The sequence below is a fragment of the Pseudonocardia thermophila genome, from assembly GCF_900142365.1.
GTDB classification, from domain to species: domain Bacteria; phylum Actinomycetota; class Actinomycetes; order Mycobacteriales; family Pseudonocardiaceae; genus Pseudonocardia; species Pseudonocardia thermophila.
Genome location: NZ_FRAP01000003.1, coordinates 340,931 through 423,027, shown reverse-complemented (window position 1 = coordinate 423,027; position 82,097 = coordinate 340,931). Strand labels below are relative to the sequence as shown.

The 82,097-nt window shown below is 73.0% G+C and carries 73 protein-coding genes, 2 tRNA genes and 1 pseudogene; 28 read left to right on the top strand and 48 right to left on the bottom strand.

What is annotated here, in order from left to right; translation table 11 throughout:
- Window positions 1-20 precede the first annotated feature (20 nt).
- Window positions 21-134, top strand: coding sequence for an integrase core domain-containing protein (locus BUE41_RS32840; protein WP_084754869.1), 114 nt, complete (start codon window positions 21-23; stop codon window positions 132-134).
- A 28-nt stretch (window positions 135-162) separates the two neighbouring features.
- Here BUE41_RS32840 and BUE41_RS06445 read toward each other — a convergent pair whose 3' ends face one another.
- The 6 genes and pseudogenes from BUE41_RS06445 to BUE41_RS31190 all read right to left on the bottom strand — a co-directional run.
- Complete coding sequence (locus BUE41_RS06445) at window positions 163-786, bottom strand: rhomboid family intramembrane serine protease (protein WP_073455905.1); 624 nt, start codon at window positions 784-786, stop codon at window positions 163-165.
- 60 nt (window positions 787-846) lie between these two features.
- Complete coding sequence (locus BUE41_RS06440) at window positions 847-1,794, bottom strand: PLP-dependent cysteine synthase family protein (RefSeq protein WP_073455904.1); 948 nt, start codon at window positions 1,792-1,794, stop codon at window positions 847-849.
- A 6-nt stretch (window positions 1,795-1,800) separates the two neighbouring features.
- Complete coding sequence (locus tag BUE41_RS06435; RefSeq protein ID WP_073455903.1) at window positions 1,801-2,070, bottom strand: MoaD/ThiS family protein; 270 nt, start codon at window positions 2,068-2,070, stop codon at window positions 1,801-1,803.
- Window positions 2,071-2,129: 59 nt separating this feature from the next.
- Complete coding sequence (locus BUE41_RS06430; RefSeq protein ID WP_073455902.1) at window positions 2,130-2,666, bottom strand: M67 family metallopeptidase; 537 nt, start codon at window positions 2,664-2,666, stop codon at window positions 2,130-2,132.
- 61 nt (window positions 2,667-2,727) lie between these two features.
- Window positions 2,728-3,180: a GNAT family N-acetyltransferase gene (locus BUE41_RS06425; RefSeq protein WP_073455964.1), complete on the bottom strand. Its 453-nt coding sequence runs from the start codon at window positions 3,178-3,180 to the stop codon at window positions 2,728-2,730.
- A pseudogene (locus tag BUE41_RS31190) lies at window positions 3,178-3,510 on the bottom strand (ACT domain-containing protein); the annotation flags it as partial. The gene BUE41_RS06425 and the pseudogene BUE41_RS31190, both read right to left, overlap by 3 nt.
- A gap of 77 nt (window positions 3,511-3,587) precedes the next feature.
- Between BUE41_RS31190 and BUE41_RS06415 the strand changes: the two are divergent.
- A complete protein-coding gene (locus BUE41_RS06415) occupies window positions 3,588-4,349 on the top strand; it encodes an alpha/beta fold hydrolase (RefSeq protein ID WP_073455901.1) in 762 nt (253 codons plus the stop codon).
- 42 nt (window positions 4,350-4,391) lie between these two features.
- Here the strand turns inward: BUE41_RS06415 and BUE41_RS06410 are convergent, their stop codons facing one another.
- Both BUE41_RS06410 and clpS read right to left on the bottom strand, forming a co-directional pair.
- Entirely contained in the window at window positions 4,392-4,952 is a 561-nt protein-coding gene (locus tag BUE41_RS06410) for a DUF2017 domain-containing protein (protein WP_073455900.1), read from the bottom strand.
- 7 nt (window positions 4,953-4,959) lie between these two features.
- The gene (gene clpS, locus BUE41_RS06405) at window positions 4,960-5,256 is read right to left on the bottom strand and encodes an ATP-dependent Clp protease adapter ClpS (protein ID WP_073455899.1); all 297 of its coding nucleotides are present in this window, start codon (window positions 5,254-5,256) and stop codon (window positions 4,960-4,962) included.
- A 56-nt stretch (window positions 5,257-5,312) separates the two neighbouring features.
- Between clpS and BUE41_RS06400 the strand changes: the two genes are divergently transcribed.
- Window positions 5,313-6,614 carry a nicotinate phosphoribosyltransferase gene (locus tag BUE41_RS06400; protein WP_073455898.1) on the top strand — a complete coding sequence of 434 codons (1,302 nt, stop codon included), beginning with the start codon at window positions 5,313-5,315 and terminating at the stop codon, window positions 6,612-6,614.
- A gap of 2 nt (window positions 6,615-6,616) precedes the next feature.
- Window positions 6,617-7,165: an isochorismatase family protein gene (locus BUE41_RS06395; protein ID WP_073455897.1), complete on the top strand. Its 549-nt coding sequence runs from the start codon at window positions 6,617-6,619 to the stop codon at window positions 7,163-7,165.
- Window positions 7,166-7,174: 9 nt separating this feature from the next.
- Here the strand turns inward: BUE41_RS06395 and BUE41_RS06390 are convergent, their stop codons facing one another.
- The gene (locus BUE41_RS06390) at window positions 7,175-8,059 is read right to left on the bottom strand and encodes a thioesterase family protein (RefSeq protein WP_159444867.1); all 885 of its coding nucleotides are present in this window, start codon (window positions 8,057-8,059) and stop codon (window positions 7,175-7,177) included.
- An 87-nt stretch (window positions 8,060-8,146) separates the two neighbouring features.
- On the opposite strand from BUE41_RS06390, the gene BUE41_RS06385 reads away from it, so the two are divergent.
- Window positions 8,147-10,201, top strand: coding sequence for an ATP-dependent DNA helicase (locus BUE41_RS06385; protein WP_073455895.1), 2,055 nt, complete (start codon window positions 8,147-8,149; stop codon window positions 10,199-10,201).
- A gap of 640 nt (window positions 10,202-10,841) precedes the next feature.
- On the opposite strand, the gene BUE41_RS06380 is transcribed toward BUE41_RS06385, so the two are convergent.
- From BUE41_RS06380 to BUE41_RS06350, 7 genes are all read right to left on the bottom strand, one after another.
- Window positions 10,842-12,974 carry an SEC-C domain-containing protein gene (locus tag BUE41_RS06380; protein ID WP_073455894.1) on the bottom strand — a complete coding sequence of 711 codons (2,133 nt, stop codon included), beginning with the start codon at window positions 12,972-12,974 and terminating at the stop codon, window positions 10,842-10,844.
- A 19-nt stretch (window positions 12,975-12,993) separates the two neighbouring features.
- Window positions 12,994-13,680 carry an aminoacyl-tRNA hydrolase gene (locus BUE41_RS06375; protein WP_073455893.1) on the bottom strand — a complete coding sequence of 229 codons (687 nt, stop codon included), beginning with the start codon at window positions 13,678-13,680 and terminating at the stop codon, window positions 12,994-12,996.
- A gap of 5 nt (window positions 13,681-13,685) precedes the next feature.
- Entirely contained in the window at window positions 13,686-14,927 is a 1,242-nt protein-coding gene (gene serB, locus BUE41_RS06370) for a phosphoserine phosphatase SerB (RefSeq protein ID WP_073455892.1), read from the bottom strand.
- Window positions 14,928-14,932: 5 nt separating this feature from the next.
- Complete coding sequence (gene ctaD / locus BUE41_RS06365) at window positions 14,933-16,690, bottom strand: aa3-type cytochrome oxidase subunit I (RefSeq protein WP_073455891.1); 1,758 nt, start codon at window positions 16,688-16,690, stop codon at window positions 14,933-14,935.
- A 95-nt stretch (window positions 16,691-16,785) separates the two neighbouring features.
- Window positions 16,786-17,595: a PIG-L family deacetylase gene (locus BUE41_RS06360; protein ID WP_073455890.1), complete on the bottom strand. Its 810-nt coding sequence runs from the start codon at window positions 17,593-17,595 to the stop codon at window positions 16,786-16,788.
- Window positions 17,596-17,801: 206 nt separating this feature from the next.
- Entirely contained in the window at window positions 17,802-19,640 is a 1,839-nt protein-coding gene (locus BUE41_RS30670) for an AAA family ATPase (RefSeq protein WP_159444866.1), read from the bottom strand.
- Window positions 19,641-19,709: 69 nt separating this feature from the next.
- Window positions 19,710-20,840, bottom strand: coding sequence for an NDMA-dependent alcohol dehydrogenase (locus tag BUE41_RS06350; protein ID WP_073455888.1), 1,131 nt, complete (start codon window positions 20,838-20,840; stop codon window positions 19,710-19,712).
- A 219-nt stretch (window positions 20,841-21,059) separates the two neighbouring features.
- Between BUE41_RS06350 and BUE41_RS06345 the strand changes: the two genes are divergently transcribed.
- A complete protein-coding gene (locus tag BUE41_RS06345; RefSeq protein ID WP_073455887.1) occupies window positions 21,060-22,619 on the top strand; it encodes a benzoate-CoA ligase family protein in 1,560 nt (519 codons plus the stop codon).
- 6 nt (window positions 22,620-22,625) lie between these two features.
- Here BUE41_RS06345 and BUE41_RS06340 read toward each other — a convergent pair whose 3' ends face one another.
- On the bottom strand, window positions 22,626-22,871 hold the full coding sequence (locus tag BUE41_RS06340) for a hypothetical protein (RefSeq protein WP_073455886.1): 246 nt from the start codon (window positions 22,869-22,871) through the stop codon (window positions 22,626-22,628).
- A 288-nt stretch (window positions 22,872-23,159) separates the two neighbouring features.
- On the opposite strand from BUE41_RS06340, the gene BUE41_RS32380 reads away from it, so the two are divergent.
- The 4 genes from BUE41_RS32380 (at window position 23,160) to boxB (ending at window position 27,213) form a co-directional block, all read left to right on the top strand.
- Complete coding sequence (locus BUE41_RS32380) at window positions 23,160-23,291, top strand: hypothetical protein (RefSeq protein ID WP_268794436.1); 132 nt, start codon at window positions 23,160-23,162, stop codon at window positions 23,289-23,291.
- A 122-nt stretch (window positions 23,292-23,413) separates the two neighbouring features.
- Entirely contained in the window at window positions 23,414-24,073 is a 660-nt protein-coding gene (locus BUE41_RS32650; RefSeq protein ID WP_084754502.1) for a CHAT domain-containing protein, read from the top strand.
- Between the two features lie 65 nt (window positions 24,074-24,138).
- On the top strand, window positions 24,139-25,800 hold the full coding sequence (gene boxC / locus BUE41_RS06330; RefSeq protein ID WP_073455963.1) for a 2,3-epoxybenzoyl-CoA dihydrolase: 1,662 nt from the start codon (window positions 24,139-24,141) through the stop codon (window positions 25,798-25,800).
- A 3-nt stretch (window positions 25,801-25,803) separates the two neighbouring features.
- Window positions 25,804-27,213, top strand: a complete 1,410-nt coding sequence (gene boxB, locus BUE41_RS06325; protein ID WP_073455884.1) for a benzoyl-CoA 2,3-epoxidase subunit BoxB — start codon at window positions 25,804-25,806, stop codon at window positions 27,211-27,213.
- Between the two features lie 158 nt (window positions 27,214-27,371).
- Here the strand turns inward: boxB and BUE41_RS06320 are convergent, their stop codons facing one another.
- Window positions 27,372-27,791, bottom strand: a complete 420-nt coding sequence (locus BUE41_RS06320; protein ID WP_073455883.1) for a MarR family winged helix-turn-helix transcriptional regulator — start codon at window positions 27,789-27,791, stop codon at window positions 27,372-27,374.
- A 74-nt stretch (window positions 27,792-27,865) separates the two neighbouring features.
- Between BUE41_RS06320 and BUE41_RS06315 the strand changes: the two genes are divergently transcribed.
- Complete coding sequence (locus tag BUE41_RS06315) at window positions 27,866-29,086, top strand: FAD-dependent monooxygenase (RefSeq protein ID WP_073455882.1); 1,221 nt, start codon at window positions 27,866-27,868, stop codon at window positions 29,084-29,086.
- Here the strand turns inward: BUE41_RS06315 and BUE41_RS06310 are convergent, their stop codons facing one another.
- On the bottom strand, window positions 29,087-30,625 hold the full coding sequence (locus BUE41_RS06310; protein WP_073455881.1) for a DUF4139 domain-containing protein: 1,539 nt from the start codon (window positions 30,623-30,625) through the stop codon (window positions 29,087-29,089).
- A 200-nt stretch (window positions 30,626-30,825) separates the two neighbouring features.
- On the opposite strand from BUE41_RS06310, the gene BUE41_RS06305 reads away from it, so the two are divergent.
- From BUE41_RS06305 to BUE41_RS06290, 4 genes are all read left to right on the top strand, one after another.
- Window positions 30,826-31,992: a class I SAM-dependent methyltransferase gene (locus BUE41_RS06305; RefSeq protein ID WP_073455880.1), complete on the top strand. Its 1,167-nt coding sequence runs from the start codon at window positions 30,826-30,828 to the stop codon at window positions 31,990-31,992.
- 265 nt (window positions 31,993-32,257) lie between these two features.
- The gene (gene nhaA, locus BUE41_RS06300; RefSeq protein WP_073455879.1) at window positions 32,258-33,556 is read left to right on the top strand and encodes a Na+/H+ antiporter NhaA; all 1,299 of its coding nucleotides are present in this window, start codon (window positions 32,258-32,260) and stop codon (window positions 33,554-33,556) included.
- Between the two features lie 177 nt (window positions 33,557-33,733).
- Window positions 33,734-34,096 (top strand): hypothetical protein, encoded by a 363-nt coding sequence (locus BUE41_RS06295; protein WP_073455878.1) that lies wholly within the window; start codon window positions 33,734-33,736, stop codon window positions 34,094-34,096.
- A gap of 59 nt (window positions 34,097-34,155) precedes the next feature.
- Window positions 34,156-35,325, top strand: a complete 1,170-nt coding sequence (locus tag BUE41_RS06290) for an SAM-dependent methyltransferase (RefSeq protein ID WP_200803775.1) — start codon at window positions 34,156-34,158, stop codon at window positions 35,323-35,325.
- 33 nt (window positions 35,326-35,358) lie between these two features.
- Here the strand turns inward: BUE41_RS06290 and BUE41_RS06285 are convergent, their stop codons facing one another.
- Genes BUE41_RS06285 through BUE41_RS06275 form a run of 3 tightly spaced genes read right to left on the bottom strand, consistent with a single transcriptional unit; the run spans window position 35,359 to window position 39,292 of the window.
- Window positions 35,359-37,452, bottom strand: coding sequence for an iron ABC transporter permease (locus BUE41_RS06285; protein ID WP_073455877.1), 2,094 nt, complete (start codon window positions 37,450-37,452; stop codon window positions 35,359-35,361).
- Between the two features lie 4 nt (window positions 37,453-37,456).
- Window positions 37,457-38,443, bottom strand: coding sequence for an iron-siderophore ABC transporter substrate-binding protein (locus BUE41_RS06280; protein WP_073455876.1), 987 nt, complete (start codon window positions 38,441-38,443; stop codon window positions 37,457-37,459).
- Window positions 38,444-38,446: 3 nt separating this feature from the next.
- Complete coding sequence (locus BUE41_RS06275) at window positions 38,447-39,292, bottom strand: ABC transporter ATP-binding protein (RefSeq protein WP_073455875.1); 846 nt, start codon at window positions 39,290-39,292, stop codon at window positions 38,447-38,449.
- A 180-nt stretch (window positions 39,293-39,472) separates the two neighbouring features.
- Here BUE41_RS06275 and tyrS point away from each other — a divergent pair, with 180 nt between their 5' ends.
- From tyrS to BUE41_RS06260, 3 genes are all read left to right on the top strand, one after another.
- Complete coding sequence (gene tyrS, locus BUE41_RS06270) at window positions 39,473-40,741, top strand: tyrosine--tRNA ligase (RefSeq protein ID WP_073455874.1); 1,269 nt, start codon at window positions 39,473-39,475, stop codon at window positions 40,739-40,741.
- A 328-nt stretch (window positions 40,742-41,069) separates the two neighbouring features.
- Window positions 41,070-43,205, top strand: coding sequence for an RNA degradosome polyphosphate kinase (locus tag BUE41_RS06265; RefSeq protein WP_073455961.1), 2,136 nt, complete (start codon window positions 41,070-41,072; stop codon window positions 43,203-43,205).
- A 12-nt stretch (window positions 43,206-43,217) separates the two neighbouring features.
- Window positions 43,218-44,105, top strand: a complete 888-nt coding sequence (locus BUE41_RS06260; protein ID WP_073455873.1) for an NUDIX hydrolase — start codon at window positions 43,218-43,220, stop codon at window positions 44,103-44,105.
- Between the two features lie 505 nt (window positions 44,106-44,610).
- On the opposite strand, the gene BUE41_RS06255 is transcribed toward BUE41_RS06260, so the two are convergent.
- The 3 genes from BUE41_RS06255 to leuC all read right to left on the bottom strand — a co-directional run bounded on the left by BUE41_RS06255 (window position 44,611) and on the right by leuC (window position 47,331).
- A complete protein-coding gene (locus BUE41_RS06255) occupies window positions 44,611-45,180 on the bottom strand; it encodes an HU family DNA-binding protein (protein WP_073455872.1) in 570 nt (189 codons plus the stop codon).
- 112 nt (window positions 45,181-45,292) lie between these two features.
- Entirely contained in the window at window positions 45,293-45,886 is a 594-nt protein-coding gene (leuD, locus tag BUE41_RS06250) for a 3-isopropylmalate dehydratase small subunit (RefSeq protein ID WP_073455871.1), read from the bottom strand.
- Window positions 45,887-45,900: 14 nt separating this feature from the next.
- Window positions 45,901-47,331 (bottom strand): 3-isopropylmalate dehydratase large subunit, encoded by a 1,431-nt coding sequence (gene leuC / locus BUE41_RS06245; RefSeq protein WP_073455870.1) that lies wholly within the window; start codon window positions 47,329-47,331, stop codon window positions 45,901-45,903.
- A gap of 99 nt (window positions 47,332-47,430) precedes the next feature.
- Between leuC and BUE41_RS06240 the strand changes: the two genes are divergently transcribed.
- Together BUE41_RS06240 and BUE41_RS06235 are read left to right on the top strand one after the other, a co-directional pair.
- The gene (locus BUE41_RS06240; RefSeq protein ID WP_073455869.1) at window positions 47,431-48,141 is read left to right on the top strand and encodes an IclR family transcriptional regulator; all 711 of its coding nucleotides are present in this window, start codon (window positions 47,431-47,433) and stop codon (window positions 48,139-48,141) included.
- A 213-nt stretch (window positions 48,142-48,354) separates the two neighbouring features.
- Window positions 48,355-50,199, top strand: coding sequence for an Hsp70 family protein (locus BUE41_RS06235; protein ID WP_073455868.1), 1,845 nt, complete (start codon window positions 48,355-48,357; stop codon window positions 50,197-50,199).
- Window positions 50,200-50,294: 95 nt separating this feature from the next.
- Here BUE41_RS06235 and BUE41_RS06230 read toward each other — a convergent pair.
- The 4 genes from BUE41_RS06230 to cimA form a co-directional block, all read right to left on the bottom strand.
- Window positions 50,295-50,367: transfer RNA gene (locus BUE41_RS06230), tRNA-Glu, on the bottom strand.
- A 51-nt stretch (window positions 50,368-50,418) separates the two neighbouring features.
- Window positions 50,419-50,490: transfer RNA gene (locus BUE41_RS06225), tRNA-Gln, on the bottom strand.
- 128 nt (window positions 50,491-50,618) lie between these two features.
- Window positions 50,619-51,392: a GNAT family N-acetyltransferase gene (locus BUE41_RS06220; protein ID WP_084754499.1), complete on the bottom strand. Its 774-nt coding sequence runs from the start codon at window positions 51,390-51,392 to the stop codon at window positions 50,619-50,621.
- A 49-nt stretch (window positions 51,393-51,441) separates the two neighbouring features.
- Window positions 51,442-53,109 (bottom strand): citramalate synthase, encoded by a 1,668-nt coding sequence (cimA, locus tag BUE41_RS06215; protein WP_073455959.1) that lies wholly within the window; start codon window positions 53,107-53,109, stop codon window positions 51,442-51,444.
- Window positions 53,110-53,389: 280 nt separating this feature from the next.
- Between cimA and BUE41_RS06210 the strand changes: the two genes are divergently transcribed.
- Complete coding sequence (locus BUE41_RS06210) at window positions 53,390-54,445, top strand: glycosyltransferase family 2 protein (protein WP_084754497.1); 1,056 nt, start codon at window positions 53,390-53,392, stop codon at window positions 54,443-54,445.
- Between the two features lie 193 nt (window positions 54,446-54,638).
- Window positions 54,639-54,824, top strand: a complete 186-nt coding sequence (locus BUE41_RS30665) for a hypothetical protein (protein ID WP_073455867.1) — start codon at window positions 54,639-54,641, stop codon at window positions 54,822-54,824.
- Between the two features lie 53 nt (window positions 54,825-54,877).
- On the opposite strand, the gene BUE41_RS06200 is transcribed toward BUE41_RS30665, so the two are convergent.
- From BUE41_RS06200 to BUE41_RS06155, 9 genes are all read right to left on the bottom strand, one after another.
- Window positions 54,878-55,324, bottom strand: coding sequence for a thioesterase family protein (locus tag BUE41_RS06200; RefSeq protein ID WP_073455866.1), 447 nt, complete (start codon window positions 55,322-55,324; stop codon window positions 54,878-54,880).
- A gap of 522 nt (window positions 55,325-55,846) precedes the next feature.
- On the bottom strand, window positions 55,847-56,956 hold the full coding sequence (locus BUE41_RS06190; protein ID WP_073455864.1) for a GNAT family N-acetyltransferase: 1,110 nt from the start codon (window positions 56,954-56,956) through the stop codon (window positions 55,847-55,849).
- A gap of 51 nt (window positions 56,957-57,007) precedes the next feature.
- Window positions 57,008-57,637 (bottom strand): hypothetical protein, encoded by a 630-nt coding sequence (locus tag BUE41_RS06185; RefSeq protein WP_143171991.1) that lies wholly within the window; start codon window positions 57,635-57,637, stop codon window positions 57,008-57,010.
- Window positions 57,638-58,245: 608 nt separating this feature from the next.
- Complete coding sequence (locus BUE41_RS06180; protein WP_073455862.1) at window positions 58,246-59,286, bottom strand: 3-isopropylmalate dehydrogenase; 1,041 nt, start codon at window positions 59,284-59,286, stop codon at window positions 58,246-58,248.
- 441 nt (window positions 59,287-59,727) lie between these two features.
- Window positions 59,728-61,329: a phosphoglycerate dehydrogenase gene (gene serA, locus BUE41_RS06175; protein WP_073455861.1), complete on the bottom strand. Its 1,602-nt coding sequence runs from the start codon at window positions 61,327-61,329 to the stop codon at window positions 59,728-59,730.
- An 87-nt stretch (window positions 61,330-61,416) separates the two neighbouring features.
- Window positions 61,417-62,142, bottom strand: coding sequence for a class I SAM-dependent methyltransferase (locus BUE41_RS06170; protein WP_200803774.1), 726 nt, complete (start codon window positions 62,140-62,142; stop codon window positions 61,417-61,419).
- A 130-nt stretch (window positions 62,143-62,272) separates the two neighbouring features.
- Window positions 62,273-63,277, bottom strand: coding sequence for a ketol-acid reductoisomerase (gene ilvC / locus BUE41_RS06165; RefSeq protein ID WP_073455860.1), 1,005 nt, complete (start codon window positions 63,275-63,277; stop codon window positions 62,273-62,275).
- A 21-nt stretch (window positions 63,278-63,298) separates the two neighbouring features.
- Window positions 63,299-63,811 carry an acetolactate synthase small subunit gene (ilvN, locus tag BUE41_RS06160; protein ID WP_073455859.1) on the bottom strand — a complete coding sequence of 171 codons (513 nt, stop codon included), beginning with the start codon at window positions 63,809-63,811 and terminating at the stop codon, window positions 63,299-63,301.
- Complete coding sequence (locus tag BUE41_RS06155; protein ID WP_268794435.1) at window positions 63,808-65,766, bottom strand: acetolactate synthase large subunit; 1,959 nt, start codon at window positions 65,764-65,766, stop codon at window positions 63,808-63,810. Before BUE41_RS06155 ends, ilvN begins: the two co-directional genes overlap by 4 nt.
- Before the next feature lie 283 nt (window positions 65,767-66,049).
- On the opposite strand from BUE41_RS06155, the gene BUE41_RS06150 reads away from it, so the two are divergent.
- Window positions 66,050-66,532 (top strand): PH domain-containing protein, encoded by a 483-nt coding sequence (locus BUE41_RS06150; RefSeq protein WP_084754494.1) that lies wholly within the window; start codon window positions 66,050-66,052, stop codon window positions 66,530-66,532.
- 83 nt (window positions 66,533-66,615) lie between these two features.
- Entirely contained in the window at window positions 66,616-68,457 is a 1,842-nt protein-coding gene (ilvD, locus tag BUE41_RS06145; protein WP_073455858.1) for a dihydroxy-acid dehydratase, read from the top strand.
- Between the two features lie 203 nt (window positions 68,458-68,660).
- Here the strand turns inward: ilvD and BUE41_RS32835 are convergent, their stop codons facing one another.
- The 4 genes from BUE41_RS32835 to BUE41_RS06125 all read right to left on the bottom strand — a co-directional run bounded on the left by BUE41_RS32835 (window position 68,661) and on the right by BUE41_RS06125 (window position 72,104).
- On the bottom strand, window positions 68,661-69,029 hold the full coding sequence (locus BUE41_RS32835) for a DUF1636 family protein (RefSeq protein ID WP_407691651.1): 369 nt from the start codon (window positions 69,027-69,029) through the stop codon (window positions 68,661-68,663).
- A gap of 116 nt (window positions 69,030-69,145) precedes the next feature.
- Entirely contained in the window at window positions 69,146-70,366 is a 1,221-nt protein-coding gene (locus BUE41_RS06135) for a metal-dependent hydrolase family protein (protein ID WP_073455856.1), read from the bottom strand.
- Window positions 70,367-70,428: 62 nt separating this feature from the next.
- Window positions 70,429-71,193: an alpha/beta fold hydrolase gene (locus BUE41_RS06130; RefSeq protein WP_073455855.1), complete on the bottom strand. Its 765-nt coding sequence runs from the start codon at window positions 71,191-71,193 to the stop codon at window positions 70,429-70,431.
- 20 nt (window positions 71,194-71,213) lie between these two features.
- Window positions 71,214-72,104 carry a fumarylacetoacetate hydrolase family protein gene (locus tag BUE41_RS06125; RefSeq protein WP_073455854.1) on the bottom strand — a complete coding sequence of 297 codons (891 nt, stop codon included), beginning with the start codon at window positions 72,102-72,104 and terminating at the stop codon, window positions 71,214-71,216.
- Between the two features lie 134 nt (window positions 72,105-72,238).
- On the opposite strand from BUE41_RS06125, the gene BUE41_RS06120 reads away from it, so the two are divergent.
- Window positions 72,239-72,901 (top strand): FadR/GntR family transcriptional regulator, encoded by a 663-nt coding sequence (locus BUE41_RS06120; protein WP_159444863.1) that lies wholly within the window; start codon window positions 72,239-72,241, stop codon window positions 72,899-72,901.
- Between the two features lie 9 nt (window positions 72,902-72,910).
- Here BUE41_RS06120 and BUE41_RS06115 read toward each other — a convergent pair whose 3' ends face one another.
- Together BUE41_RS06115 and BUE41_RS06110 are read right to left on the bottom strand one after the other, a co-directional pair.
- Window positions 72,911-73,777 (bottom strand): phosphotransferase, encoded by an 867-nt coding sequence (locus tag BUE41_RS06115; protein ID WP_073455852.1) that lies wholly within the window; start codon window positions 73,775-73,777, stop codon window positions 72,911-72,913.
- Entirely contained in the window at window positions 73,774-74,385 is a 612-nt protein-coding gene (locus tag BUE41_RS06110; RefSeq protein ID WP_073455851.1) for a DoxX family protein, read from the bottom strand. The genes BUE41_RS06115 and BUE41_RS06110 overlap by 4 nt, the downstream gene beginning before the upstream one ends.
- A 73-nt stretch (window positions 74,386-74,458) precedes the next feature.
- Here BUE41_RS06110 and BUE41_RS06105 point away from each other — a divergent pair, with 73 nt between their 5' ends.
- Together BUE41_RS06105 and BUE41_RS06100 are read left to right on the top strand one after the other, a co-directional pair.
- Window positions 74,459-75,598: a PQQ-dependent sugar dehydrogenase gene (locus tag BUE41_RS06105; RefSeq protein ID WP_073455850.1), complete on the top strand. Its 1,140-nt coding sequence runs from the start codon at window positions 74,459-74,461 to the stop codon at window positions 75,596-75,598.
- A gap of 57 nt (window positions 75,599-75,655) precedes the next feature.
- A complete protein-coding gene (locus BUE41_RS06100) occupies window positions 75,656-75,928 on the top strand; it encodes a hypothetical protein (protein WP_073455849.1) in 273 nt (90 codons plus the stop codon).
- Window positions 75,929-75,944: 16 nt separating this feature from the next.
- Here BUE41_RS06100 and BUE41_RS06095 read toward each other — a convergent pair whose 3' ends face one another.
- Window positions 75,945-76,613, bottom strand: a complete 669-nt coding sequence (locus BUE41_RS06095) for a PP2C family protein-serine/threonine phosphatase (RefSeq protein WP_073455848.1) — start codon at window positions 76,611-76,613, stop codon at window positions 75,945-75,947.
- Between the two features lie 52 nt (window positions 76,614-76,665).
- The gene (locus BUE41_RS06090) at window positions 76,666-77,547 is read right to left on the bottom strand and encodes a LysR family transcriptional regulator (protein WP_073455847.1); all 882 of its coding nucleotides are present in this window, start codon (window positions 77,545-77,547) and stop codon (window positions 76,666-76,668) included.
- Between the two features lie 119 nt (window positions 77,548-77,666).
- On the opposite strand from BUE41_RS06090, the gene BUE41_RS06085 reads away from it, so the two are divergent.
- Entirely contained in the window at window positions 77,667-78,995 is a 1,329-nt protein-coding gene (locus BUE41_RS06085) for an MFS transporter (RefSeq protein WP_073455846.1), read from the top strand.
- A gap of 30 nt (window positions 78,996-79,025) precedes the next feature.
- Here the strand turns inward: BUE41_RS06085 and gatB are convergent, their stop codons facing one another.
- Together gatB and gatA are read right to left on the bottom strand one after the other, a co-directional pair.
- Entirely contained in the window at window positions 79,026-80,531 is a 1,506-nt protein-coding gene (gatB, locus tag BUE41_RS06080; RefSeq protein WP_200803773.1) for an Asp-tRNA(Asn)/Glu-tRNA(Gln) amidotransferase subunit GatB, read from the bottom strand.
- A complete protein-coding gene (gene gatA / locus BUE41_RS06075; protein ID WP_073455844.1) occupies window positions 80,528-82,009 on the bottom strand; it encodes an Asp-tRNA(Asn)/Glu-tRNA(Gln) amidotransferase subunit GatA in 1,482 nt (493 codons plus the stop codon). Before gatA ends, gatB begins: the two co-directional genes overlap by 4 nt.
- Window positions 82,010-82,097: the final 88 nt, after the last annotated feature.

The window sequence follows — 82,097 nt, the reverse complement described above, 5'->3', positions numbered from 1 at the left end:
TCGCTTACGCCCAACCCTGGCTGTCCAACCACGAACGACACACCGCCCTCGACACCTGGGTCGATCGCTACAACACTCGACGCGCCCACTCCGCTCTCGGTGGCCGACCCCCAGCCACCCGACTCGCCGCCTAACTGTCAACAACCTCCCGGGTCAGTACATCTAGACCCGGACGGGCCGCGGCTCCCGGTCCGCGCGGGCCACCAGCCACGCGGCCAGCACGCCCGCCAGCGCGCCGAAGAGGTGCCCCTGCCAGGAGATGTGCGAGTCGGTGGGGAGCACGCCCCACAGCACCCCGCCCCAGATCATGAACAGCACCACGGCCAGCAGGATCTGCTTGACGCTGCGCGCGAAGAAGCCCCGCACCAGCAGGAACGCCAGCCAGCCGAAGATGATCCCGGAGGCGCCGACCGTGTAGGCGTCATCCGGCCCCAGGAGCCACAGCACGGCCCCGCCGAGCAGCCAGATGGTCGCGGTGACCATCAAGAACTGCGCGATGCCGCCCGCCATGACGAGGAAACCGAAGACGAAGAACGGCACCGTGTTCGCCCACAGGTGCGCCCAGTCGTCGTGCAGGAGCGGGGAGAACAGGATCCCGTCGAGCCCGTCGACGTGCCGGGCGATGATGCCGCCCTCCAGCTGGAGCCGGCTGCCGCTGGCGATGTCGAGGACCTCGACGACGTACAGCACGGCGGTGAACACCAGCATGGTCAGCGCTGCCGAGACGGGGTGCGCCGGCAGCACCCGGTTGATCCGGCGCGGCGCGACGGGCACGGGTGCGGTCATGGAGTCCAGACTGCCAGAAGAGCGGAGCACGTGGCGGGCCCGAGATCCGGGCTCGCCAGCTCAAGCCCACAAGTGGCCTTCGAGCCGCTCCGCCGCTTCTTCCAGCGTGCCGCTGTAGGCCCCCGTGGACAGGTACTTCCACCCGGCATCGGCGACGATCAGCACGATGTCGGCCCGCTCCCCCGCCCCGGCCGCCTTCTCCGCCACGGCCAGCGCGGCGTGCAGGATCCCGCCGGTGGAGATGCCGGCGAAGATGCCCTCCTTCTCCACCAGCTCCCGGGTGCGGCGCAGCGCGTCGGCCGAGCCCACCGAGTACCGCCCGGTGAGCACGTCGGGATCGTACAGCTCGGGCACGAACCCCTCGTCGAGGTTGCGCAGCCCGTACACGAGGTCGCCGTAGCGCGGCTCAGCGGCGATGATCTGCACGTCGGGCTTGTGCTCACGCAGGTAGCGGCCGGTGCCCACGAGCGTGCCGGTGGTGCCCAGGCCGGCGACGAAGTGGGTGATCTCCGGGCAGTCGCGCAGGATCTCCGGGCCGGTCGTGCGGTAGTGCGCGTCGGCGTTGGCCGGGTTGCCGTACTGGTAGAGCATCACCCAGTCCGGGTGCTCGGCCGCCAGCTTCTTCGCCACCGCCACCGCCTGGTTGGACCCACCGGCAGCCGGCGAGGAGACGATCTGCGCGCCGTACATCTCCAGCAGCTGCCGGCGCTCCTGCGAGGTGTTCTCCGGCATCACGCAGATGAGCTCGTAGCCCTTGAGCTTGCAGGCCATCGCCAGCGAGATGCCGGTGTTGCCGGACGTGGGCTCGAGCACGGTGCAGCCGGGCCGGAGCCGGCCCTCGGCCTCCGCCTGCTCGATCATGGCCAGCGCGGGCCGGTCCTTGATGGAGCCGGTGGGGTTGCGGTCCTCCAGCTTGGCCCACAGCCGCACGTCCGGTGCCGGGCTCAGGTTCGGCAGACCCACCAGCGGCGTGTCACCGACCGCCTGGAGCAGCGAGTCGTACCGCACTCGGGGTCAGCCCCCGGCGACCGCCGGGAGGATCGTCACGGTGGACGTCTCCTTCACCGGCGCGTCCAGGCCGCCGGCGAACCGGACGTCCTCGTCGTCGACGTAGATGTTCACGAAGCGGTGCAGCTTGCCGTCCTTGACCAGACGATCGGCGATCCCGGAGTGGTTGGCGTCCAGGTCGGCGATGATCTCCGCGACGGTGCTGCCCTTCGCCTCCACGGTCTTCGCACCCCCCGTGTGGGTGCGCAGGATCGTGGGGATCGAGACGGTGGCCATGCCGGTGCTCCCAAGGTGACGGATCGGAAGAGGACGGATCGAAGCGGGCGACGCGGAGGTCAGTCCCGATCGGGGACGTCGTCCGCTCCGGTGTGGGCGAACATGTAACTCTCCACGACGTCGATCTCTTCCTCGGTCACGACGCCGTCGAGGATGCGGTACGACCGCAGTTCGTGGCGGACCGGGTCCTTCGTCCCGATGATGACGTAGTGCGCGTTCGGCTCCAGCGCGCTCTCCACGTCGATCGCCGAGGGATAGGCCTCGCTGTACGGCTGGGTGTGCGAGTGGTAGATGACCACGGGCTCCTCCTCGCGCGCGGTCATCTCCCGGTGCACCGCCAGCCACTCCTTGGAGTCGAAGATGAAGAAGGTGTCGCCGAAGCGCAGTTCTTCGATCTTCTCACCGGTCTCGGGATCGATCCGCGTGTTGGGCAGGCCGGGGTAGTCGGGGTCGGCCGCCGCGTTGCGCATCGGCAGGAACCGTTCGGGACGGTCGCTGCCCTCCGGGCCCGCGATGATTCCGCACGCCTCGTTCGGGTGCTCCCGACGGGCGTGCGCGACGATCTCGTCGACGAGATCGGCTCGGATCCGCAGCACGACACCAGCCTACGTGGTGCACGGCCTGTACGGACATTCCGGCGGGCCGTCTCACATCGGATCAGCTGTGCGGGGGCCGCACCATGGCCGTGTGGTCGGGTTCGACGAACCCGAACCGGCGGTAGAGCCCGTGCGCGTCGTCGGTGAACAGCGTCCAGCGCATGTGCACCGGTGACCCGTCGAGGATCCCGGCGACCAGCGCCTTCCCCAGCCCGGCGCCCCGCGCGGAGGGGAGCACGAACACGTCGGCGAGGTAGGCGAAGTTGACCCCGTCCCCGACGGCGCGGGCGAACCCGACCATCGCTCCCGTGTCGCGGCGGTAGGCGCCGACGACCCGCCACGCACCACGCAGCTGGGCCTCGACGTCGGCCCGGGTCCGGGTGCGTCCCCAGTACGCCTCGGTGGACAGGAAGTCCCACACCACGTCGTGGTCGACGCGGCCCGGATCGTCGTCGACCTCGTAGTCGCCGTGCCGGACGAGGTAGCGGCGGGAGAGCGCCGTGAGCACCCGCATCGCGTCCCCGGCCTGCGCGTGCGGCACGAAGAGGTGGTCGTGGTGCACGCCGGCGACCGGGTTGACGCTGATGCCCGCCCTGGCCAGCGCAGTGGTCACCCGCGCGAGGATCCCGACGTCGGTGAGCGCGGTGGTCGCCTGCAGGGTGATCCGCGCCGACGGGTACTGCGCGGCGAGCCCCAGCCGGCGCGCGTCCTCCTCCCGCAGGACGACCGTGCGGCCCTCGGCCTCCTCGACCGAGGCGATCACGGGTGCATCGACGGTGGTCCCGGGCGGCACGGTGGCGAAGACGTGGACTCCGTCGTGCAGGCAGGGCTGGAGATCACGCACCCGACCACCGTATGCGGTCGCCGGGTCGAGCTCGCGCGCAATTCCCGGCCCCACCGCCGCGGGCCGACGCTTCGGGCATGCCCACGCCCATCGCCGCGGACGGAACCGCACTGCACTACCCCGACTTCGGCAGCGGCGCTCCCGTGGTGCTGGTGCACGCCTGGTCGCTCTCGTCGAGCATGTGGGAGTACCGGGCGCAGGCGCTGCTGACCGCCGGGTACCGCTGCATCGCGCTCGACCGGCGCGGGCACGGTCGTTCCGAGGTGCCCGGCGGGGACCTCGCCACCACCTACCACCTCGACACCCCCGCCGGCGATCTCGCCGGGCTGATCGAGGCGCTCGACCTGCGCGACGCCGCGATCGTGGCGCACAGCACGGGCACCTGCGAGGTCACCCGCTACCTCGTCCGGCACGGTTCGGCGCGGGTCTCGCGGGTGGTGTTCCTCGGCGCCATGACCCCCACCAGGCCGGAGCGGAGAACTGGTTCGCGCTGCTGCGCACCGACCGCCCGCAGTGGTTCCACGACGCCGCGCCGGGCTACTTCGCCACCGGCGGCAGCGGGTCCTGGGTGTCCGCCGCCCTGGTCGCGGACACGGTCCGGCAGATCCTCGAGGTGCTGCTCGCGATGCAGATCGCCGGTGCAGATCCCCGGTGCAGATCCCTGTCCGCCGACCTCAAGGGGCCTCGACGTGCCGGTCATGCTGATGCACGGCAGCGCCGACGAGTCCGCCCCGCACACGATCACCGCCGCCCGACGGCGGATCTGGTCGCTCGGTGCGCGGCTGATCCCAACGACGGCGCGCCGCACGGGCGCCACGTCGCGCACGAGGACGAGGTGAACGCCGAGATCCTGCACTTCCAGGCCGGGTGACGGCCCCGCATCAGCGCTTCTCGCGCACCGCCATCCGGGCGTGGACCAGCGAGTCCTGGACGAACGTCAGCCACTGGTACACGCCCATGTGCTCGGCCCGGGGATCGTCCGGGGGCAGCTCGTCGGGCATGTCCTCGCTGACGTCGAGCGCCGTGCCGAGGGCGAGGCGGATGTCGTTGAGCCCGGTGAGCCACTCGTCGGCCGCCTCCGGGCGCAGCTCGACCCGCCCGCCGTCGGGCGGCAGCGTGTCCAGCATGTGCTGGTTGACCTCGAGCTTCGCCGCGATCAGCTGCGGCTCGTGCAGCGAGCGCAGCCCGGCGGCGAGGTCGGGGTCCTCGAAGGTGAAGTCGGGCAGGAGCCGGGCGACGATCCGGTCGGCCGGGCGCTTCGTCGGTCCGAGGCGGATGCCGGTGATCTCCGCCAGCTCGTCGTCGGGCGCCTCGGCGGCGCGTCCCTCAAGCATCTGCCGGACCTCCCGCAGGAGGCCGCGCAGCACGGCGGCCTCCTGCGGGTCGAAGTCGCCGACGATCATCTGGCGGTCGCCGCGGCCGGTCTTCTTCCAGCCCTTCACCGGGCGGTCACGCCCTCTGCATGGTGGCCCAGAGCCCGGCGGCGTGCAGCTTCGCCACGTCGGCCTCGATCTTGTCCTTGTCGCCGGAGGCGACAGCGGCCTTGCCCTTGTGGTGGACGTCGAGCATCAGCGCGGTCGCCTTGGGCTCCGGGTAGCCGAAGATCTTCTGCAGGACGTAGGTCACGTACGACATCAGGTTGACCGGGTCGTTCCAGACGATGGCCTGCCACGGCAGATCCGGGTTGGTGCCATCCTCGACGACCGGGTCGACCTCTTTCGTGGGAGCGGATAGCGGGCCGGCCATGTCCCTATGGTGACACCTCGACACCCCGGTCCGCAGGGCACCATACGCTTGGCCGCATGACCGGTAGCCCCTCCTCGGCCGGGGTGAGCACCGCGCTGCTCACCGACCGGTACGAGCTGACGATGCTGGCGGCTGCCTTCGCCGACGGCACGGCGCAGCGCGAGTGCGTGTTCGAGGTGTTCGCCCGCAGGCTGCCGGACGGACGCCGGTACGGGGTCGTGGCCGGCACCGGTCGGCTCATCGAGTCGATCACGCGGTTCCGGTTCGGCGAGCAGGAGCTGGACCTGCTCTCCGACGTCGTCGACCGCGCCACGCTCGACCGGCTGGCCGATTACCGCTTCTCCGGCGACATCGACGGGTACCCCGAGGGCGAGCTGTACTTCCCCGGCTCGCCGATCCTGACCGTCTGCGGGACGTTCGCCGACACGGTGATCCTGGAGACGCTGGTGCTGTCGATCCTCAACCACGACTCGGCGGTGGCGTCGGCGGCGGCGCGGATGGTCACCGCAGCGGCCGGGCGCCCGATCATCGAGATGGGCTCGCGGCGCACCCACGAGGCGGCGGCGGTCGCGGCCGCCCGCGCGGCCTACCTGGCCGGGTTCGCCTCGACGTCGAACCTGGAGGCGCAGCGCCGCCACGGCATCCCCACGGCGGGCACCGCGGCGCACGCGTGGGTCCTGCTGCACGACGACGAGCTGTCGGCCTTCCGATCACAGGTGGCCGCACTGGGCACCAAGACCACGCTGCTCGTCGACACCTACGACATCCGCCGCGGCATCGAGCTCGCCGTCGAGGCGGCCGGGACGGAGCTGGGCGCGGTGCGGATCGACTCCGGCGATCTCGGCGTGCTGGCCCGCCAGGCCCGCGAGCAGCTGGACAAGCTGGGCGCGACGAACACCCGGATCGTGGTCTCCGGCGACCTCGACGAGTACGCGATCGCCGCCCTGCGCGCCGAGCCCGTCGACTCGTACGGGGTCGGCACCTCGGTCGTCACCGGGTCGGGCGCGCCGACCGCGGGGATGGTCTACAAGCTCGTCGAGGTCGACGGGCGCCCGGTGGCCAAGCGCAGCGCGTCGAAGGAGTCCCGCGGCGGGCGGAAGGGGGTGCTGCGCCGGTACAAGCCGACGGGGACCGCCACGGAGGAGGTCGTCTTCCCGGCCCGCAACCCGATCCCGGTGGGTGAGCACGATCGGCTCATGCAGGTGCCGCTGATCCGCGGTGGCGAACCGGTGCCGGACCTGCCCACGCTGGAGGAGTCGCGCGAGCACCTCAAGCGCGCACTGGTGACCGTGCCGTGGGAAGGATTGAAGCTGTCGCGGGGTGAGCCCGCGATCCCCACCGTGTTCGAAGGGTTCTGACGATGTCTTCGCTCATCATCGTCGACGTGCAGAACGACTTCTGCGAAGGCGGCTCGCTCGCCGTCGCGGGCGGGGCCAGGGTAGCCGCCGACATCTCCGCGCACGTGCGCGCCACCGCGTACGACCACGTCGTCGCCACCCGTGACCACCACGTCGACCCGGGCACGCACTTCTCCGACGCACCCGACTACATCGACACGTGGCCGCCGCACTGCCGCGCGGGCACGCCCGGCGCGGCGTTCCACCCCGACCTGGACGTCGCACCGATCGAGGCCGTGTTCGACAAGGGCGCCTACTCGGCCGCGTACTCCGGGTTCGAGGGCTGCGAGCCCGGCGGGAAGAGCCTGCGCGACTGGCTGGCCGAGCGCGGCGTCACCGAGGTGGACGTGGTCGGCATCGCCACCGACCACTGCGTGCGGGCCACCGCGCTCGACGCGGCAGCCGCGGGTCTGAAGGTGCGGGTGCTGCTGCCGCTGTGCGCCGGGGTCGCCCCCGCTTCCACGGAGCGCGCGATCTCGGAGATGCGCGCCGCCGGGATCGAGGTCGTCTGATCCGCCGGTTCAGCCGCGCATCGCCCAGGGCGCGAGGCTGTCGGCCAGCCCGACGCCCTGCGCGCGGTGCGCCCCGGTGGCGTCGGCGAGCCCGACGCAGCGCGGCCCGTCGAACAGCCCGCACTGGTAGCGGACGGTGTGGTCGTCGATCGAGACGACGCCGACCCGCAGCTGGTAGATGCCCGGGTAGTGCACCTCGGACAGGTAGTCGACGCGCAGCGAGCTGGGCTCGAGCCCGTCGAGCGGGCCGCCGGTCGGGTAGCCGAGCACGTCGAGGTGCAGCTCGGCGAGGCCGTCGAGGTACCAACGGGCGAGCGCGACGTTGTTGACGTGCCGGTTGGTGTCGACGTCGGTGAAGCGGGTCCGCACGTCCAGGCGGAACGGGTAGTGCTCCCGCACCAGCGTCGCGGTCTCCCGCAGCGGCTGGATCGGTTCAGCCTCGCCGGGCATCTGCAGGGAGGCGAGGGCGTTGCGCAGCGACTCGGGCAGCGGCGCGGCGCCGTCCTCACCGACGTGCACGCTGACGGACGACCCGACCGCCACGCACTCCGCGCCGTTGAACACCGCGTACGAGTAGGTGACCGACGAGGTGCCCATCCGGGTGATGCCGACACCGACGCGGTAGGTCCCCGCCACCGTCAGCGGCGCGAGCACGTCGACCTGCACCGAGGCGAGGAACAGCCGGATCTGGCTGCGCTCTCGCGAGGTGATGTCGGCGCCGAAGGACTGGTACTCGACGGCGACCCGGGCGTCCTCGAACCACCGCACCAGCGCGTCCCGGCCGATGCGCCGGCTGGTGTCCAGATCGCTGTAGCGCGGGGTCTCGTCGATGAGGACGGGGAAGTCGGCCGGCACCGGGAGGTGGCGAGCAACAGCGGTACGCGGAGTCGTCACTTCACCCATTGTGGTCTGTTGTGCAGGTCACGGGCGGGTCAGGGTGACGGGCCCTGCGGTGTCGGGCACTCCCGGTAGCCTCGCGAGGTGGCCGCAGCCCCCGTCTCCACCCGCGACCTGCCCGGTGTCGCCGAGCTGCTGGAGGCTGCCGTCAAGGCCGTCGGCGGCACACGCCGCGAGGGCCAGGACCGCATGGCCGACGCCGTGCGCCGTGCGCTCGTCACCGGGGAGCACCTGGCCGTGCAGGCCGGCACCGGCACCGGCAAGTCGCTCGCGTACCTGGTGCCCGCGATCCGGCACGCGATCGCCAAGGACACCACGGTGGTGATCTCCACCGCCACCATCGCGCTGCAGCGTCAGCTCGTCGACCGCGATCTGCCGCGCGTGGCGAAGGCGCTCAAGCCGCTGCTGGGCCGCGCACCGACGTTCGCGATCCTCAAGGGCAGGCGCAACTACCTGTGCCTGAACAAGCTGCACGGCCCCGAGGACGGCGTCGATCCCGAGGACGAGCTGTTCGACCCGTTCCAGGTCTCGGCGATGGGGCGGGCGATCAAGCGGATCCACGACTGGGCCGACGACACCGAGACCGGCGATCGCGACGAGCTGGTGCCCGGCGTGCCGGACAACGTGTGGCGACAGGTGTCGGTGAGCGCCCGGGAGTGCCTAGGAGCGGCCAAGTGCCCCGTCGGCGACGAGTGCTTCGCCGAGCGGGCGCGGCACGAGGCCGGTCGCGCCGACATCGTCGTCACCAACCACGCGCTGCTGGCCATCGACGCGATGGAGGGGCGCCAGGTGCTGCCCGACCACGACGTCGTCGTCATCGACGAGGCGCACGAGCTGGTCGACCGGGTCACCGGGGTGGCCACCGCGGAGCTGTCGGCGGGCGCGGTCGCGGTCGCGGCGCGGCGGCTGGGGAAGCTGGTCGACCAGGCGGTGGCCGACCGACTGGCCGAAGCGGGCGACGGCCTGGGCGCGGTGCTGGACGACCTGCCGCCCGCCCGGTGGGAGTCGATGCCGCAGGCCGCAGCGGGCGCGCTCACGATGCTGGCCAACGCGGCCGCCGAGGCGAAGAGCGCGATGGGCGGCGAGCGGCGCGAGGACCCCGACGCCGCCGTCGGGCGCAAGCTCGCCCAGGCGGCGCTGGACGAGATCACCGAGACCACCACGCGGCTGCTGGGCGCGTTCGAGGAGCCGGATCCGGCGAAGCGGCGCGACGTCGTCTGGCTGGCCGAGCAGGGGCCGGAGTCGTCGCGGCACAAGGTGCTCCACGTCGCGCCGCTGTGGGTGGGCGGGTTGCTGCGGGAGCGGCTGTTCGGTCGGGCCACCGTGGTGCTGACCTCGGCGACGCTCACCCTCGGCGGCACCTTCGACGCGCTGGCGCGGCAGTGGGGGTTGCCGCCGGAGAAGGCTGCATCGGGGAAGGCGGATCCGCAGACGTCCGGGGAGACCGATCCCGTGCCCGACCCGGATGCGCCGCGCTGGACCGGCCTCGACGTCGGATCACCGTTCGCGCACGCCAAGAGCGGCATCCTCTACGTCGCCCGGCGGCTGCCGCCGCCGGGCCGCGACGGGCTGCCACCCGCCTACCTGGACGAGATCGCCGCGCTGGTGGAGGCGGCGGGCGGGCGCACGCTGGGGCTGTTCTCGTCGATGCGAGCCGCGAAGCAGGCCACGGAGGCGCTGCGCGGCCGGCTGTCCACTCCCCTGCTGTGCCAGGGCGACGACTCCACGATGCTGCTGGTCAAGCGCTTCGCCGAGGACGAGGCGACCAGCCTGTTCGGCACGCTGTCGCTGTGGCAGGGCGTCGACGTGCCCGGCCCGTCGCTGTCGTTGGTGATCATCGACCGGATCCCGTTCCCGCGGCCCGACGACCCGCTGATCACGGCCCGGCAGAAGGCCGCCGACGCCCGCGGCGGCAACGGCTTCCTCACCGTCTCGGCCACCCACGCGGCCCTGCTGCTCGCGCAGGGCGCCGGCCGGCTGCTGCGCGGCACCGACGACCGCGGTGTGGTGGCGATCCTCGACCCGCGGCTGGCTACGGCTCGCTACGGCTCGTTCCTGCGGGCGTCGCTGCCGCCGTTCTGGCCGACGGAGGACCGCGAGGTCGTCCTCGGCGCCCTGCGACGTCTGCGCGGGGCCTGAGCCGGTCCTCCCGGTCGCCGAGGACAGCCGTACGCCCCGAGCCGGCGCGTCGCGCATCTCATCCCGCGAGTCTCGCGTTCTGCCCGGCGAGTCGCGCGCGGTCGGGCGAGTCGCGCGTGTCGGGCAGCGAGTCGTGCAACCGGCCCGGCGGGTCCTGCGCGCCGTACGGCGAGTCCCCCGCCCCGCGAGTTGCGCAGACGGTCCGGCGAGTTGCGCGTCGCGTCGGCCGGGTGCGGAGCGCCACCCGCGCGCCGGGTCCCCGACGTCAGAGGCCGGGGACCCGGTGCACCCGGGCCGGCGCTCCGTACCGGCCACCCCGAGCTCCGGACTCGCGGTGCTCGTTGTCCGGGCTTCCCCGCCTTGGTCCGGCCCCACAGCGGTCCGGACTCGCGAGGCCGCCTGTGCCCGACCGTACGCGGATCTCACCGGCACGGACGCGCGCCTCGCCAGGCCGAGTGCGTGACTCGCCGGACCGTTCGCGGGACTCGCACGACGGGATGCACAACTCGCCCGGGCCGAGCGCGCGACTCGCGACACCGAACGCGGAACTCACCGGTCCGGACGCGGGACTCGCCCGACCGCGTGCGCGACTCGCGGGACCGTTCGCGCGACTCGCGGGGGCGGAACGCGGGACTCGCGCTCAGCCCAGCGACTCGGCCTCGGCGAGCCAGTCCAGCACGCCGAACGGGTCGCCCTCGGTCAGCACCGCGCGCAGCTCGTCCTCCCGCCCCCGCGGCACGGCCGTGACGACGCCGGAGAACCTGTGCCCGCCGGCCCCGTCGGCGACGACGCGGGCGCAGATCAGCTCGCCCGCCTTCGCGTCCCTGGCCACCTCCTCGTCGGCGACGGTGATCTCATCGCCGTTCCCGCCGAGCTCCCGGAGCCTGACGCCGCTGCCGTAGCCGATGCCGACGACCTCGTACACGCGCCGGGGCACCGAGGCCCATTCGGCCACCAGTTCCCGCTCGTCGGCAGGCAGGAGGGGACCGCGCTCGGCCACGAACCGGGCGAGCCACCCGCCCTCCACGAGCACGACGTCGCTGAGCAGCGGGTCGTCGTAAGCGGCGTCGGGATCGGGATCGTCCCCGGTGAGCAGATCGGCGAGCGCGTCGATGAGGAGATCCGCGGCGCCGCTGCGCCGGTCGACGTACATCTGCAGCTTGGCCTCCAGCCACGGCACCCGCGCGGGGAGCGGCGCGAGCGGCGGCTGGTCGCGGTGGCACTGCTTGTACTTGCGTCCCGACCCGCACCAGCACGGCTCGTTGCGGCCAGGTACCGCCACCGGCACCGCGTACGGCAGCAACGTCGTGATCAACGGGTGGTCCTCGGCGAGCCCTGAGTCGCGCAGGTGCCCGAGCGCCTCGGCGGCCCGGCCGCGGTCCGACGCGTACCAGCCGAGTCGGTCGTCGACGATCCACCACTCGGCGGCAGCGGCGGCCGCGCGCAGGTGGGACTCGGCGTCGTCGAGCCGGCCGGCCCGCTCGGCCGCGAGCGACGCGAACATGTGCGCGGTGGCCGCGCGGTCCGAGCTGCCGGCCGCGCTCACCAGCCGATCCCCCAGCACGACGGCCGCGGCGGCCTTCTCCGCGTCGCCGTCGGAGTGCGTCAGCTCCGAGACGACGGTGAAGAGCACCTCGGCGTCCACGACGAGATCGAGCACGGTGCGCAGGTCGTGGTCGGTCGGCGCTCCGGCGGCCACGAGGTCCAGCGCAGCCTCGGCGAGCTCGACGTGGCGGTCGTCGAGCTGCTGGGCCAGCCGCTCGCGCCGGACGATCCGCTCGGCCTCGCGCCAGGCCTCCTCGTCGTGGCCGAACTCGCGGCCGCGCTGCATCAACCCGGCCGCGGCGGCCAGCTCCGAGAACGGCGCGACGGGATCGCTGAACGCGTCCGCGTCCTCGGCGAGCATTCCGAGCTGCAGCCTGTCCGCGGTCTGCGGCAGGGGACCGGTGATCTGCTCGTCGTAGATCTGGCGGAGGAGCCGGAGGACCGATTCCGGCGTCGGCTCGTCCAGGGCCGCGGTCCCGACGACGAGCCGATCGCCCTCCACCCGCAGGGTGAGCACCTCCCCCTCGGCGGGCCGCGGCAGCCAGCCGGGTGGGAAGGACCACGTCTGTTCCCCGTCGGGGCCGATCTCCTCGGTGATCAGCCCCGCGTCGGTGCTCAGCCCGGTGAGCAGACCGAAGGCGGACAGGTCGGGCTCGATGGCGAGCTTCCCCCCGGCCAGCTCCTCCTCGGTCGGGCGGTGGGTGAGCACCTGCCCGTCCAACAGTGTCGGGGCGTGCACGATCTGCTCGCCGGGTGTCACCGCGGCGCCGACCTCCGGGTCGAGCAGCAGGCCCTCGACGACTTCGTCCAGCACGGCCTCCGCGAGCGGGTCGTCCCCGGCCAGCTCCAGCCGCTCCAGCAGCTCCGACTTCAGGTACTCCTCGTCGAGCACGACGACCTGGTCGCGCACCACGTCCGCGCCGACGTCGTAGGCCTCCTCCAGCAGCGACTCGGCCTCGGCGACGAACTCGTCCATGACCTCGTGCCGGTCCCTGCCGGACGCGAGGGCAGCCCGGGCCCGCTCCCAGGTGTCCGTCCGGCCGCTGAGGATGCGCGCCAGCACGCCGAACCGCAGAACCCGGTCCAACGGGGAACGCACGGCACCCGGTCGATCGGCGATCATCAGGTCGTCCCACCCGCTCGGGTCGGCGCGCTCGTCGGGCGTGAGGTCGCGTCCGAAGAGGAATCGGAAGCGCTCGTCGAGATCGGGCGGGACGGAGGACGTCACGCGGGGACCCTATTGGTCCTCAGGGATCGACGGCGAGGCAGGTCACAGTGCCCGGCGCCACCTCGGTGAAGCCGCCGTCGCGCACGCGCACCGACGACTCCTGCGCCACCAGGTGCGCCCAGTGGTCCGGGTCGGCGTCGCGCACCGCGAACCGCGGCAGCTCGGTGATCCCGCGGGCCGCCGCGTACAGCATCGCCGCGTGCCCGACCTGCGCCGCTGCCTTGCCCGTCGTCATCCCCAGCGCGGCGTTGATCCAGATCACCGGCACCCCGGGCGGGGGCGGGCCCGGGTCGTCGGGCGGCAGGTCGGTGCCGCCGATCTGCAGCCGCGCCACCTCGCGCGGCACCTCGTCGACGGGGCCGGGAACGAGCGCGCGGGCCTGCGCGTCGCCGACGGTCACGGTGACCCCGGGCAGCTGCTCCACAGCCGCCCAGTGAGCGCCGCGGGCCCGCCGGGCGATCTTGCGGATCCGGGCGTCCACCCACGTCCTGACAGCGTCGTACCACTCGCCGCCCGGCTCGGCCCGCGGATCGAGGCACAGCGCGAGCGCCGCCCCCGCCGCAGCCTCCAGCACCGGGGTGCGCGCCGCGGGCGGCCGCTCCAGGCGCAGGACGATCGGCATCGCACGCACGATCCCGTCCGGATCCGGCTCGATGCTGCGCGCGCCGCCGAGGTAGCGCCGGGCGATGGGCTCCAGGATCGTCATCGCGCTCAGTCGGGGATCGGGACCCGTCGCAGCACACCGTCCGCCGCGTCGGCCCGCTCCACCTCGTCCCGGGTGATGCCCAGCACGAACAGCACCACGTCGAGGTACGGGTGCGACAGCGCGGTGTCGGCCACCTCGCGCAGCGCGGGCCGCGCGTTGAACGCGATGCCCAGGCCGGCGCTGGAGATCATGTCGATGTCGTTGGCGCCGTCGCCGACCGCGACGCACTGCTCCAACGGGATGTCGAACGACTCCGCGAACCGGCGCAGCGCGGCCGCTTTGCCCGGCCGGTCGACGATCTCCCCGACGACGCGGCCGGTCAGCCGGCCGTCGACGATCTCCAGCTCGTTGGCGGCCATGAAGTCCAGACCGAGCTCGTCGACGAGCCTGCGGATCACCGCGGTGAACCCACCGGACACGACGCCGATGCGGAACCCGAGCCGCTTGAGGGTGCGGATCGTCGTGCGGGCTCCGGGGGTCAGCTCGATCCGCGCTGCGACCTCGTCCAGCACGGAGGCCGGCAGTCCGGCCAGCGTCTCGACCCGGCGGTGCAGCGACTCGGTGAAGTCCAGCTCCCCGCGCATCGCCGCCTCGGTGATCGCGGCGACCTCGGCCTCGGCCCCGGCGTACTCGGCCAGCATCTCGATGACCTCGCCCTGGATCAGGGTCGAGTCCACGTCGAAGACGATCAGCCGCTTGCTGCGCCGGGAGAGGCCGGCCCGCTCCACCGCGACGTCCACGCCGGCGGTGCGGGCGACGTCGACCAGCCGCTTGCGCAGCGTGCCCGGCGGATGGTGCTCGCTCCCCCGGCCCGGGTCCGGAGAGACCATCAGCTCCAGACCCGTGACCGGGTAGTCCGCCACCCGGCGGATCGAGTCGATGTTCGCCCCGACGTCGGCCAGCGCCTGCGCGATCGCACCGAACGCCCGCGCCGTGATCGGCCGCCCGGTGACCACGACGACGTGCGTCGGGTAACGCCGGTCGTCCTCACCCTCGGTGTAGACCGACGTCTCGGCGTGCATGCCGATCGAGGCCATCGCCTGCTCGACGGCCTCCTGCAGCGCCTCGGGATCGTGCTGCGTGGAGACCAGCGCGCCGAGCGTGAGCCGGCCGCGGATGACGACCTGCTCCACGTCGAGCAGCTCGACCCCGTGGCGGGTCAGCGCGGCGAAGAGGACCGAGCTGACCCCCGGCCGGTCCGGCCCGGTGACCGTGACGAGAACACTCGTGCTCTGGGGGGTGGCCACCGGCCTCAGCGAGACTTCGGGTCGCTGTCGGGCTGGGACTCCGGCCCGACCGCCTTCTGCGTCACGAGCTCACCCGGGTCGGCCCTGTGCCCGAGGTGCGCCTCGGCCCGGAACTTCTCCACGAGGTGCGGGTAGTGCAGCTCGAACGCCGGGCGCTCCGAGCGGATCCGCGGCAGCTCGGTGAAGTTGTGCCGCGGCGGCGGGCAGGACGTGGCCCACTCCAGCGAGTTGCCGAAGCCCCACGGGTCGTCGACCGTCACGACCTTGCCGTAGCGGTAGCTGCGGAAGACGTTCCAGATGAACGGCAGCGTGGAGGCGCCGAGCACGAACGCACCGATCGAGGAGATCAGGTTCAGCGTCTGGAAGCCGTCGATCGGCAGGTAGTCGACGTAGCGGCGCGGCGCGCCCTCGTTGCCCAGCCAGTGCTGGACGAGGAAGGTCATGTGGAAGCCCACGAACGTGAGCCAGAAGTGCACCTTGCCCAGCGTCTCGTCGAGCATCCGGCCGGTCATCTTCGGGAACCAGAAGTAGATGCCGGCGTAGGTCGCGAACACGATCGTGCCGAACAGCACGTAGTGGAAGTGCGCGACGACGAAGTAGGTGTCGGAGACGTGGAAGTCCAGCGGCGGGCTGGCCAGCAGGACGCCGGTGAGGCCGCCGAGCAGGAAGGTCGCGAGGAAGCCGATCGAGAACACCATCGGCGTCTCGAAGGTGATCTTCCCCTTCCACATGGTGCCGATCCAGTTGACGAACTTGATGCCCGTCGGGATCGCGATGAGGAACGTCGTGAAGGAGAAGAACGCCAGCAGCACCGCGCCGGTGGCGTACATGTGGTGCGCCCAGACCGCGATCGACAGCGCGGCGATCGAGATCGTCGCGTAGACGAGGGTCTTGTAACCGAAGATCGGCTTACGGCTGAACACCGGGAAGATCTCGGACACGATGCCGAAGAACGGCAGCGCGACGATGTAGACCTCCGGGTGGCCGAAGAACCAGAACAGGTGCTGCCACAGGATGACGCCGCCGTTGGCGGGATCGAACACGTGCGTGCCCAGCTGCCGGTCGGCCAGCAGGCCGAGCAGGGCCGCGGTCAGCGGCGGGAACGCGATCAGCACCAGGATCGACGTGATGAAGATGTTCCAGGTGAAGATCGGCATCCGGAACATCGTCATGCCGGGTGCGCGCATGCAGACGATCGTGGTGATGAAGTTGACGCCACCCAGGATCGTGCCCAGACCGGCGACCACCAGGCCGGCGATCCACAGGTCGGCGCCGGCGCCCGGCGAGTGGATCGCGTCCGACAGCGGGGTGTAGGCGAACCACCCGAAGTCGGCGGCGCCGCCCGGCGTCAGGAAACCCGCCATCACGGTCAGGCCGCCGAACAGGAACAGCCAGTACGAGAACGCGTTCAGACGCGGGAACGCCACGTCCGGCGCACCGATCTGCAGCGGCACGATGTAGTTCGCGAAGCCGAACACGATCGGCGTCGCGTACAGCAGCAGCATGATCGTGCCGTGCATCGTGAAGAGCTGGTTGTACTGCTCGGGCGAGAGGAACTGGATGCCCGGCACCGCCAGCTCACCGCGGATGAGCAGGGCCATGGCCCCGCCGGCGAGGAAGAACCCGAACGACGTGACCATGTACAGGATCGCGATGTCCTTCGGGTCCGTCGTCCGCAGCATCTTGAGGAACACAGAGCCCTTGGCCGAGCGCCGAGCCGGGTACGGCCGCGTCGCGATCGGCTGGGGGGCGACGTCTGTCACTGGTCCATCCTCCAACGTCCACGGGGCTGCGTGGATCGTAGCTCTACCCGTTGTCGAACGCGCCCCCCGGGGCGGTTCCGGAAGGGCGATCCGCCTCACCTCAGGGGCAGGAACAGCTCCTCGAACACGTCCGGCGTCGCCGCAGGGCTCGGCACCGGGTCGACGATGTAGAACTCGGTGCCCATGCCCATCGCGAAGATCGGGTCGGGCATCTTCAGCATGAAGTGGTCGGGCCCCATCTGGCTCGCGTGCGCGCGCATCGCGGCCCGCTTCTGCTCGGTGAAGTCGACGGCCTCCACCCGATGGGTGATCTGCGACTCGGGCTTGCCGAACTCCGGCGGCGGCCCCTCCGGCAGCTCCCAGCCCTCGGGCAGGGTCCCGGACTGGGCCATGCCGCGCATGCCGCGGGTCAGCCAGTCGCGGTTGATCGTGCTCTGCGCCACCACCGGCACCGCCGTCAGGTCCGCGGCCCGCCGGCCCACCCGGTGCACCTGGATGTGGTCGGGATGACCGTACCCGCCGTTGTCGTCGTAGATCGTGAGGATGTCGGGCTCCTCCTCCTCGAGGATCACCGCGAGCATCCGGGCGGCGTGCTCGACATCGGCGCGCCAGAAGCAGTACGGGGCGTCGTTGGTCGGCTCCCCCATCATCCCGGAGTCGGTGAAGGGCAGGAACGCGACGCGCTGGGCCCCGATCGCGGCCGCCGACGCGTAGCACTCCGCCGAGCGGCGCACCGACAGCGGCTCGCCGTCGGCCAGCACGCCGGGCACGGGCTCACCCAGCTCTCCCCGGGTGGCGAAGACCAGCACGACGCGGTGCCCGGCCGCAGCGGCTTTGGCCAGCGTGCCCGCGCAGCTGATGGCCTCGTCGTCGGGATGCGCATGGAAGCTCACGATGGTGCCCACGCGGACAGCCTAGGAGAGCCCGGTGTTCCGATCGCGGCTCGCTCCGTCGTCGCGAGCCGCGGGCCAACCCCGTCCCCGACGTGGTGTGCGCGGTCCCATCGGGACCTGGTCCGCGACTCGCCGTCACGGGACCCGCAACTCGGCGTCACGGGAACTCGGCGTCACGGGAACCGCAACGCGGGGGCGCGGAATCCGCGACTCGCGCCTCAGGACAAGATCCGCGTCAGCGCCGGGCCGATCTCCGCCAGCCGCCGGACGGTCTGCGCCCGACCTCCGCCCCGCGCGGCCAGCGCGGCGGCCGCGGCCTCCGCCTCCGCTCCCCCGAGCGGGACGAGCACGTGCAGCCGGTCGATCCCACCGAGCGCGGTGGCGGGATCGTCGCCGGTGGTGTGCAGGCAATCGGAGAAGAGCACGACCATCCGCTCGTCGGCGACGGCGGAGGCGAGCTGCACCGACGCCGCGCGCAGCGCCGCGGCCAGGTCGGTGGTGCCGTGCCCGCGCAGCGCGACGAGCTCGCCCAGCAGTTCTTCGGGCGGCCGCCGCACCCCCTGCGCCTGCAGCACCCGCACCTGCGCACCGAACGCGATGACCGACGGCTGCAGCGCCGGCGCGCCCCGCTCGTTCGCCACGATCACCCCCGCGGCGGCGACGGCGGCCAGTGCGACCGCGAGCCCGGCCATCGAGCCGGACATGTCGACGGCGAGGCAGACCGCGCGCCGGTGCGCCGTCCAGCTGCGCGTGACCACGTCGTCGGCGCTCGGCCGGCGCGTGTGGGTGGGTGTCCAGCCGTCGAGGGTGCGGTCGAGGTCGAGATCGCCGTCGAGGGCGCGGGAGGGACCCAGCCGCCGGGTGCCGCGCGAGCGCGCCGGACCGATCCGGCCCAGCCTCAGGAACACCCGCCCTGCCAGCCGCCGCGCCGCCTCCCGCAGTGCCCGGTCGGTCGCGACGGCGAGATCGGCGAGCAGCGCCGCGGCGGCGTCCGGATCACGCTTGGCCAGCGCCTCGAACGCCTCGACGTCCAGCTCCCCGGCCTGCGGGGAGACATCGGCGAAGTCGGGGTTGCGGGCAGCGATCTCCTGGCGGCTGCTGGTCCGCGCGGAGTACTCGCGGCCGCGGCGCTGCCGGCGCTGGAAGCCTGCCGAAGGGCTCGGCAGGCGCTCAGCTTTTCCCGGCTCGTCACCGTCCTCGGGCTCCCCCGGCTCGCCGTCGGCCGGCCAGAGCGCGTCGAGCAGCTCGTCGAGCACGGACTCCGGGGTGCGGTCCACGCCGTCGGCGACCCTGATGCGCCCGGACAGCGCGGCGTACGCGGCGTCCCGCCCGGTCTGCCGAGTCGGCCGGTCCTCGCCGCGCAGTTCGGCGAGCGCGGGCAGGAGCAGCGCGAGGTCGATCGCGCCGCGCACCGACGACCCCGTGCGCAGGTCGCGGTGGCTGCGCGTGGCGCGGGTCAGCGCGACGGCGAACTCGGTCCACTCCCCCTCGCGCCCGGTGACCGCCTCGGTGATGGCGCGCTCGCCGGGCTCGTCCTGGTAGTCGAGCACCACCCGGCACATCCGGTCGGCGACGGCCTGGCTCACCCGCGCGGTGCCGACCGCGTCGAACGGGTTCATCGCTGCGATCAGCCGGAACTCCTTGCCCGCGGTGACGGTGCCCAGCCGCGGCACCGCGATCTCACCCTCGGTGAGCACGGTGATGAGGACGTTGAGCGTCTCCTCGGGGATGCGGTTGAACTCCTCGACGTAGAGCAGGCAGCCCTCGCGCATCGCCTGCAGCAGCGGCCCGTCGACCCAGTACTCGGGCCGGTAGCCACCGGCGAGCACCTGAGCCGGGTCGAACTGACCGACGAGCCGGGCGGGGGTCAGCTCGGCGTTGCCCTCGACGAACACCACACCCTGGCCGGCCTCGTTCGCGACCGCGCGCAGCAGCGTCGACTTGCCGGTGCCGGGCGGGCCCTCGAGGACGACGTGCCGGCCGGTCGCGAGCGCCACCGTGAGCACCTCGCGCTCCCGGCGCAGCCCGACGACGGGCGTCTCCACGGGCCTGGTCATGGGTCGGATCCCTTCGGACAGGCATCGGCGGGGCGGCCCGGACACCCGCCCCGCCGATGTCGCCGCTGGTCAGCTGTCGTAGCGGATGACGCCGCGGATGTTCTTGCCGTCGTGCATGTCCTGGTAGCCTTGCGCCACCTCGTCGAGCGTGTAGGTCTTGGTGACCAGCTCGTCGAGCTTGAGCACGCCGGAGCGGTAGAGCTCCAACTGGCGGCGGATGTCCCAGTTCGGGTTGGACGCGCCGAACAGCGCGCCCTGCAGCCGCTTCTGGAACAGGGTCAGGTCGGCCAGCGAGATCGGCACCGGCGTGGTGTCGTTCATGTTGCCCAGCGCCGTGACCACGACCGTGCCCGCCTTGCGGATCGACGCCATGGCCTGGCCGATCATGTCCGGCTTGAGCACGCCGACGGTGACGATCGTCTGGTCGGCGCCCTGGCCGTTGGTGAACTGCTTGGCCAGTTCGGTGGCCTCTTCCATGCTCGCCACCGCGTGGGTGGCGCCGAGCTCCTGGGCCTTCTCGCGCTTGAAGGCGACCGGGTCGACGGCGATGATGTTGGACGCGCCGGCGTGCGCCGCGCCCTGGACGGCGTTGATGCCGATGCCGCCGATGCCCATGACGATGGTGGTGTCACCCGGCTTCACGCCGCCGGAGTTCACCGCCGAGCCCCAGCCCGTGCCGACGCCGCAGCCGAGCAGGCAGGCGACCTCGAGCGGGACGTCGTCCGGCACCTTCACGCACGAGTCCTGCGACACCGTCGTCGTCTCGACGAACGTCGAGATGCCGCACATCTGGCCCACCGGGGTGTCGGTCCCGGCGAGCTTCAGCCGGAACGACGTCGGGTCATCCCAGCGCGAGCCGGCCAGCAGCCCGGCACCCAGGTCGCAGAGGTTCTGCATGCCCGACGCGCACCAGCGGCAGTGCCCGCAGGAGGGCAGGAACGAGAAGATGACGTGGTCGCCCTCCTTGAGCCCCTTGGTGTTCGGACCGGCCTTCGTGACGATGCCGGCGCCTTCGTGACCGCCGGCGAACGGGTAGACGCCCACCGGGATGTCGCCCGTCGCGACGTGGTCGTCGGAGTGACACAGCCCCGACGCCACCATCTTCACCTGGACCTCACCCGGGCGCGGGTCTTCCACCTCGAGATCCACGACCTCGAACTTGCCCGGTGTCTGCCGGATGACTGCTCCTCGGGTCTGCATCCTGTCGCTCTCCCTTGAACGTTCGGCGTGTGTGCCCGGACACAGCCGTTCATAGCAGCATGCGCATACCTTGGAAAGCCGTCCTCTCCACAAGGTCAACCATCGAACGATCTGCTACGGATCCTTGACGACCGTTCATCACCTCGTAGAGTGACCTCACCTCGGACCGGACGTGGAGGCCACCACGATGACGTACGCCCCACCACGGGTGGTTCGGTCATGACCGAGCCGTTCAACGCCGCCGTCTACCTCACCGAACGCCGCGTCGCCGCAGGTGACGGCGACCGCATCGCCTTCCACCACCCCTCGGGCGCCACCACCTACGCCGAGCTGACCGATCAGGTCCGCCGGGTAGCGGCCGGGCTCGCCGAGCACGGCGTGCGCCCGGAGGAGCGAGTGGTGCTCGCGATGGCCGACGACATCGATCTCGCGGTCGCGATCCTCGCCACGATGTACCTCGGCGCGGTGGCCGTGCCCTGCTCGACGATGCTGACCGGCGGCGAGCTGGCGAAGCTCGTCACCGACTCCCGGGCCCGCATGGTGATCGGCAGCCCGCAGTTCGCCCCGGCCGTCACGGCGGCGGCCGCTGCGGCCGCGGAGGGCCCGGACCTCGGGCACGTCGTGCTCTCCGGCCCCGAGGCCCCGCAGGTGCCGGGGCTCGTGGGGCTGCGCTTCGCCGATCTCGTCGCCGACGAGCCGCTGCCGGCCGCGTACCCCAGCTGGGACGAGTCGCCGGCGCTGTGGCTCTACACCTCCGGCACGACCGGCACCCCGAAGGGCGCGATGCACCGCCACGCCGACATCCGCTACGTCGCCGAGACGTACGCGGCGCAGGTGCTGGGCATCGAGCCGGACGACGTGTGCCTGTCCGCGGCGAAGCTGTTCTTCGCCTACGGCATCGGCAACTCGCTGTTCTTCCCCCTGTCGGTCGGCGCCAGCGCCGTGCTGGAGCCGAGCCGGCCCTCCCCGCAGCTGTACGGCGACCTGGTCCGCCGCCACGGCGTCACCCTGTTCTTCGCCGGCCCCAGCTTCTGGGGACCGCTGCTGGCCGCACAACTGCCCGCGGACACGTTCGCGACCGTCCGCAACGGGATCTCGGCGGGCGAGGCGCTGCCGCCGCGCATGTACCACGGCGTGCGCGAGCAGTACGGCTTCGAGATCCTCGACGGCATCGGCTCCACCGAGGCGCTGCACATCTTCATCTCCAACGTGCCCGGGAAGGTCGTGCCCGGCAGCTCCGGGTTCCCCGTACCCGGGTACCGGGTGGAACTGCGCCGCGCCGACGGCAGCGTCATCGACGTGCCCGACGAACCCGGCATGCTCTACGTAGCCGGCGAGTCGCTGTGCACCGGGTACTGGTGCCGCACCGAGGTGAACCGGGCGGTGTTCCAGGGCGAGTGGATGCGCACCGGCGACACCTACGTGCGCAACGCCGACGGCTCGTGGACCTGCCTCGGCCGCGCCGACGACGTGCTCAAGGTCGGCGGCATCTGGGTGAGCCCCACCGAGGTGGAGACGCGCGTGCTCGCCCACCCGGCGGTCGCCGAGGCCGCCGTCGTCGGGGTTCCCGACGCCGACGGGCTCGACAAGCCGGTCGCGTTCGTCGTGCCGATGCCCGGCCGGAGCGTCGACGAGGACGAGATCGTCGCGTTCTGCAAGCAGGAGCTGGCGTCGTTCAAGCGGCCGCGCAGGGTCGTGCAGGTCGACGAACTGCCCAAGACCGCGACGGGGAAGGTGCAGCGCTACCGGTTGCGGGAGGCCGCCCGCGGATTGGTCTGAACCGGTTCACGGGAGCGAGCTGCGCACCCGCGGCCTGCGCTCGGGCCCGGGTGCCGGGCGGCGCTGGCGCTCGGGATCCGGCTCGCCGTGGCGGACGGGCGAGCCGCGGCCGTGCCGGACCGAGCCGAGCCGGACCGAGCCGAGCCTGACTGGGCCGAGGTGGACCGGGCCGAGGTGGACCGGGCCGAGGTGGACCGGGCCGAGGTGGACCGGGCCGAGGTGGACCGGGCCGAGGTGGAGGGGCGAGCGCACTGCAGCGGCGCAGCGCCCTTCCCCGGACGATCCCGAGCTGCACGACGAGCTGGCGGCGCTGCGCCAGGTCGGTCGCCGAGATCACCTCGCCGCGGCCGAGGGCCGGCCCACCGCGGCCCTGCTCCGCCGGCAGGCACAGCTGGAGTCCTCGATCCGGGCGCGGTCCCGGCCTGCCCGCGGCCGGACCGCCGGACCGGACCTGCACGAGCTGTCCCTCCCCCGGCTACGCGGACGCTCGACGAGGCGGTCCTCGTCGAGTACCTGGCGGTCGACCAGCGGCTGAACGCGGTGGTCGCCTCCACGGCGCGCGCGACGGTGCACGGTCTCGGACCGGTCGACGCCGTGCGCGCCCGCCGCGCCGCGCTGCAGTTCGGGTTGCGCCGCCTGCGCACGCCTCCGCGCCGCGGCTGGTCGCGCTGACCGAACGTGCGGCGGGCCGGCTCGCCGACCTGCTGCTCGCGCCGCCGGACCTGCCGCCGGGCGATCTCGTGGTGGCGCCGACCGGCCTGCTGCACGCCGTTCCGTAGGGGTCCGACCGGCCGCTGCGGGCCGCGCGATCTCGGTCAGCCCATCGACCCGGCTGCGGCTGCGGGACCGCGAGGACGGTAGCGGCCGCCCACCGGACGGCCCGGTCGTGCGGGTGGCGGGCCCCGATCTGCCGCGCGCGATCGAAGAGAGCGCCGCACCGGCGTCCGGCTGCCCGTCCGCCCCGCCGGCCGGGAGGCGACCGTGGCCCAGGTCACCTGTGCCTCGACGGGTCCGGCATCGCGCACGATCGCCGCACCGGCCGCCTGCGGACCGACAACCCGCTCTCCTCCGCCCTGCAGCTGACCGACGGGCCGGTCACCGTCTACGACCTGGTGCGGCTCACCACCCCGCCGCCGCTGATGGTGCTCTCCGCGTGCGACTCCGCGCTCGCCGACGTCCGCCCCGGCGACGAGCAGCTGGGGCTGGCGTCCGCCCTGCTCGGGCTGGGCGCGTCCAGTCGCGTCGGCGCCGTCCTGCCCGTCGGCGACGCGGTGACGAGCGCGCTGATGACCGTGTTCCACCAGCACCTGCGCGCGGGTCGCAACCCGCCGCCGCGCTCGCCCGGGCGCGAGCCGAGCTACCCCGGGAAGCGGCCCCGCACGCGGCGGATTCCTCCGCCTCAACCCCTGAAGTTCTACAACAATGGCGCGTCGATCGATGTTGTTGTAGATTGACCGGCGACGCGCAGAGGAGCCCCACCATGTCCCAGAACGAAGCGTCCGACCACGAAGCGGCCCCCATGCCCACCGTCTCCTTCGACACCGACCCGGCGTCCTACAAGCACTGGCAGCTCGAGTTCGACGGCGAGATCGCCTGGTTGCGGCTGGACGTGGCCGAGTCCGGCGGGTTGGCGCCGGGGTACGAGCTGAAGATGAACTCGTACGACCTGGGGGTGGACATCGAGCTGTACGACGCGACCCAGCGGCTGCGGTTCGAGCACCCCGAGGTGCGCGCCGTGGTGATCACCAGCGCGAAGGACCGCAACTTCTGCGCGGGGGCGAACATCCGGATGCTGGCGGCGTCCCCGCATCCGTGGAAGGTGAACTTCTGCAAGTTCACCAACGAGACCCGGCTGGGGATCGAGGACGCGACCGAGTGCTCGGGCCAGACGTACATCGCCGCGCTGAACGGCACCGCCGCGGGTGGCGGGTACGAGCTGGCACTGGCGTGCGATCGGATCCTGCTGGTCGACGACAACTCCTCGGCGGTGTCGCTCCCGGAGGTGCCGCTGCTCGGCGTGCTGCCCGGCACCGGCGGGCTGACCCGGGTGACCGACAAGCGGCGGGTGCGCAAGGACCGCGCGGACGTCTTCGCCACCAGGGCCGAAGGCGTGCGCGGCAAGCAGGCGGTGGAGTGGGGCCTGGTCGACGAGGCCGTCCCGAACCGGCGCTGGGAGGAGACGGTGCGCGAGCGCGCCGCCGAGGCGGCGGCCCGCTCCCCCCGCCCGGCCGGCGCCCGCGGCATCGCGCTGCCTCCGCTGGAGCGCACCGTGACCGGCGACGGGATCAGCTATCCGCACGTGTCGGCGACGTTCGACCGGGCGCTGGGGTTGGTGGAGATCACCGTGTCCGGGCCGTCGGCGGACGCCCCCGGATCGGTCGGGGAGATCCACGAGCGAGGTGCGGCGTTCTGGCCGCTGGCGGTCACCCGCGAGCTGGACGACCTGGTGCTGCGGCTGCGCACCAACGAGCTGGAGCTGGGCACGTGGGTGTTCCGCACCCGCGGTGACCTCGACCGCGTGCTCGCCCACGAACGGCTGCTCGCTGAGCACGCCGGGGCGGACTGGCTGGTGGACGAGATCCGCCACTACGTCAAGCGCGTGCTCAAGCGCCTGGACGTGACCTCACGGTCGCTGATCGCGCTGATCGAGCCGGGCTCGTGCTTCGCCGGGGCCCTCCTCGAGCTCGCCCTGGCCTGCGACCGCCAGTACATGCTCGACGGCACGCTCGACGAGACCGGTGCCGAGGAGCCGGCCGGGATCGTGCTGACCGACGCGAACTTCGGGGCCTTCCCGATGGGCAACGGCCTGACCCGGCTGGCGTCGCGGTTCTACGGCGACGACGACGCCGTGGCGAAGCTGCGCCCGGAGACCGGGCGGCGGATCGCGGCGGTGGAGGCCGCCGAGCTGGGGTTGGTGACCGAAGCGGTCGACGACATCGACTGGGACGACGAGATCCGCATCCTGCTCGAGGAGCGCTGCTCGCTGTCGCCGGACGCGCTGACCGGACTGGAGGCCAACCTGCGGTTCGTCGGCCCGGAGACGATGGAGTCGCGGATCTTCGCGCGGTTGTCGGCCTGGCAGAACTGGATCTTCGTGCGCCCGAACGCGTCCGGGCCGGCCGGTGCGCTGCGCCGCTACGGCACGGGACGACGGGCCGAGTTCGACCGGAAGCGGGTGTGACCGATGGCGATCGACTACGCCGAGAAGATTCCCAACAACGTCGACCTGGCCAGTGACCGCAAGCTGCAGCGGGCCCTGGAGGCGTGGCAGCCGAACTTCCTGACCTGGTGGAAGACCATGGGCCCGGCGCTGCCCACCGAGGACGTCTACCTGCGCACCGCCGTCGACGTCGGCCGGGAGGGCTGGGCGCACTTCGCGCACGTGCCGATGGACGAGTACCGGTGGGGGATCTTCCTGGCCGAGCGCGACCCGGACCGGCGGATCGCGTTCGGCGAGCAGAAGGGCGAGCCGGTCTGGCAGCAGGTGCCCGGCGAGCACCGCGCCGACCTGCAGCGACTGATCGTGATCCAGGGCGATACCGAGCCCGCCTCGGTCGAGCAGCAGCGGCACCTGGGGTTGACCGCCCCGTCGCTGTACGACCTGCGCAACCTGTTCCAGGTCAACGTCGAAGAGGGCCGGCACCTGTGGGCGATGGTCTACCTGCTGCACGCCTACTTCGGCCGCGCCGGCCGCGAGGAGGCCGACGCACTGCTGCAGCGCAACTCCGGCGACCTGGACAGCCCCCGCATCCTCGGCGCGTTCAACGAGGAGACGCCCGACTGGCTGTCGTTCTACATGTTCACCTACTTCACCGACCGCGACGGCAAGTACCAGCTGGGCACCCTCAGGGAATCCGCCTTCGACCCCTTGAGCCGCACGTGCGAGTTCATGCTCAAGGAAGAGGCGCACCACATGTTCGTGGGCACCACCGGCATCGACCGGGTCGTGCAGCGCACCGCCGAGCTGATGCGCGAGCACGACACCGACGACATCGCCCCGCACGGCGGCATCCCGCTCGCTGTGATCCAGAAGTACCTGAACTTCCACTACTCGGTCAGCCTCGACCTGTTCGGCTCCGAGCAGAGCACGAACGCCGCGAACTACTTCACCGCCGGGCTGAAGGGGCGCTGGCAGGAGGAGCGGCGGCAGGACGACCACGTGCTCACCGAGGACGCCGCCGAGATCGAGGTCGTGGAGGGCGACCGGATCACCACCGAGCAGGTCCCCGCACTGCTGGCGCTCAACCACGACCTGCGCTCGGAGTACGTCGCCGACTGCCGGACCGGCCTCAAGCGCTGGAACCGCATCCTCGACCGGTTCGGCATCGACACCCACCTCTACCTGCCCCACGTCGGGTTCAACCGCAAGGTCGGCATCTTCGCCGGCCACCACGTCACCCCCCACGGCGAGCTGATCAGCGAGGAGCTGTGGGAGCAGAACCGCGACGAGTGGCTGCCCAGCGCCGCGGACAAGGAGCACGTCCGCTCGCTCATGCGGCCGGTGTACGAGCCGGGCAAGATCGCCGCCTGGGTCGCGCCGCCGAGCCAGGGCATCAACGGGAAGCCGTTCGAGTACGAGTACGTGCACTTCTGAGCGATCGGCGCCCTGGCGGACGGCTCGCGAGCCAGCGCCGCGGCACCAGATCGCGCACCCGGACCACCACTTGCTCGCACAACTTCAACGAACGGCCCTTTCGTCCACTCGGAGTGGACGAAAGGGCCGTTCGTCGCCTTCGTGGTGCCCCCGTTCGATCACTCGGCGAGCAGGTCGTCGAAGAACCGCAGGATCACCGCCAGCTCCTCGTCGCTGCGCCGCGCCATGACGGCGGCGAGCTGCTCGCCGTGCTCCCGGTAGTGCTCGGCCAGCCGCGCGGCCGCGGCCGGGACGAGGTCCACGATCACCTTGCGCCGGTCGTGCGGGTCCCGCTCGCGGCGGACGTAGCCACCCTTCTCCAGCCGGTCGAGCACCCCCGTCACCGAGCCGGTCGTGAGGCCGGAGAGCTCCGCGAGGCGGCCCGGGGTGAGCGGGCCGTGGGTCTGCAGCAGCGAGATGAACTGCGAGTCGCTCGCCCCCAGCCCCAGCTCCTGGGCGACCTTCTGGTTGTGCAGCACGACGTTCGCGATGAACCGCCGCAGGGCGTCCCCGAGCTCGGCGTGCAGCGCGCTTGACATTATCTCGTCACTCCAAGAGACTTGGTATCACTAGATACTTGGCTCATCGAACAAACCTTATCGGAGGCGACGAGATGCCCGCAGCACGCACAGCACTGGTGATCGGGGGCGGTGTCGCCGGTCCCGTCGCGGCGATGGCGCTGCAGAAGGCCGGCGTCGCCGTGAGCGTCCACGAGGCGCGCACCGATCCCGACGAGGACGTCGGCTCCTTCCTGACACTGCAGGTCAACGGGATCTCCGCGCTGCGCGCGATCGACGCCGGGCACGTGCTGGCCGACGTCGGGTTCCCCACGAGCGCGATGACCTTCCGCAGCGGGACGGGCAAGGTGCTCGGCGAGGTCAGCACGGGCGAGCCGCTGCCCGACGGGACCGTCGGCATCACCCTCAAGCGCGCCGACCTGCACCGCGTCCTGCGCGAGGAGGCCCGGCGCCGCGGCATCGCGTTCAGCAACGGCAAGCGGCTCGTCGACGTGAGCGAGGCACCCGAGGGCATCACGGCCGTCTTCGCCGACGGCACGACCGCGACCGCGGACGTCCTCGTCGGCGCGGACGGCATCCACTCCCGGGTGCGCACGATCATCGACCCGGGTGCGCCGAGGGCCCGCTACGTTCCCGTGCTGAACATCGGCGGCTACGCCCGCGTGCCCGACGTCGAGCTGCCCGAAGGGCGGTACGAGATGGTGTTCGGCAAGCGCGCGTTCTTCGGCCAGGCGGTCGCCCCCGACGGCACCGTCTGGTGGTTCGCGAACCCGCCGCGCCGCGACGAACCAGCCCCGGGCGAGCTGTCCGCGATGACCACCGAGCAGTGGCGGGACTGGCTGCTCACCCTGTTCGCCGACGACGACACGCCGGCGGCCCGGATCATCGCCGCGACCCCGGGCGAGCTGCGCGGGTGGGCGATCTACGACCTGCCGACGCTGCCGAACTGGTACCGCGACCGCCTGGTCCTGGTGGGCGACGCCGCTCACGCCACGTCGCCGTCGTCGGGGCAGGGCGCGTCGATGGCGATCGAGGACGCCGTCGAGCTGGGCCGCTGCCTGCGCGACCACGCAGACCCGCAGGCGGCGTTCGCCGCCTTCGTGGGGCTGCGTCGCGAGCGCGTGGAGAAGGTGGTGGCCGCGGGGGCGCGGACCAGCAACTACAAGGCCGCCGGGCCGATCGCGCGCCGGATCCGCGACCTGCTCATGCCGATCTTCCTCAAGCGAGCAGCCGGCACCGGAGCGCAGTCGTTCGCCTGGCTGCACCGCCACCGGATCGACTGGGACGCCCCCGTGACCGCCGAGGTCACCGCCTGATCACTGCCAACCGGTCAGCCGCATGTCCCGCGGGGCCTCGACGCCGAACCGCGCTGTGGCGGTCCACTCCGCGCCCGGCTGCAGGGTCGCCGTCCACTCGATGCGACCCAGGTCGTCGCGCTCGGCCGGCTCGGGCTTCAGCACGACGTCGACGATCTTGATGTCGGCGCTGCGGGTGACCGGCACTCGGTCCCGCACGACCAGGTGGATCGGGCTGGGGCGCCGGTTGACCACCGTCGTGGTCCACTCCTCGACCGCGGCGCGGTTGGCGCCGAAGCGGGCCTTGTGCGTCGTGCGGGAGGTCAGCTCGCGCTCGGCCACCACCCGGTCGTCCACGCCGAGCGCGAGCTCGAACTCCGCGTCCGGCGCGGTCTGCTCGATCGCGGTGGTGCCGACGAACGCCTCGTCGAGGTAGCACGAGGCGGGCCCGGCGAGCAGGACGTGCCCGCTGGTGTTGGTGACGGTGGCCCGCAGGTGCACGTCGGTGGACACGGCGGGCGCCACCACGTGGTCCAGGCGCACGGGCAGCTCCGCGGTCGTCACGGTGGTGCGGTGCGGGGTGCCGTCAGCGGGCACGGCGGTCGGGCGCGGCAACCGCCAGCTGGTGGCGATGGCGTGCTCGGACGTCTCGGGCACCGGCTCGGCGGCCACCCACCCGGCGGTGTCGAAGGCCGCCATCTCCTTCGCGGCGCCCGGCGCCGCTGCGGCGCGGGGCATGGGCCGCACCGGTGGCTCGGGCGCCACCCACCACGGCTCCAGCTCCGGCACCGTCGCCGCGACCGTCGGCCGGGCCGTGGACAGCGTCAGCTCGCAGGCCGGCCAGTCCTCGCCGCTGTGCTGCCACACCATCCCGTGCCAGGTCAGCGCCACCGCGCCGGAGCCGGTGAGCCGCACGTCGTACGCCGTGCTCCAGCCGGCGCCCTCGACCTGGTAGACGGCCTCGAGCTCCAGCTCGCCCGCACCGGCGGCCTCGACCGCGACGACGACCTCGCGACGGCTGCGCCCGGAGTTGCGCAGCCGGTCGAGCTCGGCTCGGGCCGCGTTGACCGCGTGCTCGGCCTCGGCCCGCTGCTCGGCGCAGCGGCGGCGCAGCTTCGCGACCTCGGCGACCTCCGCGGCCACCGACTCGCCGATGGCGGTCACCTGGGACAGCTGCGTGGTGCCCTCGGCGAGCGCGACGGCGAGCCGGGACCCGCTGCGTTCGGCGAGCCGGGTGAGCAGGTCCTGCCGGGCCGCTGCGCCCGCGTCGGCGGCGTCGACGTCGGCCAGCGCCCGCTCGGCGTCGCGCAGCGCGGCCTCGGCGGCGCGGACCCGCTCGTCGGGCACCTCGGCCAGGTCGCGGTGCCGCACGTCGACGCCGATCACCCGCATCCCCTCGCCGCGGCCGACCACCCGAACCGACTCCTCCAGCAGGCTGCCGGGCAGATCGGGCACGACCACCTCCGAGCCCCCGGCGGGCAGCGTGACCCGGCCCCGGCGGGTGATCCGCGCCCGTCCCGGGTGGACGGTGACGGCGACGATCGGCGCGTGCAGCTCCATGACCGTGCAACCTACGCGAACGAGGCAGGGAGCGGTCTCACTCGATCCGCGGGATGATCCCGCCCCGAACCCGCGACGGCCCTTCCGTGCGCCACGGTGGTGACGAGGTGGTGGTGACGGGGTCCGGTCGTCGCGAACCCGCATCGTCGAGATGGCGGACCCGCAACCACCCCGCAGGCGCGGCCCGCCAGGATTGCCCCGTGGACCTCGCCCGCCTCGACGCGCTCGCCGGGCCGGACGGGCAGGCGGTGCTGGCCGAGCTGGCCGGGCTCGGCCCCGCGGAGCTGACCGGCCCCGCCGGGCTGCGGCTGGGTGCCCGACTGCGCGAGCGCTACCCCACCGAGCTGGTCGTCGACGCGTTCGGCCTGGCGGAGCTGCGGCTGCGAGCGCGCGCGAAGTTCGCCGGGGCCGCCGACATGTGGTTCACCCGGGACGGCCTGGAGCAGGCCTCCGCGCAGGAGGTCGCCGAGCACCGGCGGGCGCGCTTCGCCGGGCTCGGCCGCCTCGCCGACCTGTGCTGCGGCATCGGCGGCGATCTGCTCGCGCTCGCCCGCGACCACGACGTGCTGGCCGTCGACCGCGACCCGGTGCACCTGTGGATGGCCGCGCGCAACGCCGCCGTGCACGGGCTGGCGGTGACGACGGCCGAGGCGGACGTGCGGGAGATCGATCTGACCGGCGTCGCCGCGGCGTTCGTCGATCCGGCCCGCCGCAGCGGCGGCCGCCGACACCGCACGGGCGCGTCGGAACCGCCGCTGGCCTGGTGCACCGGGCTCACCGAGCGGGTCGCCGCGGTCGGGATCAAGGCCGCCCCCGGTGTCGAGCACGACGTCGTCCCGCCCGGGTGGGAGATCGAGTTCGTGTCGGTGGGCCGGGAGCTCAAGGAGGCGGTGCTGTGGTCGCCCGCCCTGGCCGGGGCCCGCACGCGCGCCACCGTGCTGCCCGCGGGCGCCGAGCTGCTGCCCGCGCCGGGTGATCCCGTGCCGGTGCGCGAACCGGGCCGCTACCTGCTCGATCCCGATCCGGCGGTGACCCGCGCCGGGCTGGTGGCCGAGCTGGCCCGCGCCACCGGCACCTGGCAGCTCGACGAGAAGATCGCGTTCCTGTCCGGCGACGCCTGCCTCACGACCCCGTTCGCGCGCACCCTGCGGGTGCTCGACTCGGGCCCGTGGCACCAGAAGACGCTGCTGCGGCGGCTGCGCGCGGTGGACGCCGGCGCGGTGGACATCCGCCGCCGCGGCCTCGCCGGCGACGTCGACGCCCTGCACCGCGCGCTGCAGCGCGGCCTCACGGGCAGCAGGCGGGTCACGCTCGTCATGACCCGCCTGGCGGACCGCCCGTGGGCCTTGATCTGCGAGGACGCATGAGGGCGCTGCGTCGAGAACGAAGCCGAGAACGAAGTCGTGGTGGTCCTGAATCGATTCGGAACAGCCACGACTTCGTTCTCGACGGCACTCGAGCCCGGACGACTCGACGCACTCGGGCCCGGAAACCCCGCCGCCGCTCGACCGAACGGCCGTGTGACATCGCTCTCGACGGCCCTGCTCCCGGCCGGGTGGGCCGGTTACCGTCACCCGGGGCGTGCCGGGAAGTCTGGTCGGCATCCGTTCGACGTGCCCGGAGGACGCCCGCATGCACCGTTCCGCCAGCCCCCGCCTGTTCGGCCGCGGTTCGTGGCCCGAGGTCCGCCGCATCGGCGATCTGCTGCGCACCGAGACCATCGGCGGGCTGCTGCTGGTCGGGGCGGCCGCGCTCGCGCTGATCTGGGCCAACTCGCCGTGGCGCGAGGCGTACGCCGACCTGTCGAACCTGCGGGTCGGGCCGGCGTCGCTGCACCTCGACCTCACCGTGGCCGCGTGGGCCGCAGACGGACTGCTCGCGATCTTCTTCTTCGTCGCTGGACTGGAGCTCAAGCGCGAGTTCGTGGCCGGCGACCTGCGCGATCCGCGCCGGGCCGCGCTTCCGGTGGCCGCCGCAGTGGGCGGGATGGCGGCCCCGGCGCTGATCTACGTCGCGATCAACGCGGCGGCCGGTGGGGATGGCCTGGTCGGCTGGGCGATCCCCACCGCGACCGACATCGCCTTCGCCCTGGCGGTGCTCGCGGTGATCAGCACGCACCTGCCGGCCGCACTGCGACTGTTCCTGCTGACCCTCGCGGTGGTCGACGACCTGCTCGCGATCGTGATCATCGCGCTGTTCTACACGTCCGAGCTGCACCTCGTCCCGCTGCTGCTCATGCTGGTGCCGCTGGCGGTGTTCACCGTGCTCGTGCAGCGGCGGGTGCGCTCGTGGTGGCTACTGCTCCCGCTGGCCGTGGTCACCTGGGCACTCATGCACGCCTCGGGCGTCCACGCCACCGTCGCCGGGGTGCTGCTCGGGTTCGCCGTGCCCGTCGTCCGGCGGGCCCCTGGCCCGGGGCCGGGGCTCGCCGAGCACTTCGAGCACCGGTTCCGCCCGATCTCGGCCGGCGTGGCGGTGCCGGTGTTCGCGTTCTTCGCCGCGGGCGTGAGCGTCGTCGACGCGGGCGGGTTCGCCGAGGCCTTCACCGACCCGATCACGCTCGGCATCGTGCTCGGGCTCGTCGTCGGCAAGACGATCGGCGTGCTCGGCGGCACCTGGCTGGTGCAGCGGTTCACCCGCGCCCGGCTGGCCGAGGGCCTGTCCTGGTGGGACGTGCTGGGGCTGTCGATCCTCGCCGGCATCGGGTTCACCGTGTCGCTCCTGATCGGCGAGCTGGCGTTCGGCACCGGATCGGCCGCGGAGGGCCACGTCAAGATCGGTGTGCTCACCGGGTCGCTGGTGGCCGCGCTGATCGCGACCGTCGTGCTGCGCATCCGCAACGCCCACTACCGGCGGCTGTGCGCCGAGGAGGAGCGCGACGACGACCACGACGGCGTCCCGGACGTCTACCAGCGCGACGAACCCGCCTGATGCGGCGCTCGTGCCGATCAGAGCAAACAGATCTGCGTGCTATCGTGGGCACCGGACGTGGGGGGATGGCCACCGACCGTCCGGAACGAGGGGGGCCGACGGGTGGATCCGGCAGCGCGCGACCGACCCGGCTCGAGGGGAGCCGGGGAGCGGCTGCAGGATCTCATCCGTCGGCGCATGAAGGAGCTGCGGCTCACGCAGCAGGATCTCGTCGAGCGGTCCCGCCGCGCGGGTCACGAGATCTCCCGCCCCATGTGGCACAAGTGGACCAACACCGAGTGGAAGAACGGTCCGGGCGCCGATCCCATCCGCGGGATCGCGGCGGCTCTGGAGGTCTCCACCCAGGAGGTGCACGACGCCGCGGGCGTGTCCATGAACCTGCGTCCCCAGCACACGGACCTCGATCCCGACACCCACGCGGTGATCGTCATGTTCCAGGAGCGCACCCCCGAGGAGCGCGCTGCGCTGGTGGAGATGCTCCGTTCGGCGATCCGGCTGGCCGATTCGGCCACCGCGCGGCGCACGGGGAGCGCAGACTGACCCCCTGAGTCAACCGGCCGAGCCCGGCCGACCGGACCCCGCCGGAGCAGGAGACGACCGTGGCGCAGCTCCCCGTCCCGATCGTGCGCTGCGAGCTGCCCACCCCCGACGCGATCGTCGTCGACCACCCCGAGGCCGGCCGGTTCGTGCTCGTCGACCACCGCGTCTCCGACCCCCAGCTGGACCGGCTGCTCGACCGCCTGGAGGTCGAGGCCGAGCTGCGCGGCGAACCACTCGTCGACGACCGCGCCGCCCTGCTGCGCGACGCCATCGCCGCCGGGATGACGGCGCACACCCGCGCTCGCCGGCCGCGCGCCCTCGTCGTCGTGGGCCCGCCGCCGGAACCGGCCCCGGCCGAGGCGGGGCCCGCGCCGGACCCCCGCGAAGACCTGGTGCCCCCGCTGCCGAGCGAACTGCAGCTCGATCGCGCGCACAGCGCCCGGGTCTACGACGTGCTGCTCGGCGGCAAGACCAACTACTGGCCCGACCGGATCGCCGCCGACGAGCTGGTCCAGGTCGCGCCGACCACGCCAGTGGCCGCCCGCGCCCAGCGCGCGTTCATGCACCGCGTGGTGACGCACCTGGCGCGCGCCGGGCACGACCAGTTCCTCGACGTCGGCACGGGCATCCCCGCCGAGCCCGACCTGCACCAGATCGCCCAGGCGGTCATCCCGAGCGCGCGGGTGGTCTACGTCGACAACGACCCGATCGTGCTGGCGCACGCCGCCGCGCTGATGACGAGCGATCCACGGGGCGCGATCGCGCACGTCGACGCGGATGCGCGGCGGCCGGAGGAGATCCTCTCCTCAGCCGAGGTGCGCGAGCTGCTCGACCTCGGCCGGCCCGTCGCGGTCACCGCGCTGGGGCTGCTGCACTTCCTCGACGACGAGGCCGCGCACCGGCTGGTTGCCACGCTGCTGGCCGCGGTCCCGTCCGGGAGCGCGCTGGCGATCTCCCACGTCACGTCCGACTTCGCGGTGGGCGCGACGCTGGCCGCATCGGTCGAGCGGTACGCGGCCGCCGGGATCCCCCTGTACCCGCGCACCGCCGCGGACGTGCGCCGGCTGTTCCTCGACGGGTTGGAGATCGTCGAGCCGGGCGTCGTCGGGCTGCTGCGCTGGCGCCCCGGGATCTCCGTGCCGCTGAGCGGCCAGCACGACGACGCGGAGATGTGGGCAGCCTCGGACTCCGACGTGTCGATGCACGCCGCACTGGCGGTGAAGCCCTGAGCTCGATCCCCGTCGAGCACGACGCAGTTCCCGCTACGCCGTGCGCGACCGCCAGAGCAGCCACACGAAGTACGGCGTGCCCACGAGCGCGGCGACGAGCCCGGCCGGCAGCTGCCCCGGCGCGATGACCGTGCGGCCCACCGTGTCCGCGACCGACACCAGCAGCGCCCCGAGCAGCGCCGTCACCGGCAGCACCCGCTCGTGCTTGGCCCCGACCAGCGCCCGGGCCGCGTGCGGCGCGACGAGCCCGACGAACGAGATCACGCCGACCGCGGACACCGCCATCGCCGTGAGCAAGCAGGCCAGCCCCAGCAGGAGCGGCCGCGACCGCTCCAGCGCGATGCCGGCCACCCGCGGGGTGTCGTCGTCGACGGCGACGAGATCGAGCTCGCGCCGTGACCGCCACAGGATCGGCACGGCGACCAGCAGGGCGAGCACGACCGGCACGACCTGCGGCAGCGTCCGTCCGTATGTGGAGCCGGACAGCCACGTCAGCGCCTTGCCGACGTTGAACGGATCGCTGAGGAGGATGACGAACGTGATCGCCGCGGCGGCCGCGGCCGACACACCGACGCCGATGAGCACGAGCCGGTCGGAGTCCAGTCCGCCGCGCGCCGCGAGCCCGAACACCGCCAGCGTCGCGACCGCGGCACCGACGAGCGCCGACCCGGTGATCAGCGCGGTGCCCGCCACCGGGACCAGCGTGATCGCGAGGACGGCGCCCAGCCCGGCACCACCGGTGACGCCGATGATGCCCGGTTCGGCGAGCGGGTTGCGGCACGCCGCCTGGATCACCGCGCCCGCGATCGCCAGCGCCGCGCCGGCCGTGAGCGCCGCCAGCACCCGCGGCACCCGCGCGTCGAGCACGAAGGTGACCAGCGGACCGGACCGGCCCGTGAGGTAGTTGACGACGTCGCCGGTGAGCAGCTTCGCGTCGCCGAGCAGCGTGGCCGCCGTCGCCGCACCCACCGTGCCCACGGCGACGACGACGAGCACCACGACGAACCCGGCGCGCCCGCGCAGCCGCGCCGACCGCGCCGCGGGCGCCGCCCGGGTGGGGCCGGACTGCCGGTACCGGCAGGCGAGCCCCACGAGCACGAGCGCGCCGAGGAACGACGTGACGACGCCGGTCGGCACCTCGACGCCGCCGACCTGCGCACCGAGCGCGAGCCGTGCGAGCACGTCCGCGCCGATCACCACGATGATCCCGGCCAGCGCCGACATCGGCAGCAGCGCGCGGTGCCGCGCCAGGCCCGGCACCAGCGGCACCAGCAGCCGCACGATCGCCGGTGCGGCGAGGCCGACGAACCCGACCGGACCCGCCACCGTCACCGCGGCCGCCGACAGCAGGACCGCGAGCAGCACCCCGAAGAGCCTGGTGCGGCGCACGTTCACGCCCAGCACGGAGGCCGAGTCGTCGCCCAGCCCGTGCAGGTCCAGCTCGGTGGACAGGGTGAGCAGCAGCAGGAACGCGACGGCCACGACCGGGGCCATCCAGGCCATCGAGGTCATGCCGAACTGGGAGAGCGTGCCGCTCCCCCACGCGTACAGCCCGACCGTCTGCTCCTCGAACAGCAGCAGCAGCGCGACCGTGACCGACTCGAGCGCCAGCCCGACCGCCGAGCCGGCCAGCACGAGCCGGGTCGGCCCCGAGCCCACCCCGGACGAGAGGACCAGCACCAGCGCCGCGGCGGCGAGTCCACCCACGAACGCCACCGCGCCCGCGAACGGCACGGGCAGCGCCAGCCCGGCCACCGACAGGGCGACGATCAGCACGTAGGCGCCTCTCCCGACGCCGAGGGTGTCGGGAGAGGCGAGGGAGTTGCGGGAGATCGTCTGCAGGACGCAGCCCGCCAGGCCGAGCGCCACCCCCACGAGGACCCCGGCGAGCAGTCGCGGGATCCGGGAGGCGATCACGACCGCGTCGGCCTGCTCGGTGCCCGCACCGACGACGAACCGCAGGAGGTCACCCACCCCCACGTCGGCGGTGCCCTGCGTGAGGTGCACCGCGGCGAGCAGCAGGGCGAGCACTGCACCGACCGTCGCGACACCCGCCACCCGCAGCGGCCGGGTCGGCGCCCCGCCCGCGTCGGCAGTGCGGGCGGGTACCGGTGCGGTGCGGGTCATGCGATCAAGCCAGCGCCGCGACGACGGCGTCGACGTAGATCGCCAGCGACGTCGGGCCGCCGAACATCCACATGCCGTCGGGGATCCGGTGCACCTTGCCGGCCTGGACGAACGGCAGGGACTTCCACACGGCGTTGTCCCTCAGCTCGTTGGCGAACACGTCGCCGCCGTCGGCGTCGTTGACGATGTAGAGGAACTCGACGTCGCCGACCCGGGTCAGGCCCTCGACGTCGCTCTGGGCGAGCCCGTAGACGGCGTCGCCCTCCTCGGCGGGCCACGCGTCGACCAGCCCGAGCTGCTCGGTGACCCCACCCACGAGCGAGCCCTTGGTGTAGGGCCGCAGCGAGACCTGGCCGCCCTCGGCCCAGCCGTCGGTGAACACGAACTTCTGCCCGGTCTTGGCGGCCAGCTTCGTCTTGGCGTCGGCGAGCTTGGCGTCGAAGTCGGCGAGCAGCTTCTGCGCCTCGGCCTCCTTGCCCACCAGCTTCGCGACCAGCTGCAGGTTCTCGCGCATCTGGCCGACCGGGTCCTCGGCGTCCCCGCCGGGCACGAAGACGACGGGCGCGAACTGCTCCATCTGCGCCACCGCACCCTCGGGCAGCTGGTCGGTGGCGAGGATCAGGTCGGGCTGCAGCGCAGCGATCGACTCGACGCTGGGTTCGCCGCGCACGCCCACGTCCTTCACGGAGGCGTCGAGCGGCTCGCTCTGCACCCAGGCCGAGTAGCCCTTGATGTCCGCCGCGCCGACGGGCATCACGCCGAGCGACACGGCGTGCTCGATGACGTTCCACTCCAGCCCGACCACGCGGGCGGCGGGCTTGTCGAGGGTGATCTGCTTGCCGCGCAGGTCGGTCACGGTGATCGGACCACCGGAGGCCGCGGCCGCCGCGGTCGGGCCGGCGCCGGCGGCCGGCTCCGACGTCCCGCAGGCCGTGAGTCCGGCCAGGGCGAGCAGGATCGCCACCAGGACGAGTGGTGTGCGCGCTCTCATGTCCTACCTCCGGGGGGCAGCTGCCGGCACCCGGCTCGGGTGCCGGCCGACGGGCCGGGTGCGCAGCGCACCCGTTCGGGGGTCGTGGTCGACCTCGATGCGGATGCCGTAGACGTCGGTGAGCAGCTCGGTCGTCAGGACGTCGGCGGGCGGACCGGCCGCCCGGATGCGTCCCTCCGCGAGCAGCACCACCTCGTCGGCGACGGCGGCGGCTTGATCGAGGTCGTGCAGGACGACGCCGATCGCGACGCCGTCCTGGTCGGCGAGGTCGCGGACCAGGTCGAGCAGCTCCACCTGGAACCGCAGGTCGAGGAACGTCGTGGGCTCGTCGAGGAGGAGCACACCGGCGTCCTGCGCGAGGCAGGACGCGAGCCACACGCGCTGCAGCTGGCCGCCGGACAGCTCGTCGACGGGCCGGTCGGCCAGCTCCTCGATCCGGGTCACGGCCATCGCGCGGGCGACGGCGGCCGGGCCGTCGGGATCGCCTGCGCGCCAGCGCCCGCGGTGCGGATGGCGCCCGAACCCGACGACGTCGGCGACGGACAGGCCGGTCGGGGTGGGCCGGCTCTGGGCGAGCAGCGTGACCAGGCGGGCGAACTCACGACGGCTCATGGCCAGCGCGTCCACCGCTTCCTCGCCGACCCGCAGGGTCCCCGCGTCCGGGCGGTGCAGGCGCGCGAGCGCGCGCAGCAGCGTCGACTTGCCGCTGCCGTTCGGTCCCACGAGCGCGGTGACCCGGCCGGCGCGCAGCGAGATGCCGGCGCCGTGCACGACCGTGCGGCCGTGGTAGCCGAGCTGGAGATCCGCACCGGTGATGCGGGGCACCGGATCGGGGGACGGTGACGTCACGCTCGAGAAGCATAGGCTAACTTCATCTGAAGTGAACCTGGCCGTTGTGTGTGATCTTCGGCCCGCCTCGTGGGACCCAGCAGTCCCGCCGCTCGCCTTGGTTCCCGGAGCAGCCCGTCATCTCGGCGCACCTAGACTGGACCGATCGTCGTGCCATCGGACCAGAGGAGACCCGCAACCGTGACGGACATCGTCGACGAGCTGCGGTGGCGCGGGCTGATCGCCCAGTCCACCGACGAGGAGGCCTTGCGCAAGGCGCTCGCGGACGGTCCGGTCACCTACTACTGCGGGTTCGACCCGACCGCGGCGAGCCTGCACGTCGGGCACCTCGTGCAGGTGCTGACCATGCGCAGGCTGCAGCAGGCCGGGCACCGGCCGATCGCACTCGTCGGGGGCGCCACGGGGCAGATCGGCGACCCGCGGCCCACCGCGGAGCGTCAGCTCAACGACGCCGCGACCGTCGCCGCGTGGGCGGAGCGGCTGCGCAGCCAGATCGAGCCGTTCCTCGACTTCGAGGGCCCCAACGCGGCCACGATGGTCAACAACCTGGAGTGGACGGCGAACCTGTCCGCGATCGACTTCCTGCGCGACATCGGCAAGCACTTCCGGGTGAACACGATGCTCACCAAGGAGTCGGTCGCCCGGCGGCTGAACTCCGAGCAGGGCATCAGCTACACGGAGTTCAGCTACCAGCTGCTGCAGGCGATGGACTTCCTGGAGCTGTACCGCCGGCACGGCTGCACGTTGCAGCAGGGCGGGAGCGACCAGTGGGGCAACCTCACCGCGGGCCTCGACCTGATCCACCGGCTGGAGCCGCAGGCCGAGGTGCACGCGCTGGCCACGCCGCTGATGACGAAGGCGGACGGCACCAAGTTCGGCAAGACCGAGACGGGCACGCTGTGGCTCGACCCGGAGATGACCACGCCGTACGCCTTCTACCAGTTCTGGCTCAACACCGACGACCGCGACGTGCTGCGGTACCTGCGGGCGCTGTCGTTCCGGTCCCGCGAGGAGCTGGAGGAGCTGGAGGAGCAGACGCGGGAGCGGCCGCAGGCGCGGGCCGCCCAGCGGGCGTTGGCCGAGGAGCTCACCACGCTCGTGCACGGGGCTGACCAGTGCGCGAAGGTGGTCGCCGCGTCGCGGGCGCTGTTCGGCCGCGACGACCTGGCCGCCCTGGACGAGCGCACCCTGGCCGCTGCGCTGGCCGAGGTGCCGTCGGCGCAGGTGAGCGAGCTGGGTGAGGTCGTCGACCTGTTCGTGGCGACGGGGCTGGCGCCCAGCCGGTCGGCGGCGCGGCGCACCATCAACGAGGGCGGCGCGTACGTCAACAACACCAAGATCACCGAGGAGGACGCGGTGGCGTCCCCCGACCAGCTGCTGCACGGCCGCTGGCTCGTGCTGCGCCGGGGCAAGCGCACGCTCGCCGCGATCGAGTACACGAGGGGCTGAGGCCCCGCGTCGAGGACGCCGGTGTCGATCGCCGCTGCCGTGACCGACAGAGCGTTCCGCCCTCGGTCACGTCGTTCTCGGCGCGAGTGTGGTCGGGTGCGGAAGAATCGGCGCCGTGGCTGACGAGAGCAAGGCCAGGACGCGCTCGAGCGGCGGACGGTCCACGCGGCGGCCGCCGCGACCGTCGACCCGGCGCGTCGCCGCAGCCCCGGTGCCCGCCGCCGACGCCGCGGCGGCCGCCGTACCACCGGAGCCGGCCGGCCCGCCGCCCGCGCGCCGCGTCGAGCCACCGGCCCAGGAGGAACCGGACACCGTCCCGGAGGCGGCCGTGCCGGTCAGCCCTCCGGCCCGCACACCCGGCCCCGGCTCCGAGCTGCCCGACGACCGCTACCTCAACCGCGAGCTGTCCTGGCTGGACTTCAACGCCCGCGTGCTGGCGCTCGCCGAGGACCCCAGCCAGCCGCTGCTGGAGCGGGCGAAGTTCCTCGCGATCTTCGCGTCCAACCTGGACGAGTTCTACATGGTCCGGGTCGCGGGCCTGAAGCGCCGCGACGAGACCGGCCTGGCCGTGCGCAGCGCCGACGGTCTGTCCCCGCGTGAGCAGGTGGCCCGCATCTCCGCGCGCACGCAGGCGATCGCCCGCGCCCACGCCCGGGTGTTCCTCGACCAGGTGCGCCCGGAGCTGGAGCAGCACGGCATCTACATCCGCCGCTGGGACGAGCTGACCGACGACGAGCGAGCCCGGCTCTCGGACTACTTCTCCGAGCAGGTCTTCCCCGTCCTCACCCCGCTGGCCGTCGATCCCGCGCACCCCTTCCCGTACATCTCGGGGCTCTCGCTGAACCTGGCCGTCACGGTGCGCGACCCGGAGGGCGGCACGGAGCGGTTCGCCCGCGTGAAGGTGCCGAACAACGTGCCGCGGCTGGTGCGGGTGGCGACCGCGCCGGGCGGGGACCGCAACGAGATCACGTTCCTGCCGATCGAGGACCTCATCGCCGCGCACCTCGACCAGCTGTTCACCGGCATGGAGGTGGCCGAGGTCGGCGCGTTCCGGGTCACCCGCAACGCCGATCTGGAGGTGGAGGAGGATCGCGACGAGGACCTGCTCCAGTCGCTGGAGCGGGAGCTGGCGCGCCGGCGCTTCGGCCCGCCGGTGCGGCTCGAGGTCAGCGACCAGATGAGCCCGCACGTGCTGGAGCTGCTGCTGCGCGAGCTCGACGTCGATCCGGCCGACGTCATCACGATCCCCGGGCTGCTCGACCTCACCGCGCTCTGGGCGGTGCACGCCGTGGACCGGCCGGACCTGAAGGACGAGCCGTTCGTGCCGGCCACCCACCCGGCGTTCGCCGACCGGGAGAACCCGCAGAGCATCTTCGCCACGCTGCGCGAGGGCGACGTCCTGGTGCACCACCCCTACGACTCGTTCTCGACGAGCGTGCAGCGGTTCATCGAGCAGGCGGCGGCGGACCCGAACGTGCTGGCGATCAAGCAGACGCTCTACCGCACGTCCGGCGACTCCCCCATCGTCGACGCGCTGGTCGACGCCGCGGAGGCCGGTAAGCAGGTCGTGGCGCTGGTGGAGATCAAGGCCCGCTTCGACGAGCAGGCCAACATCCGGTGGGCGCGCGAGCTGGAGAAGGCCGGGGTGCACGTGGTGTACGGCCTGGTGGGGCTGAAGACCCACTGCAAGACCGCGCTCGTCGTGCGCCAGGAGGGCGGGCAGATCCGCCGCTACTGCCACATCGGCACCGGCAACTACCACCCCAAGACCGCCCGGCTCTACGAGGACATCGGGGTGCTGACGGCCGACCCGACGATCGGCTCCGACCTCACCGACCTGTTCAACACCCTCACGGGCTACTCACGGCAGACGACCTACCGCAACCTGCTCGTCGCACCGTACGGGGTGCGGCGCGGCATCGTGCGCCGCATCGACGACGAGATCGAGGCGAAGCGCGCGGGCAACCCGGACGCCCGTATCCGCATCAAGGTCAACGCGCTCGTCGACGAGCAGGTGATCGACGCGCTCTACCGGGCGTCGCAGGCCGGGGTGCCGGTGGACATCGTCGTGCGCGGGATCTGCGCGCTGAAGCCGGGCCGGCCGGGGCTGTCGGAGAACATCCACGTCCGGTCCATCCTGGGCCGGTTCCTGGAGCACTCCCGGATCTTCCACTTCGGCGCGGCGAACGAGTACTGGATCGGCAGCGCCGACATGATGCACCGCAACCTGGACCGGCGGGTCGAGGTGCTGCTGCGGGTGTCGGAGAAACCGGCTCGCCGCCTCGCCGAGATCCTCGACTCGTGCCTGCACCCGGCCACGCGCTGCTGGACGCTGCGCCCGGACGGCACCTGGGTGCCCTCCCCCGCCCCGGACTCGGGGATCACGCCGGTCCGCGACCACCAGACGGAGATGATGCTGCGCCACACCCACGCCGCCGTCGAGGCGGACGACACCCCGGCATGAGCAAGGACCGGCATGAGCAAGGAGCTGCTGGCGAGCGGCTGCGTCGCGTGGCGGCGGGGCGCGGACGGCCCGGAGATCGCGGTGGTGCACCGCCCCCGCTACGACGACTGGTCGCTGCCCAAGGGCAAGCTCGAGCGCGGCGAGACGCTGCTGGCCTGCGCCGCGCGCGAGACCGTCGAGGAGACGGGGCTCGCAGTGCGGCTCGGTGCCCGGCTGGGCGAGGTGCACTACGACACCGCGCGCGGGCCCAAGACCGTGCACTACTGGGCGGGTGAGATCCGCTCCGGCGCGTTCGAGCCGAACGATGAGGTCGACGAGCTGCGCTTCCTCGACCCGCAGAAGGCCGCACGACTGCTGACCTACCCGCACGACGCCGCCGTGGTGAACCGGTTCGTCGAGATCGGCGTGCCGACGTCGACGATCCTGCTGGTGCGGCACGCGGAGGCGGGCAACCGGGCGAAGTGGGACGGCGACGACGACCTGCGCCCGCTGTCGGCTACCGGGCGGGAGCAGGTCGAGCAGCTCGATGAGCTGCTGCCGCTGTTCGGCCCGGACCGGGTGGTCAGCGCGCCGCCCCTGCGCTGCCGCGACACGGTGGCGCCGGTCGCGGCCGCGGCGGGGCTCCAGATCGGCATCGAACCGGCGCTGGGTGAGCGGGGCTACCAGACCGATCCCGGTGCCGGGCTGGCCCGGTTCCGGGAGCTCGCTGCGCAACCCGGAGTGACGATCGTCTGCAGCCAGGGCGGGGTGATCCCCGATCTCGTCGCGGCGCTGGTCGGCGAGGCGGACCTCGGAGTCGACCCGGGCACGGTGGCGGCCCGCAAGGGCAGCACGTGGGTGCTGACGTTCGTCGACGGTGCGCTGCGCGCCGCCGACTACTACCCCACTCCCACCGGCTGAGGCCGCCGCACCGGGCGCGAGCTGCGCCCCTCGTGACGGCGAGTCGCGGATTCCGCGGCGGCGAGTTGCCCCGAACGGACCGGCGAGTTGCCCGGTCCGGACCGGCGAGTCGCCCCGAGCGGACCGGCGAGTCGCCCGGCCCGGACCGGCGAGTCGCCCCGAGCGGACCGGCGAGTCGCCCGGCCCGGACCGGCGAGTTGGCCCGAGCGGACCGGCGAGTTGCCCCGAACGGACCGGCGAGTTGCCCGGCCCAGGACGGTGAGTTGCCGATCCCAGCACGTGCTCCCCGGCGGGCCCGTGCACCGGAATCCCCGACTCGGCGTCCCGAGGATCCCGTTCGCCGTCGGGAATCCACGACCCACGGTCCGACCTGCGCGAACTCGTCGGCTTTCACGGGGCGACACACCGCCCCGCTCGGGGGAACTCGCGCGACCGCACAGGGCGACTCGCGCGGCGGTACGGGGGAACTCGCGGGGCCGGTCGGGGCAACTCGCTGCGCGGCGCGTTACTTCTTGCCGCGCTTGGCCTTCGGCTTCTCCGCGCCGTCCTTGGCCTTGGTCTTCTTCCCGCCCTTGACCTTCCCCTCAGCCTTCCCCTCAGCCTTCCCCTCGGACGCCTGCTCCTCCGACGCCTTCGCCTTCTTGCCGGGCTTCGCCGTCTTCTCCGGTTCGGTGTCGGCGGCGAACGACTGCTTCGACCGGGTCTTCTTCGTCGGCTTCGGGCTCTCCTCGGCGGGTGCCTCGACGGGCGCTTCCACGGCCGTGGTCGACGTGGCGGTGGCCGCGGCCGGCTGAGCCGCGGCGCCTCCACCGACCGCGTTGCGGAAGCCCGTGCCCGGCCGGAACGCCGGCACCGTGGCCGCCGGCACCTCGACGGTCTCGCCGGTGCGCGGGTTGCGCGCGGTACGGGCCGCACGCTCCCGGCTCTCGAACACGCCGAAGCCGGTGATCGAGACCGGCTCACCCGTGCGGACGGTCTCGACGATGGTCTCGAGCAGCCCGTCGACCGCGGTGGCCGCGATGCGCCGGTCACCGAGGCGCTCGGCGAGCGCATGCACGAGCTGGGACTTGTTCATGCCGCTGACCGTATGCCCTGGTCGCCGAGCAGCGCCACAAGACACGCGCCGGTGGACCCGGTGCGCTCCACCGGGCCACCGGCGCAGTGAGGCAGCGCTGTCCAGCGCTGGTTCAGAGCTGGACTGTGGTGGGCATCCGGGACGGCCGGGCCGCCTCGTACGCGGAGATCTCCGCCTCGTGCCGCAGGGTCAGGCCGATGTCGTCGAGGCCCTCGAGCAGCCGCCACCGCGTGTAGTCGTCGATCTGGAACGGCACCGTGAGGTCGGCGGCCTGCACCGTGCGCTCCCGCAGGTCGACGGTGACCTCGGTGCCGGGCTGGTTCTCCAGCAGCTTCCACAGCAGCTCGACGTCGTCCTGCGCCACCTGCGCGGCGAGCAGGCCCTGCTTGGCGGAGTTGCCGCGGAAGATGTCGGCGAACCGCGAAGAGATCACGACGCGGAACCCGTAGTCCATCAGCGCCCAGACGGCGTGCTCGCGCGACGAGCCGGTACCGAAGTCGGGCCCGGCCACGAGCACCGTGCCGCGCTTGTACGGCTCGCGGTTGAGGATGAAGTCCTCGTGCTGCCGCCAGGCCGAGAACAGCCCGTCCTCGAAGCCGGTGCGCGTGACCCGCTTGAGGTAGACGGCGGGGATGATCTGGTCGGTGTCGACGTTCGAGCGCCGCAGGGGCACGCCGATCCCGGTGTGGGTGGTGAACGGTTCCATCAGTTCAGGTCCCCTCAGCTCAGGTCTTCCGGGCTCGACAGGGTGCCGCGCACGGCCGTCGCCGCGGCCACCAGCGGCGAGACGAGGTGCGTGCGGCCGCCCTTGCCCTGCCGGCCCTCGAAGTTCCGGTTCGACGTCGATGCGCTGCGCTCGCCCGGGGAGAGCGTGTCCGGGTTCATGCCCAGGCACATCGAGCAGCCGGCCGAGCGCCACTCGGCACCGGCCGCGGTGAAGATCTTGTCCAGGCCCTCGGCCTCGGCCTGTGCCCGCACCCGCATCGAACCGGGCACGATCAGCATCCGCACGCCGTCGGCCACCTTGCGGCCGTCGAGGATCTCCGCGACCGAGCGCAGGTCCTCGATCCGCCCGTTCGTGCACGACCCGACGAACACGGTGTCGATCTTGATGTCGCGCAGCGGGGTGCCGGGCTCCAGGTCCATGTACTCCAGGGCCCGCTCCGCGGCGACCCTCTCGTTCTCGTCGGCGAAGTCGGCCGGGTCGGGCACGCGCTCCGACAGCGGCAGGCCCTGCCCCGGGTTGGTGCCCCACGTGACGAACGGGGTGAGCTCGTCGGCGTCGATGTCGACCTCGCGGTCGAACTGCGCGCCCTCGTCGGTGCGCAGTTGCCGCCACGCCTCGACCGCCGCGTCCCAGTCGGCTCCCTTCGGCGCCCGCTCGCGGCCCTTCAGGTAGGCGAACGTGGTCTCGTCCGGCGCGATCATCCCGGCCCGCGCGCCCGCCTCGATCGACATGTTGCAGATCGTCATGCGGGCCTCCATCGACAGGTTGTCGATGACGTTGCCGCGGTACTCCAGCACGTGGCCCTGCCCGCCGCCGGTGCCGATCTTCGCGATGATCGCGAGGATCACGTCCTTGCTGGTGACCCCGGGACGCAGCCGGCCGTCCTCGGAGTTGACGTTGATCGCCATCGTGCGGAACGGCCGCAGCGGCAGCGTCTGCGTGGCCAGCACGTGCTCGACCTCGCTGGTCCCGATCCCGAACGCCATCGCCCCGAACGCGCCGTGCGTGGAGGTGTGCGAGTCGCCGCACACGACCGTCATCCCCGGCTGGGTGAGCCCCAGCTGCGGGCCGACCACGTGCACGATGCCCTGCTCGGCGTGGTTCATCGGGTAGAGCGGCACGCCGAACTCGGCGCAGTTGCGGCGCAGCGTCTCCACCTGGGTGCGCGACACCGGGTCGGCGATCGGCAGCTCGGTGTCGATCGTGGGGACGTTGTGGTCCTCGGTCGCGACCGTGAGGTCGGGGCGGCGGACCTTGCGACCGGCGAGCCGCAGCCCGTCGAACGCCTGCGGGCTGGTCACCTCGTGGACCAGGTGCAGATCGATGTAGATCAGGTCCGGCTCGCCGTCCTCGCCCTTGCGGACGAGGTGGTCGTCCCAGACCTTCTCAGCCAACGTCCTCGGGCGAGTGGTGGTGGGTGCCACGCCGGCCGCCTCCTCTGGCGTCTCAGAATTCGGGAAGTTAGTATCGTGTACTGAGACAGCATAGTGCGGGGGGCGTGCGCCCGACAGGGGTGGGGTGGCTTGAGCACGGTCGGCAGGAGCAGCGGCATCGGCGTCCTCGACAAGGCGGTGGGGGTCCTGCGGGCCGCAGCGGCCGAACCGTGCGGACTGGCCGAGCTCTGCCAGCGCACCGGCCTGCCCCGCGCCACCGCCCACCGGCTCGCCGTGGGGCTGGAGGCGCACGGCCTGCTGCACCGCGGCAACGACGGCCGGTGGCGCCCCGGCCCGACGCTGGCCGAGCTGGCCGCGGGCGGCGCCGACCCGCTCGTCGAGGCCGCCAGCACCGTGCTGCCGCGGCTGCGCGACATCACCGGTGAGAGCGTCCAGCTCTACCGCCGCGACGGCATCCACCGCGTCTGCATCGCCGCCGCCGAACCGCCCAGCGGGCTGCGCGACACCGTACCCGTCGGCAGCCGGCTCCCGATGACCGCCGGTTCCGGCGCGCGGGTCCTGGCCGCATGGGCAGAACCGGCCGTGCAGCGCGCGATCCTCGCCGAGGCCTCCTTCAGCGAGCGCGTCCTGATCGACGTCCGCCGCCGCGGCTGGGCGCAGAGCGTCGCCGAGCGCGCCGCGGGCGTGGCGAGCGTCTCCGCACCGGTCCGCGACCAGTCCGGCCAGGTCATCGCCGCCGTCTCCGTCTCGGGTCCGGTCGAGCGCATCGGCCGCCGCCCGGGCGTGCGCTGGGCCGCTGACCTCCTCGCCGCGGCGGAGGCCATCCAGCACCGGCTGTGAGCCCGCCCCCGAACGCTGGACCCTCGCGGGAACCGCCGACCACCGCCACGACCGGACCCACCCGGCCGCACGCGATCCGGCGACCACGGAGCCGGGCCGATCAACCCCGCGGACTTTCCCGCCGGACCCGTGCAACCCCTCACGGCGTGCCGCCCGTCCGTGGCTCTGAGTACTGCCGCTACCGTGTGCCTCAATCCGCCGGATGGGAGAGCGATGGACTACGTGATCGGCATCGACGTGGGCACGACGCGCACGTCGGCGGCGATCGCCCACGTCGGCAACGGGCCGGGGGACATCGAGGTCGTCGCGCTCGGCGACCGCGCCAGCTCGGTGCCGTCGGTGCTCTACCTCGGCGACGACGGCGCGATCGTGGTGGGAGAGGCCGCCGAACGGCGTGCGGTCACCGACCCCGACCACGTCGTGCGCGAGTTCAAGCGGCGCATCGGCGACCCGACGCCGCTGGTCGTCGGGGGCCGCCCGTGGGCACCCGAGGACCTGTCCGCGCGGCTGACCCGCTGGGTGGTCGACCGGGTCGCGCAGCGGGAGGGGGGCCCGGCGAGCCGGATCGCGGTCACCCACCCCGCCTCGTGGGGTAGCCACAAGATCGATCTGATGGGCAAGGCGCTCGCCGCGCAGGGCCTGCAGGTGATGTTCCTCGCCGAGCCGCAGGCGGCGGCGCTGCACTACGCGGCCACCGAGCGGGTCGAGCCGGGCTCCACGATCGCCGTCTACGACCTCGGCGGCGGCACGTTCGACGCGGCCGTGGTCCACAAGGATGCCAACGGCGCGTTCACGCTGCTCGGTCGCCCCGAGGGACTGGAGCGGCTGGGCGGGGTCGACTTCGACGACGTCATCTTCGACCACGTGCGGGAGGCTCTGCCGGACGCCTTCGCCGGTCTGGACGAGGACGATCCGGCTGTGCTGTCCGCGGTGGCCGCCGTGCGCCGGGAGTGCCGGGAGGCGAAGGAGGCGCTCTCGGCCGACACCGAGGTGTCGATCCAGGTGCTCATGCCGTCGGCCCGCGGCACGGTGCGGCTGCACCGCAGCGAGTTCGAGGCGATGATCCGCCCGCAGATCGAGGAGACGGTGAGCGCGCTGCGCCGCGCGATCACCTCGGCGGGCCGCACCCCGGAGCAGCTCACGGCGGTGCTGCTGGTCGGTGGTTCGTCGCGGATCCCGCTCGTCGCGGAGCTGGTGTCGCAGCAGCTCGGGCGACCGGTGGCGGTCGACGCCGACCCGAAGAACGCGATCTCCAAGGGCGCCGCGCTCGCCCTGACGCCGAACGCCTCCGCCACCGGCGGGCACGTGCCCCGGCCGCAGCCGAACCGGGGCCCGCTCGGCCCGGTGCCGGCTGGGGGGATGGCGGCCAGTACGGCGACGGGCACCTGGGCGGGCCCGGCGGGGACCGGGCCGCTCGCCGGTCTCCCGCCGCCGCGGCCCACGACGCCGCCTCCCCCGTTCCCGGAGCGTCCCGCGCTCGGGGCGCCCGAGGGTGGTTTCCCGGCCCGCACGGGCGGCTACGGAGCGCCTGCGGGCAACGGCACGGGTCCCGGGCACGCGTACGCGCCGGGGTTCCGCGACGACTACGGCTACGGCGACGATCACGACTACGCGGACTACGCGCAGGACCGCGGTGACCGCCCGGCCCGGTACAGCTCGCCGGCCCTCCTGGTGAGCGCGGGCGGCGCGGCGGCGGCCCTGGCGGTGATCGGCGCGGCCTTCCTGCTGCCGCACACCCCGACCACAGCTTCCCCCGCCGGTCGCATCGTCGCGGACGTGCCGACGACCTCGGCCGCCCCGACGACCACGGCTGAACCGGAGCCGGAGGCCCGGCCGTCGCCGCGGCCGCGCCCGGTCGTGCGACCGACGACCTCAGCACCGCCCGCCACCACCTCGGTGGCACCGACCAGCCAGCCCACCCAGCCCACGTCGGGCCCGGCGACGAGTGCGACGCAGCCACCTTCGTCGCCGGCGAACACCTCACCGGCCGAACAGCAAGGGAATGCCGTTGGGGGGAACCTCAACAACCCCGAGAACCAGGGCGGCGGCACTCCATAACGTTCGATAACCACGCCCGACGCCCTGGAGAAGTCCTCAGAAAAGCAGCTAGCGGGGGTGCTGGATCTTCTCCAACACCCCCGCTAGCGGCGGAGTAGCCCCGACGGGATTTGAACCCGCGCTACCGCCTTGAGAGGGCGGCGTCCTAGGCCGCTAGACGACGGGGCCTTAGTGAAACTTGCTTCGCGATCGTACCGCAGGTGATTGCGAGGAGTTTCGCTGGGGTACCAGGACTCGAACCTAGACTAACTGAACCAGAATCAGTCGTGCTGCCAATTACACCATACCCCATTTGGGCTCGCGACCTGGCTTGGTCGCGCCCTGCTGACATCCACTGTAGCTGAGGCCTCCAGCGGGATGCGAACCGGGCCCCACCTCGGCGGCCGGCAGCGCGTTCGCGCAGGTGGTGGGCGGGGCTGCTAGGGCTGGGCGATGCCGCACCGCCCGATCCGGCGGAAACCCACGCGTTCGTAGACCCGCGTCGCCGAGTCGTCGCCCGCCGAGAGGAACACCACATCGGCTCCGGCCTGCCGGGCCACCGCGGCCAGCCGGGCGGTGACCGCCGCGCCGATGCCCATCCGACGGTGCGTGGCGGCGGTCGCGATACCGACCAACTCGGCGACGTCGCCGCTGCGCTGCACCGACCCGACGCCCACCACCCCGTCGGGGCCGGTGACGAGCAGCCGCGCGACCCGCCCCGCGTCGAGATCGGCCACGAGCTCCGCCAGGGTCTCCGCCGTCGGTGGCGCCGGTATGGGGGCGCCGAACGCGGTGGACGCCACGATCAGGTGCGCGTGCGCCGCCTCGGCCAGGTCCCCGTCGAGCGGGCCGAGCAGGCGGAACCGCAGGCCGGCCGGCAGCGCCGCGGGCTGCGGCTCCCCGTCGAGCACGAGGACCGGGCAGATCTGCACCGACAGCCCGGTCGCCCGCACCGCGCCCTCCATCGAGGGCGCGGTCGCGAGCAGCCACTCGAACGTCTCGGGCACTCCCAGCCCGCGCTGGGCCACCCGTACCCGCCGCACGTCCTCCGGCGTCACCGGGCCCGCACCGGGGATCGGGCGGGCGTAGAACGGGAACCCGGGCGTGGTGCGGGTGAACAGCCGGAGGGGACCGGTGTCGGTCACGGTGGCCCATCGCCGGGGCACGGCGTCGCAGAAGAGGTCGATCCGCTCCATCATCGCCGCCGTGTCCACGGCTCGGAATCAAACCGCAGGAACGGGCCGCGGCCCACCTGATTTGCGCTCAGCGGGCCGCCACGACCTCCTCTGCGGTCTCCTCGCCGGCCGCCGGTCGGCGGGCCCGCATGGCCGCGTAGGCCAGCGCGTCGACGAGCGCCAGCCACGAAGCCTCGACGACGTTGCCGTGCACGCCGATCGTCGTCCACGAGCCGTCCCGGTCGGTCGACTCGACGAGCACCCGGGTGACGGCGTCGGTGCCGTGCCCCTCCTGCGACCCGGCGCGGGAGAGGATGCGGACCTTGTAGTCGGACAGCTCGACGTCCTCCAGCCACGGGCAGAACGGCGCGAGCGCGGCCCGCAGCGCGGCGTCGAGCGCGTTGACCGGGCCGTTGCCCTCCTCGGTGGCGATCATCCGCTCGCCGTCGACGAGCACCTTCACGGTGGCCTCGGCGACGACCTCGCCGTCGGCGCGGTGCTCGGTGATCACCCGGTAGGACTCGAGGGTGAACGGGGCCGACTCGCGTTCGCCGAGGGCGGCCCGCATGAGCAGCTCCAGCGAGGCGTCAGCGGCCTCGAACGACCAGCCCGCGGCCTCCCGCTCCTTGACGGTCGCCACGACCGCCTCGGTGGCGTCCGGCCGCGAAGCCAGGTCCAGCCCGAGCTCCGCACCCTTCAGCTCGACGCTGGCCCGGCCGGCCATCTCGGTGACCAGGATCCGCTGTCCGTTGCCGACCTCGACCGGGTCCATGTGGTTGTACAGCTCCGGGTCGACCTTGATCGCGCTCGCGTGCAGCCCGGCCTTGTGCGCGAACGCCGACGCGCCGACGTAGGGCTGGTGGGTGTCGGGGGCGATGTTGGCGATCTCCGCCAGCGCGTGCGCGGTGCGGGTCAGCTCAGCCAGGGCGCCCTCCGGCAGGACCGGCATGCCCAGCTTGGTCACCAGGTTGCCCACCACGGGGAACAGGTCGGCGTTGCCGGTCCGCTCGCCGTAGCCGTTGGCGGTGCACTGGACGTGCGTCGCGCCGGCCTGCACCGCGGAGACGGTGTTGGCCACCGCGCACCCGGTGTCGTCCTGGCAGTGGATGCCCAGCCGGAAGCCGGTCCGGGCGGCCACCTCGGTGACGACCTCGGCGATGCCCAGCGGGAGCATGCCGCCGTTGGTGTCGCAGAGCACGACGACGTCCGCGCCCGCGGTGGCGGCCGCCTCCAGCACCCGCAGCGCGGTGTCGGGGTCGTAGGCGTAGCCGTCGAAGAAGTGCTCGGCGTCGAGGAAGACCCGCCGACCCTCGCCGACGAGGAACGACACCGTGTCGGACACCATCGCGCAGTTCTCGGCCACGTCGGTGCGCAGGGCGCGCTCGATGTGGCGGCGATCGGACTTGGCGACGAGCGTCACCACCGGGGCCTGGCTGTCGAGCAGCGCTCGGACCTGCGGGTCCTTCGCCGCGGTGGTGCCGGCCTTGCGGGTGGAGCCGAACGCGACGAGCACCGCGTGGCGCAGCTCCAGCTCCCCGGCCGCGGCCCGGGCGAAGAACTCCGTGTCCTTGGGCAGTGCGCCGGGCCAACCGCCCTCGATGAAGCCCACGCCGAGCGCGTCCAGGTGCCGGGCGACAGCGAGCTTGTCGGCGATCGAGTAGCTGATGCCCTCGCGCTGCGCGCCGTCGCGCAGGGTCGTGTCGTAGACGTGGAAGGCGTCGCCGAGCGGGGTTCCGGCGGGCTGCGTGCGGGACATCATCTGCTCCTGGACCTGCTACTCGTGGGGTGCCCGGCCAACAAAAAAGACCCCCCGCGGGTGCGAGAGGTCTGCGCGTCGGCCGGATCGTGCTAGCCGACGCGCCAGCCGATAATGATCACGGCCTGCTGCGTCACGTCCCCCAGAAAATCACGTCAGGTGAGCCGCTGTCACACGGGGGTCCCAGATCGTGGGAAAACTGCAGGTCAACCGCGGTGCACGGACGGGTGAGCGCGGCGGCTAGGCTCTCGGGCGACCGATCCGCCTTCCAGGAGGTGCAGTGGGCCTGCCCACCGTGGACGTCGCCGTCCCCTGCTACCGCTACGGCGCGATGCTCCCGACCGCCGTCCGATCCGTCCTCGACCAGGAGGGCGTCGAAGTCCGGGTCCGCATCATCGACGACGCCTCCGACGACGGCAGCGCCGACGTCGCCCGCGAGCTCGCCGCGCAGGACCCGCGGGTCAGCGTCGTCGTGCACGAGCAGAACCAGGGCCACATCAAGACCTTCACCGAGGGCGTCATCGACTTCCCGACGGCGAAGTACACGGTCCTGATGTCGGCCGACGATGCGCTCACCCGCGGATCGCTGCAGCGCGCGACGGCGCTGATGGAGTCCCATCCCAACGTCGTGCTCGTCTACGGCGACGCGATCGACTGGTTCGGCGAGGAACCGCTGCCGCCTGCGCGGCTCGCCGGGCGCCCGGTGATCCACTCCGGCCAGGACTGGCTGCGCGCAAGCTTCGCCCGCGGCGCCAACGTCGTTCCGTCGCCGACGGCGGTCACCCGCACGTCGGTGCAGAAGGTCGTCGGCGGCTACGATCCGGCGCTCCTGCACACCAGCGATCTGGAGATGTGGCTGCGCATGGCCACGCACGGCGACGTGGGCTACATCGCGGGCGCCGACCAGGCCTACTGCCGCGGCCACGAGCAGAACATGTCGGTCAGGTACGAGGAGACCGACGGCGGGGTGCGGGACCTGCAGATGCGGCGCGACGCGTTCCTGTCCGCCCTCCGCAAGGGTGAGGGCCGCATCGCCGAGCCGGAGAAGCTGGAGCGCACCGTGCGCCGCAAGCTCGCCTCCGAGGCGCTGCTGCGGGTCGCCCGCGCGTACGACAAGGGCCGGCACGACCCGGCGGCCGAGGAGCTCTTGATCGGGTTCGCCCGGGAGACGGTCGACGATCTGCGCACACTGCCGCAGTGGTACCCCCTACGGTTGCGGCAGCGGCTCGGCCCGGCCCGAGCGGCGAAGGCGGGGGTGCTGGCCACTCCGCCCGCGGCCGTGCGCAAGCTGCGCCAGATCGCGCTCGACAAGCGCACGGCCCTCCGCGGGATCTAGCAGCGGGATCCAGCAGCGGGATCCAGCAAGACGATGTGGTCCGCGCGGCGAGCCGGCCCGGAACACGGCAGGAGGGTGTTCACGATCCGCTGAGCCCGCGGCGACGTGGCGGAGAGGCCACCTCGACGTGGAAACTCCGCGGCGGCCGCGGCGTCAACCGCGCCACCACCCGGACAGGCGGCGCATCCTCGCCGTGACCACAGCGATCGGACGCAACCGTGCCACCGGCCGGCCCACCGCGCGATCCCTGATCCCCCACGACCACTGGTCCAGCTCGTGGCGGATGACCCACCCCGGCGTCGCAGTCGGCGGGCGGCTCGCGTCGCACCTGGAGACGGTCGCGGACGATGACCTCGAGCGGTCCGTCGTCGGCGCGTAGGAAGACCGGACCGCGGATCCGGGTCCCGCCGGGGATCCAGCAGCGCCCGGAGCTCACGTCCGGGCGACGCCCGACGGGGGTTCGAGGCCCGCCGTCCGGGCGGCGATTCGCTCCCGGAACCGGGCACCGTTGATGACGGCCCGGTGATGAGTGCCCCGGCAGACCGTGGCGGCGTCGTCGCGCGCCTCGACCGTGAAGATCAGGCGTCGACCCTCGACGGCGCTCAGCTCGGCGCGCACGGTGAGCAGCACCCCCGGTGGGGTCGGTGCCTCGTGGCTGAGGTCGACGTGGACCCCGAGCGTCTGCTCGTCGTCGTCGAGCTTCCCGTGCAGGGCTTTCATGCACGTCCACTCCACGATGCCGACCAGGTATCCCGTGGCGAGCACCGAGGGGAGCACTGCGAACTCGGCCGATTCGGGCAACAGGTGCGGCACGGTCCGCTCGGCGGGTACGACGTAGTCCAGTTGCGCGGTCAGTCCAGGGCGCAGGGAGGGACGCATCGGCCTTCTCCGTGTGTGTTCGTCCGTGTGTGCGATGGGACGCCCGCGGTCTCCCGGGGCTCGGTCCACGGACGTGACGGGGGCGGCGGTGGAACATCCGCTGCTCGTCTTGACGGCGCACCGGTCCCGCCGGGGACAGGACGCGGCGGTGCTCAGCGCACGTCGGCCGGCTCACCCCGGCCTCCGGGTGATCAGCCGTGAGACCCGGCACCGCGGACAGGCACTGCCGCGCTGCGGGAAGTGGCGCTCGGGACCCGGAATCCGCTCCAGGATCTGTTGCCCACCCGTCGGCGAGCGCCTTGCTCGACGCGTCCAGCACGCCACGACCATGAGGGGAAGCCGATCAGCTGTCGACCTCGTCGCCGCGGATCACCGGCGCCCCGTCGCCGCAGGCCGGGGCAGACCGCGCTCCGATCCCGACGCCGAACAGCGGAGGACCTCCCTGATCGAGCCCCATGCGCCGAGACCGATCCCGGCGGACCTCAGGGTCGTCCCCGGCACCGCCGTCGACCGCCTCCTGGGTCACGACGCCTGGCTGCGGCGCTCCGCGACCGCCGCCAGCGCGCGCTTCGCCACCTCGCGGCCGACGGCGAGGCCCTTGCGGGCGGCGCGGAGCCCGAGCCGGGCGCCCCTGGCCGCCTGGCCGGCGGGCGTGCGCGGGTGGATGCGCATCCGCCGGATGACGTGCACCTGGTCGGCCCAGCGCATCTTGTACGGCTCGTCGGTGCCGAGCATCTCGTAGCCGAGGCCGCGCTCGAGCGACCACTCGATGGTGTCGAGCATCACCAGCAGACCGGGTGAGCACTGGCGCAGGGCCGGATCGAACCCGGCCTTGAGCGAGTACACCGCGCGCCCGTCGGCGAGATCGAGCTCGCCCGCGATCGCCCGGCCGTCGACGCGCAGCATCGGCAGCCGCAGCATGCCGGCCCGGGCGGCCCAGGCGGCGACGCTGCGGTAGAAGCGGTCCGTCGACGGCTGCGAGGCGATCGCGGTGCCGGCAGCAGCCTTCCAGCCCAGGCCCTCGACGCGGATGAACTCCTCCACCACGCGGTCGGCGTCCTCGCGGCCGTCGTGGACCTCGAACGTCACCCGCCCGGTCTCGGCTAGCTTCTTCCGCCTGCGCTCCAGCTGCCGCAGCCGCCGGGCCTCGCGGGCGGCGACGTAGTCGGCGAAGGTGAGGTCGGCCGGCACGTACGGGGACCGCTGCACCGTCGACGTCTGCACGCTGCTGCCCCGGGCCTGTGCAGCGCGGCGGGTCAGCTCGACGTCGTCGGGCAGCAGGTGGGAGAGCTCCAGCATCCAGCGTCCGCGGTGCAGGACGCGCTCAACGAGCTCGGCGGCGGCCTCCTTGTCCAGCGTGATCGGGCCGTCGACGAAGCTGTGCCAGTTGGTCAGGGTCCGCACGACGAGGCCGCGGCGGGCCAGCGGCAGCACGGCGACCAGGTCGCCGTCGCGCCGGACGGTCACGAGCTCGGGGGTGCCCGAGCCGAACGCGTCCCACCAGCAGGCGTACCAGCCCGGGCGCTGGAAGGGCGAGCCGCCGACGCGGTCGACGAGCGCGTCCCACTCGTCGGCGAGATCGCCGCGGAACACGGACGAGCGGACGTGCGGTACGGGGCGCGGTGCGAGCATGTGGATTCCTCGAGCAGGCGGTCGGCCGCCGGCCCCGGCGAGCGCGATCCCCTACGCCGTCGAGCCGACGAGACCCGGCCAGGTGTGGACAGGGGTCGTCGCGTGCCGGACGGGGACGGGCGGCCCGCGGTGCAGCCGGGCGAGCAGCGCCGGGCTGCAGCGCCGGCGCGGAGGGGCGGAGGGCAGCGGGCCGCGCTCGGCGACCACCGCCGGGGGCGTGACGGGGCCGGGCCGGGCGATGCGGACGAACCCGATCGCGCCGACCACCAGCAGGAGGGCCACCAGCGCCGCGTGCACGACCGTCCCGGCGACCAGCAGGGTGCCCGGCGGGGCGCCGCCCAGGACGCCCGCGAGGGCGGCACCGAGGGCGGTCGCGGGATCGACGGACTCCAGCAGGGTGAGCGACACGGGAGTGGCGACCAGGCCGCCGAGACCGGGATCGAACGGCCGGCGCCGCCCGTCGGCGAGGACCGTCACGAGCACCACGCCCAGCAGGACCGCGAGCGCGATCACGGTCGCGGGCAGCCACTGGCGGGCCTGGCGGAGCAGCACCCTCACCGTCGACTCGTCGTGGACGTGGGCGAGGACGGCCAGGGCCAGCGCGTGCGACGTCGCCCAGACGAGGGTGCAGAGCGCGGCGGCCGCGAGCGGACGGCAGGCGGCGGGGACACGCGCGTGCATCGTGCTCACCCCCTGCTCCGCCCCCTGGAGCGGTGCCGCCGGACACGGCCCGCTGATCGTCTCCCCGACTGTCGGATCGTAAACGGCGTGTAAACCGTTACGGCCCGAGCATGCGATGGAGCGGTGGGTGGTAGCGGGATTCGCGGTGAGCGGTCGGCGGATAGCTGTTCGGCGGGGATCTCTCGGGGTGGGCGGTTTCGCCGCACACGGGCCGCCGGAAGGGGATGGCAGGAACACCGCAGTGATGACTGCGCTCCGGCCCCTCCGTCGCAGAGCTCGGGCTCGCGCGCCTTCAGTCGACGGCTAGGTGGTCACCTTCGTGCAGGGGCAGCACTCGGCCAGGCGAGGTCGGCAGTCCGGGTGGTGCGAGCCGAGGCGCAGTCGAGGTCGATTGCCTCGGCGGGAGCTTCAGCGGTGTTCGCGCCCGGCTCCTTCGTCACCGAGCCCGGCCCGCGCGCTTTCACGTCGACAGCGTCGTGGCCGCTCTCCGGTAGTGCTCGGCCGGGCGCGGTGCGGGCAGTCCCGAGCGCGCCACCCGAGCGCCGTGGAGGTGGATCACGTCCATAGGCGACTCGCCGCGGCCCCGACCGGACCCCGCGCGAAGAGCCTCAGTTCGGCGCCGCCACGTGCGTGCTGACGAGCGCGGCGAGCCGGTCGCCGATCGAGCGGGTGTGCCCGGTCGCGCTGTGGTCGCGGGTGGCCAGGTCGAAGGCCACCGCGGCCTCGATGCGGCGGGCCGCGTCGGTCTGGCCGAGGTGGTCGAGCATCAGCGCCACCGACAGGACCGCGGCGGTGGGGTCGGCGATGCCCTGGCCGGCGATGTCCGGCGCGCTGCCGTGCACCGGCTCGAACATGCTCGGGTTGCGGCGGCTGACGTCGAGGTTGCCGCTGGCCGCGAGGCCGATGCCGCCGGTGACGGCAGCGGCGAGGTCGGTGAGGATGTCGCCGAACAGGTTGTCGGTGACGATCACGTCGAACCGGCCGGGGTCGGTGACCATGTGGATGGTCGTGGCGTCGATGTGCTGGTAGGACACCGACACGTCGGGGTGCTCCAGCGACACCTCCTCGACGATCCGCGACCACAGCCCGCCCGCGAAGGTCAGCACGTTGGTCTTGTGGACCAGCGTCAGGTGCTTGCGCGGGCGGCGCTCGGCGCGCTGGAACGCGTCGCGGACGACCCGCTCCACGCCGAACGCGGTGTTCGTGGAGACCTCGGTCGCGATCTCGTGCGGGGTGTCCTTGCGGAGGATGCCGCCGGTGCCGACGTACGGGCCCTCGGTCCCCTCCCGCACGACGACCAGGTCGATGTCGCTCACGCCGGCCAGCGGTCCGCGCACTCCCGGGTAGAGCTTGGCCGGGCGCAGGTTGACGTGGTGGTCGAGCTCGAAGCGCAGGCGCAGCAGCAGCCCGCGCTCGAGGATGCCGCTGGGCACCGACGGGTCCCCGACGGCGCCGAGCAGGATCGCGTCGTGCTGGCGGAGCTCGTTGAGCACCGTCTCGGGGAGGAGCTCGCCGGTCGCGTGCCAACGGGCGGCACCCAGGTCGTAGGTCGTGATCTCGGCGCCCGGGGCGACCTCGTTGAGGACCTTGAGCGCCTCCTCGATGACCTCCGGCCCGATTCCGTCACCCGGGATGACCGCAAGGCGCATCCTGTTCCCTCTTCTCTCCAGCCCAGTGTCCCGTTAGGACAACTTGCCGCACGCTACCTGCAGCCGCGGCCCGTTCTCGTGCTTCATCACCCGTTGGTGGTCACTCTGCCGGGCGAATCGGACCCGCTGAGCGGCGCCGGTGCCCGCCCCAGGAGCGACACACCCCCTGAGCGGGCCCATTGTGCCCCTAGCCTGCGCCGAACCGTCACGAGGCCCCCACTTGTCGTGACGACGCCCCGGCCGCCGCCCCGGCCGCGGACCCACCGAGCCACGAGCCACTCCGACCAGGGCAAACGCGATGACGACGCCGGGACGACCGGCGGCGGACATCACCGGGACGAGGGACACGGAGGGTGGCGGCCGAGGGTCCACCGGTGCGATCCGCACCGCTCCCGGCCGGCTGTCCACCACCCGATCGGGCGATCGGGGCGGGCCGGCGGCTCAGTCCCGGAACGAGATCAGCCGCGTCGTGACAGCCCCGACCGACGCCCCGATCGGGTCCAGCACGGCCGGGTCGACGGGCCGGTCGACGCGCAGCAGCATGATCGCGTCGGTCCCGTCGGTGGTCTGGCTGATCTGCGCGGCCTCGATGTTCACGGCGGCCTCGCCGAGCAGCGAGCCGACTCGACCCATCACACCGGGGCGGTCGGCGTATTCCAGCAGCAGCAGGTTGCCCTCGGCGCGCAGGTCGAAGTGCCGTCCGTTGATCTCGACGAGCTTCTCCACCTGCGCCCGGCCGGAGAGCGTGCCGGAAACCGTCGCGGACGTCCCGTCCGGCATGGCCGCGCGCAGCTGCACCACGCTGCGGAAGTTGTCGCTCTCGGGCGTGGTGGTCAGCTCCACACCGATCCCGCGCTCGGCGGCCAGCCGGGGCACGTTCACGAACGTCACCTGGTCCTCGACGACGTGGGTGAACAGCCCGCGCAGCGCGGCCAGCCGCAGCACCGACACCTCGTACGCGGCCAGCTCCCCGGCGACCTCGACCGTGACGGTGGTCGGGACGCCGCCGGCGACCGCGTAGAGGACGGTGCCCAGCTTCTGCACGAGCGGCAGCCAGGGCCGCACCTCCTCGTCCACGGCCCCGCCCTGGACGTTCACCGCGTCGGGCACGAACTCGCCGGCCAGCGCCAGCTTCACCGAGCGCGCGACGTCGGTGCCGGCCCGGTCCTGCGCCTCGACGGTTGAGGCGCCCAGGTGCGGGGTGACGACGACCTGCGGCAGCTCGAACAGCGGGCTCGACGTCGTGGGCTCGGTCTCGTAGACGTCGATGCCGGCACCGCCGACGTGCCCGGAGCGCACGGCCTCGGCCAGCGCGACCTCGTCGACCAGGCCGCCGCGCGCGGCGTTGACGATGATCACGCCGGGCTTGGTGAGCGCCAGCTGGTCCTTGCCGATCAACCCCAGGGTCTCCGGGGTCTTCGGCAGGTGGATCGTGATGAGGTCGGCGCGGCGCAGCAGCTCCTCCAGCGAGACCAGTTCGATGCCCAGCTGCGCAGCCCGGGCGGGCGCCACGTAGGGGTCGTAGGCGAGGAGGTGGACGCCGAACGCGGCCAGCCGCTGCGCGACCAGCTGCCCGATCCGGCCGAGCCCGACGATGCCGGCCGTCTTCCCGTTCAGCTCGACGCCGGTCAGCGAGCTGCGCGCCCACTTGCCGGCGCGCAGGCTCGCGTCCGCGGCCGGGATGCGGCGCGCCACCGCCAGCATGAGCGCGATGGCGTGCTCGGCGGCGCTGACGATGTTGGAGGTGGGCGCGTTGACCACCATCACCCCGCGAGCGGTGGCGGCGTCGACGTCGACGTTGTCCAGGCCGACGCCTGCGCGGGCCACGACCTTCAGCCGGCCGGCCGCGGAGAGCACATCGGCGTCGACGAGGGTCGCCGAGCGGACGACGAGTGCGTCGACGTCGGTGACGGCAGCGAGCAGCGCCTGTCGGTCGGTGCCGTCGACGCGGCGGATCTCGAGATCAGGGCCGAGCATCTCCACCGCGGACGGTGCGAGCTCCTCGGCGAGGAGGACGACGGGACGGCTGGCAGCGGTGCTCACGGCGGTGTGGGGCTCCCGGTTCGGTGGACTGACCTACGCGATCGTAGGACGACCGGTGGCCGAGCCGGTCAGCTCGTCGGGGCCGGCTCAGGCAGGTCGCGTGGCCGTCACCAAGGACGTGGCCATCCACGGGCCCCCGTACCAGGCGCGCGGACCGAGCGGGCGCACCTGCGGCGCGAGCCCGAGGTGGCGCAGCTGATCGGCGTACGCGGGGACGTGCTGGATGTCGGCGATCGCCAGCCGGCCGCCCGGCCGCAGCACCCGGACCGCCTCGGCCACCGCGGAGGCCCGGCCGTCGGCGGTCGGGATGTTGTGGATCGCGAGGCTGGAGAGCACGACGTCGAACTCGCCGTCGCGGAACGGCAGGTCGGTCAGGTCAGCGGTGCGCAGCTCCACCCGGTCCGCGACACCCTCGGCGCGGGCGTTCGCCGCGGTGGCGGCCTCGAGGTTGCCGGACTGGTCGACGCTGCGCCACAGGTCGACCCCGACGGCGCGGCCTCCGGCGTGCAGACGCTGCGCCGCGGCCAGCAGCACCGCGCCGCGCCCGCACCCCAGGTCCAGGACCTGCTCGTCGCCGCGCAGGCCGAGCTCGTCGAGCACGTCCGCCCAGACGGCGAACTTGCCCCGGCGCGTCGTGTACAGGTAAGAGGCGGCCGAGCCCAGCAACAGCGCCGCCATCAGTGCCCACCACGCACGCAGCGCACGCACCGGGAACCCGGTGACCGCCGGTACCACCGCCGCCGCGCCCAGCCCGAGCATCGCCGCCGGAACGGCCGGCGCGTCGATCCCGTACTCCCCCCGTCGCTGTGTCACGGCACGATCATGCCCCGCGAGCGCAAGCGCATTCTCCGCCCACCGCGGCGGAGCCGGGCGGCGTGCGGCGGGTGCACACGCCGCGGCGCCGGCACCCTCGGGTACCGGCGCCGCGCGCTGCGGTCCGTGCTCAGCTGACCTTCTGGCCCACCCAGCTCATCAGGCCGCGCAGCTTCTCCCCGACCTGCTCGATCGGGTGCGCCGCCGCCTCCTGCTGCAGCTTGGTGAAGTTCGGTCGGCCGGCCTCGTCCTCGGCGACCCACTCACGGGCGAAGCTGCCGTCCTGGATCTCGGTGAGGATCTTGCGCATCTCCTCCTTCACCGCAGGCGTGATCACCCGCGGGCCGCGGGTGAGGTCGCCGTACTCGGCGGTGTCGGAGATCGAGTAGCGCTCGTTGGCGATGCCGCCCTCGTACATGAGGTCGACGATCAGCTTGAGCTCGTGCAGGCACTCGAAGTACGCGATCTCGGGGGCGTAGCCGGCCTCGGTGAGCACCTCGAACCCGGCCTGCACCAGCGCAGCTGCGCCGCCGCAGAGCACCGCCTGCTCGCCGAACAGGTCGGTCTCGGTCTCCTCCTTGAACGTGGTCTCGATGACGCCCGCGCGGGCGCCGCCGATCGCCGCGGCGTAGGAGAGGGCGAGCGCCTTGGCGTTGCCGGAGGCGTCCTGCTCGACGGCGATGAGCGCGGGCACGCCCTTGCCGTCGACGAACTGGCGGCGCACCAGGTGGCCCGGGCCCTTCGGCGCCACCATCGCGACGTCGACGTCCGCCGGGGGCTTGATCAGCTCGTAGCGGATGTTGAAGCCGTGGCCGAAGAACAGCGCGTCCCCGCTCTTGAGGTTCGGTGCGATCTCCTCGGCGTAGATGAAGCGCTGCTTGGTGTCCGGGGCCAGGATCATGATCAGGTCGGCCCACGCGGAGACCTCCGCGGGCGTGCCCACGGTGAGGCCCTCGTCGGCGGCCTTCTGCCGGCTCTTGGAGCCCTCGGGCAGACCGACGCGCACCTCGACGCCGGAGTCGCGCAGCGACAGCGAGTGGGCGTGGCCCTGGCTGCCGTAGCCGATCACCGCGACCTTGCGGCCCTGGATGATCGACAGGTCGGCGTCGGAGTCGTAGTAGATGTTCACGCTCATGGCGTTGGGGGTGTTCCTTTCCTACGGGCGGATCGCGGCGGCGGTGATCGAGCGGGGACCGCGACCGACCGCGACCATCCCGGACTGGACCATCTCCCGGATACCGTACGGCTCGAGGTTCTTGAGCAACGCAGCGAGCTTGTCCGACGTGCCGGTGGCCTCGATCGTGACCGCCTCCGGAGTGACGTCCACCGCCTTCGCGCGGAAGAGATCGACGATCTCCAGCACCTGGCTGCGCACCGTCGGATCGGCGCGGACCTTGACCAGCAGCAGCTCCCGCTGCACCGACGCCGAGGGCTCCAGCTCGACGATCTTGATCACGTGGACCAGCTTGTTGAGCTGCTTGGTGACCTGCTCGAGCGGGAAGTCGTCGACGGCGACGACGATCGTCATGCGGGACACCGACGGGTGCTCGGTCGGCCCGACCGCGAGCGACTCGATGTTGAATCCGCGGCGGGAGAACAACCCCGCCACGCGGGCGAGGACGCCGGGCTTGTCCTCGACGAGGACCGACAGGGTGTGGCGCTCGGTCATGACGCTCCCGACTCCTCGGCCTCTTCCTGCAGCGCCGCCGCGGTCACGGTGGAGACCTTGGTGTCCGCGGTGACGGTTCCCTTGATCGCCGGCTCGTCGCCGTCGAACAGCGGCCGGATGTTACGCGCCGCCATGATCTCGTCGTTGCTGGTGCCCGCCGCGACCATGGGCCACACCTGCGCGTCGGCGCCGACCACGAAGTCGATGACGACCGGCTGGTCGTTGATCTCCATGGCCTGCTGGATGACCCGGTCGACCTCGTCCTTGCTCTCCGCGCGCAGCCCGACGCAGCCCATCGCCTCGGCGAGCAGCTTGAAGTCGGGGATGCGGTGCTTGTGCGTGCCGAGGTCGGTGTTGGAGTACCGCTCCGAGTAGAAGAGGTTCTGCCACTGCCGGACCATGCCCAGGTTGCCGTTGTTGATCACGGCGACCTTGATCGGGATGCCCTCGATCGCGCAGGTGGCCAGCTCCTGGTTGGTCATCTGGAAGCAGCCGTCGCCGTCGATGCACCACACGACGTCGTCGGGCCGGGCCAGCTTGGCGCCCATCGCGGCGGGCACGGCGAAGCCCATCGTGCCGGCGCCGCCGGAGTTGAGCCACGACCGCGGCTTCTCGTACTTGATGAACTGCGCGGCCCACATCTGGTGCTGGCCGACGCCCGCGACGTAGACCGCGTCGGGACCGGCGATGGCGCCGATCCGCTCGATCACGTACTCGGGCGAGAGCGACCCGTCGGCGGGCCAGTCGTAGCCGAGCGGGAACCGCCTGCGCAGGTCGTCGAGCTCGGCCCACCATGCGGTCAGGTCGGCCCGGCCGTTCGCCTGCTCGGCCCGCACCGCCTCGATCAGCTCGGCGATGACCTCCTTGCAGTCGCCGACGATCGGCACGTCGGCGCGGCGGTTCTTGGAGATCTCCGCGGGGTCGATGTCGGCGTGGATGACCTTCGCGTTCGGCGCGAAGCTCGACAGCTTGCCGGTGACCCGGTCGTCGAAGCGGGCGCCCAGCGCGACGAGCAGGTCGGAGCGCTGCATCGCCGCGACCGCCGCCACGGTCCCGTGCATGCCGGGCATACCCAGGTGCTGCGGGTGGCTGTCGGGGAACGCGCCGCGCGCCATGAGCGTGGTGACCACCGGGATGCCGGTGAGTTCGGCCAGCTCCTTCAGCTCCGCCGCGGCCTCGGCCTTGATCACGCCGCCGCCGACGTAGAGCACGGGCTGCCGCGCCGAGGTCATCAGCCTGGCGGCCTCCCGGATCTGCTTCCCGTGCGGCCGGGTCGTCGGCCGGTAGCCGGGCAGCTCCATCTCCACCGGCCAGGTGAAGGTGGTCTCCTCCTGCAGGACGTCCTTGGGGATGTCGACCAGCACCGGGCCGGGCCGGCCGGTGCTGGCCAGGTGGAAGGCCTCGGTGATGGCCCGCGGGATGTCCTCCGGCCGGGTCACCAGCATGTTGTGCTTCGTGATCGGCATGGTGATGCCGGTGATGTCGGCTTCCTGGAAGGCGTCGGTGCCGATCAGTGCACGGGTCTGCTGCCCGGTGATGGCGACGAGCGGGATCGAGTCCATGTACGCGTCGGCGATCGGCGTGACCAGGTTGGTCGCGCCGGGACCCGACGTGGCCATGCACACCCCGACCTTGCCGGTGGCCTGCGCGTAGCCGGTGGCCGCGTGCCCCGCCCCCTGCTCGTGGCGCACGAGCACGTGCCGCACCCGCGTGGAGTCGAGCAGCGGGTCGTACGCCGGCAGGATCGTGCCGCCCGGGATGCCGAAGACGACCTCGCAGCCGATCTCCTCGAGCGAGCGCACCAGCGACTGGGCCCCGGTCATCGGCACGTGGTCGAAGCGCGGGGCGGGCGGGTGGATCGGCTCGGTGCGCGCAGGCGGGGCCGGCTTGGCAGGCGGCGCGGGCCGCGGTGGCGGCGCAGGCTTGGGTGCGGACCGGGGGTTGGCGGTGGTCATCTGCGGTTCAGCCTCGCTGAGTTCGGCTCGTGGCGTCCAACGAGCGCATACGGGCATGAAAAAACCCTCGCCGCCGGGTGGCGGAGCGAGGGTCAGCGCGTCGGCGGCCGCGTACTGCTCAGGCGTCGACGCGCCGCAGAAGTACGAGGCCGATGAACGTGCGCATGCGACCGACCGTAGTGGCCGTCCGCCGCGGACGTCAATTCGGTGGGAGGCGCGTACCAGATCGTGGGACGCCCGGGCGGGCGGCGGACGTCGTGGCGCGGAGTGGGATCCTGGAGTCGTGAGCACGGACGAGCACGGTGACGAAGGCGCCGACGAGGGCGCTGACCTGGGCGCTCGGCAGGACGCGGAGCGGAGCGGGCAGGACGGCGAGGCGGCCGCGCGCGAGCTCCCGCGCGCGGTGTTCCGTCCGTCACCCCTCGTGGTCCTGGTCGCGTTCGCGTTCGCGTTCTGCGCCACCCCGTTCGCGTTCGGGGCGCCGCTGTTCTGGCTCATCTACCTGATCCCCGTCGGCATGATCGTCTGGGCGGTGCGCGTGCGCACCGTCGTGGATCCCGACGCGCTGACCGTGCGGCACGTCATCGGCCGCCGCACCGTGCCCTGGTCGGAGATCACCTCGCTGCACCTGACGAAGAGCACCCGGGTGCGCGCGGTGCTCTCCGGCGGCGACGAGCTGGCCCTGCCGGCCGTCCACGTACGCAACCTGCCGGCGATGGCCGCGGCCAGCGGCGGCCGGCTGCCGGACCCGTCGGCGGACGGCTGACGTCACCGCGTCCGGCCACCGGGCGTAGCGTTGTCCCACCACCGCACCACTCGTTCCCACCACACGTTCCTGGAGGCAGAGCCGTGCCGGCCCTCCGTTCCCGAGTCACCACCCACGGCCGCAACGCTGCGGGCGCCCGCTCGCTCTGGCGCGCCACCGGCATGACCGACGACGACTTCGGCAAGCCGATCGTCGCGATCGCGAACTCCTACACGCAGTTCGTCCCAGGCCATGTGCACCTCAAGGACCTGGGCGACATCGTAGCCGAGTCGGTGCGCGCCGCGGGCGGCATCGCGCGCGAGTTCAACACCATCGCCGTCGACGACGGCATCGCCATGGGCCACGGCGGCATGCTCTACTCGCTGCCCTCGCGCGAGATCATCGCCGACGCCGTCGAGTACATGGTCAACGGGCACGCCGCCGACGCGCTGGTCTGCATCTCCAACTGCGACAAGATCACCCCGGGCATGCTCAACGCCGCCCTGCGGCTGAACATCCCGACCGTCTTCGTCTCCGGCGGCCCGATGGAGGCCGGCAAGGCCGTGGTCGTCGACGGGGTCGCGCACGCCCCCACCGACCTCATCACCGCGATCTCCGCCTCGGCGTCGAACCAGGTCGACGACGACGGCCTCGCCCTCGTCGAGCGGTCGGCCTGCCCGACGTGCGGCTCCTGCTCGGGCATGTTCACCGCCAACTCGATGAACTGCCTCACCGAGGCGCTCGGCCTGGCGCTGCCCGGCAACGGCTCCACCCTCGCCACCCACGCGGCCCGCCGCGCCCTGTTCGAGCAGGCCGGCCGCACGATCATGGAGCTGGCCACCCGCTGGTACCGCGACGACGACGAGTCCGTCCTCCCCCGCTCGATCGCCACCCGCAAGGCGTTCGAGAACGCGATGGCCCTCGACGTCGCGATGGGCGGCTCCACCAACACCGTGCTGCACATCCTCGCGGCCGCCCAGGAGGGCGAGATCGACTTCGACCTCGACGCGATCGACGAGATCTCCCGCCGCGTGCCCTGCCTGGCGAAGGTGTCGCCGAACTCCGACTACCACATGGAGGACGTCCACCGCGCCGGTGGCATCCCCGCGATCCTCGGCGAGCTGCGCCGCGCCGGTCTGCTCCACGAGGACGTGCACGCGATCCACTCCCCCTCGCTGGCCGCCTGGCTGGACACCTGGGACATCCGCGGCGCGGCCCCGTCGGAGGAGGCCATCGAGCTGTTCCACGCCGCCCCCGGCGGCGTCCGCACCACTGAGGCGTTCTCCACCACGAACCGGTGGGCCGCCCTCGACACCGACGCCGAGAACGGCTGCATCCGCGACGTCGCCCACGCCTACACCCGCGACGGCGGCCTCGCCGTGCTCCGCGGCAACCTGGCCCCGGACGGCGCCGTCATCAAGACCGCCGGCATCCCCGAGGAGCTGTGGCACTTCGAGGGCCCCGCCCTGGTCGTGGAGAGCCAGGAGGAGGCTGTCTCCGTCGTCCTGAACAAGACGGTCAAGCCGGGCGACGTCATCGTCGTGCGCTACGAGGGCCCCGCAGGCGGCCCCGGCATGCAGGAGATGCTCCACCCCACCGCGTTCCTCAAGGGCGCCGGCCTCGGCCGCGTCTGCGCGCTCATCACCGACGGCCGCTTCTCCGGCGGCACCAGCGGCATCTCGGTCGGCCACATCTCCCCCGAGGCCGCAGCCGGCGGCACCATCGGCCTGGTCGAGAACGGCGACCGCATCGTCATCGACGTCGCCAGCCGCACGCTCGAGCTCGACGTGCCCGACGACGTCCTCGCCGAGCGCCGCGCCAAGATGGAGGCGAGCGAGCGCCCCTGGCAGCCCAAGGACCGCGACCGCCCCGTCAGCAAGGCCCTGCGGGCCTACGCGGCGCTCACGACGAGCGCCGACAAGGGCGCCGTTCGCAAGCTCCCCTGACGACGCGCTGATCAGCACGTCCGGGAGGTCGGCCGCGTCGCCGACCTCCCGGACGTGGTCGTGCAGGGCGCACTCGCTGTGCCCGGTCCCGAGGCTCAGCGGCCCACCGGCCGGCCCCTGCAGGAGAGCGGCTTTCCTGCCGAGATCACCTCGCCCACCCCGGGACGGAGTCCCTCGGCGGGGCACCGAGGCGAAGCCCCGGGTCACACCCCCGACGAGTCACACCCCCGACGGCCCCAGCGAGAAGCCCCGGCAGGAGCCCGCTTCACCGTCACCGAGCTGACGTGCCCCCGAAGCTCCTCGGGCACCTCCCAGGTCTCCGGTAGCCCGTCCGAGGACGACTCATGGGCCCGAGCCGCAGCGATCAACGCCGCCCCGTGGCCGGCGTCCAGCCCGGTGAACCGCACCCGAGCCTTCCCGGGCCCGTCGACAGCGGCAACTCCGTCCCGGGGACAGCCCCCGAGGCACTGCACGAACCGCACATCCACACCGGACGCCTGCAGCTCGACTCCGATGGCCCGGGAGAAGGACCCCGACCGCGGAGCGTCGTAACGAGGGCAGGTCCGACACACGAGCAACGCCACAGAAGACTCCGGAGGAGGACCGGCCGCGGGGTCGAGCAGCCCCGCGGCCGATACCGCGAACCCGATACCGCGAACCCGATACCGAGGATCCGGTACCGAGGACCTCAGTCCTGAGGCTCCTTGTGGAACCGCCCGTCCTTCATGATCCCGTGCAGCCGATCCCGGTCCTGCAGGATCGTGATGTCGGCCAGCGGATCCCCGTCGACGAGCAGCAGGTCCGCCAGGTACCCCGGCTGCACCTTCCCCAGCTCGTTCGGCCGCATCATGATCTCCCCACCCCACGCCGTGGCGGCGATGATCGCCTCCATCGGGGTGAAGCCGAGCCGCTCGACGAAGTGCTGCAGATCCCGTGCGTACGTGCCGTGCGGCGTCCACGCGAAGCCGTAGTCGCCACCGGGGAGGATCTTGATGCCGCGGCGGTGCATCTCCCGCAGCCCCTCGGTGGCGATCTCCAGCTCCTCCTTGTACCCGGCGGCCTCGGCGGCCTCCTGCGGGTACCCGAAGGCCTCGGCCTCGTAGAGGGTGGCGATCAGCCAGTTGATGCCCGGGGCGACGAACACCCGGTCCTTGTTGGCCTCGAGCATGTCCATGCCCTCTTCGTCGGTGAAGGAGGCGTGGTAGATGATGTCGACCTTGTTGCGGACGCACATCTTCACGCTCTCCGCCGAGCGGGCGTGGGCGGTCACGCGGATGCCGCGCCGGTGGGCTTCGGCGACGGCGGCGGCCACCTCCTCCTCGGAGAAGTAGGTGTCCTGGGCGTGCTTGGTGCCGGTGATCTCCTCGCCGGTCATGGAGAGCTTGATCTGGTCCACACCGATGTCGACCAGCTCCCGCACGGCCTTGCGCATGCCCTCGGGGCCGTCGGCGAACTTGGTGATGGACTTGACCAGCGCGCCGCCGGTGACGGCGATCTCCGGGCCGTTGGCCAGGTAGCGCGGGCCGGGGATGCGGCCGGCGTTGATCGCGTCCCGGCAGACGACGTCGAGGCGTTCCTTGGCGCTCGCCGCGCCGACGCACATCGTGTAGCCGCAGTCGATGTACGTGCGGGCGGACTCGATGGCGAACAGCAGGTGCTCCTCGACGGGCATGGTGCCCAGGCCGTCGAGGTCGGCGGAGTTGTTCCACGAGAAGTGGGTGTGCGCGTCGCACAGCCCGGACATGAGGGTGCGGCCGCGCCCCTCGATGACGCGGGCGCCGGCGGCCCGGGCGGGATCGACGGTGCCGACGGCGGCGATGCGGTCGTCCTCGACGAGGACGTCGCCCGGGTACGGGTCGGCGCCGGTGGAGTCGAGGATGTTGACGTTGCGGAACAGGATCGCGCTCATGGCGGGTGTCTCCTCGTCTCTGAGGGAACTCGGGTGGGACTCGGCCCTGGACTCGGGAGCGTTCAGACGAACTTGCGCAGCAGATCGGTGACGGGGCCCGCGGCCTCGAGCGCCGTCCAGTGCCCGACACCGGGCAGGATCTCGACGGTCGCGCCGCCGTGGGCGGCGGCGAGATCGCGCGAGACCTGCTCCGGGCCGACCTTGTCGTCGGTGCCGGTGATCAGCAGCAGCGGCACCGCGGAGTCGATCGGGCCCGGGTCGGTGGCGGCGGCGAGCGCCTCGCAGTTGCGGGCGTAGCCCTCCGGGTCCTGGCGCATCAGCAGCTCCCGGACGAACGCGGCCACCTCCGGCCGGTCGCGCCGGGTCGTCTCGGACAGCGCGTTGGCGACCACACCGGGCGCCACGGCCACCATGCCCTGGGCGCGCACGGTGGCGGCGCGGTCGCGCTGGGCCTGCCGGCCGGCCTCGGCCGGTTCGGCGACGGCGCCGAGCAGCGCCATCGCGGTGACCCTTCCGGGGTGGCGGGCAGCGAGGGTGCGCACGACGAGCGTGCCCATCGAGTGCCCGACGACCGCCGCCGACGGGATCTGCAGCGCGTCGAGCAGCGCGGCGAGATCGTCGGCGTGCGAGGCGATGCTGATCTCGCCCGCGGGCACGGGCGAGCGGCCGGCCCCTGCGAGGTCGACCCGGACCACCTTGTGGTCGGCGGCGAGCGCGTCGGCCTGCACCTGGTAGAAGTTGCTCGTTCCGCCCAGGCCGTGCACGAGCAGCACCGCCGGGCCGTCGCCGTCGATCTCGACGGCCAGTTCCTTGCCGTTGACCTGCACGTCGGTCCTTTCGTTCGGGATCAGGCGATGCGGTTGCGCTGGGCGCCGAGGCCGGTGATCGAGACCTCGACGACGTCTCCGCTCTTGAGGAAGCGGGGCGGATCGAAGCCGATACCGACACCGGCCGGCGTGCCGGTGGCGATGACGTCGCCGGGCAGCAGCGTGATGCCCGCGGACAGCGTCGCGATCAGCTCGGGGATGTCGAAGATCAGGTCCTTGACCGGGGCCGACTGCCGCAGCTCGCCGTTGACGCGCGACTCCACGACCAGCGCGGCCACGTCCGGCACCTCGTCGGCGCTGACCGCGTACGGGCCGAGCGGGCAGTGGGTGTCGAGCGACTTGCCGATCGTCCACTGCTTGTGGCGGCGCTGCAGGTCGCGGGCGGTGATGTCGTCGACGATCGTGTAGCCCCAGACGTGGTCGTAGGCGTCCTCGCGGGAGATGCCGCGCCCGCCGCGGCCGATGATCACGCCCAGCTCGGCCTCGTAGTCCAGCTCGCTGGTGACACCGGGGTGGGACTCGACGTCGTCGAACGGGCCGTTGAGCGACGTCGTCGCCTTCGTGAAGACGATCGGGTGCTCGGGCAGCTCCTCTGAACGGTCCGGCTGGTCGTAGCCGGAGCGGCCGAACTCGATCGCGTGCTCGCGGTAGTTCTTGCCCACGCAGAACATGTCACGGCGCAGGGTGAACGGCGCGCGCAGATCGACCTGGTCGAGCGGGTACGTGGTGGTGGCCGCCTCGGCGGCGGCCGCGACCTGGGCGGCCAGCTCCGCCCAGCCCTCGATCACGTCGAGCACCGTGGTGCCGGCGGGGAGCGCGGCGGACAGGTCGGCCACCGCGTCGGCGCCCGACCGCTCCACCACCGCACCGATCCGCGGTGCGTCGCCGGTCGAGAAGGTCACGAGTCTCATCGCGTTGAACCAATCTGAACCATTGATACCAATCAAGCCCACTCGGGACCGTACTCCGTCACCGTGCGCCTGTCCAAGGTGGGATGTATCCCAATGAATTGGTTTCGATTGGTTCGATGGGATACCGTGCGGGCGTGCGGACCGTGGAACAGCAGCTGCGCGCCCTGCTCGACGAGGGCGCGGCGGACGGCACCCTCGGACCGGGCGCGAAGCTGCCCACCGAGCGGGCGCTGGCCGAGATGCTGTCCGCTCCGCGCAGCACGATCCGGCGCGCGCTCGACGCGCTGGAGTCCGAGGGGCTGATCGAGCGGCACGTCGGCCGGGGCACGTTCCGCACCGACGTCGGGCACCGACCGGCAGGCGACGCACCGCCGGACACCAGCCCGGCGGAGATCATGCAGGTCCGGCTGGTCATCGAACCACCGGTCGCGGCGCTCGCCGCGCGCATCGCCACGAGCGCCGATCTCGCCCGCATCCGCACCGAGCTGGACGCCGGCGGGGCCGCGGAGGACTTCGAATCGTTCGAGGCCGCCGACGCCCGCCTGCACCGCGCCATCGCGCTCGCCGCGCACAACGGGCTGCTGATGACGATGTTCGACGTGATGAACACGGCCCGGGCACTACCGGTGTGGGGCAGCCTGAAACGGCGCACGTCGACACCGCAGCGGCGGGCCTGCTACCACGCCGAGCACACCACCATCGTCGAGGCGCTGCACGACCGCGATCCCGAGGGGGCGCAGGAGGCGATGCGCGCGCACCTGCAGAACGTGGCCGACAACCTGCTCGGCCGGCACTGAACCGGGCAGTCAGCCCAGCACGCTGCGCAGCCGGGCGTGCGCGCGGCTCGCCTCGTCGATCATCTCGGCCACCCGGGTGGCACCGAGGTGATCGGCGGCGAAGCCGAGGTACTGGACGTGGACGTGCAGCCACGCCCACGGCTGCGCTATCGCGGTCCGACGGTCGGCACCACCGGTGATCTGCGCGAACGCCTCCTCGTACGGCTCGGTGGGGCACGGGGCCTGTGCCGACGGGACCGCGAGGTCGACGTCGGCCGGGGCGACCCGGGCGTTGCCCCAGTCGATCAGCACCGGCCCGTCGGCATCGACCAGGACGTTGCCCCGGTGCACGTCGGAGTGGACGAGGGTGCGCGGCAGCAGCGCGAGCGCCGCCTCGATCACCGGATCGGTGCGCCAGCCCGCCAGCGCCCGTGCCGCGGCGCGGTACTCCGGTTCACCGGTCCGCTCGGCGCCGCCGCGCACGGCGACCAGCGTGCGGTCCACCAGGCTGCGCCAGAACGGCGCATCGACGACGGGCAGCCCGCGCGGGCGCTTGCCCCACCACTGCGCGTGCACCCGGGCGAGCACCTCCCAGATCTCGGCGGGCACCGGTTCGGCCGGGTCGAGCGGGGTGCCGTCGACGTGGTCCAGCACGAGCCAGTCCGGCCCGATCGCGAGCGCCTGGCCGCGCCGGATCCCGCGGACCACGGCCAGCGCGCGCATCGCCGCGACCTCGGTCGGGTCGGTGCGCTTGAGCACGATCGTGCGTGGCCGGCCGCCGACGTCCAGCTCGATCCGCTCCACGCTCCGCGCGACGTACCCGCCGGCGAGCGGGGCGCGTCGGAGCACCCGCACCGGCGCGCCCAGCCGGCGCGCGAGCACGGAGTCCCAGCTCACCCAGCGACGGAACCGCGCATCAGCACGTACACCAGCACGCCGACGGCGACGCCGATGATCAGCGCCAGCACGCCCCACGGGGCGGGCCGCCGGTGCCAGGTGCGCCCGTTGTCCAGCGCGATGTGGCCGGGCCCGGTGAGCACGAGCGCGGCGGCCGCGGCACCGAGCACGACGTCGCCCTCGACGGCGACGGGCGCCATCTGCGGCAGCAGGGCCGCCCCGGCACCAACCGCCAACGCCACCGCGTTGATCTTGATGGCGAGGATCGCGGCGGCGGCGAGCGGCGTGATCAGCCCGAGGACGACGAACGCGCCGGCGACCACCTCCGCGATGCCGGTGGCCCACGCCAGCGCGACCGGCTGCTGGTAGCCGGCCGCCGTCACGGAGCGGGTGAACTCGCCGATCCCCGGGTAACCCCACATCCCGAAGACCTTCTGCATGCCGTGCGCGAACACGATCCCGCCGACGACGAACCGCAGGATCAGCAGCCCGACGTCGGTCGCCGGGTTCCAGGCCAGCGCGCGGCGAGTGGGGCGCGTCGTCGCGGTGGAGTCCGAGGCGCCGAACCCCTGGCTGAAGTCGGGGATCGTGCTCGTGGAGTCCGTCATGCGGGGAGGGTAGCCGGATCGTCCCTCACCCGCCGCTTACCTCGCCGGTTCTACCCTCGCACGGGTGGGACGGATGCGACGCGCGGTCGCCGCAGTGGCGCTCACGCTCCTGGTCGCCGGGTGCGCGACGTTCCCCGACAACGGACCACGGGAGTGGCGCGAGAAGATCGAGAACCGGGGTGAGCTGGGCGGGCCGCCCACGATCCCCGATCCCCAGGCGCCACCGACCGACCCGGATGCGCCGGGCTCCCCCGGCCGGGGCGGGCAGTCCACGCCGCAGGTGCGCTGCCCCGACCCGGATCCGCAGGTGGTGGCCACGTGCCTCGAACCGGTCGGCGCGGTCGCCCCGCTGCCCGAGCCGGACACCGCGATCGTCGGCGAACGCACCACCGGCCGCATCCTGAAGGTGCGCAAGGGCCGCGACCCGCAGCTGATCACCACGGTCGAGGTCGACCCGACCGGCGGCGGCGGGTTGACCGGCCTCGTCCTCTCCCCCGGCTACGACGAGGACCAGCTGCTCTACGCCTACATCACCACCCGCACCGACAACCGCGTCGTGCGCATCGCCCCGGGCGAACCGCCCAAGCCGGTGCTCGCCGGGATCCCGCGCGGGGCCACGCACAACGCGGGGGCGCTCGTCGTCGACGTCGACGGGTCGCTGCTCGTCGCCACCGGCGACGCGGGCGGGGCGGGCGCAGACCCGCGCTCGACCGCCGGCAAGGTGCTGCGCATCGACACGCTCGGCAAGCCCGGCCAGGGCAACCCGGAGCCCGGCTCACCCGTCCTGTCGTCGGGTGTGACCGATCCGGGCGGGATCTGCGTCGATCCGCAGAGCCAGATCGTGTGGGTGACCGACCACGCCGCCGGCCGGGACGTGCTGCACCGGGTCCAGCCGGGCGAGCTGCCGGCCCCGGCCTGGACGTGGCCGAACCGGCCCGGCGTGGCCGGCTGCATGGCCGCACCCGGGGTGCTCGCGATCGCGCAGACGCAGGACGCGTCCCTGTTCGTGCTGCGCCCCGGCCCGACCGGTGGGTTCACCGGTGATCCCGAGACGCTGCTGGCCGGCACGTACGGCAGGCTCTCCGCGGCCGCGCCGAGCCGGGACGGCCTGCTGTGGCTCGGCACGGTCAACAAGGCGGGCGGCGAGCCCGGCCCCACCGACGACCGGGTCATCCACATCCAGCCGCCTGCGGGAGGTGCCAGCAAGGCCTGACGCGGTCATCACGCTTCGCCCCGAGGGAGCAAGCAAGATCGGAAAGGGACGGTCGGCATGCGGGAGCGCCGCCTGCTGGACCTCGTGCAGCTCGTCGTCCTGGTGCTCACCGGCGCGAGCCTGCTGATGAACGCGCGGATCCCGGCGGTCGTGCTCATCGTGATCGCGATGGGCCTCACGGCCGCCCGGATGCGGCCGCGCAGCACGCCGGAGGCGCACGTCCCGGCGAACCCGCCCACCTCGCTGCCCGCGGACCCGGCCACCCAGCTGCGGAACCTGCGCGACAGCGGGCAGACGGTCATCGCCGTGCGCGACCTGCGCGAGCTCTGACCGTCGGGTCAGCGGCTCAGCCGGCCAGCACCGCCGCGGTCACGTTGTCCTGCGCGCCCGCAGCCAGCGCCGCCTCGACCAGCCGCTCCGCGGCTCGCTGCGGATCCGGGGAACCGGTGATCGCGTCGGCGATCTCCCCCGGTTCGAGTGTGCGGTGCACCCCGTCCGTGAGCAGCACGAGGGTGCCGGGCGGGCACGACGCCGTCCCCACCTCGTCGGGGCGGACGGTGCGCAGGCTCGTCGTCACCACGTTGTCCCACTGCGGCGCAACCCGCACGCCCTGGGCGCGCAACTGGGCCGCCACCGTGTGCTCGTGCGTCACCGGGCGCACCACGCGCCCGTCGTGCAGGAGCGCCACGGCGTCGCCGACCCAGGCCACGTCCCAGCCGCCGTCCGCGCGGCCCGCGGCGACGACGAGGACGGCGTCGCCTGCCTCCGTCGACTGCCGCACCGCAGCCGCCGCGGCGAGCACGGCCGCCAGCGGGCCCCGGCCGGCCGCAGCCACGTGCACCGCCACGTCCACCGCGCCGCGCGCGGCCAGCGCCGCCTGCTCGGTGTCGCCCACGCCGTCCGCGACCGCGGCGACGCGGCCCTGCACCGCCACCGCGTCCGCGGCCACCGCACGGACCCCCCGTCGCGTCGCCGAACCGGACGTCACCCGCGACGGGTGGTCAAGGATCGTCATGAACCCAGCATGCCTGCCGGACCTGAGCGCAGGCTGAGCGTTCGCCGACGGCTCAGGCCTGCGACAGGGCGTACAGCAGGGTGCGCACCGGCTCGGTCGCACCGCGCGAGGACCGCCAGACCAGGCGCAGCTGCAACGGCGGCGGAGCCATGTCCAGCGCGGCCAGCCGACCCGACGCCAGGTCGTCCCGGACGGCGAAGCCGGGCAGCACCGCGACGCCGCGCCCGGCCGCGACCCAGTCGCGCACCTGGGCGAGCCCGCCGACCGCGGTCAGCTGCGTGCCCGGACCGAGCCACCGCCGGGTGGCCAGCCAGAACGCGCACCGTGACTCCTGCCCGAGCAGGGTGGCGTCCCGGCGGAGATCGGCCGGGCGGACCGGGTGGCCGAGCAGGGGATGCCCCGGTCCGGCGACCGCGACCATCGGGACGGCGCGCAGATCGGCGTGGGTCAGGTCCGAGTCGGGCACCGGGTAACCGAGATCGCCCAGCGCAGGCCCGGTGTCCAGCAGCAGCACGGCGTCCAGCTCGCCGCGGAGCAGTCCGTCCAGCAGCCGGCTCCGGTCGGAGTCGGGCTTGACGGTCACGGTCAGCCCGGGCCAGCGGCGCTCGAGGACGGCCAGCACATCGGGCAGCACCGCGTCGCAGATCGCGACCTGGGCGCCGACCGTCACTGCTGTCAGCGGCTCCCGCAGCCGGGCGGCCGCCGCGTCGAGCACGTCGAGCCCCTCGGCGGCGGCGAGGAGGTACGCCCGTCCCGCCGGTGTCGGGTGCATCCCGTCCCGATCCCGCCGGAAGAGGGCCGCGCCGAGGGCCGACTCCAGCCGGCGGACCCGGTCCGACACCGAGGACGGAGCCAGCCCCAGTTCAGCGGCGGTCCGGTTGACGGTGCCGTACCGCATCAGCGCGATCGCCGTCCGCAGGTGCTCGACGCGCACGCCGACCAGCCTAGGCCGGCGTTCGGTTTCTCCGAACACCCGATTCGGCCGAGCCGGTCGAACCGTCGTGAGCTCCCGGTGAACCTGGCGGAGTCCGTCCCGCTCGGAGAGGAGGATCGGTGCCCGGCTCACCGGTCGTCGCCGCCACGCCCCGCACCCGGCTCGTCCTGGCCGGTTGCTCGCTGGCCTACTTCATGGTGCTGCTCGACGTCACCGTGCTCGCGGTGGCCGAACCGGACCTGATCGCGTCGCTGCACACCGACGTGATCGGGGTGGGCTGGGCCACCACCGCGTACACGACGGCGCTGGCCTCCGCGGTCCTGCTGGGCGGCGGGCTCACCGACCGGTTCGGCCCCCGCCGGGTGCTCGTGCTCGGCACGGTCGGGTTCGGCCTGGCCTCCCTGGCCTGTGCCCTGGCGCCCGGGATCGGGCCGCTGCTGGTGGGCCGCACCGGGCTGGGCCTGTTCGCGGCCACGATGATCCCGAGCTCGCTGGCCCTGGTGACGATCGGCCACCCGCAGCCCGCGCAGCGAGCCCGCGCGATCGGGGTGTGGGCGTCGGTGAGCGGCGCGGCCATGGCGGCTGGGCCGGTGGTCGGCGGCTGGCTGGTCGGGCTGGGCGGCTGGCGGTCGGTCTTCCTGATCAACGCCCCGCTCGCCGTCGTGGTGCTCTGGCTGTGCCGGGGCCCGGCGACGACGGCGACCCGAAGGCCGCTCACCCTGGCACCGCACCTGGGGCTCGCGCTGACGCTGGGCCTGATGACGCTGACGATCACGCAGGCCGGACAGCAGCAGTGGACGGCGCTGCTGCCGGGCGCGGCAGCGGTGGCCGCCGGCGTGGCGACCGCCTGGCTGGACCAGCGGGCCCGCGTGCGCCTGCTCCCGGCGTCCCTGTGGGCCAGCCGGCCGATCCGGGCCGCGGCCCTGTGGGCGACCGTGATCAACTACGCGTTGACCACCGTGCTGTTCTCCGTGCCGCTGCTCCTGGCCGCGGAGGCGGTGGTCGTCGGGCTCACGCTGCTGCCGATGACCCTCCTCATCGCCGTCAACCCGGTGCTCACCGGGCGCATGGCAGCGCGGTTCGGAGCGTTGCTGCCGATCCGGCTCGGCTTCGCCGCCGCGGCCCTCGGGCTCACCGCGATCGCCGCCGCGCTCGCCGGCGAGCCGCGGACACCGCTCCTCGCCGCCGGCCTCGTCGCCTGCGGGCTGGGCGTCTCCTGGACGCTGCCCGCCCTGACCGGGTACGCGGCCGGCCACGCACCGCCCGACGGCGCCGGTGCCGTCGGCGGGCTGGTCAACGCGGTCCGGCACGTGGGCGCAACGGTGGCCGCCGCGGTCGCCGGCGTGCTGATCGACGCCGGCCTACCGGTCGCCCCGCTCGCCGGTGCGGCGCTGCTGTGCACAGCTGGGCTCGTCGGGAGCCTGGTCCACCGGGCGGACCCGGGCTGAACCGCCTCGGGCACCACCGGGGACACCTGCTCAGCTGCAGCGTTCGAGGATCAGCTCCCGCACCCGCTTGGCGTCGGCCTTGCCTCCGGTGGCCTTCATGACCGCGCCGACGATCGCCCCGGCCGCCTGGACCTTGCCGCCGCGGATCTTCTCCACGACGTCGGGCTGCGCGGCCAGCGCGGCCTCGACGGCGGCCACCAGCTCGCCCTCGTCGGACACGACGGCGAGGCCGCGCTTGGCGACGACCTCGTCCACGTCGCCCTCACCGGCGAGCACGCCGTTGACCGCCTCCCGGGCCAGCTTGTTGGTCAGCTCGCCGGACTTGACCAGCTCGATCACGCGCGCCACCTGGGCGGGTGTGATCGGCAGCTCGTCGAGCGGGATCTCGCGGGCGTTCGCCTGCTGGGTCAGGTACGCCACCCACCAGGCGCGAGCGTCGTCGGCGGGTGCTCCGGCCGCGACCGTGGCCTCGATGAGGTCGAGCGCGCCGGCGTTGACCAGGTCTCGCAGCTCCTCGTCGGAGAGCTGCCACTCCTTCTGCAGCCGGGCCCGCCGCGCCCACGGCAACTCCGGCAGAGTGGCCCGCAGCTCCTCGATCCACTCCTCCGACGGCGCGATCGGCACCAGGTCGGGCTCGGGGAAGTAGCGGTAGTCCTCGGAGGTCTCCTTGCGCCGGCCGGGCCGGGTGCTCGCGGTGTCCTCCAGGAAGTGCCGGGTCTCCTGCACGACCTCGCCACCGGCGAGCAGCACGCCCGCCTGCCGGCACATCTCGTGCCGCACCGCGCGTTCCACTGAGCGCAGCGAGTTGACGTTCTTCGTCTCAGTGCGGGTGCCCAGCTCACCCGAACCGCGCGGCGCCAGCGACAGGTTCACGTCGCAGCGCAGCGAGCCCTGGTCCATGCGCACGTCGGACACGCCGAGCGCCTTGATCAGGTCACGGAGCGCGGTGACGTACGCGCGAGCGATCTCCGGGGCCCGCTCCCGCGTGCCGAGGATCGGCTTCGTGACGATCTCGATCAGCGGCACGCCGGCGCGGTTGTAGTCCAGCAGCGAGTACTCGGCACCGTGGATGCGCCCGTCCGCGCCGCCGATGTGCACGGACTTGCCGGTGTCCTCCTCCATGTGCGCCCGCTCGATGCCGACGCGGAAGGTCTCCCCGTCGTCCAGCACGACGTCGAGGTAGCCGTCGAACGCGATCGGCTCGTCGTACTGCGACGTCTGGAAGTTCTTCGGCATGTCCGGGTAGAAGTAGTTCTTCCGGGCGAACCGGCACCACGGCGCGATCGAGCAGTTCAGCGCCAGCCCGATGCGGATCGCGGCCTCGACCGCCGCCTTGTTCACCACCGGGAGGGAACCCGGAAGCCCCAGGCAGGTCGGGCACACCTGGGTGTTCGGCTCGGCCCCGAACGTCGTCGGGCAGCCGCAGAACATCTTGGTCTTCGTCGAGAGCTCGACGTGCACCTCGAGCCCGAGCGCCGGGTCGAACTTCTCCACGACCTCGTCGAAGTCGACCAGGTCGTACACGGGAGCGCTCACGCGGTCACCTCCGGCGTCGGTGCGGGCCCGCGCGCGGCCTCGTACGCCGCCGCGACCCGGTACATCACGGCCTCGCCCATCGCGGGCGCCATCACCTGCAGGCCGGTCGGCAGTCCGTCCGCAAGCCCGCACGGCACGGACAGCGCCGCGGTGCCCGCCAGGTTCGTCGGGATCGTGGCCAGGTCGTTCAGGTACATCGACAGCGGGTCGTCGAGCTTGTCGCCGAGCGGGAACGCCGTGGTCGGCGCGGTCGGCGAGACCAGCACGTCGGCCTGCTCGAACGCGGCGGCGAAGTCGCGCGCGATCAGCGTGCGCACCTTCTGCGCCTGCCCGTAGTAGGCGTCGTAGTAGCCGGCCGACAGCGCGTACGTGCCGAGCATGATGCGCCGCTTCACCTCGGGGCCGAACCCGGACTCGCGGGTGGCCGCCATCACCTCCTCGGCGCTGGAGCCCTGGTCGACCCGCAGGCCGTAGCGCATGGCGTCGAACCGCGCCAGGTTCGACGACACCTCACTCGGCAGGATCAGGTAGTAGGCGGCGATGCCGGTGGGGAAGGTCGGGCAGCTCACCTCGACGACGTCGGCGCCGAGCTTCTCCAGCTGCTGCACCGCCGCGTCGAACGCGGCCTGCACGCCGGCCTGGTAGCCCTCGCCGGTCAGCTCACGCACCACGCCGACCCGCACACCGGACAGATCGCCCGAGGCGCCCTGGCGGACCGCGTCGACGACCGCGGGCACCGGCTGGTCGATCGAAGTGGAGTCGAGCGGATCGTGCCCCCCGATGACCTCGTGCAGCAGCGCCGCGTCGAGCACGGTGCGCGCGCACGGGCCGCCCTGGTCGAGCGACGACGCGCAGGCGATGAGGCCGTACCGGGAGACGCCGCCGTAGGTGGGCTTCACGCCGACGGTCCCGGTGAACGCGGCGGGCTGGCGGATCGAGCCGCCGGTGTCGGTGCCGATCGCCAGCGGCGCCTCGAACGCGGCCAGCGCCGCCGCCGAGCCACCACCGGACCCGCCGGGCACCCGGTCGAGGTCCCACGGGTTGCGCGTCGGTCCGTAGGCCGAGTACTCGGTGGACGAGCCCATCGCGAACTCGTCCATGTTCGTCTTGCCCAGGATCGTGATCCCGGCCGCGCGCAGCTTCTTGGTGACCGTGGCGTCGTACGGCGGCCGCCACCCCTCCAGGATCTTCGACCCGGCGGTGGTCGGCATGTCGATCGTGGTGAAGACGTCCTTGAGCGCCAGCGGCACTCCGGCCAGCGGCGACGCCGGCTCGGAACCGGCCGCGAGCGCCTCGTCGACCAGCGCGGCGGACTTCAGCGCCTCGTCGGCGGCGACGTGCAGGAACGCGTGGATCGTGCCGTCGACCTCGGCGATGCGGTCCAGGTGCGCCTGCGCGACCTCGACCGCCGAGACCTGCTTGCTGTGGATCAGCTCGGCCAGCTCGGCCGCGGTCTTGCGGATCAGTTCCGACGTCACTGCGACACGGCCTCCGCTTCGCTCCGACGGGTTCGCGGCCGGTCAGGGCGACGACCTGCTCCCCCGGTGCTCAGTCGCTCGTTCCTCA

Coding starts and splice junctions, on each gene's coding strand:
- BUE41_RS06445 (WP_073455905.1), bottom strand. CDS start 786: ATGACCGCACCCGTGCCCGTCGCGCCGCGCCGGATCAACCGGGTGCTG.
- BUE41_RS06435 (WP_073455903.1), bottom strand. CDS start 2,070: ATGGCCACCGTCTCGATCCCCACGATCCTGCGCACCCACACGGGGGGT.
- BUE41_RS06425 (WP_073455964.1), bottom strand. CDS start 3,180: ATGCGGGTGCTCACGGCGCTCTCCCGCCGCTACCTCGTCCGGCACGGC.
- BUE41_RS06415 (WP_073455901.1), top strand. CDS start 3,588: ATGCCCACGCCCATCGCCGCGGACGGAACCGCACTGCACTACCCCGAC.
- clpS (WP_073455899.1), bottom strand. CDS start 5,256: ATGGCCGGCCCGCTATCCGCTCCCACGAAAGAGGTCGACCCGGTCGTC.
- BUE41_RS06400 (WP_073455898.1), top strand. CDS start 5,313: ATGACCGGTAGCCCCTCCTCGGCCGGGGTGAGCACCGCGCTGCTCACC.
- BUE41_RS06395 (WP_073455897.1), top strand. CDS start 6,617: ATGTCTTCGCTCATCATCGTCGACGTGCAGAACGACTTCTGCGAAGGC.
- BUE41_RS06375 (WP_073455893.1), bottom strand. CDS start 13,680: ATGACGATCCTGGAGCCCATCGCCCGGCGCTACCTCGGCGGCGCGCGC.
- BUE41_RS30670 (WP_159444866.1), bottom strand. CDS start 19,640: ATGACCAGGCCCGTGGAGACGCCCGTCGTCGGGCTGCGCCGGGAGCGC.
- BUE41_RS06350 (WP_073455888.1), bottom strand. CDS start 20,840: ATGCAGACCCGAGGAGCAGTCATCCGGCAGACACCGGGCAAGTTCGAG.
- BUE41_RS06345 (WP_073455887.1), top strand. CDS start 21,060: ATGACCGAGCCGTTCAACGCCGCCGTCTACCTCACCGAACGCCGCGTC.
- boxC (WP_073455963.1), top strand. CDS start 24,139: ATGCCCACCGTCTCCTTCGACACCGACCCGGCGTCCTACAAGCACTGG.
- boxB (WP_073455884.1), top strand. CDS start 25,804: ATGGCGATCGACTACGCCGAGAAGATTCCCAACAACGTCGACCTGGCC.
- BUE41_RS06320 (WP_073455883.1), bottom strand. CDS start 27,791: ATGTCAAGCGCGCTGCACGCCGAGCTCGGGGACGCCCTGCGGCGGTTC.
- BUE41_RS06315 (WP_073455882.1), top strand. CDS start 27,866: ATGCCCGCAGCACGCACAGCACTGGTGATCGGGGGCGGTGTCGCCGGT.
- BUE41_RS06310 (WP_073455881.1), bottom strand. CDS start 30,625: ATGGAGCTGCACGCGCCGATCGTCGCCGTCACCGTCCACCCGGGACGG.
- nhaA (WP_073455879.1), top strand. CDS start 32,258: ATGCACCGTTCCGCCAGCCCCCGCCTGTTCGGCCGCGGTTCGTGGCCC.
- BUE41_RS06295 (WP_073455878.1), top strand. CDS start 33,734: ATGAAGGAGCTGCGGCTCACGCAGCAGGATCTCGTCGAGCGGTCCCGC.
- BUE41_RS06285 (WP_073455877.1), bottom strand. CDS start 37,452: ATGACCCGCACCGCACCGGTACCCGCCCGCACTGCCGACGCGGGCGGG.
- BUE41_RS06280 (WP_073455876.1), bottom strand. CDS start 38,443: ATGAGAGCGCGCACACCACTCGTCCTGGTGGCGATCCTGCTCGCCCTG.
- BUE41_RS06260 (WP_073455873.1), top strand. CDS start 43,218: ATGAGCAAGGAGCTGCTGGCGAGCGGCTGCGTCGCGTGGCGGCGGGGC.
- BUE41_RS06255 (WP_073455872.1), bottom strand. CDS start 45,180: ATGAACAAGTCCCAGCTCGTGCATGCGCTCGCCGAGCGCCTCGGTGAC.
- leuD (WP_073455871.1), bottom strand. CDS start 45,886: ATGGAACCGTTCACCACCCACACCGGGATCGGCGTGCCCCTGCGGCGC.
- BUE41_RS06235 (WP_073455868.1), top strand. CDS start 48,355: ATGGACTACGTGATCGGCATCGACGTGGGCACGACGCGCACGTCGGCG.
- cimA (WP_073455959.1), bottom strand. CDS start 53,109: ATGTCCCGCACGCAGCCCGCCGGAACCCCGCTCGGCGACGCCTTCCAC.
- BUE41_RS06200 (WP_073455866.1), bottom strand. CDS start 55,324: ATGCGTCCCTCCCTGCGCCCTGGACTGACCGCGCAACTGGACTACGTC.
- BUE41_RS06190 (WP_073455864.1), bottom strand. CDS start 56,956: ATGCTCGCACCGCGCCCCGTACCGCACGTCCGCTCGTCCGTGTTCCGC.
- BUE41_RS06185 (WP_143171991.1), bottom strand. CDS start 57,637: ATGCACGCGCGTGTCCCCGCCGCCTGCCGTCCGCTCGCGGCCGCCGCG.
- BUE41_RS06180 (WP_073455862.1), bottom strand. CDS start 59,286: ATGCGCCTTGCGGTCATCCCGGGTGACGGAATCGGGCCGGAGGTCATC.
- ilvC (WP_073455860.1), bottom strand. CDS start 63,277: ATGAGCGTGAACATCTACTACGACTCCGACGCCGACCTGTCGATCATC.
- ilvN (WP_073455859.1), bottom strand. CDS start 63,811: ATGACCGAGCGCCACACCCTGTCGGTCCTCGTCGAGGACAAGCCCGGC.
- BUE41_RS06155 (WP_268794435.1), bottom strand. CDS start 65,766: ATGACCACCGCCAACCCCCGGTCCGCACCCAAGCCTGCGCCGCCACCG.
- BUE41_RS06135 (WP_073455856.1), bottom strand. CDS start 70,366: ATGAGCGCGATCCTGTTCCGCAACGTCAACATCCTCGACTCCACCGGC.
- BUE41_RS06125 (WP_073455854.1), bottom strand. CDS start 72,104: ATGAGACTCGTGACCTTCTCGACCGGCGACGCACCGCGGATCGGTGCG.
- BUE41_RS06110 (WP_073455851.1), bottom strand. CDS start 74,385: ATGACGGACTCCACGAGCACGATCCCCGACTTCAGCCAGGGGTTCGGC.
- BUE41_RS06105 (WP_073455850.1), top strand. CDS start 74,459: ATGCGACGCGCGGTCGCCGCAGTGGCGCTCACGCTCCTGGTCGCCGGG.
- BUE41_RS06100 (WP_073455849.1), top strand. CDS start 75,656: ATGCGGGAGCGCCGCCTGCTGGACCTCGTGCAGCTCGTCGTCCTGGTG.
- BUE41_RS06095 (WP_073455848.1), bottom strand. CDS start 76,613: ATGACGATCCTTGACCACCCGTCGCGGGTGACGTCCGGTTCGGCGACG.